At 71.7% G+C, this 113,659-nt stretch carries 106 protein-coding genes and 1 tRNA gene (2 of these 107 cut by a window edge); 41 read left to right on the top strand and 66 right to left on the bottom strand.

Annotated features, from left to right (window positions below):
• Window positions 1-913, bottom strand: the 5' portion of a protein-coding gene (locus ACQPZQ_RS14140; protein WP_433295767.1) for an ABC transporter substrate-binding protein. Its footprint begins 305 nt before the window's first position; 913 of the gene's 1,218 nt are visible here — the first part of the coding sequence; the start codon lies at window positions 911-913; its stop codon lies beyond the left edge, outside the window.
• Window positions 914-1,063: 150 nt separating this feature from the next.
• On the opposite strand from ACQPZQ_RS14140, the gene ACQPZQ_RS14135 reads away from it, so the two are divergent.
• Window positions 1,064-1,738 (top strand): MBL fold metallo-hydrolase, encoded by a 675-nt coding sequence (locus ACQPZQ_RS14135; protein ID WP_433295765.1) that lies wholly within the window; start codon window positions 1,064-1,066, stop codon window positions 1,736-1,738.
• Between the two features lie 113 nt (window positions 1,739-1,851).
• On the opposite strand, the gene ACQPZQ_RS14130 is transcribed toward ACQPZQ_RS14135, so the two are convergent.
• Complete coding sequence (locus ACQPZQ_RS14130; RefSeq protein ID WP_433295763.1) at window positions 1,852-2,145, bottom strand: hypothetical protein; 294 nt, start codon at window positions 2,143-2,145, stop codon at window positions 1,852-1,854.
• Between the two features lie 239 nt (window positions 2,146-2,384).
• Here ACQPZQ_RS14130 and ACQPZQ_RS14125 point away from each other — a divergent pair, with 239 nt between their 5' ends.
• Window positions 2,385-3,167 (top strand): DUF4239 domain-containing protein, encoded by a 783-nt coding sequence (locus tag ACQPZQ_RS14125; RefSeq protein ID WP_433295761.1) that lies wholly within the window; start codon window positions 2,385-2,387, stop codon window positions 3,165-3,167.
• A 127-nt stretch (window positions 3,168-3,294) separates the two neighbouring features.
• Entirely contained in the window at window positions 3,295-3,711 is a 417-nt protein-coding gene (locus tag ACQPZQ_RS14120; RefSeq protein WP_433295759.1) for a DNA polymerase ligase N-terminal domain-containing protein, read from the top strand.
• A 247-nt stretch (window positions 3,712-3,958) separates the two neighbouring features.
• On the opposite strand, the gene ACQPZQ_RS14115 is transcribed toward ACQPZQ_RS14120, so the two are convergent.
• Complete coding sequence (locus tag ACQPZQ_RS14115; RefSeq protein ID WP_433295757.1) at window positions 3,959-4,369, bottom strand: VOC family protein; 411 nt, start codon at window positions 4,367-4,369, stop codon at window positions 3,959-3,961.
• 584 nt (window positions 4,370-4,953) lie between these two features.
• Here ACQPZQ_RS14115 and ACQPZQ_RS14110 point away from each other — a divergent pair.
• Entirely contained in the window at window positions 4,954-6,165 is a 1,212-nt protein-coding gene (locus ACQPZQ_RS14110; RefSeq protein WP_433295755.1) for an LCP family protein, read from the top strand.
• 15 nt (window positions 6,166-6,180) lie between these two features.
• On the opposite strand, the gene ACQPZQ_RS14105 is transcribed toward ACQPZQ_RS14110, so the two are convergent.
• Window positions 6,181-6,723 carry an FKBP-type peptidyl-prolyl cis-trans isomerase gene (locus ACQPZQ_RS14105; protein ID WP_433295753.1) on the bottom strand — a complete coding sequence of 181 codons (543 nt, stop codon included), beginning with the start codon at window positions 6,721-6,723 and terminating at the stop codon, window positions 6,181-6,183.
• A 105-nt stretch (window positions 6,724-6,828) separates the two neighbouring features.
• On the opposite strand from ACQPZQ_RS14105, the gene ACQPZQ_RS14100 reads away from it, so the two are divergent.
• The gene (locus tag ACQPZQ_RS14100) at window positions 6,829-8,913 is read left to right on the top strand and encodes a prolyl oligopeptidase family serine peptidase (RefSeq protein WP_433295751.1); all 2,085 of its coding nucleotides are present in this window, start codon (window positions 6,829-6,831) and stop codon (window positions 8,911-8,913) included.
• A gap of 12 nt (window positions 8,914-8,925) precedes the next feature.
• Here ACQPZQ_RS14100 and ACQPZQ_RS14095 read toward each other — a convergent pair whose 3' ends face one another.
• Window positions 8,926-10,437: an MFS transporter gene (locus ACQPZQ_RS14095; RefSeq protein ID WP_433295749.1), complete on the bottom strand. Its 1,512-nt coding sequence runs from the start codon at window positions 10,435-10,437 to the stop codon at window positions 8,926-8,928.
• Between the two features lie 66 nt (window positions 10,438-10,503).
• Here ACQPZQ_RS14095 and ACQPZQ_RS14090 point away from each other — a divergent pair, with 66 nt between their 5' ends.
• From ACQPZQ_RS14090 to ligD, 3 genes are all read left to right on the top strand, one after another.
• Window positions 10,504-10,878, top strand: coding sequence for an FKBP-type peptidyl-prolyl cis-trans isomerase (locus ACQPZQ_RS14090; protein WP_344725451.1), 375 nt, complete (start codon window positions 10,504-10,506; stop codon window positions 10,876-10,878).
• Window position 10,879: 1 nt separating this feature from the next.
• Window positions 10,880-11,401 (top strand): metallophosphoesterase family protein, encoded by a 522-nt coding sequence (locus ACQPZQ_RS14085; protein ID WP_433299188.1) that lies wholly within the window; start codon window positions 10,880-10,882, stop codon window positions 11,399-11,401.
• A gap of 76 nt (window positions 11,402-11,477) precedes the next feature.
• Window positions 11,478-12,434 (top strand): non-homologous end-joining DNA ligase, encoded by a 957-nt coding sequence (gene ligD, locus ACQPZQ_RS14080; protein ID WP_433295747.1) that lies wholly within the window; start codon window positions 11,478-11,480, stop codon window positions 12,432-12,434.
• Window positions 12,435-12,493: 59 nt separating this feature from the next.
• Here ligD and ACQPZQ_RS14075 read toward each other — a convergent pair whose 3' ends face one another.
• Complete coding sequence (locus ACQPZQ_RS14075) at window positions 12,494-12,886, bottom strand: cupin domain-containing protein (RefSeq protein WP_433295745.1); 393 nt, start codon at window positions 12,884-12,886, stop codon at window positions 12,494-12,496.
• 68 nt (window positions 12,887-12,954) lie between these two features.
• Here ACQPZQ_RS14075 and ACQPZQ_RS14070 point away from each other — a divergent pair, with 68 nt between their 5' ends.
• The 3 genes from ACQPZQ_RS14070 to ACQPZQ_RS14060 all read left to right on the top strand — a co-directional run bounded on the left by ACQPZQ_RS14070 (window position 12,955) and on the right by ACQPZQ_RS14060 (window position 17,094).
• On the top strand, window positions 12,955-13,245 hold the full coding sequence (locus tag ACQPZQ_RS14070; protein ID WP_344725448.1) for an antibiotic biosynthesis monooxygenase family protein: 291 nt from the start codon (window positions 12,955-12,957) through the stop codon (window positions 13,243-13,245).
• 88 nt (window positions 13,246-13,333) lie between these two features.
• On the top strand, window positions 13,334-16,201 hold the full coding sequence (locus ACQPZQ_RS14065; protein WP_433295743.1) for an alpha/beta fold hydrolase: 2,868 nt from the start codon (window positions 13,334-13,336) through the stop codon (window positions 16,199-16,201).
• A 2-nt stretch (window positions 16,202-16,203) separates the two neighbouring features.
• Window positions 16,204-17,094, top strand: a complete 891-nt coding sequence (locus tag ACQPZQ_RS14060) for an ABC transporter permease (protein WP_433299186.1) — start codon at window positions 16,204-16,206, stop codon at window positions 17,092-17,094.
• Between the two features lie 8 nt (window positions 17,095-17,102).
• Here ACQPZQ_RS14060 and ACQPZQ_RS14055 read toward each other — a convergent pair whose 3' ends face one another.
• The 4 genes from ACQPZQ_RS14055 to uvrB form a co-directional block, all read right to left on the bottom strand.
• Window positions 17,103-18,023 (bottom strand): EamA family transporter, encoded by a 921-nt coding sequence (locus ACQPZQ_RS14055; RefSeq protein ID WP_433295741.1) that lies wholly within the window; start codon window positions 18,021-18,023, stop codon window positions 17,103-17,105.
• 57 nt (window positions 18,024-18,080) lie between these two features.
• Window positions 18,081-18,425: an MmcQ/YjbR family DNA-binding protein gene (locus ACQPZQ_RS14050; protein ID WP_433295739.1), complete on the bottom strand. Its 345-nt coding sequence runs from the start codon at window positions 18,423-18,425 to the stop codon at window positions 18,081-18,083.
• The gene (locus ACQPZQ_RS14045) at window positions 18,422-19,711 is read right to left on the bottom strand and encodes a glycosyltransferase family 87 protein (RefSeq protein WP_433295737.1); all 1,290 of its coding nucleotides are present in this window, start codon (window positions 19,709-19,711) and stop codon (window positions 18,422-18,424) included. The genes ACQPZQ_RS14050 and ACQPZQ_RS14045 overlap by 4 nt, the downstream gene beginning before the upstream one ends.
• Window positions 19,712-19,912: 201 nt before the next feature.
• On the bottom strand, window positions 19,913-22,096 hold the full coding sequence (gene uvrB / locus ACQPZQ_RS14040; RefSeq protein ID WP_433295735.1) for an excinuclease ABC subunit UvrB: 2,184 nt from the start codon (window positions 22,094-22,096) through the stop codon (window positions 19,913-19,915).
• Window positions 22,097-22,205: 109 nt separating this feature from the next.
• Here uvrB and ACQPZQ_RS14035 point away from each other — a divergent pair, with 109 nt between their 5' ends.
• Window positions 22,206-22,733 carry a DUF402 domain-containing protein gene (locus tag ACQPZQ_RS14035; RefSeq protein WP_433299184.1) on the top strand — a complete coding sequence of 176 codons (528 nt, stop codon included), beginning with the start codon at window positions 22,206-22,208 and terminating at the stop codon, window positions 22,731-22,733.
• A 109-nt stretch (window positions 22,734-22,842) separates the two neighbouring features.
• The gene (locus ACQPZQ_RS14030; protein ID WP_433295733.1) at window positions 22,843-23,595 is read left to right on the top strand and encodes a hypothetical protein; all 753 of its coding nucleotides are present in this window, start codon (window positions 22,843-22,845) and stop codon (window positions 23,593-23,595) included.
• A gap of 46 nt (window positions 23,596-23,641) precedes the next feature.
• On the opposite strand, the gene ACQPZQ_RS14025 is transcribed toward ACQPZQ_RS14030, so the two are convergent.
• The 4 genes from ACQPZQ_RS14025 to rpsA all read right to left on the bottom strand — a co-directional run bounded on the left by ACQPZQ_RS14025 (window position 23,642) and on the right by rpsA (window position 28,097).
• A complete protein-coding gene (locus ACQPZQ_RS14025) occupies window positions 23,642-24,511 on the bottom strand; it encodes an RNA polymerase sigma factor (protein WP_433295731.1) in 870 nt (289 codons plus the stop codon).
• A 38-nt stretch (window positions 24,512-24,549) separates the two neighbouring features.
• The gene (gene coaE / locus ACQPZQ_RS14020) at window positions 24,550-25,746 is read right to left on the bottom strand and encodes a dephospho-CoA kinase (RefSeq protein WP_433295729.1); all 1,197 of its coding nucleotides are present in this window, start codon (window positions 25,744-25,746) and stop codon (window positions 24,550-24,552) included.
• 18 nt (window positions 25,747-25,764) lie between these two features.
• On the bottom strand, window positions 25,765-26,472 hold the full coding sequence (locus ACQPZQ_RS14015; protein ID WP_433295727.1) for a hypothetical protein: 708 nt from the start codon (window positions 26,470-26,472) through the stop codon (window positions 25,765-25,767).
• Window positions 26,473-26,627: 155 nt separating this feature from the next.
• The gene (gene rpsA, locus ACQPZQ_RS14010; RefSeq protein WP_241041234.1) at window positions 26,628-28,097 is read right to left on the bottom strand and encodes a 30S ribosomal protein S1; all 1,470 of its coding nucleotides are present in this window, start codon (window positions 28,095-28,097) and stop codon (window positions 26,628-26,630) included.
• A 168-nt stretch (window positions 28,098-28,265) separates the two neighbouring features.
• On the opposite strand from rpsA, the gene ACQPZQ_RS14005 reads away from it, so the two are divergent.
• The gene (locus tag ACQPZQ_RS14005) at window positions 28,266-29,147 is read left to right on the top strand and encodes a class I SAM-dependent methyltransferase (RefSeq protein ID WP_433295725.1); all 882 of its coding nucleotides are present in this window, start codon (window positions 28,266-28,268) and stop codon (window positions 29,145-29,147) included.
• Between the two features lie 346 nt (window positions 29,148-29,493).
• Window positions 29,494-29,904 (top strand): PaaI family thioesterase, encoded by a 411-nt coding sequence (locus tag ACQPZQ_RS14000; protein WP_433295723.1) that lies wholly within the window; start codon window positions 29,494-29,496, stop codon window positions 29,902-29,904.
• Window positions 29,905-29,928: 24 nt separating this feature from the next.
• Here the strand turns inward: ACQPZQ_RS14000 and ACQPZQ_RS13995 are convergent, their stop codons facing one another.
• The 6 genes from ACQPZQ_RS13995 to ACQPZQ_RS13970 all read right to left on the bottom strand — a co-directional run bounded on the left by ACQPZQ_RS13995 (window position 29,929) and on the right by ACQPZQ_RS13970 (window position 36,313).
• Window positions 29,929-30,651 carry an ABC transporter ATP-binding protein gene (locus ACQPZQ_RS13995; RefSeq protein ID WP_433295721.1) on the bottom strand — a complete coding sequence of 241 codons (723 nt, stop codon included), beginning with the start codon at window positions 30,649-30,651 and terminating at the stop codon, window positions 29,929-29,931.
• The gene (locus ACQPZQ_RS13990; RefSeq protein WP_433295719.1) at window positions 30,651-31,493 is read right to left on the bottom strand and encodes an ABC transporter ATP-binding protein; all 843 of its coding nucleotides are present in this window, start codon (window positions 31,491-31,493) and stop codon (window positions 30,651-30,653) included. Before ACQPZQ_RS13990 ends, ACQPZQ_RS13995 begins: the two co-directional genes overlap by 1 nt.
• Window positions 31,490-33,256, bottom strand: a complete 1,767-nt coding sequence (locus ACQPZQ_RS13985) for a branched-chain amino acid ABC transporter permease (RefSeq protein ID WP_433295717.1) — start codon at window positions 33,254-33,256, stop codon at window positions 31,490-31,492. Before ACQPZQ_RS13985 ends, ACQPZQ_RS13990 begins: the two co-directional genes overlap by 4 nt.
• On the bottom strand, window positions 33,253-34,182 hold the full coding sequence (locus ACQPZQ_RS13980) for a branched-chain amino acid ABC transporter permease (RefSeq protein WP_241041229.1): 930 nt from the start codon (window positions 34,180-34,182) through the stop codon (window positions 33,253-33,255). Before ACQPZQ_RS13980 ends, ACQPZQ_RS13985 begins: the two co-directional genes overlap by 4 nt.
• Window positions 34,183-34,258: 76 nt before the next feature.
• On the bottom strand, window positions 34,259-35,494 hold the full coding sequence (locus ACQPZQ_RS13975) for a branched-chain amino acid ABC transporter substrate-binding protein (protein ID WP_433295715.1): 1,236 nt from the start codon (window positions 35,492-35,494) through the stop codon (window positions 34,259-34,261).
• A gap of 183 nt (window positions 35,495-35,677) precedes the next feature.
• Entirely contained in the window at window positions 35,678-36,313 is a 636-nt protein-coding gene (locus ACQPZQ_RS13970) for an ANTAR domain-containing response regulator (RefSeq protein ID WP_433295714.1), read from the bottom strand.
• A 225-nt stretch (window positions 36,314-36,538) separates the two neighbouring features.
• Between ACQPZQ_RS13970 and ACQPZQ_RS13965 the strand changes: the two genes are divergently transcribed.
• Window positions 36,539-36,612 (top strand) — tRNA-Leu (locus ACQPZQ_RS13965).
• A gap of 32 nt (window positions 36,613-36,644) precedes the next feature.
• Here ACQPZQ_RS13965 and ACQPZQ_RS13960 read toward each other — a convergent pair.
• Window positions 36,645-37,838, bottom strand: coding sequence for an MSMEG_0568 family radical SAM protein (locus ACQPZQ_RS13960; protein WP_433295712.1), 1,194 nt, complete (start codon window positions 37,836-37,838; stop codon window positions 36,645-36,647).
• Between the two features lie 108 nt (window positions 37,839-37,946).
• Between ACQPZQ_RS13960 and ACQPZQ_RS13955 the strand changes: the two genes are divergently transcribed.
• From ACQPZQ_RS13955 to ACQPZQ_RS13940, 4 genes are read left to right on the top strand one after another with little or no spacing between them, the layout of a single operon-like run.
• Window positions 37,947-39,353, top strand: a complete 1,407-nt coding sequence (locus tag ACQPZQ_RS13955; RefSeq protein ID WP_433295710.1) for an oxamate carbamoyltransferase subunit AllG family protein — start codon at window positions 37,947-37,949, stop codon at window positions 39,351-39,353.
• 59 nt (window positions 39,354-39,412) lie between these two features.
• Window positions 39,413-40,081, top strand: coding sequence for a nitrile hydratase subunit beta (gene nthB / locus ACQPZQ_RS13950; protein ID WP_433295708.1), 669 nt, complete (start codon window positions 39,413-39,415; stop codon window positions 40,079-40,081).
• A complete protein-coding gene (gene nthA, locus ACQPZQ_RS13945; protein ID WP_433295706.1) occupies window positions 40,078-40,668 on the top strand; it encodes a nitrile hydratase subunit alpha in 591 nt (196 codons plus the stop codon). Before nthB ends, nthA begins: the two co-directional genes overlap by 4 nt.
• Window positions 40,665-41,045: a nitrile hydratase accessory protein gene (locus ACQPZQ_RS13940; protein ID WP_433295704.1), complete on the top strand. Its 381-nt coding sequence runs from the start codon at window positions 40,665-40,667 to the stop codon at window positions 41,043-41,045. The genes nthA and ACQPZQ_RS13940 overlap by 4 nt, the downstream gene beginning before the upstream one ends.
• Window positions 41,046-41,096: 51 nt before the next feature.
• Here ACQPZQ_RS13940 and ACQPZQ_RS13935 read toward each other — a convergent pair whose 3' ends face one another.
• The 3 genes from ACQPZQ_RS13935 to ACQPZQ_RS13925 form a co-directional block, all read right to left on the bottom strand.
• Window positions 41,097-42,257 (bottom strand): MSMEG_0565 family glycosyltransferase, encoded by a 1,161-nt coding sequence (locus tag ACQPZQ_RS13935; RefSeq protein ID WP_433295702.1) that lies wholly within the window; start codon window positions 42,255-42,257, stop codon window positions 41,097-41,099.
• A 218-nt stretch (window positions 42,258-42,475) separates the two neighbouring features.
• Window positions 42,476-44,086, bottom strand: a complete 1,611-nt coding sequence (locus ACQPZQ_RS13930) for a protein FdrA (protein WP_433295700.1) — start codon at window positions 44,084-44,086, stop codon at window positions 42,476-42,478.
• Entirely contained in the window at window positions 44,083-45,057 is a 975-nt protein-coding gene (locus ACQPZQ_RS13925) for a carbamate kinase (RefSeq protein WP_433295698.1), read from the bottom strand. Before ACQPZQ_RS13925 ends, ACQPZQ_RS13930 begins: the two co-directional genes overlap by 4 nt.
• 120 nt (window positions 45,058-45,177) lie before the next feature.
• Between ACQPZQ_RS13925 and ACQPZQ_RS13920 the strand changes: the two genes are divergently transcribed.
• Window positions 45,178-48,354 carry an ATP-binding protein gene (locus tag ACQPZQ_RS13920; protein WP_433295696.1) on the top strand — a complete coding sequence of 1,059 codons (3,177 nt, stop codon included), beginning with the start codon at window positions 45,178-45,180 and terminating at the stop codon, window positions 48,352-48,354.
• Between the two features lie 167 nt (window positions 48,355-48,521).
• Window positions 48,522-49,703, top strand: coding sequence for a nitroreductase family protein (locus ACQPZQ_RS13915; protein ID WP_433295694.1), 1,182 nt, complete (start codon window positions 48,522-48,524; stop codon window positions 49,701-49,703).
• 54 nt (window positions 49,704-49,757) lie between these two features.
• Here ACQPZQ_RS13915 and ACQPZQ_RS13910 read toward each other — a convergent pair whose 3' ends face one another.
• The 5 genes from ACQPZQ_RS13910 to ACQPZQ_RS13890 form a co-directional block, all read right to left on the bottom strand.
• Window positions 49,758-50,240: an MSMEG_0567/Sll0786 family nitrogen starvation N-acetyltransferase gene (locus ACQPZQ_RS13910; RefSeq protein WP_433295692.1), complete on the bottom strand. Its 483-nt coding sequence runs from the start codon at window positions 50,238-50,240 to the stop codon at window positions 49,758-49,760.
• Window positions 50,237-50,878 (bottom strand): hypothetical protein, encoded by a 642-nt coding sequence (locus tag ACQPZQ_RS13905; protein ID WP_433295690.1) that lies wholly within the window; start codon window positions 50,876-50,878, stop codon window positions 50,237-50,239. The genes ACQPZQ_RS13910 and ACQPZQ_RS13905 overlap by 4 nt, the downstream gene beginning before the upstream one ends.
• A 110-nt stretch (window positions 50,879-50,988) precedes the next feature.
• Window positions 50,989-51,474 carry an MSMEG_0572/Sll0783 family nitrogen starvation response protein gene (locus ACQPZQ_RS13900; protein ID WP_433295688.1) on the bottom strand — a complete coding sequence of 162 codons (486 nt, stop codon included), beginning with the start codon at window positions 51,472-51,474 and terminating at the stop codon, window positions 50,989-50,991.
• Between the two features lie 37 nt (window positions 51,475-51,511).
• Window positions 51,512-51,772: a hypothetical protein gene (locus ACQPZQ_RS13895; RefSeq protein WP_344727874.1), complete on the bottom strand. Its 261-nt coding sequence runs from the start codon at window positions 51,770-51,772 to the stop codon at window positions 51,512-51,514.
• Between the two features lie 6 nt (window positions 51,773-51,778).
• Window positions 51,779-53,128: an FAD-dependent oxidoreductase gene (locus ACQPZQ_RS13890; RefSeq protein WP_433295685.1), complete on the bottom strand. Its 1,350-nt coding sequence runs from the start codon at window positions 53,126-53,128 to the stop codon at window positions 51,779-51,781.
• Window positions 53,129-53,244: 116 nt separating this feature from the next.
• Here ACQPZQ_RS13890 and ACQPZQ_RS13885 point away from each other — a divergent pair, with 116 nt between their 5' ends.
• A complete protein-coding gene (locus ACQPZQ_RS13885) occupies window positions 53,245-53,832 on the top strand; it encodes a helix-turn-helix domain-containing protein (RefSeq protein WP_433295683.1) in 588 nt (195 codons plus the stop codon).
• 4 nt (window positions 53,833-53,836) lie between these two features.
• On the opposite strand, the gene argH is transcribed toward ACQPZQ_RS13885, so the two are convergent.
• From argH to ACQPZQ_RS13855, 6 genes are all read right to left on the bottom strand, one after another.
• A complete protein-coding gene (gene argH, locus ACQPZQ_RS13880; RefSeq protein WP_433295681.1) occupies window positions 53,837-55,360 on the bottom strand; it encodes an argininosuccinate lyase in 1,524 nt (507 codons plus the stop codon).
• Window positions 55,357-56,382, bottom strand: a complete 1,026-nt coding sequence (locus tag ACQPZQ_RS13875) for a 1-aminocyclopropane-1-carboxylate deaminase/D-cysteine desulfhydrase (protein WP_433295679.1) — start codon at window positions 56,380-56,382, stop codon at window positions 55,357-55,359. The genes argH and ACQPZQ_RS13875 overlap by 4 nt, the downstream gene beginning before the upstream one ends.
• Window positions 56,379-57,740, bottom strand: a complete 1,362-nt coding sequence (locus ACQPZQ_RS13870) for a class-II fumarase/aspartase family protein (protein ID WP_433295677.1) — start codon at window positions 57,738-57,740, stop codon at window positions 56,379-56,381. The genes ACQPZQ_RS13875 and ACQPZQ_RS13870 overlap by 4 nt, the downstream gene beginning before the upstream one ends.
• A complete protein-coding gene (locus tag ACQPZQ_RS13865; protein ID WP_433295675.1) occupies window positions 57,725-58,654 on the bottom strand; it encodes a DUF7714 family protein in 930 nt (309 codons plus the stop codon). The genes ACQPZQ_RS13870 and ACQPZQ_RS13865 overlap by 16 nt, the downstream gene beginning before the upstream one ends.
• Window positions 58,651-59,436 carry a phosphosulfolactate synthase gene (locus ACQPZQ_RS13860; protein ID WP_433295673.1) on the bottom strand — a complete coding sequence of 262 codons (786 nt, stop codon included), beginning with the start codon at window positions 59,434-59,436 and terminating at the stop codon, window positions 58,651-58,653. The genes ACQPZQ_RS13865 and ACQPZQ_RS13860 overlap by 4 nt, the downstream gene beginning before the upstream one ends.
• 66 nt (window positions 59,437-59,502) lie before the next feature.
• Window positions 59,503-59,850, bottom strand: coding sequence for a hypothetical protein (locus tag ACQPZQ_RS13855; protein WP_433295671.1), 348 nt, complete (start codon window positions 59,848-59,850; stop codon window positions 59,503-59,505).
• Between the two features lie 113 nt (window positions 59,851-59,963).
• Between ACQPZQ_RS13855 and ACQPZQ_RS13850 the strand changes: the two genes are divergently transcribed.
• Window positions 59,964-60,362 (top strand): OsmC family protein, encoded by a 399-nt coding sequence (locus ACQPZQ_RS13850; protein WP_433295669.1) that lies wholly within the window; start codon window positions 59,964-59,966, stop codon window positions 60,360-60,362.
• A 9-nt stretch (window positions 60,363-60,371) separates the two neighbouring features.
• Here the strand turns inward: ACQPZQ_RS13850 and ACQPZQ_RS13845 are convergent, their stop codons facing one another.
• Window positions 60,372-61,502: a dipeptidase gene (locus ACQPZQ_RS13845; protein WP_433295667.1), complete on the bottom strand. Its 1,131-nt coding sequence runs from the start codon at window positions 61,500-61,502 to the stop codon at window positions 60,372-60,374.
• Between the two features lie 57 nt (window positions 61,503-61,559).
• Between ACQPZQ_RS13845 and ACQPZQ_RS13840 the strand changes: the two genes are divergently transcribed.
• Complete coding sequence (locus ACQPZQ_RS13840; protein WP_433295665.1) at window positions 61,560-62,054, top strand: DUF309 domain-containing protein; 495 nt, start codon at window positions 61,560-61,562, stop codon at window positions 62,052-62,054.
• Window positions 62,055-62,094: 40 nt separating this feature from the next.
• Entirely contained in the window at window positions 62,095-63,252 is a 1,158-nt protein-coding gene (locus ACQPZQ_RS13835; protein WP_433295663.1) for a GNAT family N-acetyltransferase, read from the top strand.
• Here ACQPZQ_RS13835 and ACQPZQ_RS13830 read toward each other — a convergent pair.
• The 9 genes from ACQPZQ_RS13830 to ACQPZQ_RS13790 all read right to left on the bottom strand — a co-directional run bounded on the left by ACQPZQ_RS13830 (window position 63,233) and on the right by ACQPZQ_RS13790 (window position 72,593).
• Window positions 63,233-64,396 carry an ABC transporter substrate-binding protein gene (locus ACQPZQ_RS13830; RefSeq protein WP_433295661.1) on the bottom strand — a complete coding sequence of 388 codons (1,164 nt, stop codon included), beginning with the start codon at window positions 64,394-64,396 and terminating at the stop codon, window positions 63,233-63,235. The two genes, ACQPZQ_RS13835 and ACQPZQ_RS13830, sit on opposite strands and share 20 nt — an antisense overlap.
• A 22-nt stretch (window positions 64,397-64,418) precedes the next feature.
• Window positions 64,419-65,237: an ABC transporter permease gene (locus tag ACQPZQ_RS13825; RefSeq protein ID WP_433295659.1), complete on the bottom strand. Its 819-nt coding sequence runs from the start codon at window positions 65,235-65,237 to the stop codon at window positions 64,419-64,421.
• A complete protein-coding gene (locus ACQPZQ_RS13820) occupies window positions 65,234-66,019 on the bottom strand; it encodes an ABC transporter ATP-binding protein (protein WP_433295657.1) in 786 nt (261 codons plus the stop codon). Before ACQPZQ_RS13820 ends, ACQPZQ_RS13825 begins: the two co-directional genes overlap by 4 nt.
• Entirely contained in the window at window positions 66,016-66,885 is an 870-nt protein-coding gene (locus ACQPZQ_RS13815; protein ID WP_433295655.1) for an ABC transporter permease, read from the bottom strand. Before ACQPZQ_RS13815 ends, ACQPZQ_RS13820 begins: the two co-directional genes overlap by 4 nt.
• 162 nt (window positions 66,886-67,047) lie before the next feature.
• Window positions 67,048-68,349, bottom strand: coding sequence for a dihydrolipoamide acetyltransferase family protein (locus ACQPZQ_RS13810; protein ID WP_433295653.1), 1,302 nt, complete (start codon window positions 68,347-68,349; stop codon window positions 67,048-67,050).
• Between the two features lie 34 nt (window positions 68,350-68,383).
• Complete coding sequence (locus tag ACQPZQ_RS13805; protein ID WP_433295651.1) at window positions 68,384-69,376, bottom strand: alpha-ketoacid dehydrogenase subunit beta; 993 nt, start codon at window positions 69,374-69,376, stop codon at window positions 68,384-68,386.
• 13 nt (window positions 69,377-69,389) lie between these two features.
• Window positions 69,390-70,460 carry a pyruvate dehydrogenase (acetyl-transferring) E1 component subunit alpha gene (gene pdhA, locus ACQPZQ_RS13800; RefSeq protein ID WP_433295649.1) on the bottom strand — a complete coding sequence of 357 codons (1,071 nt, stop codon included), beginning with the start codon at window positions 70,458-70,460 and terminating at the stop codon, window positions 69,390-69,392.
• Between the two features lie 119 nt (window positions 70,461-70,579).
• Window positions 70,580-71,788, bottom strand: coding sequence for a PucR family transcriptional regulator (locus ACQPZQ_RS13795; protein ID WP_433295647.1), 1,209 nt, complete (start codon window positions 71,786-71,788; stop codon window positions 70,580-70,582).
• A gap of 67 nt (window positions 71,789-71,855) precedes the next feature.
• Entirely contained in the window at window positions 71,856-72,593 is a 738-nt protein-coding gene (locus ACQPZQ_RS13790) for an SDR family NAD(P)-dependent oxidoreductase (protein ID WP_433299182.1), read from the bottom strand.
• Between the two features lie 286 nt (window positions 72,594-72,879).
• Between ACQPZQ_RS13790 and ACQPZQ_RS13785 the strand changes: the two genes are divergently transcribed.
• Window positions 72,880-73,710, top strand: coding sequence for a shikimate dehydrogenase (locus ACQPZQ_RS13785; protein WP_433295645.1), 831 nt, complete (start codon window positions 72,880-72,882; stop codon window positions 73,708-73,710).
• 37 nt (window positions 73,711-73,747) lie between these two features.
• Here ACQPZQ_RS13785 and ACQPZQ_RS13780 read toward each other — a convergent pair whose 3' ends face one another.
• A complete protein-coding gene (locus ACQPZQ_RS13780; RefSeq protein WP_433295643.1) occupies window positions 73,748-74,329 on the bottom strand; it encodes a class I SAM-dependent DNA methyltransferase in 582 nt (193 codons plus the stop codon).
• A gap of 55 nt (window positions 74,330-74,384) precedes the next feature.
• Between ACQPZQ_RS13780 and ACQPZQ_RS13775 the strand changes: the two genes are divergently transcribed.
• Both ACQPZQ_RS13775 and ACQPZQ_RS13770 read left to right on the top strand, forming a co-directional pair.
• Window positions 74,385-75,758 (top strand): PLP-dependent cysteine synthase family protein, encoded by a 1,374-nt coding sequence (locus ACQPZQ_RS13775; RefSeq protein WP_433295641.1) that lies wholly within the window; start codon window positions 74,385-74,387, stop codon window positions 75,756-75,758.
• A gap of 7 nt (window positions 75,759-75,765) precedes the next feature.
• Window positions 75,766-76,470: a DsbA family oxidoreductase gene (locus ACQPZQ_RS13770; RefSeq protein ID WP_433295639.1), complete on the top strand. Its 705-nt coding sequence runs from the start codon at window positions 75,766-75,768 to the stop codon at window positions 76,468-76,470.
• 73 nt (window positions 76,471-76,543) lie between these two features.
• Here ACQPZQ_RS13770 and ilvD read toward each other — a convergent pair whose 3' ends face one another.
• The 7 genes from ilvD to ACQPZQ_RS13735 all read right to left on the bottom strand — a co-directional run bounded on the left by ilvD (window position 76,544) and on the right by ACQPZQ_RS13735 (window position 84,878).
• Window positions 76,544-78,226 carry a dihydroxy-acid dehydratase gene (gene ilvD / locus ACQPZQ_RS13765; RefSeq protein WP_433295637.1) on the bottom strand — a complete coding sequence of 561 codons (1,683 nt, stop codon included), beginning with the start codon at window positions 78,224-78,226 and terminating at the stop codon, window positions 76,544-76,546.
• A gap of 43 nt (window positions 78,227-78,269) precedes the next feature.
• Window positions 78,270-79,619, bottom strand: a complete 1,350-nt coding sequence (locus tag ACQPZQ_RS13760) for an MFS transporter (protein ID WP_433295635.1) — start codon at window positions 79,617-79,619, stop codon at window positions 78,270-78,272.
• A 92-nt stretch (window positions 79,620-79,711) separates the two neighbouring features.
• On the bottom strand, window positions 79,712-80,566 hold the full coding sequence (locus tag ACQPZQ_RS13755; RefSeq protein WP_433295634.1) for an amidohydrolase family protein: 855 nt from the start codon (window positions 80,564-80,566) through the stop codon (window positions 79,712-79,714).
• Window positions 80,563-81,600, bottom strand: a complete 1,038-nt coding sequence (locus ACQPZQ_RS13750; RefSeq protein WP_433295632.1) for an Ldh family oxidoreductase — start codon at window positions 81,598-81,600, stop codon at window positions 80,563-80,565. Before ACQPZQ_RS13750 ends, ACQPZQ_RS13755 begins: the two co-directional genes overlap by 4 nt.
• Window positions 81,600-82,385, bottom strand: coding sequence for an MBL fold metallo-hydrolase (locus ACQPZQ_RS13745; protein WP_433295630.1), 786 nt, complete (start codon window positions 82,383-82,385; stop codon window positions 81,600-81,602). The genes ACQPZQ_RS13750 and ACQPZQ_RS13745 overlap by 1 nt, the downstream gene beginning before the upstream one ends.
• A complete protein-coding gene (locus tag ACQPZQ_RS13740) occupies window positions 82,382-83,746 on the bottom strand; it encodes an MFS transporter (protein ID WP_433295628.1) in 1,365 nt (454 codons plus the stop codon). Before ACQPZQ_RS13740 ends, ACQPZQ_RS13745 begins: the two co-directional genes overlap by 4 nt.
• Before the next feature lie 58 nt (window positions 83,747-83,804).
• A complete protein-coding gene (locus tag ACQPZQ_RS13735) occupies window positions 83,805-84,878 on the bottom strand; it encodes an isocitrate/isopropylmalate dehydrogenase family protein (protein ID WP_433295626.1) in 1,074 nt (357 codons plus the stop codon).
• Window positions 84,879-85,031: 153 nt separating this feature from the next.
• Between ACQPZQ_RS13735 and ACQPZQ_RS13730 the strand changes: the two genes are divergently transcribed.
• Together ACQPZQ_RS13730 and ACQPZQ_RS13725 are read left to right on the top strand one after the other, a co-directional pair.
• Window positions 85,032-86,309 (top strand): citrate/2-methylcitrate synthase, encoded by a 1,278-nt coding sequence (locus ACQPZQ_RS13730; protein WP_433295624.1) that lies wholly within the window; start codon window positions 85,032-85,034, stop codon window positions 86,307-86,309.
• Between the two features lie 36 nt (window positions 86,310-86,345).
• Window positions 86,346-87,560 (top strand): NADP-dependent isocitrate dehydrogenase, encoded by a 1,215-nt coding sequence (locus tag ACQPZQ_RS13725; RefSeq protein ID WP_433295622.1) that lies wholly within the window; start codon window positions 86,346-86,348, stop codon window positions 87,558-87,560.
• 260 nt (window positions 87,561-87,820) lie between these two features.
• Here ACQPZQ_RS13725 and ACQPZQ_RS13720 read toward each other — a convergent pair whose 3' ends face one another.
• Window positions 87,821-89,608 (bottom strand): DEAD/DEAH box helicase, encoded by a 1,788-nt coding sequence (locus ACQPZQ_RS13720; protein ID WP_433295620.1) that lies wholly within the window; start codon window positions 89,606-89,608, stop codon window positions 87,821-87,823.
• Window positions 89,609-89,897: 289 nt separating this feature from the next.
• On the opposite strand from ACQPZQ_RS13720, the gene ACQPZQ_RS13715 reads away from it, so the two are divergent.
• Window positions 89,898-90,569 carry a haloacid dehalogenase-like hydrolase gene (locus tag ACQPZQ_RS13715; RefSeq protein WP_433295618.1) on the top strand — a complete coding sequence of 224 codons (672 nt, stop codon included), beginning with the start codon at window positions 89,898-89,900 and terminating at the stop codon, window positions 90,567-90,569.
• Window positions 90,570-90,648: 79 nt separating this feature from the next.
• Here the strand turns inward: ACQPZQ_RS13715 and ACQPZQ_RS13710 are convergent, their stop codons facing one another.
• The 3 genes from ACQPZQ_RS13710 to ACQPZQ_RS13700 form a co-directional block, all read right to left on the bottom strand.
• A complete protein-coding gene (locus ACQPZQ_RS13710) occupies window positions 90,649-93,126 on the bottom strand; it encodes a Tex family protein (RefSeq protein WP_433295616.1) in 2,478 nt (825 codons plus the stop codon).
• A gap of 82 nt (window positions 93,127-93,208) precedes the next feature.
• Window positions 93,209-94,321, bottom strand: a complete 1,113-nt coding sequence (locus ACQPZQ_RS13705) for a CU044_5270 family protein (protein ID WP_433295614.1) — start codon at window positions 94,319-94,321, stop codon at window positions 93,209-93,211.
• Window positions 94,318-94,986 carry an RNA polymerase sigma factor gene (locus ACQPZQ_RS13700; protein ID WP_433295612.1) on the bottom strand — a complete coding sequence of 223 codons (669 nt, stop codon included), beginning with the start codon at window positions 94,984-94,986 and terminating at the stop codon, window positions 94,318-94,320. Before ACQPZQ_RS13700 ends, ACQPZQ_RS13705 begins: the two co-directional genes overlap by 4 nt.
• 217 nt (window positions 94,987-95,203) lie before the next feature.
• Here ACQPZQ_RS13700 and ACQPZQ_RS13695 point away from each other — a divergent pair, with 217 nt between their 5' ends.
• The 3 genes from ACQPZQ_RS13695 to ACQPZQ_RS13685 all read left to right on the top strand — a co-directional run bounded on the left by ACQPZQ_RS13695 (window position 95,204) and on the right by ACQPZQ_RS13685 (window position 99,672).
• Entirely contained in the window at window positions 95,204-96,775 is a 1,572-nt protein-coding gene (locus ACQPZQ_RS13695; protein ID WP_433295610.1) for an APC family permease, read from the top strand.
• Window positions 96,772-98,721 (top strand): primary-amine oxidase, encoded by a 1,950-nt coding sequence (locus ACQPZQ_RS13690; protein ID WP_433295608.1) that lies wholly within the window; start codon window positions 96,772-96,774, stop codon window positions 98,719-98,721. Before ACQPZQ_RS13695 ends, ACQPZQ_RS13690 begins: the two co-directional genes overlap by 4 nt.
• Window positions 98,722-98,859: 138 nt before the next feature.
• The gene (locus ACQPZQ_RS13685; protein WP_433295606.1) at window positions 98,860-99,672 is read left to right on the top strand and encodes an alpha/beta fold hydrolase; all 813 of its coding nucleotides are present in this window, start codon (window positions 98,860-98,862) and stop codon (window positions 99,670-99,672) included.
• Window positions 99,673-99,762: 90 nt separating this feature from the next.
• Here the strand turns inward: ACQPZQ_RS13685 and ACQPZQ_RS13680 are convergent, their stop codons facing one another.
• The 3 genes from ACQPZQ_RS13680 to ACQPZQ_RS13670 form a co-directional block, all read right to left on the bottom strand.
• Window positions 99,763-100,623 (bottom strand): FAS1-like dehydratase domain-containing protein, encoded by an 861-nt coding sequence (locus ACQPZQ_RS13680; RefSeq protein WP_433295604.1) that lies wholly within the window; start codon window positions 100,621-100,623, stop codon window positions 99,763-99,765.
• Window positions 100,624-100,702: 79 nt separating this feature from the next.
• Window positions 100,703-101,875 (bottom strand): class I SAM-dependent RNA methyltransferase, encoded by a 1,173-nt coding sequence (locus ACQPZQ_RS13675; protein WP_433295602.1) that lies wholly within the window; start codon window positions 101,873-101,875, stop codon window positions 100,703-100,705.
• On the bottom strand, window positions 101,872-103,965 hold the full coding sequence (locus ACQPZQ_RS13670) for an APC family permease (protein ID WP_433295600.1): 2,094 nt from the start codon (window positions 103,963-103,965) through the stop codon (window positions 101,872-101,874). Before ACQPZQ_RS13670 ends, ACQPZQ_RS13675 begins: the two co-directional genes overlap by 4 nt.
• A 70-nt stretch (window positions 103,966-104,035) precedes the next feature.
• Here ACQPZQ_RS13670 and ACQPZQ_RS13665 point away from each other — a divergent pair, with 70 nt between their 5' ends.
• Both ACQPZQ_RS13665 and ACQPZQ_RS13660 read left to right on the top strand, forming a co-directional pair.
• Entirely contained in the window at window positions 104,036-104,698 is a 663-nt protein-coding gene (locus ACQPZQ_RS13665; protein ID WP_241041169.1) for a potassium channel family protein, read from the top strand.
• Window positions 104,699-104,703: 5 nt separating this feature from the next.
• Entirely contained in the window at window positions 104,704-105,360 is a 657-nt protein-coding gene (locus tag ACQPZQ_RS13660) for a potassium channel family protein (protein ID WP_433295598.1), read from the top strand.
• An 18-nt stretch (window positions 105,361-105,378) separates the two neighbouring features.
• On the opposite strand, the gene ACQPZQ_RS13655 is transcribed toward ACQPZQ_RS13660, so the two are convergent.
• Complete coding sequence (locus ACQPZQ_RS13655) at window positions 105,379-106,035, bottom strand: DUF3159 domain-containing protein (protein ID WP_433295596.1); 657 nt, start codon at window positions 106,033-106,035, stop codon at window positions 105,379-105,381.
• A 30-nt stretch (window positions 106,036-106,065) separates the two neighbouring features.
• Entirely contained in the window at window positions 106,066-106,443 is a 378-nt protein-coding gene (locus ACQPZQ_RS13650) for an OB-fold nucleic acid binding domain-containing protein (RefSeq protein ID WP_433295594.1), read from the bottom strand.
• Between the two features lie 144 nt (window positions 106,444-106,587).
• Here ACQPZQ_RS13650 and ACQPZQ_RS13645 point away from each other — a divergent pair, with 144 nt between their 5' ends.
• The gene (locus ACQPZQ_RS13645) at window positions 106,588-107,313 is read left to right on the top strand and encodes an alpha/beta hydrolase (protein ID WP_433295593.1); all 726 of its coding nucleotides are present in this window, start codon (window positions 106,588-106,590) and stop codon (window positions 107,311-107,313) included.
• On the opposite strand, the gene ACQPZQ_RS13640 is transcribed toward ACQPZQ_RS13645, so the two are convergent.
• Window positions 107,310-109,421 (bottom strand): DUF3710 domain-containing protein, encoded by a 2,112-nt coding sequence (locus ACQPZQ_RS13640; protein ID WP_433295591.1) that lies wholly within the window; start codon window positions 109,419-109,421, stop codon window positions 107,310-107,312. The genes ACQPZQ_RS13645 and ACQPZQ_RS13640 overlap by 4 nt on opposite strands.
• The gene (gene dut, locus ACQPZQ_RS13635) at window positions 109,421-109,897 is read right to left on the bottom strand and encodes a dUTP diphosphatase (RefSeq protein ID WP_433299180.1); all 477 of its coding nucleotides are present in this window, start codon (window positions 109,895-109,897) and stop codon (window positions 109,421-109,423) included. The genes ACQPZQ_RS13640 and dut overlap by 1 nt, the downstream gene beginning before the upstream one ends.
• Window positions 109,898-109,983: 86 nt before the next feature.
• On the opposite strand from dut, the gene ACQPZQ_RS13630 reads away from it, so the two are divergent.
• On the top strand, window positions 109,984-110,463 hold the full coding sequence (locus ACQPZQ_RS13630) for a DUF3093 domain-containing protein (RefSeq protein ID WP_433295589.1): 480 nt from the start codon (window positions 109,984-109,986) through the stop codon (window positions 110,461-110,463).
• A 245-nt stretch (window positions 110,464-110,708) separates the two neighbouring features.
• Here ACQPZQ_RS13630 and ACQPZQ_RS13625 read toward each other — a convergent pair whose 3' ends face one another.
• On the bottom strand, window positions 110,709-111,011 hold the full coding sequence (locus ACQPZQ_RS13625) for a DUF4193 domain-containing protein (RefSeq protein WP_169396904.1): 303 nt from the start codon (window positions 111,009-111,011) through the stop codon (window positions 110,709-110,711).
• 234 nt (window positions 111,012-111,245) lie between these two features.
• On the opposite strand from ACQPZQ_RS13625, the gene ACQPZQ_RS13620 reads away from it, so the two are divergent.
• Both ACQPZQ_RS13620 and cei read left to right on the top strand, forming a co-directional pair.
• Entirely contained in the window at window positions 111,246-112,361 is a 1,116-nt protein-coding gene (locus tag ACQPZQ_RS13620) for a phosphotransferase family protein (RefSeq protein ID WP_433295587.1), read from the top strand.
• Window positions 112,358-113,050 (top strand): envelope integrity protein Cei, encoded by a 693-nt coding sequence (cei, locus tag ACQPZQ_RS13615; protein ID WP_433295585.1) that lies wholly within the window; start codon window positions 112,358-112,360, stop codon window positions 113,048-113,050. The genes ACQPZQ_RS13620 and cei overlap by 4 nt, the downstream gene beginning before the upstream one ends.
• A gap of 197 nt (window positions 113,051-113,247) precedes the next feature.
• Here the strand turns inward: cei and ACQPZQ_RS13610 are convergent, their stop codons facing one another.
• On the bottom strand, window positions 113,248-113,659 hold the end of the coding sequence (locus ACQPZQ_RS13610; RefSeq protein WP_433299178.1) for an inositol monophosphatase family protein. Its footprint extends 482 nt past the window's final position; the window shows 412 of its 894 coding nt (coding positions 483-894); the start codon falls outside the window, past its right edge; its stop codon occupies window positions 113,248-113,250.

The raw sequence follows: 113,659 nt of genomic DNA, 5'->3' as shown, positions 1-113,659 counted from the left end.
TGTTGGCCGGGTTGTCGAGCTGGTCGGTGTAGTGCAGCGTCGTCTGCACGCCCACCGCCGCGTCGCCCTGCTGCGGCAGCACGTTGCCCTCGGTGAGGAAGCCCGACCCGTACAGCGGGATCGTCGACGAGAGCCCGAACTGCGCGTACTGCTTCACGAAGCTGATCGCCTCGGCTCCCGAGTAGAAGCAGAACGTGGCGCGTGCCCCGGAGCTCTGGATGCCGGTGAGGAACGGCTGGTAGTCCGAGGTGGTGCCGAACGGCGTCTTCGCCTGCCCGACCACCCGCCCGCCGCCGGTCTCGAACGCCTTCGTGAAGGCGGTGATGACCTCGGTGCCTGCCGCGTAGTCAGGCGCGATGGCGTAGACACCCTCGGAGAAGCCCGACTGGGCGAGGTGCGTGCCCATCGCGGCCGCGATCTGGCCGTTGGTGAAGGAGCTGCGCCAGATGTAGGGGGTGCGAGCCTTGGCCGTGACGTCCTCGGCGCCCGCGTTCGTGACGATCAGCAGCTTCTTCGACTCGGTGAGCACGTCACGCACGCCCAACGCGGTGGCGGAGTTGACCAGCCCGACCACCACGTCGACCCCGTCGCTCTGCAGCACCTTCTGCACGGCAGGCACGCCGGTCTGGGGTGTCTCGCCCTCGTCGGCGACGACGGTCTCCACGGTGTAGTTCCCGAACTTCTGCCCGTGGTCGGCCAGCCAGAGATCCCAGCCGCGCTGCATGTCGGTGCCGAGCGCGGCGTAGACCCCCGACTGCGGGACGACGAGGCCGACCTTCACCGTGCCGCCTCCGCCTGCGGTGGGCCCGCCACCCCCGACGCTGCTCCCGCACGCCGACAACACCGGCAATGCGCCGGCCGCACCCAGGAGACCGAGGAACCGGCGCCGGTTGACCATGGGGTGTTGCACCATCTCAGAACGCTCCTCGTCGACCGGGCCGCAGCCTGGGTGCGATGTCGACGGATCGTTGTCGAGCGACCTTCTCAATGTCAACGATTCGGGTGAACCGGGCACGTGCTCGCGACTCAATCGTGACGGGCCGTCGCTGGCTAGGCTGGCGCGGTGGACGTCCTCGACAGCTACTCAGGTCACACCGACCCCGGCGGCGCAGCGACCCGGCGCGACCTCGACGCCTTGAGCATCACCAAGCTCTCCGTCGGCCCGATGGACAACAATGCCTACCTGCTCGTATGCCGGGCCACGAACGAGGCCCTGCTCATCGACGCGGCCAACGAGCCCGACCAGCTGGCGGATCTCGTCGGCGCCTCCCCCAACCGGCCCGAGCTGCAGCACCTGGTCACCACCCACCGCCATGCCGACCACTGGCAGGCCCTCGGCGCCGTCGCGGGCATGTTCCAGACCCGCCAGATCGCCCACCCGCTGGACGCCCCCGAGCTGCCCATCCCGATGGACGAGCTGGTGGAGCAGGGCGACACCGTGCGCTTCGGGGAGATCGAACTGGAGGTCGTGCACCTGCGCGGCCACACGCCGGGATCGATCGCACTGGTCTACCGCGGCGGCGACCACCCTCACATCTTCACCGGCGACTCCCTGTTCCCCGGCGGGCCCGGCAAGACGGCCGGACCGGCGGAGTTCACGTCGCTCATGAACGACCTCGAGGAGCGGGTGTTCGGTCCGCTGCCCGACGAGACGTGGGTGTACCCCGGCCACGGCGACGACACCACGCTGGGCGCCGAGCGGCCGAGCCTTCCGGAGTGGCGCGCCCGAGGGTGGTAGGCCCCGCAGTCATCGCACATACGGCGACAGTGCGTCGATGTCGATCGCAGCCACGATCGACACGGCGCCGTGCACGTCGCGAAGGGATCGGGTAGGAATCCTCGCCCGGGTCGTCACGCACTCTCGAAGAACATGAAGTCTCCGACCTGAGTGCTCTCGAGCCGAATCCGGTCTGCCAGGTTCTCGCTGACCCAGGTGGCGGCGAGCTCATTGGCTTGCTGAGCCTGCTCACCTGAGTCCCACAGGCTCACCGAGATCAGTTTTCCCTCTCGTGTCTCGGCCAGCCCGTAGGCCTTGAAGCCAGGCTGGTCCCGGAACACGCTCAGCATTCCCTTCTGCGCACGGTCACCGGCTTCCTCGGCCGTCCCACCGGTCAGCGCATAGACGCCGATACGAACGTGGCTCATGACCTGCCCCTCTCCTAGCGGAGTCGCTATCCTTCGCACAGCCGGAGAGGCCGTCAAGAGCAGCGGTTGAAAAGCCCGAGTATCGCGAAAATCGATCTCTGATCCGACAACGTCTCGCGACATCATCGGCACGCCGCCCGAAGACCTGCACGGAATCGCAGAAAGATCGTCGATCTTGCGCCACCGGCTAGGATTGCGCTTACCTTGAATCCGGCGTCGACGGCGAGGACGATTCGGGGATGCCGAACTGGCTGCACGGCCTTCCCTTGTTCTGGTTGGCCGCGTTCGTGTTCGGGGTCGCTGTTCTCATCACGGCGGCGATCTACGCGGTGGTGATCTCGCTCTCGACCGGTGAACGCGGCCGCGCGTTCACGTCCATTTCACCGGGGCTACTCCCGCCGATGGGAATCGTGTTCGCGCTGCTGGTGGGGTTTCTGGCCGCCCAGGTCTGGAGTTCAGGAGACAGCGCCGCGACCGCGGTCAGCCAGGAGGCGAGCTCGCTGCGCGCGATCGTCCTGCTGTCCGCCGAGTTCCCGGGGGAGCCGGAGGCGCAGGTGCGCAGCCTCGTTCACCGCCACATCGAGAACGCGGTCACGACGGAATGGCCACAGATGGCCGAGCAGGGTGCGACGCTGTCCGTCGTGTCACAGCCGCTCGCGGATCTCCAGGCGATGACGCTCGGCCTGCGCCCCGAGACCCCCGGCCAGACGATCGCCCAGCAGGAGATCGTCACATCGGTCGAGCAAGCGCTGGACGCCCGGCGCCAGCGCATCATCGTGAGCGAGTCCTCCGTCAACGCGGCCAAGTGGGGAGCCGTGGGCACCCTGGCGATCCTCACCCTGTTCGCGATCGCGTTCGTCCACAGCGCCAACCGACGCGGAGCGGCGATCGCGATGACGCTCTTCGCCCTGGCGGCGACGGCGGCGATCATCATGATCGCGGCCCAGGAGCGCCCGTTCGCCGGATACTTCTCTGTCAGTCCGACGCCACTCGAGCAGGTCGATCCCACGCTGCAGCGGTAGCCGAGCGCCCTCGTCAGCGCCATGATCCGATGGTTGCCGGCCACCGACGACGCAGGGCGACGGCGGGGGTGCTGTACTCGGTACGTGCCACCGCCCCGGCGGTCCGGGCACGACGGCTGGGCCGGTCATGAACGACCTGGACGAGTGGGGGTTGGGCGTGCTGCGCGACGAGACGTGGGTCCACCCCGACCGCTCAGGCGAGCACCGGCGGCCGGCCTTCGTCCTGCACGAGCACCGGCGGCCGCGCCACCACTTCGACCTGCGCCTGGAAGAGGACGGCGTGCTGCGCTCGTGGGCGGTGCCGAGAGGGCTGCCCGAGGTGCCCGGGGAGAAGCGGCTGGCCGTCGCGGTGCCCGACCACGAGCTCGACCACCTCACCTACGAGGACGATGACAAGTCGATCGCCGACATCGGCTGGTGGGAGGAGCACGACCGCTCCGAGCGGCGGATCCTCCTCACCCTGCACGGCAGGGTCGACGACCGGCGCTACGCCCTCATCCGGACCTCTCAGGGCTGGCTGCTGCACCGCCTCGCTGATCAATAGCGGGGCGGCGCACACCCCCAGATCGACAGGTGCAGATTTCGAGCAACCCGGACGGCGGACGCTCAGTCACGTCGCTCATCCGGGAAGTCGTCGTCACCGACGCGGTCTTCCGTACCGAAGAACTCGTCGGCCTCCTGACGCATCATTCGAGAGTCGATTCGTGGGAGCCTCCGATGCCGTTCCACCAGGTCCTCGGCGCTGAGCGCTCGCCGTCGGGGAACCGGACGCAACTCGGCGACCACGGTTCTCAGCGCGACTGAACGATGTTGACCATCCAGGGAACTCCGAACCGGTCGACGCACGCGCCGAACTCGTCGCCCCACATCTGCTTCTCCAGTGGGACCGACACGGTGCCGCCGTCGGAGAGCTTCTCCCAGTAGCCGCGTAGCTCGCCGGCGTCGTCGCCGCTCAGGCTCACCGTGATGGCATTCCCTGTGTTGTGCTCCATTCCCTTCGGGGTGTCAGCGGCCATGAGCGTGAATCCGCTGTCGGTCTCGAGCCGGCCGTGCATGATCTTGTCGGCCTCTTGGTAGTCGGCCGCGCCGGACTCCCCGTAGGTGTGCAGCATCAAACTGCCACCGAAGACGTTGTTGTAGAACTCCATGGCCTGCCGCGCATCGCCGGTGAAGTTGAGGTAGGGGTTCAGGCGAGAAGGCATCACACGCTCCTGTGTCGCTGGGACGAGAATGGTTGCAGTCCAGGGCATGATCGAACCGCTCCGAGACGCGAGCGGCATCCTGGATCGCACGAGCGGCACCCCGGCTCGAAACGACCGGACGAGCATGCCGTTCATCGGGCCGGCGGCCTGCTCAGCGGAAGATCGCGACGGGATGCGCGACACGAGGCCTCCAGGTCCGTCACGGAGTCGTCGTCGGGGTGGAAGCTGATCCGGTGGCGACGGGGGGTGGCCGCGACGTCGCGGCGCAGCCAGGCCGGCACTCGGTCGCCACGTGGTCGCCGCAGGCCCCGACCTTCCTGCCGTCGGCGTACGGTCCGCGACCATGACGGCGTATCCGTGCGTCTGTTCGGCGTAGTAGGAGACACCCAGGGTGCCGGGCGGCGGCCGGATTTCGGCCCCGGCCGGTGGGCTCCGACCCGTCCCACCGACAATTCGCTTCGTCGTCGCTTCTCGAACTCCTTGCGGAGAAGCGCGGTTATGGTGGATCGGGGTCGCGACGGCGGCCGTTGAAACCCCAGGCGGTCGCGCCGCGGCCCGGGCCTGGCGCAGTCGACCGGAGAACGATGGACGCGAGACGGGCCCTTCGTGTGGGCGTACGCACGCTGGTGGCGCTCACGTCCGTCTTGGCGCTGGCCGTGGCAGGGCTCGCGTGGTCGCTGCAGCAGCAGCTCGACACCGCGGTCACCAGCAGGGCGGCGATCCCCGACGCGGTACCGACCCCTCCCGGCCAGGCGTACAACGCGCTGCTGGTGGGTCTCGACGCCCGCACCGACGCCGCGGGCAACCCGCTACCTCCCGAGCTGTTCAACGCCCTGCACGTGGGCCCGGACGCCGGCCAGCTCGACACCGACACGATCATCCTGCTGCACGTGCCGGCGGACCCCAACCAGCCCGCCGAGGCGATCTCGATCCCCCGCGACTCCTACGTCCCGATCGCAGGCGGGCGCGGGATGCACAAGATCAACTCGGCGTACGAGGCCGGACTGAAGAGCGCCGAGAACACGCTCACCGCGCAGGGCATCACCGGCCCCGAGCTCGACCGGCGCGGCCGTGAGGCGGGGCGCGCCACGCTCGTGGCCACGGTCGAGCAGCTCACCGGGGTGCAGATCGACCACTTCGCCGAGATCAACTTCGTCGGGTTCGTCCAGCTCACCGAGGCCCTCGGTGGTGTCCCCGTCTGCCTGAACAAGCCCGTGCACGACTCCTACTCCGGCGTCGACCTCCCGGCAGGCCCGCAGACCGTCAACGGGGCAGCCGCCCTCGCGTTCGTCCGGCAGCGCCACGGCCTGCAGGACGGCGACCTCGACCGCATTGCCCGCCAGCAGGCCTTCGCCGCAGGTCTGGCGGACCGGCTGATCTCGACGGGCACGCTCACCAACCCGGTGCGGCTCGCCCAGCTGGTCGCCGTGGTGAACAGAAACGTCGTGCTCGACGACGGGTGGAACGTCGAGCAGGCGCTCGTGCAGTTCGCGGGCCTGCAAGGCAACGACTTGCGCTTCCTCACGATCCCCACGGGACGCCCGGACCTGCGGACCCCGTACGACGGCATCGCCATCCAGATCGACCAGGCCGCAGTGCGCACGTTCGTCCGGTCGGTGATCGCGGGACACGAGAGCCGGACACCGACGTCGACCGGACCGTCCGGCTCGGGTCCGTCGAGCTCCGGCCTGTCCGCCGAGGGAGCGCCCACCAGCAGAGCAGGGGGATCACGCAGGACGCCCGCCACGACCCCGCCCGAGGCCATCACGGCCGACGGGATCCACTGCGTCAACTGACCGGCCGTGCACGCGTCAGGTGTTGATGCCGACGAGGTCCACGACGAACACCAGCGTCGAGCCGCCGGGGATCGGGCCGGAGGAGCGGTTGCCGTAGCCCAGGGCGGGCGGGATCACGAGTACGCGCCGGCCGCCGACCTGCATCCCCTCGATGCCCTGCGCGAAGCCGGGCACCACGCCGTTCAGCGGGAAGGTGGCGGGCTCGCCGCGTGACCAGGAGCTGTCGAACACGGTGCCGTTGGAGTAGAGGGTGCCGGTGTACTGCACGTCGACGGTGTCGGCCGGCGTGGCGGCAGGCCCGCTGCCCACCACGATGTCCTGCGTCACGAGCTTCGACGGCGGCTGGCCGGTGCCGGCCTGCGCCTGGGTTTCCGCCGTCAGGTCCGTCGGGTTGCCGGTGAGCGCCGGGACGCCGGGCGCGGGAGCGGGGGCCGAGGCAGCCGGGGGCGCGCTCGATGCGGGCGCCGCGGGCGGTGCCTCCGGCGCGGTGGGCGAGCCGCAGGCGGCGACGACGGCCACGGCAACGACGGCGGCAGCCGTGAGGAGGGAGCGTCTCATGGAACAAGTCGAGCACGCCCTGCCACGGGCCCGGCCAAGGGGGCCGGAGGATGCCGGGCAGGTCAGGTGCCCGCCCCGAACGGTTGACAGGCAGACTGATCCACCGTGACGGACAGCTTCCCCCGCAGGCAGGCCCGTACCCGGCGGTTCACCCTCGGTGCCCCCCGCAGCATCACGGTCTCCCCCGACGGCGGCCGGGTCGTGTTCCTACGCAGCCGCGGCGGCACCGACCCGGTGACGTGCCTGTGGACCCTGGACCTCGAGACGGGGGAAGAGCGCCTGGTCGCCGACCCGCGCGAGCTGGACGACAGCTCCGCTGAGGATCTGCCTCCGGAGGAACGGGCTCGGCGGGAGCGCAGCCGCGAGCAGGCAGGCGGCGTGGTGGCGTATGCGACCGACCGTCCCGTCACGATGGCGGCCTTCACCCTGTCCGGGCAGCTCTACGTCACCGAGTTCGCCGCAGGGCTCACCCCGCGACTGGTGGAGACCCCCGGCGGGGTGATCGACCCGCGGCCCGACCCGACGGGCCGGCTGGTGGCCTACGTCAGCGGCGGCGCGCTCCACGTCCACGACCTCACGGCGCGCACCACCACGACCGTCGCCGCACCCGACGGCGAGGACGTGACGTTCGGCCTGGCCGACTTCGTGGCGGCCGAGGAGATGGGCCGGATGCGCGGGTACTGGTGGTCGCCCGAGGGCGATGCGCTGCTCGTCGCACGGGTGGACGACACGCCCGTCCGCCGCTGGCACATCGCCGACCCGGCAAATCCCGACCGCACCCCGGCCGTCGTCTCCTACCCCGCCGCCGGCACGGCCAACGCCCGCGTGTCACTGCAGATCCGCACGCTCGACGGCACCAGCACGGAGGTGAGCTGGGACGACGTCCGCGACGAGTACCTCGTGCAGGCGGTGTGGGACGCCCACGACCTGCTCATCGTCGTCCAGCCCCGGGACCAGCGCGCCCTGCGGGTGCTGCGGGTCGACCCGGCCACCGGCGCGACCTCGGTCGTGCACGAGCAGACCGACCCCGCCTGGGTGGAGATCGTGCCCGGCGTTCCCGCCCACACGGCGTCCGGCGCGCTGGTGACGGTGGCGGACATCGACGGAGCGCGCAGGCTCGTCGTCGACGGCGAGACGGTCACCCCGGCGTCGCTGCAGGTGCGCGACGTGCTGGACGTCGACGGCGACGTGGTGCTCTTCCGGGCAGGCGAGGACCCGACGTCGATCGGGCTGTGGACCTGGGGACCGGAGGGGCCGGAAGAGCTCACCCCGCACCCGGGCGTGCACTCGGGACGGCTCGTGGCCGGCACGCTCGTCGTCGCGCGCCAGAGCCTCGACGCCGACGGCACCACCACAACCGTCCACCGGAACGGCGCCGAGCGGACCATCGCGTCGCTGGCCGAGCTGCCCGGTCTGGAGCCACGGGTCACGCTGACGACCGCGGGCGCGCGGGAGCTGCGCACGGCCCTGCTCCTGCCTGCGGGGCACGAGCCCGGCACGCGCCTGCCCGTCCTCATGGACCCTTACGGCGGCCCGCACGCCCAGCGGGTGCTCGCCGCCCGCGGAACGCACCTGACCAGCCAGTGGTTCGCCGACCAGGGCTTCGCGGTGCTCGTCGTCGACGGCCGCGGCACCCCCGGGCGGGGCCCGGAGTTCGAGCGCGCGGTACGTGGCGACCTGGCAGGCCCGGTGCTGGAGGACCAGATCGACGCCCTGCACGCCGTCGCGGAGCAGAACCCCGACCTGGACCTCACGCGCGTGGGCATCCGGGGCTGGTCGTTCGGCGGGTACCTGGCCGCGCTCGCCGTGCTGCGCCGTCCCGACGTCTTCCACGCCGCCGTCGCGGGTGCGCCCGTCACCGACTGGACCCTCTACGACACGCACTACACGGAGCGCTACCTCGGCCACCCCGAGGAGGAGCCGGACACGTACGCACGCTCGTCGGTCGTCGAGGACGCACCACGGCTCACCCGGCCGCTGATGCTGGTGCACGGGCTCGCCGACGACAACGTCGTGGCCGCCCACACCCTGCGGCTGAGCTCGGCGCTGCTGGCCGCTGGCAGGCCGCACAGCGTGCTGCCGCTCTCCGGCGTCACGCACATGACGCCGCAGGAAGCGGTGGCGGAGAACCTGCTCCTGCTGCAGGTGCGGTTCCTCAAGGACGCGTTGCGATCGCCCGAACGTAGCTGACGATCCTCGCGGTCAGTGCAGGTCGGGACAGGGCAGCTCAGCCTGCGACACGGGCGTGGCCGGGCGACGGGCGCGTTTGCGGGCCGTCCGCCACTCCATGATGCCGACGCCCAGGGCGACCACCTCCGTCGCGGTCGCCAGACCGACCGCGATTGCCACCGCCCGGTGGAAGTCGCCCCCGGTCCGAATCAGCGCCGCGTAGTAGATGCCAGTCAGGGTGGCAGTGCCGATGGCAGCGCCGATCCGCTGCCCGGTCTGCAGCGCGCCCCCCGCCGACCCGGCCTTGCTGACGGGCACACAGCGCAACGTCATCGTTGTGTTGGGCGAGATGACCCATCCGCCGCCGATCCCGGCCACAAGCAAGGGAGCCGCCACCAGGTACCCCGCCGCATGGGGCGGCGCGATCATCAGCACCACACCTGTCGCCGCCAGCCCGACGACGACCAGGCTCAGACCCATCACGGTGAGGAGCCGCCCGAGCCGCGCGACGAGCCGGCCGCCCACCACCGATGACACCGCGGAGCCGAGCGCGAACGGGGTGACCGCGAGGCCGGACTGCAGCGGGGTGAACCCGAGGCTGGTCTGGAAGTACAGCGCGAACACCAGCCACATCCCGCTGAAGCCGATGAAGTAGACGGTGCCGAGCGCCACGCCCGACGCATACCCGACTGTGTTCCTGAGCAGCCGGATGTCGAGCAGGGGCTCCTTGCCGCGGCGCTCCTCGCGCCGTTCCCAGAGGACGAAGCCCACCGCCAGCACCGCGGCGACGGGGAAGAGCCACCACAGCCGGGCGAGCCCGCCCGCCCCCGCCTCGACCAGGGGCAGCAGGAGGGCGAGCACCACGCCACCGAGCAGCCCGGTGCCGACCACGTCGATGTGACCGCGCGACCTGCGGTGGCTGTGCGGGATGAACCGTGCCGCGAGCAGCAGCGCGACCACGCCGATCGGCACGTTGACGTAGAAGATCCAGCGCCACCCGTCGGGACCCTCGGCGAGCGCCAGGATCAGGCCGCCGATGATGGGCCCCACCGCCGTCGAGATCCCGACCGTGGCGCCGAAGAAGCCGAACGCCCTCCCGCGCTCCGCACCCCGGAACATCTGCTGGATGAGCGCCGAGTTCTGCGGGGCGAGCGCGCCCGCGGCGATCCCCTGGGCCAGCCGCGCCAACACGAGCCACGTCGTGTTCGGTGCGGCGCCCGCCAACGCACTGCACAGGACGAATCCGGCGAGCGCGATCATGAACATACGGCGGCGGCCGATGGCGTCGCCCAAGCGGCCGGCAGGCACCAGCGCGAGCCCGAACGTCAACGCGTACCCGGAGACCACCCACTGCACCTGGGCGGGGGTCGTGCCCAGGTCACGCTGCAACGAGGGCAGCGCGACGGACACGATGCTGACGTCGAGCAGGCTCATGAACCCGGCGACGAGGGTGACCGAGAGCGCCTTCCATCGCCGCGGATCGGGTTCTTCCGCGGTGAGGTCGGCTCGCCCCGTGGTGGGACCAGCGCTGTGTGAGCTGGTCATGCCTCCTGTCTACCTGGTGTCACAGGCTCTGGCAGTCTGACGACCACACGAATCGGAGGAGCCGAAGTGGCATTGCAACGACCCGAGATCGACCCCGTCGACGGCCCCGCGCCCACCGACTTGGTCGTCGAGGACATCCAGACCGGAGACGGCGCCGAGGCCACACCTGGCAACACCGTCGAGGTGCACTACGTCGGGGTGGCGCATTCCACGGGAGAGGAGTTCGACGCCTCGTGGAACCGCGGCTCGACGTTCCGGTTCCCGCTGGGCGCCGGCCGCGTCATCGCGGGATGGGACCGCGGGGTGACCGGGATGAAGGTCGGCGGACGCCGCAGGCTCGTGATCCCGCCGCACCTGGGCTACGGCGACCGCGGAGCGGGTGGCGCGATCAAGCCGGGCGAGACCTTGATCTTCGTCGTCGACCTGGTGGGCGTGGGCTGACCTGCGACTGCTCCTGATCTCCGACACCCACCTCCCGGTGCGGGCGAAGGACATGCCCGCACCGGTGTGGGACGCGGTGGACGCCGCCGACGTGGTGATCCACGCGGGCGACTGGGTGTCGGTGGATCTGCTCGACGCGCTCGAGGCCCGCGCCAAGCGGGTCGTCGGCGTGTTCGGCAACAACGATGGCGCCGCGCTGCGTGCCCGGCTCCCCGAGGTGGCGAAGGTCGAGCTCGGCGGAGTCAGGTTCGCGGTGGTGCACGAGACCGGCGCCGCCGCCGGGCGTGAGCGCCGCTGCGCCGCCGCCCACCCGGACGCCGACGTGCTGGTGTTCGGACACAGCCACATCCCCTGGGACACCACTGCGCCCGGCGGCCTGCGGCTGCTCAACCCCGGCTCCCCCACCGACCGGCGCCGGCAGCCGACGTTCACGTGGATGACGGCCGAGGCCTCCGACGGTGGGCTCGCCGCGGTGGAGCTGCACCATCTCGGGCCCGGCGAACGCGCCCGACCGGGGCGCTGACCGCTCACGGCCTGGCCGTGGCCCAGCTCACGTGGTAGGAGGTGACGGTGTCGCCGACCACGCCCGATGTGCCCGCATGAGTCCCGCGAAGCCCGACGAGATCCGCGACGACGTGGAGCTCACGAGCCTCGACAAGCCGCTGTTCGACGGGGCCGGGGCCACCAAACGCGATCTGATCGACTACCTCGACGCCGTTCGCGAGCGCATCCTGCCCGAGCTTCGCGACCGGCCGCTGTCGGTGATCCGCGTGCGGCCCGGCCAGCAGCCGTTCATGCAGAAGAACGTGCCGAAGTACACCCCCGACTACGTCCGGACCACCAGCGTGTGGGCCGAGGCGTCGCACCGCGAGGTGTCCTACGCGCTGTGCAACGACCGCCGCACGCTGCTCTGGTTCGCCAACCAGCGGGCCGTGGAGTACCACCCCACGCTGTTTCGCGTCGGGGAGAGCCACCCCACGTACATGGTGCTCGACCTCGATCCCCCGGAGGGCGACTCGTTCCCGCACGTCGTGCGCACCGCCCGGCTCGTCCGGCAGGCGCTGGCCGACTCCGGGCTCGCCGGAGTGGTGAAGACCAGCGGCGCGAAGGGACTGCACGTGTGTGTGCCGCTCGACGAGCACACGGGGTTCGAGGACGCTGCGGCGGCCACCCGGGCGCTCGCGGCGCGGGCGGCCCGGCTCGACCCGGACGTGGCCACCACGGCGTACATCAAGGAGGACCGCGGCGGCCGCGTCTTCGTCGACTCCACCCGCTCCGGCGGCGGCACGATCGTGGCGGCGTACAGCCCGCGGGCGCGGCCCGGCGTCCCCGTCTCGTTCCCGGTGACGTGGGACGAGCTCGACCACGTCACGCCTGCGGACTTCACCGTCCACACCGCGATCGCACGTCTCGGCGACGGCGACCCGTGGCACGAGCGGATGCCCGCGCCGCAGGTGCTGCCCGCCGACCTGGTCGAGGAGGGGCACACCATCCCGATCGCCCGCGTGCAGGCGATGCACGAAGGGAAACGGCGCGCCCGCGCCCGCCGGCAGTAGCGGAGCGGGCGGCGGGCGCCCTGCACGACTCACGCGCGTGAACCGGGCGACTCGCGGGCTCAGTGCGTGGGTGGCTCGTCCCTGCCTTCCGCCTCGGCCTTGTCAGCCTCGTCCTTCGTGCGGTGCACAACGCGGTCGGCGTGCTCCGGCGGCCCGTAGACGGTGTAGAGAACCAGCGGGTTCGGGCCGGTGTTGACGAAGTTGTGCTTCGTGCCCGACGGCACGACGACGAGGTCGCCCTCGTTCACGGTCTTCGTCTCCCCGCTCACCCTGGCCTCGCCGGTGCCGCTGACGAAGGTGAGGATCTGGTCGATGCCGTCGTGCACCTCCTCGCCGATCTCCCCGCCCGGCGGGATCGTCATGATGACGAGCTGGGTGTGCTCGCCGGTCCACAGGACGCGGCGGAAGTCGGCGCTGCGCTCGGCGACAGTGGCGATGGTGAAGTGGTCCATGCGGAGATGTGCCCGCAAAGGACCTTTCGCATTCCTCCGCGTGCTGGAAGCCGTGCGAAGATGCCGTCATGGTCTTGGAGATCGCCGACTTCGCCGTCCAACCGGGCACCGAGGAGCAGTTCACCGAGGCGGTGCGTGAGGGCGTCAAGTTCGTGTCGGACACGCCCGGATTCCGCGAGGCGCGGCTCACCCGCAGCGCGGAAACGCCCACCCGCTTCGTCCTGCTGGTGGAGTGGGACAGCATCGAGGCCCACACGGAGGGCTTCCGGAAGTCGGAGAACTACACGCGGTGGCGCCAGCTCATCAGCCCCTACTTCGCCGGCAACCCGCATGTCGAGCACTTCGACGACGTGCTCTGAGCTGACGATCCGCCCACGCGACGACGGCCCGGTTCGTCACTGAGAGTCGGCTGAGGGGTCGTTCCCGACCTTCGCATAACGTCGTCCTGTGCACCGAACCCTGCGCGCGCTCGCCGCGGTACTCACGCTCGCCACGGCCGCGCTGCTGGTTCCGACGGCCACCGCGTACGCAGCGCCGGAATCGTCGGTCCGCACGCAGGAGCAGCGCATCGAGGTGCCCGGTGGCCCGGGCACCTCCGGCCCCGTGAGCCTCGACACCACGCTCTACCTGCCCACCACCACCCCCGCCCCGGCCGTGCTCGTCGCGCACGGGTTCGGCGGGAGCAAGGCCTCGGTCGACGCCGATGCCCGCGACCTGGCCGACCGCGGTTTCGTCGTGCTGGCCTGGTCGGCCCGCGGCTTCGGCGCGAGCACCGGCCAGATCTCGCTGGACGCCCCCGACCACGAGGTCGCCGACGCACGAGCGCTGGTCGACTGGCTCGCCGCCCGCCCGGAGGTGACGCAGGACGGCCCCGGGGATCCGCGGGTCGGTGTCACGGGCGGTTCCTACGGCGGCGCGCTGGCGCTGCTCCTCGCCGGATACGACCGGCGAGTCGACGCCATCGCTCCGGTGATCACCTGGAACGACCTGGGCCAGGCCCTCTTCCCGAACGCCGCCACCACCGCCGCCCTCCCCGTCGACACGCCGGCTCACGGCGCGTCCGGACCCGACGGGGTGTTCAAGCGCGGCTGGGCGGGACTGCTCTTCTCCGCGGGCGCCTCCTCGTCCGACGACCCGGCGGACCCGGACCGAGCGGCGCAAGCCGGCAGCCCGGCTCCTGACGCGTCGCCCCCGGGTCCGGGCTCGTCGGCAGGCACCGCTCCCCCCACCGCCACGCCCGGTGCCCCGCTCCCCTGCGGGAGGTTCACCGCGGAGCTCTGCGCCGCCTACACGGACGTCGCCACGACCGGCAGGCTCTCCCCCGCCGTCGCCGCCCTGCTGCAGCGCTCGTCGCCGTCGACGGTGACCGGCCGGATCACCGCGCCGACCCTTCTGGTGCAGGGTGAGCAGGACACGCTCTTCGGGCTCGACCAGGCCGACGCCAACGCGCGCCAGATCGCCGCGAACGGCACCCCGGTGAAGGTCCTCTGGTACGGGGGCGGCCACGACGGCGGCGCTCCCGGCGATTCCGTGCGCGAGGCGATCGACGAGTGGCTCACCTTCCACCTCGCCCACACCGGCCCCGATCCAGGCACCGGATTCGCGTACACGGTCCAGAGCGGCGTGCGCACGGGCGGCAGCGCGCCCAACAGCCGCACCGTCGAGGCAACCGCCTACCCCGGCATCTCGGGATCCGCGGCGGTGGAGACCCATCAGCTCGGCCTGGAGGGCCCTGCCCAGCCCGTCGTCAACCCGGCAGGCGGCAACCCCGCCGCGATCACGTCACTGCCGGGCGTCGGATCGTCACTGGGCTCACTGGCCGGCAGGCTCTCGGCCGCCACGGCGGAGGTTCCCGGACAGTCCGCTGAGTTCCGCACCGCGGCGCTCGAGTCGCCCACCCTGGTCGCGGGCGTGCCGCGGGTCGACGTGTCGGTGTCGCGCGTTCCCGGCCAGCCCGCACCCGCCGAGGCCGTGCTGTTCGCGAAGACCTTCGAGGTGTCCCCCGACGGGCTGCGCACGCTGCTCGGCAGCGCGGTCGCCCCGATCCGGGTGCCCGTCCCGGCCGACGGCTCGGCGGCACGGGTCAGCGTCGCCCTGCCCGGCGTCGTTGCTCCGGTGGAGGCGGGAAACCACCTCGTCGTGGCGGTCAGCACCACCGACCAGGCCTTCGCGGGTCCCACCGAGCCTGCGGTCTGGCAGATCGGCCTCACCGGTGACGACGCCCTCACGGTGCCGGTGGTGCCGGGCCAGGCCGTCACCGCGAGCACCGTGCCACTCGTGCCGCTGATCGGCATCGGGGCGGTGCTGGCGCTGGCCCTGCTGGCCTGGGGCGCGTCGCGGCTGGCCGGACGCCGGGCACTGGCGGGCGCCGAGGCAGCAGCCGCCCCAGCCGCTCCGCCGCTGGAGGTCCGCGACCTCGCCAAGACCTACCGCGGCGGGTTCAGCGCGGTGAAGGGCGTCTCGTTCACCGTCCGCGCCGGGATGGTGCTGGGGCTGCTCGGCCCCAACGGCGCCGGTAAGACCACGGTGCTGCGAATGCTCATGGGCCTGATCAGGCCGAGCGCCGGGACGATCACGGCCTTCGGGCAGCCGGTCGGGCCGGGCGCGCCGGTGCTCGCGCGGATCGGCGCTTTCGTCGAGGGACCGGGGTTCCTGCCCCACCTCTCGGGCTTGGACAACCTGCGCCTCTACTGGGCCGCCACCGGACGTCCGGCGGAGGAGGCGCACCTCGACGAGGCCCTGCGGATCGCGGGGCTCGGGGCGTCGGTGCAGCGCCGGGTGGGCACCTACAGCCAGGGCATGCGGCAACGCCTGGCGATCGCGCAGGCCATGCTGGGCCTCCCGGAGTTGCTCGTCCTCGACGAGCCCACCAACGGGCTCGACCCGCCCCAGATCCACGCGATGCGCGAGGTGCTGCACCGGTACGCGGCGGGCGGGCGCACGGTGCTGGTCTCGAGCCACCTGCTCGCCGAGGTGGAGCAGACGTGCAGCCACGTCGTCGTGATGCACCAAGGTCAGGTCGTCGCCGACGGCACCGTCGACGACATCATCGCCGGCGGCGGAGCGGCCACATTCGGCGTCGACGCCCCGGTCCAGGCCGCCGCCGTGCTCAACGCGCTCACCGGCGTGCACGCCGTGGCGATCGAGGGCAGCTCGGTGCATGCCGAGCTCAACGGCACCCCGCGCGCCTCCGCCGTGCGAGCGCTCGTCGAGGGCGGGGTGGACGTCACGTCCGCAGGGCCGCGCCGGCGCCTCGAGGACGCATTCCTGCAGCTCGTCGGAGAGGACGCCGGAAAAATGGATGGTGCGCCGTGACGCTGAACGACGGTCCGTCCACCACGACGGGCACGGTCGGCGCACTCGCCGACGACGTCCGGCCCGCCCGGTACCGCCCCGGCCGCACGCTGCCACTGCGCGTGGAGCTGCGGCGTCAGCTGCTGCGCCGCCGCACGCAGGTGACGTTCGCGCTGGTCGGCCTGCTCCCGGTGATCCTGTGGATCGCGTTCGAGCTGGCCGACGACGGCACCACCACCGGCTCGCTGAACCTCGTGGACCTGGCGAAGGGCAGCGGGAGCAACTTCGCGGTGTTCGCGCTGTTCGCGTCGTCGTCGTTCCTCCTGGTCGTGGTGGTGGCGCTGTTCTTCGGCGACACGGTGGCAGCGGAAGCATCCTGGTCGAGCCTGCGCTACCTGCTCGCCGCACCGATCCCTCGAGCCAGGCTGCTGCGGCAGAAAGCGGTGGTGTCGGCGGCGCTGTCGGTGGCGGCGCTGCTGCTGCTCCCCGTGGTGTCCCTGGTGGTCGGCGCGCTGGCGTACGGGACCGGGAATCTGGTGAGCCCCACGGGCGAGTCCCTGACCTTCTGGACCGGTGTGGGGCGGGTGCTCCTCGCGGCCCTGTACATCGCGGTGCAGCTCAGCTGGGTGGCCGCGCTCGCCTTGCTGCTGTCCGTGAGCACCGACGCCCCGCTCGGGGCGGTGGGCGGCGCGGTGACGGTGTCGATCGTCTCCCAGATCCTCGACCAGATCACCGCGCTGGAGGATCTGCGCGACTACCTGCCCACCCACTACGACAGCGCGTGGGTGGGGCTGCTCTCGGAGCAGATCGACTGGGCCGGCATGACCCGCGGCGTCTTCTCCGCCCTCTGCTACGCGGCCGTGCTCGGCGCGCTGGCGGTGTGGCAGTTCCGTCGCAAGGACGTCACCAGCTAGCGCAGGCGCTACGTCCGCGCCGGCGTGCTCCCGCTCTCCCCCACGTCCACGGTGACGGGAGTGCTCACCGGCCGGGGCGTCCCGAGCAGCACACCCCCGATGATCACCACCCCCGCCACCAGCTCCACCGCGCTGGGCCGTTCGCCCAGCGCGGCCGCGGCGAGCGCGATCCCGACCACCGGCACCAGTAGCGAGTACGGTGCGACGACGCCGGCCGGGTAGCGGCGCATCAGCGTCGTCCAGATGCCGGAGCCGAGAATGGTGGCGAGGATGGCGAGGTAGGCGATCGACAGCACCCCGGGCACCCCCTCCACGGTGACGGCGCCGCGCAGGGCCGCCCAGTCCGCGACCGGCCCTTCCGTCAGCAACGAGGCCGCGAGCAGCGGGATCGGCGGCACCACGGACATCCAGAGCGTCAGGTGCAGCGGGTTCGGCGGGTCGGCGAGGCGGGCGGCGAGGTTGCCGAACGCCCAGCCCAACGCGCCGATCAGCGTGAGTACCAGCGGGATCAGGGCCGCGGCCTGCGCCTGCGCCACGGCGATGGCCAGGAGTCCGACCACCGCGAGAGTGATGCCCACGTCCTGCCGGGCGCTCATCCGTTCCCGCAGCAACACCGCCCCGAGCAGCACGGTGAACGGCGCCGACGCCTGCAGCACCAGCGATGCGAGCCCGGTGGGCATACCGACATCCATCGCCACGAACAGGAACAGGAACTGCACCGTGCCGAAGCCGAGCCCGTAACCGATCAGCCACCGCAGCGGAACCCGCGGGCGAGGCACCAGCAGCACCGTCGGGATCGCGAGCACGGCGAACCGCAACGCGGCGAGCAGGAGCGGCGGGTAGTGCTCCAGCCCCACGTGGATAGCGAGGAAGTTCGCGCCCCACAGCACGGCGACGACGGCAGCGAGTAGGCGGTCGCGGGCGGTCACTATGTCACGTTCCGCGTTGCGGACGACGAAGACCAGCGAATGTGGTGGTCCTCGCGATCAGGCGATCTGCGGGCGCAGCCGTTTGGGCAGCTTCGCGACGACCGCTGCGTAGGAGTCGTCAACGAGTTCGAGCAGCTCGTCGTCGGGGACCGTGCCGTCGATCGCCACGGTGTTCCAGCCGTGCCGCCCGATGTAGGGCATCACCGAGGCGGCGCCGGGGTAGCGGTGGCGGAGCTCGGCCGCCTCGTCGGCGTCCCGGCCACATTTGACGCCGAGCCCGCCCGTTCCGAGGAACGCGAAGATCTTGCCGCCCACCTTCGCCACGAGGTCGCCCTCCCACGGCTCGTCGGGGATGGCTCCTGGCTTGGCCAGGCAGTAGGCGACCAGCTCCTCGTGGTTCATGGCCGGCGCTCGGACGCCGGCCGCGACCGCAGTGCGAGCCACAGCAACACGAACAGCAGCACCGTGAACCAGACATACGTGCTGCCGATCACCTGCTGGAGCGGCGTCCACGCCAGCTCCCGGTTGTCGGCCCGGGGAAGGCCCTGCTGATGGGGCGCGATCACGAACACCGCCCCCATCGCGACGGTGACCGCCGTCCACGCCCGCGACCTCGCCCGCCACGCCGTGGCAGCGGCGACCAGCAGCGCGGGCGCCACCCACACCCAGTGGTGCGACCAGGAGGTGGGCGACACCAGCAGCGCGACACCCGCTGTGGCGACGAGCGCGAGCGGCGCGGAACCACGCCGGATCGCCGGCACCGCGAGTGCGAGCAGCCCGGCGGACAGCAACAGCCAGCAGATGGTGCGCGCGGAGCCGTCGACGTGCGCCCGCACGAGCACGGCCTCGAACGTCTGGTTGGTGAAGAACGGCGAACCGCTGACGCCGCCCGCCGGATTGTCCAGCCAGAACGTCCACGACTGGCCGGGCGCCACGACGAACCCGATGGCGGTGGCGATCGCACCGGACACGGCCGCGGTGGCCGCGGAGCGGTAGTCACGGCGCAACAGGAAGTACAGGACGAACGCTGCCGGCGTCAGCTTGATGGCGGCCGCGATCCCGACGAGCATGCCGCGTGGCCAGCGCGGCCGCGCCACCAGACAGTCGATCGCCACCAGCGCCATGAGCAGCAGGTTGATCTGCCCGAACTGGATGGTCTGGGACACCGGCTCGAGGCTCAGCGGCGGCCGCGGCGATGCGTCCGGCGCGTTGAAGTCGATGATCTTGCCGGGCTCCACGGCCAGGGCCAGCGGCAGCGCGATCGACGCCACCGACAAGGCCCCTGCTCGCCCACCGGCTTCCCACAACCGGCGCGCGACCACGTAGAGGGTGGCGCCGAGCGACAACGTCGAGAGCGCGAGCAGCCCCGTCCAGGCCACGACCCACGGCACGACGGCCAGCGGAATCATCGCCAGCGCGGCGAACGGCGTGTAGATGAACGGGAGCGCGATATGGGCCGCGGTCTGGGGCAGCGGCCCGTAGAGACCACCGCCGGACAACCACGCCTGCACTCCGAAGCGGTACACCTGCAGGTCGATGTGCCGGCCACCGGTGTAGATCACGACCCCGACCAGCACCAGTGCCAGGAGCGGAACCGTGACCAGCAGAACGCGCCGGGGTGTGCGGAGCAGATCGAGGATCCGCTGCTCGGTCGAGGTGCGGGCGGTGGATGCGCCGACAACCGTCACGCTGCTGCCCTCTCCTCCGCCGATAGATCGCCCGCCACGGTAGCTCCCGCCCGACCACCACCACCGAGCCCCCCTCCGGAGAGACCGGACACGGAGGCCCGCCCGCACCCGGCCGACAGCCGCCGCACGCACCGCAGGACATGGATGCGGCGTGCCGTCAGCGTGTGCGCTGCGGCGCGGACTCCGCGCGCGGGCGGGGCGTCACCGGATGCCGGCGGCGTCCATCCCGCGCAGTTCCTTCTTGAGGTCAGCGATCTCGTCGCGGAGGCGGGCCGCCAGCTCGAACTGCAGGTCGCGCGCCGCGGCGAGCATCTGGTCGGACAGCTGCTGCACCAGGTCGGCCAGCTCGGCGCGGGGCATCGTGGAGGTGTCGCGGCCGGCGACCACGCCCGAGCTGGCGCTGGCCCGGCCCGGTTCCCCCGCCGCGCGCTTGCCGCGGGACTGGTTGCGCCCGGATCCGCCCACCGGAACCTCGGAGTCCTCGGCCTCCCGGTACACCTGGTCGAGGATGTCGGCGATCTTCTTGCGCAACGGCTGTGGGTCGAGCCCGCGCTCCTCGTTGTAGGCGACCTGCTTGGCCCGCCGCCGGTCGGTCTCGTCGATCGCGAACTGCATCGACTCGGTGACCTTGTCGGCGTACATGTGCACCTCGCCCGACACGTTGCGCGCCGCGCGGCCGATGGTCTGGATCAGCGAGGTGCCGGAGCGGAGGAACCCCTCCTTGTCGGCATCGAGGATCGCGACCAGCGACACCTCGGGCAGGTCGAGGCCCTCCCGGAGCAGGTTGATGCCGACGAGCACGTCGAACTCGCCGAGCCGCAGCTGGCGCAGCAGCTCGACACGTCGCAGCGTGTCGACCTCCGAGTGCAGGTAGCGCACCCGGATGCCGAGCTCGAGCAGGTAGTCGGTGAGGTCCTCGGCCATCTTCTTGGTGAGCGTGGTGACGAGCACGCGCTCGTCGCGCTCGGAACGGCTGCGGATCTCGTGGACCAGGTCGTCGATCTGGCCCTTCGTCGGCTTCACGACGACCTTCGGGTCGACCAGACCGGTGGGCCGGATGACCTGCTCGACGAACTCCCCGCCCGTGCGGCTGAGCTCGTACGGGCCCGGCGTGGCCGACAGATAGACGGTCTGGCCGATGCGGTCGGCGAACTCCTCCCACGTCAACGGCCGGTTGTCGACCGCGGACGGCAGCCGGAACCCGTACTCGACGAGGTTGCGCTTGCGCGACATGTCGCCCTCGTACATCCCGCCGATCTGCGGGACCGTCTGGTGCGACTCGTCGATGACCAGGAGGAAGTTGTCGGGGAAGTAGTCGATGAGGGTGGCGGGCGCCGAACCGGGGCCACGACCGTCGATGTGGCGCGAGTAGTTCTCGATGCCCGAGCAGAACCCGACCTGACGGATCATCTCGATGTCGTACTGCGTGCGCATCCGCAGCCGCTGCGCCTCGAGCAGCTTGCCCTGGCGCTCGAGCTCGGCCAGCCGCTCCTCCAGCTCCTGCTCGATGTCGTGGACGGCGCGCTCCATGCGCTCGGGACCCGCGACGTAGTGGGTGGCCGGGAAGATGCGGACCTCGTCGACCTGCCGGATGACGTCGCCGGTGAGCGGGTGGAGGTAGTAGAGCGCCTCGATCTCGTCGCCGAAGAACTCGATGCGGATCGCGAGCTCCTCGTATGCCGGGATGATCTCCACCGTGTCGCCGCGCACACGGAAGGTGCCGCGGTTGAAGGCCAGGTCGTTACGCGTGTACTGCACGTCGACGAGCGCACGCAGCAGCTGGTCGCGATCGACGCTGCCGCCGACTTCGATCTGCACCGACCGGTCGAGGTAGGACTGCGGGGTGCCGAGGCCGTAGATGCAGGACACCGAGGCCACCACGACGACGTCGCTCCGGGAGAGCAGGTTGCTCGTGGCCGAGTGGCGCAGCCGCTCGACGTCCTCGTTGATCGAGGAGTCCTTCTCGATGTAGGTGTCGGTCTGCGCGATGTACGCCTCGGGTTGGTAGTAGTCGTAGTACGAGACGAAGTACTCGACCGCATTGTTGGGCAGCATCTCGCGCAGCTCGTTGGCCAGCTGCGCCGCGAGGGTCTTGTTGGGCGCCATCACCAGCGTGGGCCGCTGCAGCCGCTCGATCAGCCAGGCCGTGGTGGCCGACTTGCCCGTGCCCGTGGCGCCGAGCAGCACGACGTCCTGCTCGCCCGCCGTGATGCGCTTCTCCAGCTCGTCGATCGCAGCCGGCTGGTCGCCCGCGGGCTCGAACTCGCTGACGACCTCGAACCGTCCGCCGGTGCGGGGGATCTCCCCCACCGGACGGAACTCTGAGTGGGCGACCGGCACGTCCTGCTTCGCTGCGCTGCCGGGAACCTCTGTCGCGAATGCCACGGTTCCAGGGTACGAGCCCCCACCGACACTTCGCCGATCCCGCCGAGGAGCGGAGGCGAATCGGGCATCGACACCGAGCGCGCAGCGAACATCGGCAGGACCTGACAGGATCGGGGCGGTGCATCCGCCGAAGATCGCCACCTTCGACGTCCCGGCCCGCATCAACATCGATACCAAGGGTGTTGCCCGCGCTGTCGACGAATACCGGGTCACGCCGTACGGGCTCTACATGAGCAGAGCCATGATCGACCGGCCCACGGCCCACTGGATGGAGTCGTGGCTCCTTCCGGACCTCGGCCTGTGCGTCACCGACTGGTGGTGGAATCCCGGCCACCGCCGCGACCAGGACTTCTATCTCGACGTATGCGAGATCGTGCGTGACGGCGGACGGTGGACGCTCACCGACCACTACCTCGACGTGGTGGTACGGCACCGGCGCAGCGCTCTGGTGGTGGACATCGACGAGTTCGTCACCGCGGTGGCGCTCGGGCTGCTCGAGCCGCATGCCGCCGAGACGGCACTGGACCGCGCCTTCCGCGCCGTGGACGGCCTCGCCTCACACGGCCACGACCTCGACGCCTGGCTCGCAGAGCGCGGGATCGTGCTCACCTGGAAACGCCACGACAAGAAGCCGTGACGCCAGCACTCCGGCGTCCGCCGCCTCGCCAGCACGTGCGACGCCGACGCCCGGACCCCCGCAGGTGAGCGGGGGTCCGGGCGACTGCTCCGCAGCCTCGACCTAGGCGATGCCCGAGGTCGAGGCAGCCGCCGGACTGGTGCTGGAGTCCGACGTCGTCGGTGATGTCGATGACGGCGACGACGTCGTCTTGGGTGGGCTGGACGGGCTGGCGTTGTTCGAGGAGGACGGCGGGTCATCCGGAGTGCTGGGCTCGGTGGGTGGTGGCTCCGTGGGCCGAGACGTCGTCGACGGCGGCGGAGTCCGCGTCGTCGTCGTCGGCCGCGTCGTCGTCGGGTCCGGTCGCTCTGTGGTGGTCGGCGGAGGTGTCCACGGCGGCCGGGTCGGCTCCCGCGTCGGAGACGGCTCCGGCGACGTGGTGGGCGGTGGCGGAGGCGGCGGAGGCGGGGGTGGCGGCCCGGCCGGACCCGGCGGAACAACCACGGGCGGCGGCGCACCCGGAACGACGGGTGGCTGCTCGTGCGGGGCCACCTCGTTGGGTCGACGGAACCTGTCGTCCGAACCAGCCGGGGCAGGGGCGCCCGCGTTGTCGTCCGGGTGGGAGACGGGCTGCGGGGAGTCGGGCGAGATGACCGGTTCGGTGCCGACATCGCCCTGGGTGCCGACCGGGGCGGAGCCCGGGGCGACGGTGGCGGCGTCGGCCGAGGATGCCGGTGCCGCGACCTGGAGGATCGCCGTGGTGGCGCCGAGCGCACCGACCGTGAGCACTGCGGCGGCAGCGGCAGTGCTGGCACGGTTGAGCGTGCCGGCCCGGCGGATCACGGAATCCACTGCGGGCAGGGTGACGGCAGCGGCGAGCTGATCGTCGAGCCGCCTGAACTCCCGCGTCACTCGGTCGAACTCCTCGGTCACCGCTGTTCCCCCCTCTGATCGTCTCTGCCGGTCCGGCGCTCCGAGCCGCCGTACACGGCGTCGTACGCGTCGGACGCGAAATCACCGGGCCGGTAGTCCCCATACCCCGCGCCACGACCTTCGGATCCGTGCCCCTCGGATCCGAAGGTGTCGAAAGCCGTGTCGCCACCCATGCCGGCGTTCACGGTGTCGCCGACCGCACCTCCCAATACCTCGGGAAGGACGTCTGCCATTCCCTCGGTGACAACCAACCGTGCGCGGGCCAGCCTCGCCTGGACCGACCCCATCGAGACCTGCTCCACGGCGGAGATCTCGGCAAGCGACACCCCGGCCATGTGGGACAGGACGACGGCCCGCCGCTCGGCTGCCGTCAGCCTCCCGAGCGCCTTGAGCATGGCGGCGGTACGTGCGTCGACGCCCTCGCCGACCGCGCGAGGCCTTCCGATGCCGATGCGGGCCAGCATGCGTCGCCAGCTCCGGATGGTGGATCGGACCGCCACCCGCCGGATCCATGCGCTCGGATCCGGTGAGCGGCCGATCACCGCCCAGTTCCGCCAGGCCCGCGAGTACGCGTCCTGGACGGCGTCATGGGCCTCACCCGGGTCGAGGGTGATCGCGTAGAGCTGAGCGACGAGACGCTGGTAGTTGGCCTCGAGATGCGCCCCGAAGTCGACCCGCAGCTGCGCAGGGGTCGCCACGGGACCGTGGCGCACGACCTGCGTGGAACCTGACCTGGACTGCACGTGCGCGCTGCCGTGGCCGTCGTCGGAACCCGGAGGATGATCGACCGGTGTGCCCACCGTCACGTCCCCCCGCCCGCCGGAGCCGAGCTGGTCACCCGGATGTGGATTTTCCTGTCCCTCCATCGTGTCACGGTGGCGCACCGTTACGACGGAGCAACCGATCACTCCAACGAGGGAACCCAGCCAGAGGATGCGGCCCATGTGTCAGCTCGTGGAGCGGCCGCGTCGAACCATGGCTCCTTGACCTCGACGTAGCGGCGCGCGTCGGCGTCGCCCCCGTATCGCGCCTCGGCTGCGCGCTTGACCGCCAGGTACTCCTCGCGGGCCGCGGCATCGGCCCGAAGCCAGTCGCGGAAGAGCAGCGCATAGCGCCAGCCGGGCGAGCCGACCTCGCGAACGTGCAGGTGGACGACCTGCCCAGGGTCGGCCGAGCCGTGGTAGCGCTTCGGCCAGGGAGGTGAGCCCGGCGGCTTGGCGTTGTCGCGGTCGATGTCGGGGCGCCACGGGAAGCCCACATCCTGCAACGCATCCCGCACGGCGTCGGCGTCGGCCAGCGACTCCACGCCGAGCTGCAGATCGATCACGTCCTTGGCAGGCAGCCCGGGCACCGCGGTCGATCCGGTGTGCGCGACCCCGCGGCTCCGCTCCCCCGCCGCTGCCGCCACCCGCGCGCACAGCCGCGCACCCTCGGCCGCCCACTCCGGGCGGGGCGGGGCGAGCCGGGGCGCGCCGGCCTTCACCGTGCGCCGCAACCGCAGGTTCTCCTCGAACGGGACGAGCCGATCGCCCCAGAGCCGGTCGACGGCGGCCTCGAGGTCAGCCGGATCGCCGTTGTTGTCGAGCCACACGTCCGCGGCTGCCCGGCGCGCGGCGTCGTCGGCCTGGGCGGCGATGCGGGCACGCGCGTCGGACTCGGGCATGCCACGGAGCTCCACGAGCCGCCGGACCCGCTCCTCCGCGTCGGCGTGAACCACCACGACCAGCGGGAACAGCGGTGCCATCCGGCCCTCGACGAGCAGCGGGACGTCCTGCACCACCACCGCGTCGGCCGGCGCCGCCGCGATCAGCTCCTCGGATCGCTGCCGGACCCGCGGATGCACGATCCCGTTGAGCCGCTCACGCGCGGCAGGGTCATGGAAGACCACGGACGCGAGCGCCGCCCGGTCCAGGCCCCCGTCCTCGGCCAGCATGTCGTCGCCGAACTCCGCGACGATCTTCGCGAGGCCCTCGGTGCCCGCGGCCACGACCTCGCGGGCGAGGAGATCGGAGTCGACCAGCACCGCTCCGCGCTCCACCAGCCGCCGGGCCACCGTCGACTTGCCAGAACCGATCCCGCCGGTCAGCCCCACCCGCAGCACGGCAGCCACGCTACCCCGTCAGGACGAACCACCCTGCGGGCCCGCCGCGTTGCCCACCGCGGTGGCCGTCGGCGATGACGGCGGCGGCGGTGCGGTCACGGACGTGCTCACCGCCGGGAGCACGCGCAACGCGAGGTCGACCAGCGCGTCCCCACGTGGACGATCATCCGGCAGTTGCTGGTTCGGAAGCACGAGCGTCAGGTTGGTGACCCCGTTGACCACCATGAGAACGGCCTCGTCCGGGCGTTCGACGAGCACGGCGGACGCGCTGCCGATGGGCAGTTCGCGACGATCGCCGTCCTCGGCGTCGGCGTTCACGCGCCACTGCTTGGCGGAGGAGTCCGGATCGGCGTAGGCCGACGAGTTGACGCTGAGCAGGGTGCGACCGCGAGCCGGACCGCCCGCCGTGCCGTTGTACGAGCAGGCCACGCGTTCCGTGCGGCTGACCGACGGCTCCGGAACACCTCTCGTGGTACGCACGTCCACCGAGCCGAGCGGCAGACCGAGCACCGCCTCGAGGTCTCCGACCGTGAGGATCCGGGTGCAGTCGTCGGGAAGGACGCCCTGGTCCGCCTCGGGCACCGCCGTGGCCATCACCTGGGCATCCGAGGGAAACGTCGGCACCTCGGTGCGTTCGGCGGAGGACGTGCTGCACGCGGTCAGCGCGATGACCGCGGCGGCCAGTCCGGCGCCGAGACGTCCGTACCGCCGGTCTGCCCCCCGCATGGAACTACGGTAGGGCGAAATCACCCGGACCTCGCGCTAGAACCCCCATTCGGCGGCCAACGCATCCCAACCGTGACTGATCGGCTGAGGACATGGAACAGCCCCGGTGACGGACGGTCACCAGGGCTGTTCCGTTTGGTCTAACCGCGGGGTGATCAGGCTCCGCCGGAGAGCTTCTCCCGCAGCGCCGCCAGCTGCTCGTCGCTGGCGAGCGACCCACCGGACTCGGCCGGCTCACCGCCACCCTGCGAGGAGTAGTTGGTGCCGCCGCCGTCGGCAGCCGCCTCGGCCTCGGCCTCGGCCGACTTCTTGATCTGCGTGATGTGCTGCTCGTAGCGGGCGTGCGCCTCGGCGTACTCCTTCTCCCAGGCCTCGCGCTGAGCCTCGAAGCCCTCCTGCCACTCGCCGCTCTCGACGTCGAAGCCCTCGGGGTAGATGTAGTTGCCCTGGTCGTCGTACTCGGCGGCCATGCCGTAGCGGGTGGGGTCGAACTCGGTGTCGACCGTCATGCCCTCGTTGGCCTGCTTGAGCGACAGCGAGATGCGCCGCCGGTCGAGGTCGATGTCGATGACCTTGACCATGCAGTCGTCGCCGACCTGAACGACCTGCTCCGGGATCTCCACGTGGCGCTCGGCCAGCTCGGAGATGTGCACCAGACCCTCGATGCCCTCCTCGACGCGGACGAACGCACCGAAGGGAACGAGCTTGGTGACCTTGCCCGGCACGATCTGGCCGATCGCGTGGGTGCGGGCGTAGAGCCGCCACGGGTCCTCCTGCGTCGCCTTCAGCGACAGGGAGACACGCTCGCGGTCGAGGTCGACGTCGAGAACCTCGACGGTGACCTCCTGGCCCACCTCGACGACCTCGCTCGGGTGGTCGATGTGCTTCCAGGACAGCTCGGAGACGTGCACCAGACCGTCGACCCCGCCCAGGTCGACGAACGCACCGAAGTTGACCACCGAGGAGACGACACCCTTGCGCACCTGGCCACGGGCCAGCTGGTTGAGGAACTCGCTGCGGACCTCGGACTGGGTCTGCTCCAGCCACGCCCGGCGGGACAGCACCACGTTGTTGCGGTTCTTGTCCAGCTCGATGATCTTGGCCTCGATCTTGCGGCCGACGTACGGCTGGAGGTCGCGCACCCGGCGCATCTCGACCAGCGAGGCCGGGAGGAAGCCGCGGAGCCCGATGTCCAGGATCAGGCCGCCCTTGACGACCTCGATGACCGTGCCCTCGACGGGCTCGTCGGCCTCCTTGAGGGCCTCGATCGTGCCCCAAGCGCGCTCGTACTGCGCACGCTTCTTGGACAGGATCAGGCGGCCTTCCTTGTCCTCCTTCTGAAGAACGAGGGCCTCGACGTACTCACCGACCGACACGACCTCCGCGGGGTCGACGTCATGCTTGATCGAGAGCTCCCGAGAGGGGATGACGCCCTCGGTCTTGTAGCCGATATCGAGCAGGACCTCGTCGCGATCGACCTTGACGATGGTGCCCTCGACGATGTCGCCATCGTTGAAGTACTTGATCGTCTGGTCGATAGCGGCGAGAAAGTCCTCCTCCGACCCGATGTCGTTGACGGCGACCTGCGGCGTTGTGGTCGGGGCGGCGGTGGTGTCGGTGGACATGTAGTGGGGTGCTCCGGTTATGGATGGAATGGTGGTGCTGACCAGGTGGAGTACGTCTCGTGACGTGGTGCTGTCACCCTTGCTCATGGATCGTTGCTGAAGAACGTGCGTGACGTGGCCGGTCGAAGCGCGCGCTGAACCCGCGACGTTGACCACTTCGCTCCTACCATGCTACGCGCGACCCGATCAGCACGGCAATGCGGGTGGGCCCCGCTCAACTGCCACGATGCACCGGTGAGCGCGGAGGAGCGGCTGGGAACGGCCGGAGTGGCGCGGCGGCCCGTGGGCGCGGCGGAATCACAACGGGCAAGCCGGATGTGGTGGGACGCCGACGCCGAAGACTATCTGGCCGAGCACGGACGGGACATCGGTGACGTCGATTTCGTCTGGTGCCCCGAGGGCTTGCGCGAGGCCGACGCCCACCTGCTCGGCGACGTCACGGGGGCGCGGGTGCTGGAGGTCGGATGCGGATCCGCTCCCTGCTCCCGCTGGCTCGCCCGCGCCGGGGCGAGGCCGGTGGCGCTGGACCTCTCCGGCGCGATGCTGCGCCACGCCGTCGAGCTCGGGGCGGCCACCGGCACGCCGGTGCCGCTCGTACAGGCCGGCGCCGAGCGGCTCCCCTTCGCCGACGGGTCCTTCGACGTGGCCTGCTCCGCGTTCGGTGCGGTGCCGTTCGTGGCGGAGCCGGAGCGGGTGATGTGCGAGGTCGCCCGGGTGCTGCGGTCGGGAGGACGCTGGGTGTTCGCCGTGAACCACCCCATGCGCTGGATGTTCTCCGACGACCCGGGGCCTGACGGCCTCACCGTGCAGCAGTCGTACTTCGACCGCACCCCGTACCTCGAGGTGGACGGCGAGGGCCGAGCCACCTACGTCGAGCACCACCGGACGCTCGGCGACCGCGTACGCGACGTCGTGGCCGCCGGGCTTCTCCTCGACGACATCGTCGAGCCGGAGTGGCCGGAGGGCCGGGAGACGGTGTGGGGCCAGTGGTCCCCCCTGCGGGGCGCCCTGTTCCCCGGAACCGCGATCTTCGTGTGCCACAAACCCTGACCCCTGCCGGGGGGCCTGCACGGACGAGAATGCCCCTCGTTCAGACCTATCGGACGACAGTGCTGCAGTGCTGCTCGGCCCCACCCGAGCAGTGCAAGGGACCCCTCAGGCGCCCGGCCGCCGGACGAGAGTGCCCCTCACGCCTCCCCACCGCACGAGAGTGTGCCGCTCGTCCGCACCGGGAGGCGCACCGGCGCGTCCAGCCTCCGCGCCCCGCGGTGTCGCCGGGTTGCGGAGAAGCACGACTGGCGGCACCGGGAGCTGCTCGACACCGGCGCCGTGCGGGTCAACCGGGCGTGAGCCAGGCCTCCCCGACTCACCGGCGACCTGTCCTAAAGTGCCGACCGTGCCGATAGCTCCCGAGGAACTCCCGCCGCTCTCCACCGTCGAGCAGCTCGCCGAGCGCATGGGGATCGAGCTGGTGAAGGTGGGCCTCGATGAGGTCGTCGGCACCCTCCCGGTCACAGGCAACCGCCAGCCGTTCGGCCTGCTGCACGGCGGTGCGAGCGCGGTGCTCGCGGAGTCGCTCGGCTCCACCCTGTCGGCGCTGCACGTGCTGCCCGACCGGTTTCCCGTCGGGCTCGAGCTGGCCTGCACCCATCACGCCGCAGCCAAGGACGGCCTCGTCACCGGTGTCGCGCGCCCGATTCACGTCGGCCGCAGCACCTCGACCAGCGAGATCGTCATCACGGACGAGAGCGGCAGGCGCATCTGCACCGCGAAGCTCACCTGCCTGCATCGCGACAACAGGCCCTGAGCGACGGCCTGTTGCCGCGATGGGTCAGCTGGCGACGCCTTCGCCGAGGTAGGCCTCCTGCACGCGGGGGTCGGCGAGGAGTTCGGCACCGGTGCCCGACAGCGTGGTGCGGCCCAGGTCGATCACGTAGGCCTGGTCGGACAACGCCAGCGCGGCGAGGGCGTTCTGCTCGACCAGCAGCACGGTGGTGCCCTCGGCCTGCAGGTCCCGCACCGTCGCGAAGATCTTCTGCGTCATGATCGGCGAGAGGCCCATCGAGGGCTCGTCCAACATCAACAGCTTCGGCCGCGACATCAGCGCCCGCCCGATCGCCAGCATCTGCTGCTCTCCACCCGAGAACAGCCCTGCCTTGTTGGCACGCCGCTCCCCGAGCACCGGGAACAGTGTGTAGATGCGGTCCAGGTCCTGCGCGATGCCCGCCTCGTCGCGGCGGGTGTAGGCGCCGAGGAGCAGGTTCTCCTCCACCGTCATCCGCGCGAACAGCCGCCGCCCCTCCGGGCTGTGCGCAACACCCCGGGCCAGGATCTCGTGCGCAGGCAACCGATGGATCGGCTCGCCGTCGAGCAGGATCTCCCCCGACTCCGGGCGCAACAATCCGGAGATGGTGCGCAGGGTGGTGGTCTTGCCTGCTCCGTTGCTGCCGATCAGCGAGACGATCTGGCCGCGCTCCAGGGAGAAGGACACCCCCCGCACCGCCTGGATCGCCCCGTAGGCCACGGTGAGATCACGAACCTCGAGAAAACTCACTACTGCTCCCCACGGTGGAGTTGGGCCTCGACCTCGTCCGGCGGCGCCCCTAGGTACGCCTCCACCACCCGCGGGTCGCCGCGGACCTCGTCGGGCGAGCCCTCGACCAGCAGCTCGCCCTGAACAAGCACCAGGACCCGGTCGCACAGGGTGAAGATGAACTTGGTGTCGTGTTCGATCACCACCACTGATACACCCAGATCCCGGATCGCGAAGATCAACTGCCGGGTCGCCTCGGTCTCCTGCGCGTTCATCCCGGCCGTCGGCTCGTCGAGCAGCAGCACCGACGGGTCCGTGGCCAGCGCACGGGCGATCTCCAGGCGGCGCTGATCGCCGTAGGGAAGGTTGCGGGCGAGCTCGTCGGAGAACCGCGTGAGCCCGACGAAGTCGAGCAGCTTCTCCGTGCGCTCCGCCGCCTCGGCCTCGCTGCGGCGGAACCCCGGGCCGTGCAGCAGCGACGACAACGGGTTCTGCCGCATCCGCACGTGCCGCCCGACCAGCACGTTCTCCTGCGCGGTCATGCTCGGGAACAGCCGGATGTTCTGGAACGTGCGGGCGACGCCCTGTTCGGTGACCTTGGCCGGGTCCTGCGGCAGCGTCGTGCCCCGCATCGACACCGAGCCCGACGTGGGTGCGTAGAGGCCGGTGAGGCAGTTGAACAGGGTGGTCTTGCCTGCGCCGTTCGGCCCGATCAGCCCGATGATCTCGCCCTCGGCGAGACCGAACGACACGTCGTTCAGCGCCCGGAGGCCGCCGAACTGCATCGTCACCCCGTCGGCCTGCAGGATGACCGGCTCGGACTTGGCATGCCGCGGTGTGGACCTCGTCATCGACTCGGTCATGACGAACCCGCCTTCGTGTTCCCGCTGCCCGCGGTGGTTATCGGCCCCGTCACAGGTTCGCTCTCCGGCGCCAACTCGGCCCGGCGGTGCCGGTCGGGCACCAGCCCCTGGGGCCGGAAACGCATGATCAGAATCAGGGCGATGCCGAACAGCAGCAGCCGGTAGTCGGAGAACTCGCGCAGCTTCTCCGGCAGGACGAACAGAATCGACGCCCCGAGAACCGCGCCGGGGATCGTGCCCATGCCTCCGAGGATGACAGCGGCCAGCAGCGTGACCGACTCCAGGAACCGGAAGCTCTCGTAGGACACGGTGGCGGTCTTGTGGGCGAAGAACGCGCCCGCGAAGCCGGCGAGCGTCGCGCCGATGAGGAACGCGAGGATCTTGATCGGCCCGGTGCGGATGCCCATCGCCCGGGCAGCGTCCTCGTCCTCCCGGATCGCGATCCAGGCCCGGCCCAGCCGCGAGTTCTTCAGGTTCGCGAACACCAGCATGACCGCGGCCACGATCAACACGATCAGCACGTAGTACAAGACGCCGGGCGCCAACCGCAACCCGCCGATCTGCACCGCGTCGTTGAAGTCGGTGCCGAACAACGACACCGGCGGAATCCCCGGGATCGCGTTCGACCCACCGGTCAAGCCACCGATGTTGTTCTGCGCGCTGCGTACGAAGATCTCGCCGAACGCCAGCGTCACGATCGCCAGGTAGTCACCGCGCACACGCAACGTGGGGGATCCGACGATCGCTCCGAAGATGCCTGCGACCACCGCCGAGATCACCATCACGAGCGGGAACGGCAGCTGGATCCCGATCTGCGACGCGGCAGCGCCCGAGAAGTTCGCGGCGACGAACGCTCCGATACCCAGGAACGCCACGTACCCCAGGTCCAGCAGCCCGGCGAGGCCGACCACGATGTTCAGCCCGATCGCCGTGGCCGCGTAGACGCCGATGTTCGCCGCCACGGTCATCCAGTACTCGCTGCCGGCCCCGGTCAGGGGAAGGAGCAACGCGGCGGCGAGCAGCACGATCACGCTGAACACGCGGTGCCGTTCGGACACCGTCCCGATCCAGGTGAGCAGCCCGGAGGCGTGCAGTGCCCCCAGCAGCCCGCCCACTGCCCCGAGGAAGGACAGGAACACGGCCCCGGCGTAGACGTTCGCGGCGCTGCCCTGGCCACCGCTGGTGAGCACCGCCGACACGAGCAGGAGCAGCAGCGCGTAGGTGACCAGAAGGATCAGCCACTCGAGGTAGCGGTTGAACCGCCACTTCCACACCGGTACGGGCGTCAGCCCGCCCGCGGTGGCGCCGAGGACGAGCAGCACACCGCCGATCAGCGCCACGACCGCGCCGAACGCGACCCCGTCGGCGGCGGTGATCGCGCCGAGGCCGCCGCCTTCCACCGCGATGTAGAGGCCGTTGACCACGGCGACCGCGACAACACCCCAGCCGACGGCGCGCAGGATGCGCTCCCGCCCGGGCACCGCGACCAGTGCGATCACGATCGCGGCGATCCCGAACAGGACCAGGTGCAGCCGGAAGCCGGTGACGGCGAACGGGGCGGAGAAGAACTCCAGGGTCGACTTCTCCGGATACGGACCCTCGTTCAGTACGAACGTGGCCCACGGCAGCAGCGCGCCGACAAGGGTGAGCAACCCGCCGGCGATCCGCAGCGCGGTGGTGTAGCGCGCGAGCGGGGCGAGCCGGGAGTTCGGTGAAGGTGGAGGCATGGCGGGGGCAGGCGGAGGCTTCTCGAGAGTGGTCATGCCCGCACCCGTTCCGTCTCCCCGAAGAAGCCCTGCGGCCGGAACACCAACACCGCGATCAGCACCACGAAGATCCACACGTAGTCGTACGCAGATCCGCCGGGCAGGTACTGGCCACCGAGCGACTTGATCAGCCCGATCGCCAGACCGCCGACGACCGCGCCGCGGACGCTGCCGATCCCGCCCAGCACCGCCGCGGTGAACGCGAAGATGCCGTTCTGGAAGCCCATGTCGATGTTGATGTTGTTGAGGTAACCGCCGTAGAGCACGCCGCCGATACCGGCCAGCGCAGCGCCGAGGACGAACGTCAGAACGATGACGCGGTCGGGGTCGATGCCCATCAGCCGGGCGATGTCACGGTCCTGGGACGTGGCACGCATCGCGCGCCCCATCCGCGACCGGTCGATGAACAGCTGGAGCCCGATCGCCAGTGTCAGCGACACCACGATCAGCAGGAGTCCGGAGTACTTGATCGGGACGCCGTCACCGATCGGGATCATCCAGGTACCCGGAACGAAGATGTTGGGGAACGGGATCGCCGCTGTGGCGCCCGGGTAGAAGACGCGAACCGCCTCCTGCAATGCCACCGAGACACCGAGTGCGGTGATCAGCGGGGCCAACCGGGGCGCGTTGCGCAGCGGCCGGTAGGCGAACCGTTCCATCGCAATCGCCACGCAGACCGCGACAGCGGCACCTGCGATCAACAACAGCGGCAACGCCAGGTACCACTGCTGCTGCACGAACGTGGGGAGCAGATAGGTGAACATGGCCAGGCCGCCATAGGCGCCGACCATGAAGATCTCACCGTGCGCAAAATTGATCAACTGAATGATCCCGTAGACCATCGTGTAACCCAGTGCGATCAGCCCGATCAGGGAGCCGAGCACCAGGCCGTTGACGATCTGGGACAACAGCGTGGACAGCAAACGGGTGGTCCCTCCACGTGAGCCGGGGGCGGAGTGTTGCCCCGCCCCCAGCTTGTCGTGCCGATATGAATGTGGGTCAGCCCGTGAAGCTGCCGGTGGACCCCTCGACCGGCGCGAAGTTGTCGCCCTCGACCGTGTACACCGTCAGCACCTTGTTGGTGGTGTCGCCGTACTGGTCGAAGGAGATCGGCCCGCCGGCACCGTCGATCTGGGTGTCCTGCACGGCCTTCACGATGTCGGCCCGCTTGGCCTCGCTGTAGTCGCCGTTGCCGAGCGCCTTGGCGAGCGCGGCGATGATCACGTTGGTGGAGTCGTAGGTGAAGGCGCCGTAGGCGCTGAACTCCTCCGGGTAGTTCGCGGCGTCGTAGTCCTTGATGAACTGCTGCGCGCTGGGCAGAGAGGCGGCCGGCGCGCCGACGTTGGTGGCGAGGTCACCTGCACGCCCACCGAGCGCGACGAACTGCGCGTCCACGATGCCGTCGCCGCCCATCAGCGGGACATTGAGGCCGGCGGCCGCGAGCTGCGCCGACAGCGGTCCCGCCACCGGGTACTCACCGCCGTAGTAGACGGCGTCCGGGTTGAGCGCGCGGATCCGCGTGATCACGCCGGAGAAGTCGGTGTCGCGCTCGCCGACCTTCTCGCGGGCGACGACCTTGGCCCCCAGCTTGGTGGCCTGCTGCGAGAACTGCTCCGCAAGGCCCGAACCGTAGGTCTTGCCGTCGTCGATCACCGCGATGTTCTTCTTGCCCGCGGTCTGCACCAGGTAGTTCGCCGCGAACGGGCCCTGGATGAGGTCGGTGGTGGCGACCCGGAAGTAGTTGTCGAACTGCCGGCTGGGCGCGGTGGCGGCGTTCTCACCCATGGTCAGCGCCGGCCCGGTGTTGGCAGGCGAGATCATCGGGATGTCGCGCTCACTGAGGATCGGCTGCACCACCTGCGCGGTGGACGAGTTCAGCGTGCCGACCACACCGACGACGCTGGGGTCCGAGGCCAGCTTCGTGGCGGCCTGGCCCGCGATCTGCGGGGTGGCCTGGTCATCCTCCGGCTGGAACGCCAGCTGGTAGCCCGGCACGGTGCACTTCTGGTTGGCCTGGTCCACGGCGAGGTCGGCCGAGTTCTTCATACCGAGACCGAGAGCGGACAAGCCACCCGAGAGGGGCGCGATCATTCCGATGATCAGCGTGCCCTTGCTCGTGTCGCAGGCCGCCCCGCCACCGGTACCCGTCGCTTCCTCGCGGTTCGTTCCACAAGCCGTGAGCCCGAGAGCCCCGGCGAGGATCGCGGCGGTGACGATTGTCCGCCTCCGAGTCATGCTTTTTGTCCTTCCGTACTGCGCGATGTGCCCCAGGCGAGCCCACGCCCGTGACTCCCGGTTGCCGGGAGACGTCGCGGACGGTAAAGGACAGCCTGAGACGGCGTCACCATCCGCGCCATGTCCTTTACCGGACCGCAATGTGATAGCGCGGATCGTGACGATCGTGCAGCAGAGGGTGTATCAGGACTTCGGGGCGGCAAGTCCTTCCACGACGGCCTCGGCAACGGCCTTCATCGTGGTGCGGCGATCCATCGCGGTGCGCTGGATCCAACGGAACGCTTCGGGCTCCGACATGCCCTGGCGGGTCATCAGCAGCCCCTTCGCGCGGTCGACGACCTTGCGGGTCTCGAGCCGCTCGGTGAGCGTGGCGACCTCGTCCTCCAGCGCACGCTTCTCGGCGAACCGGGAGACGGCCAGCTCGATGGCCGGCACGAGCTCGTGGCGCGCGAACGGCTTGACGAGGTAAGCCATGGCGCCGGCGTCGCGCGCCTGCTCGATGAGGTCGCGCTGGCTGAACGCTGTGAGCATGACCACAGGGGCGATCCGCTCCTCGACGATGGACGCCGCGGCCGTGATGCCGTCGACCTTGGGCATCTTGACGTCCATGATCACGAGATCCGGGTGCAGCTCGCGCGCCAGAATGACGGCCTGCTCGCCGTCGCCCGCCTCGCCCGCGATGACGTAGCCCTCCTCGGTGAGCATCTCGGCGAGGTCGAGGCGGATCAACGCCTCGTCCTCCACCACGAGCACCCGCAGACCGACGCCCGGGGCGGACTCGCCCGCGGACGTGTCCTGCTCTGAAACCTGCTGCGCCACGAGGCTTGTCTCCTTTGCCGGAGGGTCTGACCAGAAGCCTTCAGGGTACCGGCCGGTCACGGAACAAGGCTGTGATCTCGGCGGACACAGGACAGGGGCGGGCCGGGAGCGTCCGACGGCTCCGGCTACGATCTCCTCACGAACCTGCCCCCGTAGCCCAATTAGCCGAGGCGAGGGATTTGAGTCCCGTCCAGGAGGCGCCAGCTACGATCAGCTCACCAACATGCCCCCGTAGCCCAATTGGCAGAGGCGACGGATTCAAGTCCCGTTCAGTGTGCGTTCGAGTCGCACCGGGGGCACAGAGCGTCGGCACCACCGGTCGTGGTGCCGCTCAGGCCGGGCGGCGGCCGATCTGCAGCAGCGGCGGCGCGGGCCCGTCCCGGCCTGCCGATGCGCAGGGCGAGGCCGCACCGGCCTGCTGCACGAGATTCAGCGCGGAACATGCCTGACAGCGCGCGCAACCCGCCACGGCGGTGTCCGCCCCGAGCCCGCGTTCGCTGAGGAACGCGGCGACCTTGCGGTAGATCGGCTCCGTGTACTCACGCGACGGCGCGGGCAGGTCCGCCATGAGCGAGCCGGCGACCGGCCGGAACGGCACGACGAACGGGTACACCCCGATGTCCACCGCACGCTTGCACATCTCGACGGTGAGCTCCGGGTCCTCTCCCATGCCGAGGATGACGTAGGTGGAGACCCGTCCCTCGCCGAAGAGCTGCACGGCACGTTCCCAGGTGCGGAAGTACGTCTCGATGCCGGTGCGGAACTTGCCGGGGGCGACGCGCTGCAGCACTGCCGGGTCGAACGTCTCGACGTGGATGCCCACCGAGTCGACCCCGGTGTCGTGGACCTGGTCGAGGATCTCCAGGCGGCGGGGTGGCTCGAACTGCACCTCGACCGGCAGCCCGGTCGCCTCCTTCACCGCCTGCGCGCACCGGGAGACGTAGAGCGCACCCCGGTCGGGCGCTGCGGACGAGCCGGTGGTCAGGGTCGCGTCGACCGCTCCGTCGAGCTCCTTCGCCGCGACGGCGACCTCGGCGAGCATCTCCGGTGTCTTCTTCGCGATCGTGCGGCCTGCGTCGAGGGAGAGCTCGATGCCGCAGAAGCCGCACTGGTCGCTGGTGCCCCAGTAGTTGCAGACCTGCACGACGGTGGAGGCCAGCGAGTCCAGGTGCAGGAGTGCGATCTGGTGGTACGGGATCCCCTCGGCGGTGGTCAGGTCGTAGAACCGCGGACGGCTGGTTCCGGACACGGACGCGAGCTTGACGCCGTCGCGGTAGATGCTCTGCCCGTCGTCGTCGGCGAGGAGCCGGTAGGGCGAGGTCAGGTTCGGGGGCACCGTCACGGGCACGCCCTCGATCCACAACATTCCGGAGTCCGAGGGCCCCGCCCCACCTTTGCGGGTCGTCTCGAGCTCCGTGTCGATCCGCAGGCCGACCGCCTGTAGATCCATGATCAGCTGGGCCACACCCGCGATGTCGGTCGGCTCGGTCCGGCCCGACGCCGCGTCGTTCGGAGCTTCGACCATCTTTCTACTATAGTAGAAACATGCCCGGTCACACATCGTGGACAACGGGAGAGCCTGCGCAGGATCGCCATCGATGAGCCGCGCCGAGGACCGCCGGGAGGCACTGCGATGACGGAGCTGACCCTTCCCGACACGATCGCGGTGGTGAACATCGGGCTGCCGATGTTCGGCGATGCGATCCGTGACCAGGATCGGCCGGTCCAGCAGGTCGACTGGCGGATCCCCGCCGGTGGTGACCCCACAGCGGTCCGCGCCCTGACACTGCTGAACGGCACGCATGCCGACACGATCGACACCGCCAACCGCGAGGTCGTCCGCCGGCTGGACGAGGGCTCTCCCCAGCTGGTCCGGATGGCGACGATCGGGGACGTCCCCGGCTACACCGGCCGCACCCTGCTGCACTGCGGACCGCCGATCGCCTACGAGCAGGCCTGCGACCCGCTGCAACGGTCCATGCGCGCGGCCACCGTGGCGGAAGGCTGGGCCGCCGACGTCGCCGGGGCCCACGCCCTGCTCGAGCGCGGGGAGATCGCACTCGACGCCGCCAACCATCACGACACCGTCGTCCCGATGGCGAGCGCGGTCGGCCCGTCCCAGCCGGTGTTCGTCGTGACGAACGCCGAAGGCGGCACGCAGGCCTTCTCCCCCGTCAACCAGGGACCCGGAGAGGTCCCCTGGTTCGGCCGCGACACGGACACCGCGATCGCGCGGCTCCGTTTCCTCGCCGACGTCGCCGGGCCGGCACTCGCCACGATCCTGTCGACCGCGGGCCCCCTCGACGTCCTCGCGATGGCGAGCCAGGGCATCACGATGGGGGACGACCTCCACATGCGCACACAGGCCGCCACCAACCTGCTGACCCGCACCTGGCTGCCGCACATCGCCGCACTCCCCGACGGGCTGCGCGAGCCGTTCGCCGGCTTCCTGTCCGGTAACCACCTGTTCTTCCTCAACCTCGCGATGGCCGCGGCCAAGTCGTTGCAACTGCATGCGGAGCAGGTGCAGGGGTCGAGCATCGTCACCACGATGTCGCGCAACGGGACGACGTTCGGGATCAAGCTCGCGGGGTCGGCGCAGTGGCACATCTGCGAGGCACCGCCGGTGGGAGAGGCGCTGTACTACTCCGGGTTCGGCCCCGAGACGAGTGCGCGTGACATCGGCGACAGCGCGGTGCTGGAGTTGACCGGAATGGGCGGACCGGCGGCGGGCGGTTCGGCGGCCGCCGCAGCGTTCCTCGGCGGGAGCATGGCCGACGCGGCCGCCGCGACCGAGGGGTTCCGGATGATCTGCGCAGGCACGAGCAGCCGGTTCACCCTGCCCCCCATGGAGTTCGCCGGCACCCCGCTGGGGGTCGACGTGCGTCGCGTCGTGGAGACCGGGGTGACCCCGAAGATCACCACCGGCATCCTGCACGCGAGCGCGGGGACCGGTCAGGTCGGAGCGGGCGTCGCCACCGCACCTCTGGACTGCTTCACCGACGCCCTGTTCGACCTCGCGGAGCGGCTCGCCGACTGACGAGCACCCCCATACACTATGGTAAAAATCCTTCCTGCATCGTGACGAGAGGAGCCCTCATGGACGGCCTCGCCGACATGGGTGGAACCGACGGCTGGGGAGCCGCCATGGTGCCCGCGCGCGACGAGCCGGTCTTCGGCGAGCCGTGGGAGGGACGTGCCTTCGCACTGACGCTCCTCACGATCGGCCGGGTCTCGGGCCGCAACATCGACGCCTTCCGGCACGCGCTGGAGCGTCTCGACCGCCACGCATACCTCGACGACGGCTACTACGGGCGCTGGCTCAACGCCGCCGAGCTCATGCTCGTCGACAGTGCGATCCTCGCCCCGGGCGCGGTCGACGCCCGCGCCCGCGAGATCCGTGGCGAGCAGGTCGAGGAACCCGCGGTGCCCGAGCCCGCGAAGCCCGACTACTCCGCAACCGGCCCCGGTTCACTGCGCGAGGTGCCCGAGCCACCGCGCTTCGCCCCGGGAGACCGGGTACGGGCCCGCAACATCTCCCCCGCAGGCCACACGAGGCTGGCGGGGTACGTGCGCGGGCACGTCGGCACCGTCGAGGTCGTGCAGCCCGGCCACGTGCTGCCCGACACCAACGCCCACTTCCAGGGGGAGAACCCTCAGCACGTCTTCACCGTCCGCTTCGATTCGCGCGAGCTGTGGGGCGAGCAGGCCGAGCCCTTCGGCGTCACGATCGAGCTCTTCGACAGCTACCTGGAGCCCGCCTCATGACCACGTCCGCCGAGCGCCTTCCCCCGTCCCTTCGCACCGAGGCCCTCGAGCAACTGCTCACCGAACGAGGTCTCGTCACCACGGACGTGATGGACGGCTTCATCGCCAACTACGAGAAGAACGTCGGCCCGCTCAACGGTGCCAAGGTCGTCGCGAAAGCCTGGACCGACCCGGAGTACAAGGAGCGCCTGCTCGCCGACGGCACCGCCGCGATCAAGGAGCTGGGGTTCGGCGGGCCGCAGGGCGAGCACATCGTGGTCGTCGAGAACACGCCGACCCGCCACAACGTGACGGTCTGCACGCTCTGCTCGTGCTATCCCTGGCCGGTGCTGGGGCTGCCACCGTCCTGGTACAAGGACCCCGCCTATCGGGCGCGGATGGTGCGCGAGCCGCGCGTGGTGCTCTCGGAGATGGGCCTCGACCTCGCCGACGACGTCGAGATCACCGTGCACGACTCGAGTTCCGAGGTGCGCTGGCTCGTCCTGCCGGAGCGCCCGGCGGGCATCGAACAGCTCTCCGAGGAGGAGTTGGTGCCTCTCATCACCCGCGACGCCATGGTCGGCGTGGCCAAGGTGATGGCTCCGTGACCACCGCACCGCTGCCCTACGACGGCCCGGCCGCGCCGCCCCGGTCCAACGGCGAGCTCGTTTTCTCCCAGCCGTGGGAGTCACGCGCGTTCGGCATGGTGGTCACCCTGCACGACACCGGTGCCTTCGAGTGGCCGGTGTTCCAGTCGGCGCTCATCCGGCGGATCGCCGCGTGGGAAGCCGAGCATCCGGACGACGTGGGGTGGAGCTACTACGAGCACTGGCTCGGAGCCCTGGAGGACGTCCTCGGCGCCGATGGCACCATCACCGCGGAGGAGGTCGACTCCCGAGCCGAGGAGCTCGGCGCGCGGCCTGCCGGTTACGACCACGCGCCGTCGTCCGCGGGCCACGGCCACGGGCACGGGCACGGGCACTGACGACACCGGCGACCGTCCGCGGCCCGGGCTCGTCGTGTGCGGTGCCCTGACTCAGCCCCCGACCGGAGCGCACATCTCCTCGTAGACGGCCCGGTGGCGCGCCGCGCTGGCCGCCCAGGTGTAGCGCGGCAGCACCACCCTGCCGCCGTCGACCAGCCGTCGCCGCAATGCGTCGTCGACGACCAGTCGTTCCATCGCCGTCGCGATCGCGGCAGGGTCCCCGGCCCGCGGCAGGAGCGCGCTGACCCCGTCGACCAGGTACTCCTGGAAGACCGGCAGGTCGGAGGCGATCACGGGGATCCCGGCGGACATGGCCTCCAGCACCACGAGGCCCCATCCCTCCTTGACCGACGGGAAGCAGAGAGCGTCGGCGGTGTGGTACCAGCCCGCGAGGTCGGCGTCGGACACCGTGCCCAGCAGAATGACGTCCTCGCCGAGCGTCAGCCCCAGTGCGGACAGCGACGCCAACGCGGCGTCCCGATAGGCCGTGTAGTCCTGGAACGAGTGGCCGCCGACGATGGCGAGCGAGGCGACCGGGCCACGCTGCCGCTTGAGCATCGCCAGGGCCTCGAACGCGTGCCGGGTGCCCTTACGGGGCTCGATCCCGCCGACGCCGAGGAACAGGAAGCGACCGTCGGGGATCCGGCCGCGCAGCTCGGCCCGGCGCTGCGGTGCGGGAGCCGGGAATCGGCCGGCGTCCACGCCGTTCGGCACCACGGTGGCGCAGCGCCCGTAGTCGTCCAGCAGGATCCGGCGCCACTGCTCGCTCACGACGAGCACGCGGTCGGGTTCGGCGATCGCAGCACGCTGGCAGTCGATGAGGGCCCGGGTGGTGAAGTCGTCGACGTGGTGGACGGTCCGCACCACGGTCACCGGCGCCCCGGCGTCGCGCACCCGGGCGGCGGCACGCGCGGCGATGCAGTCCTGCGCGTGCAGGATGTCGAACCCGCCTGCCAGTTCCTGGAGCCCCTTCTCCAAGGTGTCGATGGCGGCGAAGACCCGGTCCTCGAGCGATGTCCCCGCATGGGACGGACCCGGGAGGACCGTGTGTGGCACCGCGGTGCCCAGCGGCAGGCCCGCCGCCGGGTCGCCCAGCGCCACGAGATGGACCTCGACCCCGTCCCGGTGCAGTGCCTCGGCGAGACCGACCGTGTGGATGAACCCCCCGCGAGGCTTCACCGAGTGCGTGACCAGCGCGACGCGCGCGCTCACCGCACGCCCTCGCTGCGCTCGGTCGACGCTTCGCGAAGGCGCTGTGACAATGACTCGCTCGCAAGCTCGCTCACCGCACTCCCTCACCACGCTCGGCCGACGCTTCGCCAAGGCGCCGCGACAATGACTCGCTCGCAAGCTCGCTCACCGCACTCCCTCACCACGCTCGGCCGACGCTTCGCCAAGGCGCCGCGACAATGACTCGCTCGCAAGCTCGCTCACCGCACTCCCTCACCACGCTCGGCCGACGCTTCGCCAAGGCGCCGCGACAATGACTCGCTCGCAAGCTCGCTCATCGGGGCCTTCTCGGCGAGCGCGGGCTCGCGGCGGGCGAGCGCGGCAGCCGCGAGCGACGCGCGCGCGGCCGTCTCGGTCACAAGGCATCCGGCCCGCCGGAAGGCTTCCCGCTGGCGGTCGAGTCCCTGCGGGTCCTGGTCGGTGCCCAGCACGTACACCACGATGCAGGGGCCGCCGGCGGCGATGATCTCCGCGCAGACCGGGGCCAGCTCGGCGGCGGGGTCCGGATGGGCGCCGTGCCCGAGCACGACGTCGAGCACGATCGCGGCCACCGTGGGGTCCGCCCCCTGCTCGCGGAGCAGCTCGATCCGCGCCTGCGGATCGATCATGGGGTGCGGCCGCCCCTTCGTGTACTCCTCCTCGCCGAGGTCGAGGCAGGTGTGCGCCTGCTCGGGCGCAGGCAGGCCGAGCTCCGGACGCAGCGGGGTGTTGGAGTAGACGTCGCCGAGGACGTCGGCGAGCACGACGAGCGACTCGTAGCAGAGCGTCCCGCCGGAGAAGAGCCCGCGCACGAGGGTTCTCCGGCCGGGCAGATCGGCCGCCGCCGCGCGAACCTTCTCCGCCAGCCCGTGCGAGACGTCGGGCTCCCGCCCGCCCATCAGACGCACCGCCGACACGGCGCCCGCCTCGAGCGTCCGCGTGACCGTCACGTCCGGCGGCGCCTTCACGTCGTCCTGGACGCCGATCAGTGCCGCGACGAGCGGCTTTCCGGTGGCTGCCGCCACGACCTCGCGAGCCACCTCGGCATCAGGCGGCTTCGACACGAGCAGGATGGCGTCGGTGGCCTCGTCGGCCACGAGGGCGCGCACAGCCGCGATCGCCATGCGGCCGCCGACCCGCGCGCTCAGATCACGCCCGCCGAGGCCGATCACATGGGCGACCCCGACGCCCCAGCGGTCGAGCAACGCGGCGGCCTCCTGGGCGCCGGTGCCCGCGGCCGCGACGACGGCCACGCGTCCTGGGCGAACGACGTTGGCGAAACCGAGGCAGGTCTGCCCGAGCATCGCCGTGCCGGCGCCGGGGCCCATCACGAGCAGGCCCAGATCCCGCGCGCGGTCCTTGAGGACGAGCTCGTCCTCGACGGAGACGTTGTCGCTGAACAGAAGGACGTGCAGTCCGGCCGACAGTGCCTTGTGGGCTTCCAGGGCTGCATAGTCGCCGGGCACGGACACGATCGCGACGCTGGTCGCGGGCTGGCGCCGCAGCGCCTCGTCGAGCGTGCGAGCAGGTAGCTGCCCGACGGCGCCGGAGCCGGCGGGCGCGGCGAAGATCGCCTTCTCCCCGGCCTCCCTGGCGGCGTCCGCCACCTCGTGCGAGACCGCCCGGACCGCGATGACGAGGTCGTTGGCACCACCGGTGGTGAGCGCAGGGTCGTCGAAGCCCTCGCCGCGCAGCGTCTCGACGTTCGCGGGTGTCGCCATCGCCGCACTGGCCCAGTCGACACCGTCCACGGCGAACAGTGCGCGCGTACCCGAGAGTTGGACGATCGAGTCGACGTAGGTCTCCGGGTAGAGCTTCAGAGCGTGGATCATGATGCGGCTCCGAGCCGGGACAGGCTGGGGACGATGCGGGTGCCGGTCGCCCCATGGCCGCCGCCGGGATCGAGCGACGCGCAGACCCGCTCGGGATCGGTGATGATCGCGGTGCCACCCGTGCTGGTGACGAAGCGGATCGCGGCCCGCACCTTCGGGCCCATGCTCCCCTCCGGGAACTGGCCTTCGGAAGCGTGGGCATCGGCTTCGTCGACCGTCATCTCCGCCACGTCACGCGCGTCCGGCGTGCCGAAGTCGAGAACCACCCGCGGCACCCCGGTGACCAGCACCAACGCACGCGCGTTGAGCGCGCTGGCGAGCCGCTCGGCAGCGAGATCCTTGTCGATCACGGCGTCGATCCCCCGCAGGAGGTGCCCGTCCTCGACGACCGGCACCCCACCGCCACCGGCGGCGACGACGACGGATCCGTGGTCGACCAGGCAGCGGATGTCGTCGAGCTCGACGATCCGGCGGGGCTCGGGCGACGCGACCAGCCGCCGGTAGCCGCGGCCCGCGTCCTCGCCGACGGTCCAGCCCATCTCCTGCGCCTGGCGACGCGCGGTCTCCTCGTCGAGGAACGGGCCGATGGGTTTCGTGGGCCGGGCGAACGCCGGATCGTCGGCGTCGACGACGGTGTGGGTGACGACCGAGACGATCCCAGGGAGCCGTCCTCCGCCGACCTCGCGCAGGGCGAGGCTCAGCAGGCTGCCGAGCTGTCCCTCGGTCATCGCGCCGAGACAGAACAGCGGCAGCCCGGGAACCTGGCTCGCGCCCGCGTCCTGCTGGATCGAGAGGTTGCCGATCTGCGGTCCGTTGCCGTGGACGATGACGACGCTCCAGCCCGCGTCCCGCGCACGGCAGACCGAGTCGGCCATGCGCCGGGCGTTCACAGCCTGCTCGGCATGGGTTCCTGCCTCACCGCTGCGTGTTATGGCGTTGCCTCCGAGGGCGACGACGACGGTCTTCCGCATGTGCCCGAAGCCTCCCGGAAGTTGACGACGCTCTCTATAATAGGAGACAGATTTCTCTCATAATAGATAGGCCTGGTAGTTCACCTGGCCCAAGGGAAGGGTGCGAGTAGAATCACAGAGGTGAGTCCGCCCCTGCGGCTCTGCCTGCTCGGCTCCTTCACCGTCGTGGGAGAGGTGGCCGTCACCACGCCCACCGGTAAGGCACGGCGCGTGCTGGCGGTGCTCGCCCAGCGCCGTGGCGAGTTCGTCACCATCGACGCGCTGATCGACGTCCTCTGGGAGGACCGTCCGCCGCCCCGGGCGGAGCGCAACATCGCCGCGCTGATCAGCCGCCTGCGTGCAGCGCTGGGACGCGAGCTCATCGAGGGCTCGGCCGCCGGCTACCGGATGCCCACCGACGCCGCGGCCGTCGACCTGCACGAGGCCGCGGACCTCGTCGACACGGCCGAGTTCGAGTTCGGCCACGGCCGCTTCGCGCTGAGCTCCACCAGCGCCGAGATGGCGGCCAAGCTCCTCGATGCCGACGTGGCGATGGCCGGGGAACGCGAGGACCGCTGGGTGCGGGAGCTGCGGATGTCGGCCGGCACGCTGTTGCGCCGCGCGCGCACGGTGTGGAGCGCGGCCGCGCTGGAGCTGGAGACGTTCAACACCGCGGTTCAGGTCGCCGGTGCGGCACTCCAGGTCGATCCGTTCGACGAGGACGCCTGCCGCACGGTCATGCTCGCCCATCAGCGCGCCGGGCGACCGGGCAGCGCACTGCAGGCGTACCGGTCCCTGCGCGAATCCCTCGCCGAGCACCTGGGCATCGACCCCTCCCCCGCCACTCAGGCACTGCACCTCGCCGTGCTGCGGGCCGACGACAGCCCACTCACGCCGTCCGCGGAGGCGGAGGTCGCGGCCACCACCATCACCGGCCGGTCCGGGGAGCTGGCCCACCTGCGCAGGCTCTGGTCCGCGGCCGCGGCGGGCAGCCCCGCGCTGGCCGTGGTGACGGGCGAGGCGGGCATCGGCAAGAGCGCGCTGGTAGCGGCGCTCGTCGCGGACATCCGACGCACCGGAGCCCTCGTCCTCGAGGCTGCCTGCTTCGAAGCGGAGCGGTCGCTGTACCTGCAGCCGCTGGTCGACCTCGTCCGCTCGGTGATCCAGCGGATCCCGCCCGCGGAGATCCGGGAGCTCGCCGGCAGCAGGTTGGGGACGCTCACCGAGCTCGTGCCGGAGCTGGCCGACCTCGTCACCCCGGTCCCGTACGAGCGCGCGGGACCGGAGGTCGAGCACCGCCGCAGCCTCGACGCCTTCGCCGAGTTCGTCGCCCGCCTGGGAGCACGCCGGCCCGTGCTGCTGATCGTCGAGGACATGCAGCACGCCGGGCAGTCGACCATGGAGGCGTTGCACGTCCTGGCCGGACACTGGCAGGGCAGCCGGACGATGGTCGTGCTGACCGAACGCACCACGGAGACGCCCGTGGTCACCGCGCAGCTGCGCGACGTCGCCACGTGTCTCCGGCTCGGCCCGCTGTCCCGCTCGGACGTCGCGGAGCTGGTGGATCGCTCCGCGCCCGGCAACGACCCGGATGTCATCTGGTCGTGGACCGGGGGCTCGCCGCTGTTCCTCACCGAGGTGCTGCGCCTACCAGCGGGATCGCGGGCACCGGGCGACCCGCCCACGGTGCCGCCGACGCTGCAGGACGCCGTCGCCGCCCGCATCGACCACGTCGGGGACGCCGTGGCCTACCTGCTGTCCCACGGCGCGCTGCTCGGCACCAGCTTCTCCCTCGACGACGTCGCCGCCCTCGGTGGGCTCGACGCGGAGGAGTGCGCCACCCGGGCCGCCCGGGCGATACGGGCGGGGCTGCTCACGACACAGGGCGAGAACTTCCGCTTCGCCAACGACATCGTGCGCCTCGTCGCCTACGAGTCGGTTCCCGAGCCGATCCGGGTCAGCCGCCACCGCCGTGCGGCGCGCCTGCTCGCCGGCCGCCCCGAGGCCGCGGCCCAGCAGCTCACAGCGGCAGGGGACGCGCGCGGCGCAACGGACGCCTGGCTGGAGGCGGCCCGCGCCGCCCACATGTCCTTCGCCCACATCGACGCCGAACGCCTGCTCGACCGGGCCGTCGAAGCTGCCCGGCGCGGTGGCGACGTCGCCCAGCAGATCACCACCCACCTGCGGCGCGGTCAGGTGCGCCGCGACCTCGGCAGGCACGCCGACGCCCACGACGACCACCAGACGGCGCTCGAACTGGCCCGCGAGCTCGGCGACCTCGAACTCGAGGCACGAGCGTTGGAACAGCTGGGCTGGACGGCGTTCTACGCCCGCGACGCGCCCGTCGCCGTCGACTTCGCCGAGCAGGCCACCCATCTCGCCGAGTCCGCTGCGGCCGCACCGGGAGCCGCGCCGAGCGCCACGTTGCTGCTCGGGCGGGTCCGGCACTGGGACGGCGACTACGCCGCGGCGGCCGCGGCGTACGACGACGTCCTCAGCGCCTCTCCCGAGAACGCCATCACGGCGGTCGCGCTCGCCTACCGGGGTGCGCTGCTCCAGCACCAGGACCGGTTCGACGAGGCCAAGAAGGTGCTGGCCAGGGCAGCCGTCCTCTGCAGGCGCAGCGGGGAGTTCCGGCCGCTGCTGCAGACGTTGTTCTTCACGGCGCTGGCGCGCGGCGACTCCGGCGAGTTCGCCGGGGCGCTGCGTGCGCTCGACAGCGCCCGCCGGCTCATCGACGCGGAGAACCTCAGCTTCTACCGGGCCGGGATCGAGACGACGTCGTCGTGGATCTGGCAGGAGCTCGGCGAGGTCGACCGGGCCCGCGAGCACGCGACACTGGGTGTCGAGCTCGCGCACCGGGGAGGCGGCGCGCTGGAGCTGGAGCAGGAGCTGCATGCCCTGCTCGCGGTCGCCGACTGCGATCTCCTCCTCGGCCGCCCCGACGATGCCGCCGCGGCGGTGGAGACGGCCACCCCGATGCTGGAGCGGTCGCTTCCGTTCCGGCCGCGGGCCGCCATGCGGCTGGTGGAGATGCGGGCCCGCTGGGACCGCACGGAGGCGGAGCGGCTGCTGGTGCTGGCCCGCAGCAGCTCCTCGCCGAAGTACGAGGCGCTCGCCCTGAACCACCTGGACAGACCCGACGACGCCGCCGCGCTGGCGGCCGGCACCCGTTCGGATCTGCTGATCGCGCAGCTCGGGAGCCCCGAGGACCGCACCAGAGCCAGGGACCGGATCGCCGCGTCACTGCCGACCGCTCTGCGGCACTCGTTCGTCACGTCGGGCCGGCTCGTCACACCAGCCCGGCCCCTGCGCTGACGCGTTCAAAGCGCGGCACCAGAAAACGCCTTTTCCGCGCGTTATACGCAACAAATGTGCGACATCAACCGGCAATGAATAACTGCCGGTCGGATCACGTTGGCAGCGGAGATCAGGAGTGCCAGAGTCACAGGCATCCAGTTGAGCACCCGTCGGGAGTGGATCGGATGACGTCCTTCGACCTCGATCAGATCGACCACCTCCTCAGCACCACGCGGGCGGTGCGGAAACGCCTCGACTTCGACCGGCCGGTGCCCGACGACGTGTTGCTGCGATTGATCGACCTGGCCGAACAGACGCCGTCCGGCTCCAACCAGGCCAGCAGGCGGTGGGTCGTCGTGCGCGACCCGGCCACCAAGGAGCGCATCGCCCAGCTGTACCGAGAGGCCGGATCGGGCGTGCTCACCGGGTTGGCGGCCGGAGAGGCGGACGAGCGCCGCCGGCGGGTGTTCGACTCCGCGATCCACCTTGCCGAGAACCTGGAGCGGGTGCCTGCCCTGGTCATCGCCACGATCTACGGCACGCACGACGGCAGCGGCAGGCCCGGTCTGTTCGATTCGGTGATCCAGGCGGCGTGGAACTTCTGCCTCGCCGCCCGGGCCCGCGGAATCGGGACCTCGTGGACGACGCTGCACCTGCAGCGCGCGCAGGAGGTGGCCGAACTGCTGGGCATTCCGGACGGCGTCACGCAGATCGTGTTGCTCCCGGTGGCCTATACGACCGGCGGCGATTTCCGGCCCGCTCCCCGACGTCCGGCCGGTGAGATCACATTCTTCGACCAATGGGGATTCACCACGAGCACGGTGCCCGAGCAGCAGCGAACCCATCCCGGCGAGGGACGAGGGGTGAGCCTCGATATCGACGTGCACGCTCCGCCCGAACAACTGTGGCCGCTGGTCAGCGATATCACGCTGCCGTCACGGTTCAGCTCCGAGGCCGCAGGCGCCACATGGGACGAGAATCAGCAACCCGGGCCGGGCGCTCGGTTCCACGGCTCGAACGCTTGCGATGACGCCGGGCACCCGGCGATCAACCAGCTGATGGAAGGCAGGCTGTCCTGGACCACGTCCTGCCAGGTCGAGCGCTGGGAGCCCCCGCACGAGTTCGGCTACTGCGTCGGCGACCCCGAAAGCCCGTCGGCCCGCTGGTCGTTCCGCCTGCAACCGATGCTCGGCGGCACCACCCGAGTCACTCACTCGATGCTGGTCGGGCCCGGAGAATCCGGCACGTCGATCGTCGCCCGACGGAATCCCGAGCAGCTCGAGTCGATCTATGAGGGGCGGCTCCGCTGCATCCGGACGAACATCGCCGCCACCCTCGCCGGCATCAAGGCACTCGCCGAGAACTGAGCGACCTCGGCACCGTACGAACGGCCCACCGATCCGATGGACGCCCCCAGCGCGTCAGCGCAGGGCGATGTCCATCCGGACGTGCGGCTGCCCGACGTAGTCGAACTGATCGCCGACCCGCGTCCACCCCAGGTGCCGGAAGAAGGGCTCATTGGGCTGCTGCACGTAGGCGATCATGACGTGGCCCCCGCGCTCACGGGCCGTCGCGACCGCGAACCGGACGAGCGCCGCGCCGAGGTGGCCTGCCCGGCGGCCGGGGAGCACCGCGAGGCGGTCACCCTTCCACTCGCCCGGGCCACGCTCGTAGAGGCGCACGCTGCCCACAGCATGGTCATCGACGAACCCGAGGACGTGCAGCGTCGCGGGGTCGTCGTCGACGGCATCCCGGTCCGAGCCGGGGAAGAGGCGCTGCTCGTGCACGAACACCGCCTCCCGGATGAGGTGGTGTGCCGTCAGCTCAGCGGGCTCGACAGCGATGCGACAGGTCTCCCGGCCGCGGACCGGCCCCATCCGTCGCGTGTCTTCCCGGACCGTCACGACCCGCCGCCGATCTCGGCCCGGCAGCGCCGGAACCGCTCGATCCACGGCTCACGGCGGGTGAACGAGCCGCCGTCCGGCGAGACGCCCGCCGGCCCGATGACGTCCACCCGGTACGGCTCGGGCGACCACGCGTCGAGAGTCGCCCGCAGCTCGGTGCCCGACGGGATGTGCAGATGCGTACAGCTGCCGACGCCGGTCGTTCCGCCCGTCAGATCCTCGATGCACTCGGGCCCGTTGAGCACGGCCCACTCGCTGCCGATGGCCCGCGCCCGCTCGATCGCGGCTCGGTGGCCGCAGCGGACCTGCTCCGCGATGAGCTCCCGCTCGCGCATCCCGCACGCGACCCCGACGAGCAGCGAGAGCGGTACGGGGCCCGGTGGCGTCTGGCCGGCTTGGGCGACGAAGCCCTCGGGGTCGGCCATCACCTGAGCGAGATCCTCCAGCCCGGCGCGGCGGCGCCCCAGCTCGGCGGCGAGCACCCCGATCGTCTCGACGGCGCGCGCGTAGGAGACGGGGTCGGCGACGAGCGTCGGGAACAGCGACTGTCCGGCGGCACGCCACAGTTCGCGGCGGCGCGCCACTTCGACGGTCGGCTGTTCCCCGTCGGGCGGCGGCGTCACCGTGAACGGGTTCATCTCCTGCTCCTCTGCCTCGCCGACCGGGACCAGCCACAGGCTGCGGCGGGTCCCGGTCCGAACTGGCTGCCGCGGAGCCGCGGCCCGTACGCGGAGCGCGCGGGACCGGGCTACAGCGTCCAGGTCTGCAGGACCAGCGCGCCCTCCCGGCGAGCCGTGAGCTGGCAGTCCAGGACGTCGAGCGGATGGATAGGCTGGACGCCCTCGATCACGTCGGTCTCGCGCATGCCGTACAGAGCCGCCATCGCGAACCGGCAGGCCAGGACCTTGCCGCCCTCCTTCATGAAGGTCTGCAGCTGGTTGTTGTAGGCCATGTGGCCGGGGAAGGCCTCCGCGCCGACGGTCGGGAAACCGCGCGTGGCCGAGGCCATCAGCACGCCGGGCCCGTACAGCACGAGCGTGGTGTCGAAGCCCTTCCGGTTGATGCGGGTGGTGGTCAGCATGTTGACCAGGCCCACCGAGCCCTCGTAGGGAACGGTGTGCATGAAGACGTAGGCCTTCTCGCCCTCGTTGGCCTGGATGTCCTCGAAGAGCTTTTCGTCGTAGTCGACGATGGCGTCGCCCTGGTGGGCACGCTGTCCGACGATCTGGGCCACGGTGTTCTCCTTTTGAATCTCGGTGGATCTTCCGCGGTCAGACCGCGGGTCCTGGGGGACGGGGCGGCGGCGCCCACGTCCGGCGGTGGCTCCCCGGCATGGCGCGCATGATGCGGTTGCGCAGCGGCCAGGGCAGGGCGGCGTACGTCGGCGCGAATACCCGGAGCCAGAAGAACTCCTTCGCCCCCCGTGGGGGACGCGGTGCCGGTGCTCCCTGTGTACGGGCGAGCTTGTGGTGTGCTGCCACGAGCAGGTAGTGCTCGGAGTTCTCACGGAGCCAGCCGAAGAAGGACGCCATCGCGGTCTACTTCCCCGCGGTGAGGCCGTTGGTGGCCGCGAGCACGATGGGCTCGTTCAGCGCACCGATGGCGGGCGAGTAGACGTTCTCCATCGTGGCGAGGTCGTGCAGCGTCATCCCGAACCGGATGGCCTGGGCGAGGAAGTCCGCCCTCTCCTTGATTCCCTCGCCGCCCCCGATCATCTGGGCGCCGATGAGACGCAGCGTGCCCGGCTCGGCCAGCAGCTTGATCTTCACCTTCTGCACGCCCGGGTAGTAGCGGGCCCGCGAGATCCCCTCGGCGACCGCGAGGACGTAGGGGATCCCGAGCGCTGTCGCGGTCGTCTCCCCGAACGAGGCCCCACCGATCACCCACTTCCCGGCCGGGGTCGCCCAGGGCACGTACACCGCCCGGTAGGCACGGTCGCCACCACCGGCGTTCGTTCCCGCCGTCTTCCCCTGCGCGTAGGCGTGCGATCCGGTGAGCCCCTGGAGCGGGGTCCGGGTGAGCCCATGCGGGATCTCGACGGCGTCACCCGCGGCCCACACGTCCGGCGCGGAGGTCTTCATGCGCTCGTCGACGATGAGCCCGCCGGTCGAGCCGATCTTGAGCCCGGCGGCCTGGGCGAGCGAGTTGTTGGGCACCTTGTGGGTCGCGACGACGACCAGGTCGGCCGGGATCTCCCCGCCCGAGGTGGCGACGGCCCGCACCTTGCCCGACCCGTTCCCGACGAAGCCCTCGAGCGTGGTGTTGAAGTGCAGGTGCGCGCCCAGCTCCCGCCAGGACTCCTCCACCGGCGCCATGATGTCCGGGTCGGCCATCATGGCCAGCGCGTACGGGTTCGGGTCGATGAGGTGGGTCTCGACTCCCCGGTGCGCCAGTGCCGTCACCATCTCCAGCCCGAGCGGCCCGGCCTCGACGACCACGGCGGACTTGGTCTCGGAGATGACCTTGTCCCACTCCATCGCCTTGCGGATGTTCTTGACGAAGTACAGGCCTTCGAGGTCACCACCGGGCACGCCGGGGTCGGCGTAGTTCCAGCCCGTGGCGATGATCAGGGTGTCGTAGGGGACCGTGCCCTCCCCCTCCACGGTGACCGTGTGGGCGGTGGTGTCGACGGCGGTCACCACCGTCTCGTAGTGCACGTCGATCCCGGCGTCCACGTAGGCCTGCTTGCCCGCGAGGAAGAGCCGCTCGAAGTCGGGGATCTCTCCACCGTGGACGTAGGGGATTCCGCAGGGGCTGTAGGCGACGTCCTCGTACTCCGTGTAGACCACGACGTCGGCGCTCGGGTCGGCGGCCTTCACGCCACCCGCAGCGCCGAGACCGGCCGCTCCTCCACCGATGATCACCGTCTTACGCGGCGCTGGGGACAACGTGGCAACCTTTCACCATGGTCGCCTGCTGGACAGGCTTCGCTACCGGCACGCACTATGGGAAACAAAATTCTACGATACTCAAACGGAATGCCGTGTCAAACCTTGGAGGACCCATGTCCACCGACCCGCTCGCCGCTCCCGACACCGCGCGGGACGCGTCAGCTGGGTGGGAGGCCGTGGTGGGCTCCATCGGCCCGAAGGTCCGCGCGCTGCGCCGGGAGCGCGGCCTGACGCTCCAGCAGCTCGCGCAGGCGGCGGACGTGTCCACGGCCTCGGTGCACAAGGTCGAACGTGGCGACATGGTGCCCACCGTCACCACGCTGCTCAAGATCGCCGGAGCCCTCGCGGTACCGGTGCGGTTCTTCGTCGAGGACAGCGAGCCGACGCACGCCGCCGTGCACACCCGGTTCGGCGATGCCGTCCGGACGGGGCCCGTCGTCATCACCGGCCCGCCCGACCGTTTCCGGTCGAGCGGCACCGTCGCGCGGCTGGAACCCGGCGAGGAGCGCCCCGGCCTGCGCCGGGCGGGCGAGACCCTGCTCGTGGTCCTCGAGGGTCGCCTCGACGTGGAGGTCGCCGAGGCCCGCTACGTCGTCGCGGCGGGCGAGGCACTGCACTTCCCCTCGTGGCTCGAGCATCGGTGCCGCAACTCCGGCGAGACGACGGCCGAGATCGTCGCCGTCGACGTGCCGGACGTCTGAGCGGTCAGCCGGCCGGTTCCACCGCGGACGCTCGCGCACTCTCCAGGAGCGCCGCCTCGGCCGCCGCGAAACCCGCGGTCCGCTGGTCGGCAGCGGCCCCGAGCTCCACCAGCACCTCCCGCAGGCCGGCGATCATCGCGGTCAGCGCTGCCGGCGCGGCGCCGCCCTCGGCCTGCCGGGACGCGACGATCGACCGCGGATCGAGGACGTCCGCCAGATCGACGTCCGCGAGCCCCCAGCCGCGCCCCGTCTGTGCCATCGCGGCCTCGTCGAGCATCGCCCCGGTGATCGCGTTACCGGGGATGCCGGAGCGCGACGCCTGCCGCACCGCGTTGCCGACCACCACGTACGCCGTCCGGTAGTCCACCCCGACCAGCCCGACCAGGTGCTCGGCCAGGTCCGTCGCCTGCGTGTAGCCGCGGTCGAGCTCCTCCCGCATCCGTTCCGGGTTGACCCGCAGTGTGCGGATCACTCCCCCGGTCAGCCTGGTGATGCGCTGGCTCAGGTCGAGCGCGCGCGGCACCTCGCCGTAGGCGAAGATCAGGTTGTCGCTCCGGGCGGACGGGCTCTTGGTCACCGCCAGGAAGCCCGTGAGCCTGCCGATGACCACGCCGGACGCCCCCCGGATGATCGCCAGCGAGTAGGGGTTGCGCTTCTGCGGCATGAGGATGCTGGAGCGGCTGTAGGCGTCGTCGAGGTCGACGAAGTCGAACTCGCTCGACGAGAAGATCTCCAGGTCCTCTGCCACCTTCGAGAAGTTCGAGAGCAGGCTCGACGTCGTCGCCAGGATGTGGATCAGGCCGTCGACCTGCCACATCGCGTCCCGGGTGTGCGGGATGACCTCGCGGAATCCCAGCGCGGCCGCCACCGGATCGCGGTCGTCGAGCAGCCGGGTGCCGTTCACGCAGCCTGCGCCGCCCGGGCTGGTGTCGATTCCGTCCAGCTCGTCGAGCAGGCGGCGGGCGTCGCGCACCGCGGGGTAGGCGAAGGAGAGGAGGTAGTGCCCGAACGTCGACGGTTGCGCCTGCTGCAGGTAGGTCTGGTCCGGCAGCAGCGTGGCAGCGTGCTCCTCGGCCCGGTCGACGATGTCCGAGACGGTGCCGACCGTCAGCCGGACGAGGTCGGCGAGCTGCGCGCGCAGGTGCAGCCGCAACGCCACCCGCGCCGCCTCCCGCCGGGGCCGTCCGGCGTGGAGCCAGCCTGCGACGTCGCCGAGCCGGGACACGAGATAGCGCTCGCGTGAGTTGTAGGGCTCCCCGTACGCGGGGTCGTAGGGGAAGTCCTCCGGCGCGATCTCGACGACGTCGAGCAGCGCAGCCAGCAACGCCCGCCGCGCGTCGGCCGGGATGATGCCCCGCCGGGCCAGGTCCAGCACGTGCGCGAGGTCGGCGAGGTTGAGCCCGTGGTGCAGGAAGGCCGCGTCGGCGTTCTCCAGCGCGAACCCCGACTCGATCAGCTCGGGCGCCGGGCCGTTCTCGGGGAAGCCCTCCGGACGCGACCGGCGGACGGGGCGGGCGGACGTGCTCATCGTCGTGCTCCTCCGTCGAGTTCCATCGCGGGAGCCGGGGCGCCTGCGGACGGGCCTGCGCCAGTGACGTGAGCGACAGCGGGCACGAGCCCTCCGGTGTGCCACCACACCACGGGTCCCGGCGGCCTGCCCAGCAGCCGGTCGACCGCCACGCTGAACGCCTCGGCGCCGTAGGTGGTGTCGAGGAGCAGGCCCTCGGTGTGCAGCGCCAGCCGGGCTCGTCGCCGTTCCTGTTCCGTCGCCGTGCCGAACCCCTCCCCACGCGCGTCGACCAGTTCGAGCTGGTCGGCCGTGGGCGCCGTGGTGCCGCGCAGGGCCGCACACTCACGGGCCATCGCCAGTACCGTCCGCCGTACGTCCTCGGGCGGGCGGCTCACCGAGACCGCGATGACCGGGAAGGTGGCACCGGCGGCGGCGAGCCCCGCCAGCAACCCCGCGCAGCTGCCGCCCGAGCCCAGAGGCAGCACGACCTCCACGGGCTGCGGCGAATCCGAGAGCTGCCCCATCAGCTCGGCCGCGGCGTCCGCGAATCCGAGCGCCCCGACCGGCGTGGAACCGCCACGAGGCACCGCGGTGGCAGGCCGACCGCCCAGGGTCAGCTCCGCGGCCCGTTGCGCGGCCAGCACGTCGACCTCCTCGCGGTCGAACCGGCCGGTGGGGAGGATGCGCGCACCCGCCGCCTCGGCGATCGCGACGTTGGGCGCCCCACGTGGGTCACCCCAGAGCACGATCTCGCAGTCCAGCCCCGCAGCCCGGGCCGCGAGCGCCGCGGCGGGCACGAAGTTCGAGCCGGGACCGCCTGCGGTGACCAGCACCTCGGCGCCCTGCGCGAGTGCCGCGCCGACCAGGTATTCCAGGGCGCGCGCCTTGTTGCCCGCGACGCCGAACCCGCTCAGGTCGTCCCGCTTCACGAGCAGCGGCCCGCAGCCCAGTACGGCCTCCAGCCGTTCGGCACGCACCAGCGGGGTCGGCAGCACGGCCAGGGGGAACCGCTGCGGCACCTCTCCCGGTTGCGCGGTCATCGCCAGCTCTCCGGTTCGGCCGCCCGCACCGCGTGGGCCCGGGCGAGCACGCCGTCGACCATCTGCGCAGCCGTCTCGACGGCTGCCGAGGTGCCCCAGCCCCGCACCTCCTCCGCAGTGGCGAGTCCCCGGCGAGCCAGGGCGTTCGGCAGGTCCACGGCCGTGGTGCCCTCCTCGCGCAACACCTCGTGCAGGGCCTGCTGGGCCTGGTATCGGCCCAGGCGCGTGGTCAGGCCGGCGAGGACCCGCTCGGAGCCGAGCCCGCCGAACCGCTCGACGGCGGCGGCCATCGCCTCCGGATGCACCTCGAGCCCGTGCAGCAGGCGCCGGGCCAGCTGCAGCGCCACCGCCGTGAGCTGGCAGACCTCCGGCAGCGCGATCCACTCCGCCTTCCACGAGCGCCCGTCCCGCTCGTGGCCGCCGACCATGCCCTCCACCAGCACCGCGGACGACGCCCGCGCGAGCCGAGCGAGCGTGTCGAGATGCTCGCTCGCCTCGGGATTGCGCTTGTGCGGCATCGTGATGCTGCTGACCGCGCCGCTGGACGCGGGCTCGGCCAGCTCGCCGATCTCCGGCCGGGACAGCTCGTAGACCTCGACGCCGATCCGGGCCAGGGTCCCGCAGATCATCGCGAGCACCGTGCCGAACTCGGCCACGCGGTCCCGCGCGGTGAGCCACGAGATCCCGGGATCCTGCAGACCGACCTCGGCGCAGAACCGGCCCCGCAGCTCCGGCCCGTCGGGCCCGTAGAACGCCAGTGCCCCGACTGCCCCGGCGAGCTGCCCGGTGCACCACCGGTCCCGTCCCTCACGCATGCGGTCGACGTGGCGGCGCAGCTCGTCGGCCCAGGACGCGACCTTGAAGCCGAACGTGATCGGCGATCCGGGCTGCCCGTGCGTGCGTCCGGCCATGACGGTGTCGCGGTGCTGCGCCGCGAGTTCCAGCAGCCGCGCCTCGCAGGCCCGCAGGTCGCGCCAGACGATCGCCCCGACGTCGCGCATCAGCGTGCCGAACCACGTGTCGGTGATGTCCTGAACGGTCGCGCCCACGTAGACGTGCTCGCGTGCGCCGTCCGGCAGCACGCGCTGCAGTCCGCGGATCAGGCCGAGCGTCGAGTGCGACGTGAGCCTGGTCTGTTCGGCCACGAACTCCAGGTCGAGCGCCTCCACGCGGGCGTAGGCCGCGATCTCCGCCGCCGCAGCGGCCGGGACGATGCCGAGCGAGGCCTGGGCGCGAGCCAGCCCGACGAGGATGTCGAGCCACGCCTGGAGCATCGCCGGCTCGTCGAACAGGGCGTCCGTCTCCGCGGTGCCCCACAGGTGCCCGTAGAGGCGAGACGAGCTCAGCCTGGTCGCCACGACGGGGCCTCCCGCTCGGCGAGGCGGCGGAGCGCCTCACGCACCAGGTCCAATGAAGACCCCCACGGGACCGTCGCCCAGCCGTCCCCGACCTCGATGTGCTCCTCCTGCAGGCAGCACTTTGTGAGGACCGGCTGCGGAGGCCGGGCGCCCGCCAGCGCCTGCTTCGGGCAGAAGTCGACGGTCGGGACGTCGCCACCGTAGAAGTGCCGGTGGATCTGCTGCGACCGTGTGCACCCGAGCAACGTCCAGTCCGCCCGTTCCGGGTGCTCGTCGAGATAGGACACCTGCGCTCCCGGCACCTCGGCACCGGAGCCCCGGCACGGCAGCAGGTAGTGGCCTGCGGGTCGTTGCGCGGCCAGGTCGGCCAGCCTGACCGGCTCCGGCACGATCTCGACGGGCGGGAGGTCCTCCGTGACCGCGACGACCCGACGGGCCTGGTCCACGAGCTTGGCGGGTTCCGGCGGCACGACATCGCGCACGGCGATGCGCAACGGCTGCGGGTCGATGATGAAGTTGACGTGCGAGTACCGGCCCTGGACCACCACCGCGTACGCCCCGGGCGCCCGCTCGGCCGCCACCGCCGCCAGCACGGAGGGGATGCCGGTGTCGGCGTCGGGCTCGATGACGTAGGCGCATTCCTGCGGTCCGGCGAGCATCGACACGGCGACGACCGGCGAGAACAGGGGGCCTTCCGCGGCGCGGCCGATCCGTAGCAGCGCGGTCGGGCCCGGAGTGTCGGGATCGCGGCGCGCCACGACGAACCGGGTACGGCGATAGGCGTCGCGCCCTGTGAAGTGATCGCGCAACGCCGCCTCGTCGAGCGCGACGTCCGGCGGGACCGTCGCGACCGAGACCCCGCGGTAGCGCAGGGGGACGAAGTTCGGCCCGGGCCGCTCCCGCCCGTCGGTCACGCGGGCTCCGCACCGGCCAGGGAAGGAACCGACAGCACGGCCGTGTCCGAACGCAGGCCGAGGCGCAGCGTCTCGACCGACAGGACGTCGCCGGGAACGACGTTCCCGAGGTTGACCTCCGGCCCGAAGCGGCGCACGAACCAGGCCTGCTGGCTCGACCGGGGCGCCTCGAACACCACCCGCTCGACGCCCACGGCCGCGACGACGGACTCCACCACCTCCGGCCGCACCCGGCCCTGCTCGTCGAACGTTCCGACGGTGCCGCTCTGGCGCCCCTCGGTGACCACCAGCGAGGCGCCCGCGTCCAGGTCCGAACAGCACTCGGCGGGCCAGTGGCGGGCCGCGTGCATCTCACCGGGTGCTTTCGATCCGACCTCGGCGAGCACGGCGAAGTCCCGCGCTGCACGGGCGATCAGGGCGCTCTTCTCGGCGAGGGTCATCGGCACGGTTCCGCGTGAGACCTCGACGCGGGTGAACCCGGCGTCCTTCGCCCAGGCGAGGCACTTCTCGGTGTGGCCCTGCGCCCAGGCGATCTCCAGCATCGTGCCGCCCAGGCACAGGTCGATGCCGGCAGCGGACAGCCCCGCCACCTTCGCATCGAGGGTCGCATCGACGTAGGCGGTGCCCCACCCGACCTTCCAGATGTCGATCAGGTGGCCGGCCCCGGCCAGAACGTCCGCCAGCGCGCCCGGACCGATACCGGGATCGAGCACATGAGTGAGCCCGGCGGTGCGGGGCCGGGGCGGGCGGGCCGCGAGATCGAGGAAGTCGGCGACGGGCACGATCCCCACCCTAGATCTGATCGGCAACGGAATTCTACTATCCGATACGTGACCCGGTCCCGTCGCTCAGCCCGGCACCACGTCGAACATCGTCGCCGGGCCGGAACGTGCAGGCCGGGCGCGGCGCGCGCCCCGGTGCACGATGTCCAGCGCGAGCATGAAGGCGGCACCCGCCCGGTCGGGGCGCTCCCAGTCGTGACGCTCGACGAAGCCCGACCACTCGCTCGGTGGCACGAGCGTCTCGTGCGAGTAGTCGAGCTCGTGCCACGTCACCGCGAGTTCGACGAGTTCCAGCAACGCGTCGGGATCTCTGTCGACGCGGAGCAACCTGTCGTGATGGGCTCGGCGCGAGTCGGCCGGGCAACCCTGCCGGCAAGTGACCAAGCGGAGCGGTGCATGAGCGACAGCGGTCATCGGATGCTCCCGGCGTATTCGGACATCGCCGCCGAAGCTGCGCGCTTCGGCACTGTGATATGGAGCACTCTGCCCGTTTCCGGTTGCACCGGTGTTGCAGACGGACTGAAGGGATGACAGCCGTCCAGCGGAGTGTGACCGCCCGGTGGACCGGTGGCCTGCGCGCGGAGGTCGACGCGGGCGGCTTTCCCCTGGTAGCCGACGAGCCGGAGACCTTCGGCGGTACCGGGAGCGGCCCACAGCCGACCGAGCTGCTGCTGGCCTCGATCGCGTCCTGCTTCACCCTCGCCGTGGCCCACAGCGCGGCCAAGCGCGGGGTCACCGTCACCGACCTGCGGGTCGAGGTGACCGGCTTCTACGACGGACCGCGCTTCAGAGCGTTCCGGATCGTCGTGCACACCGACGTCGCGCCCGGCGCGGAGCTCGACGCGGTGATCGCTGCGGCGAGGCGCGTCTGCTACGTCACGCGGACCCTGGCGGAGCCGCCGGACATCGACATCGTGGTCGGCTGAGAGCCCGGGTCAGGCCGCCGAGACGTCGTCGACCGCCCGCAGCACGCGCAGGGCGTTGCGGCCTGCGAGCTTCGCGCAGTCGTCCTCGCTCCAGCCGCGCTCCAGCAGCGCGGCGAACAGCGCCGGGTAGCGGGAGACGTCCTCCAGCCCGACCGGCAGCTCCCGGGTGCCGTCGAAGTCACCGCCGATGCCGATGTGGTCGATGCCCGCCACCTCGCGGGCGTGCTCCACGTGCGCGACGACGTCGTCGAGCGTGGCGACGGGGCTCGCAGGCCCGTCCCAGCCGGCGGCGAACCTGTCGCGGGCCCGCAGGTCCCGATGGTCCAGCCCGGCGGCGGCCATGGCGTCCTGTAGCTGCACGTCCCACTCCACGGCGGCGGCCGAGACGAACCGCGGGACGAACGTGACCATGCAGACCCCGCCGTTGGCCGGTAGCGCGCCCAGTACGTCGTCGGGCACGTTGCGGGGGTGGTCGGTGACCGCGCGGCACGACGAATGGGTGAACAGCACCGGGGCCGTGGTGGTGGCGAGCGCGTCGCGCATCGTCGTGGCCGCCACGTGGGAGAGGTCGACGACCATCCCGATCCGGTTCATCTCCCGCACCACGTCGCGCCCGAAGTCGGTGAGCCCGTCGTGCACCGGCTCGTCGGTGGCCGAGTCGGCCCAGGCGGTGTTCAGGTTGTGGGTGAGCGTCAGGTAACGGACGCCCAGGCGCCGCAGGCTCCGCAGCACGCCGAGCGAGTCGCCGATGCAGTGGCCACCCTCGGCGCCCATCAGCGAAGCCACCTGCCCTGCCGCGAAGGCCGCTTCCGCGTCGTCGGCGGTGGTGGCCGCGCCGAGGTCCGACGGGTACCGCTCGGTGAGCCGGTGCACCAGCTCGACCTGCTCCAGCACCGCCGTGACGGCGTCGGCCCCCTCGAACGAGCACGGCACGTACACCGACCAGAACTGGACGCCCACCCGGCCGGCGCGCAGCCGCGGCAGGTCCGTCTGCAACTGGGGCAGTCCCGTGGTGAGGTCGGTGCCCGCGACGGCGTCGGCGGGGTCGGGCCCGGCGAGGCGCCGCAGCGCCCATGGCAAGTCGTTGTGGCCGTCGACGAGAGGGTGACGTGTGAGCAGGTCGATCGCGCGCTGATCCACTACCCGAGTATCACCCCCGGGACCCGTCCGGTGCTCCGACGTGGCACCGTGCATCTCGTGACCACCCCTCGCGACCGTGACGCCGCAGGACGGGCCCGCAACGCCCGTCCCCGTGACGCGGCCGGGCGCCCGCTTCCCCGCGGCGCCGCCGAGGGTGTCGAGCGGGTGCCCGACGACCTGGTCCTCACGCCCGACGACGCCGTGACACGGGCCCAGGAGCTCCTCGACGCGGGCCGCCCGTTCACCGCGCACGAGGTGCTCGAAGGTGCGTGGAAGGCGGCCGACGAGCCGGACCGCGAGCTGTGGCGCGCCCTCGCCCAGCTCGCTGTCGGCCTGACGCACGCCCAGCGCGGCAACGCCCGCGGAGCGGTCGCACTGCTCGACCGCGGGGCGGGCAACCTCGCCCGCTGGGTGGGTCCGGTGCCCGCCGGACTGGACGTCCGCGGCCTGCTGGCCCACGCCGAGGCGCTGGCCCGCCGGATCGAGCGCGACGGCCTGTCGGGTATCACCCAGCACGACCTGAGCCCGCGCCTGCGCGAAGGTGCGGTGTAATCCGCTCGCCGCTGCCCGCCCGGCCCGGCGATCATTCCTCGTGCCCACCACACCGGTCCTGACCGACGACGTCGTCACCCTGCGGCCCCACACCCCTGCCGACATCGAGGCTCTGGTCACGATGGGAACCGACCCGGAGACCGTCCGGTGGACGACCGTGCCGGTGCCCTACGAGCACCACCACGCGGAGGACTGGGTGCTCGAGAAGATGCCGGCCGGGTGGCACGACGGCACGTCCTTCGGCTGGGCGATCGAGGCGTCCGAGGACGGAGGAGAGCCGCGCTTCGCCGGCAACGTCGACATCCGCACCGGCCCGCCTGCGGAGATCGGATTCGCCGCGGCGCCGTGGGCCAGGCGGCGCGGCCTGATGACGCGTGCGGTGCGCCTGGCCACCCGGTGGGCGTTCGACACGGCCGAGCTGCCGGTGGTGCACTGGTCGGCCTTCGCCGGGCACGTCGCGTCCTGGCGGGTGGCCCACGCCTGCGGCTTCACCTTCCACGGCGAGCGGCCGCTGGCCCTGCCGCAGCGCGGGCTGCTGCACGACGGCTGGTACGCCTCGCTGCGCCCGGGCGACCCGCAGTCACCGCGTACGACCTGGTGGACCGTGCCCGTGCTGGACGGCGAGCGCGTCCGGTTGCGGGCCTACACCGAGGCCGACGTTCCGCGGATCGTCGAGGCCTGCTCGGACGAGCGGTCACGCTACTGGCTGGCCACGCTGCCCCACCCGTACACCGAACAGTCGGCGCGGGAGTTCGTCCGCGCGAAGCAGCTCGGCGCGTCGCTCGGGCAGTCGGTGACGTGGGCGGTGGCCGACCGCGATGACGACCGGCTGCTCGCCAACCTGGCCGTGTTCGGACTCGACGACCCCTTCAGTCCCACCGGCGGGGAGATCGGCTACTGGGCGCACCCGGACGCGCGGGGCCGCGGGATCGTGAGCGAGGCCGTCGACCTCGTGGTGGCCCACGCGTTCGCCCCCGTGACGGCCGGTGGACTCGGCCGGAACCGGTTGCAGATCGGCGCCGCGTGGTCGAACACCGCCAGCCGCCACGTCGCCGAGCGCGCCGGGTTCACCCTCGTCGCCCGCGCCCACCAGGACGGCATGATCGGCTACGGCGAGAACCGGACGGTCGACGACGGTGCGTGGTACGAGCGACTCGCCGACGCCGTGGCGCCGGCGCTCACGACCCCCCGGGGTTGAGCGTGACCGTGGTGGGCGTGTAGCCGGCGCCCACCACGTCGACGCCCTCCGACTTCAACATCCCGACCGCCCGCTCGACGTAGGTGTTGGTGTAGGCCTCGGGGTCGGGGTCGCGCGTGAGCACCGTCTGCCCGTCGGCGTTCACGGCGGTGCGCGCCACCCGCACGGTCTGCTCCCAGGCCGCGGGGTCGATCGCGCCTGCGCCTGCGGCGGGCGAGGGCCAGATCAGCTTGTTCACCTCGTTCACCTGCCACAGCTGATGGCTGGCGCCGAGCGTCGATCCCGCCTTGACGACGATGTCGCGGCACGACTCGACGTTCTCCCGGCAGTACGCCCAGCCCTCGATCGAGCCGGCGATGAAACGGGTGGTGGTGTCCTCGTAGCCGGGGTCGGAGAGCCGCTCCGTGCTTGCCCAGATGGCGTCCTGCAGCATCGCGGTGCCGGTGTCGTTCCAGTTGATCACCGAGAAGTCCGCCGGGGTGTAGAGCTGACCGGTCGCAGGGTTCTGCGCCTCGAGCACCTGCGCGTACTCGTTGTAGGACATGGCCTGCGCGGCGTCGATCTCGCCGGACAGCAGCGCCTGCATGTCGAACTGCTGCTGCACCAGCGTGACGTCGCTGGCAGGCGTGAGCCCGGCCGCGGTCATGCCGGCGAAGAGCTCGAACTCGTTGCCGAAGCCCCAGTTGCCCACCCGCTTGCCGCGGAGGTCGGCCGCGGACGTGATGCCCTTGTCCGCAAACGCCACCTGGTAGGTGCCCGAGCGCTGGAAGATCTGGGCGACATCGGTGATCGCGGCACCCTGCTCCCGCGAGGCGAGCGCCTTCGGCACCCAGGCGATCGCGTAGTCGGCCTGGCCCTGCGCCAGCACCGTCTGCGGGACGATGTCGACACCGCCCTCCTTGATCTGCACGTCGAGCCCGCGCTTGGCGTAGAAGCCCTGGTCGACGGCGGCCAGGTAGCCGGCGAACTGCCCCTGGGTGGACCACTGCAGCTGCAACGTCACCCGCTGCGGGCCGTCACCGGTGGAGCTGCCGGGACCCGTCGTCGTGCACGCGGCGACGGAGAGCGCGAGCGCAGCCACCACGGCGAGCGATCGCAGCAGTCGTCGAGACGGCGGCCGTGCGGCCGTTGCTCGTCCGTTCATGGGGACCTCCGGGGGTTGTCGATCACGACCGACCGCGTGTCACCAGGCGCTCGGCGAGCAGCCCGGCGAGATGGAACAGCAGCCCCACAGCGATGGCGGCGGCGACGAAGGCCCACGCTCGCGCGTAGGCGGTGTTGGCGGCAGCGGCGGAGATCCGGCTGCCCAGACCGTTCTGCAGGCCGCCGAAGTACTCCGCGACGACCGCCGCGATCACCGCGGCGGGTGCGGCCAGCCGCAGGCCCGTCATGATGTAGGGCACCGCACCGGGCAACCGGACGAACCGCGCGTGCTGCCACGGCGTGGCGGCCAGCGCCGTCATCAGCTCGGCGTGCACCGGTTGCACCTGACGCAGGCCGCGCATCGTGGAGATGAACACGGGCACGATCACCACGACCGTGACGACGAGCCGGCGCGCGACCTCCGTGGTGGAGCCGAACATCGTGGTGAACACGGGCGCGAGCGCCACGATCGGCACTGCGCTCGCGGCGAGCACCACCGGGGTGGCGAGCTCCCGCACCAGCCGGGACCGCGCCGCGAGCAGCGCCAGGGCCACACCGAGCACGAACCCGGCCACGAGACCGACCGCCGCGTTGCCGCCGGTGACCGCTGCCGTGGAGACGATGACCGAGGCCTGGGCGCCGATCTGCGCCCCGATCGCGCTCGGCGGGGGCAGCAGGAACGCGGGCACACGGCCCAGCACCACCACCAGCTCCCAGAGCACGAGCCCCGCGATCCCGAACGCGACGGCAGGCCACACCCGGGCCAGTTGCAGCCCGCCCCGCCGCTCTCCGGGACCTGCACCCACGCCCGCCGCGCCGGGCACCGCGCCTGCCCGGCTCACTCGTGCCCCTTGCGCAGCGCCTCGCGCACCGCGGTGATCGCGGCGAAGAACGACCCGGACTCGCGGACGTCCTCGACGTCCTCGGGCTCGAGATCGCTCACCACCGCGGTGCCCGGCCGGCGCCCGTCGACGATCTCGGTGATCCGGCCCGGCCGCGGGGACATGACGACGACCCGGTTCGAGAGCACCACGGCCTCGGGGATCGAGTGGGTCACGAACAGCACGGCAGCGCCGGTCTCTCCCACGATCCGCAGCAGCTCGGCCTGCATCCGCTCGCGGGTCATCTCGTCCAGCGCCCCGAACGGCTCGTCCATGAGCAGCAGCCGGGGACTGGGGGCGAGCGCACGGGCGATCGCGACGCGCTGCTGCATCCCGCCGGACAGCTCGCTCGGGCGGGCCCCGGCGAACTCGTCCAGCCCGACGAGCGCGAGCAGCTCCGCCGCCCGCGCCCGGCGCTCCGCCTTGCCGACGCGGTGGACGTGCAGCGGCAGCTCGACGTTCTCGGCGACCGTGCGCCACTCCAGGAGCCCGGCCTGCTGGAAGGCGATCCCGTAGTCCTGGTCGAGCCGGGCCTGCTGCGGCGACTTGCCCCCGACGAGAACGGCGCCGCCGGTGGGCTGTTCGAGATCGGCGACGATCCGCAGCAGCGTCGACTTACCGCAGCCCGACGGCCCGATCAGCGACACGAACTCGCCTGCCCCCACGTCGAGGTCGATGCCGTCGAGCGCGTGGACGTCGCCGAACCGCTTGCCGACGCCGCCGAGCGAGACGGCCGCGGTCATCGGACGCTCCCGCGGTAGCGGCGCAAGCCGACGTCCAGCAGCCCCACTGCGCCCGCGGCGACGAGCCCGAGCAGCGCGGCGCCGAGGATCGCCGTGTACATGCGTGATGGGTCGCCGGTGGCGGACTGCGCGTACTCGATGATCAACCGGCCGATCCCTCCGCGTGTGCCGGTGGAGATCTCCGCGACGATCGCGCCCACCACGGCAGCCGCGGCGGCGAGCCGGACCGCGGGCACGACGTGCGGGACCGAGGCGGGAAGCCGCAGGCGTAGCAGCGTGGTCCACCAGCCGGCCGCCAGCGTGCGGAAGAGCTCCACGTCGGCCCGGGCAGGCGAGGTGAGCCCCCGCAGCATCCCCACGGCGATCGGGAAGAACGCCAGGTACGCCGCGATGACCATGACGCTGGCCCAGGGTTGCCACGACCACCCGAGGATCGCGATGTTGCCGCCCCACCCGGCCACGAGCGGGGCGATCGCGATGAGCGGCACCGTCTGCGACGCCACCACGTAGGGCAGCGCGGCCCGCTCCAGGAGTCCGAACCGTTGCATCGCCACCGCCAGCAGCACCCCGAACACGCCTCCGATCAGGAGCCCACCCAGGGCGAGACCGAGGGTGAACAGCGCCCCGGAGGCCACCGCTGCGGCGACGCTGCGCGTGGTGGCGGCTCCGGCGACCTCAGGTTCGGTGAGCCGCCCGAGCACCGTCCAGACGTGGGGCATCGCCGAGTCGTCGGTGCGAGGCAGCACCCTGGTGTCGCCGATCGTGACACCGGCGGCGGGCAGCACGAGCTTCGCCAGCTCCCACAAGGCGATGAGCAGGACGAACGCCGCGACGGTGGTGGCAACCGCGCGCGACCGACTTCCCATCCGCACGCTCCTGACGCTCGACCGGCCCGGTGGCTCCCCGACGGAAGGCAATACTGCGAAACGCGGATGACCGTAGCGTTACGGGAGCAATGCTGCATCCAGCCGAAGCGGCCGTATTAACTCCATTTCGGACGGCTCGGCAGACGGTCGCACTGGTGCCGGTCAGGCGAGGATGCGCAGCGGGTTCTCGAGCAGTGCCACGAGCGTCTGCAGGAACAACGCGCCCGTGGCCCCGTCGACCACGCGGTGATCGCAGGAGAGCGTGAGCCGCAGGATCGACCGGACGACGGCCTCACCGCCCCGGGGGCGGATCTCCTCGGCAGCGGCACCGACCGCCAGGATCACCGCCTCGGGCGGGTTGATCACGGCGGTGAACTGCTCGATCCCGTACATCCCGAGGTTCGAGACGGTGATCGTCCCGCCGCTCATCTCGTCGGCCCGGAGCCCGCCGTCGCGGGCGCGGACCGACTTCTCGCGGGTCTCCGCGGCGATCTCCGACACGCTCTTGCGATCCGCGTCACGGACGACCGGCACGAGCAGGCCTGCCGGGACGGCGACCGCCACGCCGACGTTGACCCGCAGGTGGCGGCGCAGGAAGTCACCCGCGAAGGAGACGTTGACCTCCGGGTGGGCGCGAACGGCGGTGGCCACCGCCTTGACGACGAGGTCGTTGAGGCTGACCTTCGGCCCACCGGCGGCCGTCAGCGTCGCGTTGAGCGTGGTCCGGAACTCGATCAGATCGGTGACGTCGACGGCGCTGGTCAGGAAGAAGTGCGGCGCCTCCTGCATGCTGCGCGTCAGCCGGGCGGCGGCGACGCGCTGCATCGTGGAGAGCGGCACCTCGACGACGTCCTGCTCGGCCTCGGATCCACCCGCGGGCGCCGGGACCGGCGCGACCTCGACCGGACCCGGGCCGGCTGCGCCGGAGGGCGCCTGCGCTCCGGGCGTCTCCGCGGCCGTCCCGGGAGTGGCCTCCGCGAAAGCGATGATGTCGGCCCGGATGATGCGGCCGTGGGGACCCGTGCCGCGGACGTTGCGCAGGTCGACGCCGCGCTCCCGAGCGAGTCGGCGAGCCAGCGGCGACGCGAGCGGGCGCCCGTCGCGGGGCAGGGCGGAGAGCTCCGGAGCCGGCTCGACCGGCCGCGCTCCCGCCGGTACCCCTGCCTCCGGTGCATCCGGAGCGGGAGCGGCCGCGACGGCGGGTTCGGACGGTGTGGCCGCAGTCCCGGAGCCGTCGCCGATCACCCCGATCGGCGTGCCGATCGGTGCGCTCTCACCCTCTCCGACGAGGACGCGCTCGAGCACGCCGTCGTCGTAGGCCTCGAGCTCCATGATCGCCTTGTCGGTCTCGATCTCGACGAGAACGTCCCCGGCGGCGATCGTGTCGCCCACCTTCTTGCGCCAGGTCGAGATGACGCCCTCCTCCATGGTGTCGGAGAGGCGGGGCATCGTGATGTCGGGCATCGGGCAGGTCCGTTCCGGGTGGCGTCGGGTCTGGTCAGCGGCGTCGGCCCACCGCGGCGAGGGTTTCCCGCACGGCGGTCACCAGTGAGTCGGCCGAGGGCAGCGCGGCCTGTTCGAGCGGCTTGGCGTAGGGCAGCGGCACCTCCGCCGCGGCGACACGGCGCACCGGGGCGTCGAGGTAGTCGAACGCACCGTCCGAGATCGTCGCGGCGATCTCGGCACCGATCCCGTAGGTGAGCCAGTCGTCCTCGGCCACCACGGCGCATCCGGTCTTGCGTACCGACGCGACGATCGTGTCGCGGTCGAGGGGGCGGAGGCTGCGCAGGTCCACGACCTCGGCGGAGATCCCGGACTCTGCGAGCTGGTCGGCCACCTCGTGGGCCACCGCCGCCATCCGGGAGTACCCGACGACCGTGATGTCCGTGCCCTCGCGGGTCACCGCCGCGCGGCCGATCTCGGCCGGACCGAGGTCGTCGGGCACCTCTCCGCTGGAGTTGTAGAGCGCGAGGTTCTCCAGGAACAGCACCGGATCGTCGTCACGGATCGCGGCGAGCAGGAGCGCCTTCGCGTCGGCGGGCGTGCTCGGAGCCACGACCTTCAGCCCCGGGACGAACGCGTAGTAGAGCTCGATGTTCTGCGAGTGCGTGGCGCCGAGCTGCTGGCCACCTCCGCCAGGAGTCCTGATGACCATCGGGACGCTCGTCTGGCCGCCGAACATCCCGTAGATCTTCGCCGCATGGTTGACGATCTGGTCGAGCGCGAGCAGCGAGAAGTTGATCGTCATGATCTCGACGACCGGCCGCAGGCCGAGCATGGCGGCGCCGATCGCCGCCCCGACGAACCCGGTCTCGGCGATCGGGGTGTCACGCACCCGCTTCTCGCCGAACTCGGTGAGCAGACCGGCGGTGATCTTGTAGGAGCCTTCGAAGACGCCGATCTCTTCCCCGATCAGGAAGACGTCGTCGTCGCGGAGCAGTTCCTCGCGCAGGGTGCTGCGGAGGGCCTCGCGGTAGGTCATGACGGGCACTGGTCGTCCTCGATCATCGGAAGAGGGGGTCGGCCGGGAGCCGGCGGGAGTCACCGGCGACCGGGGTGGCGTAGGTGTAGTCGAAGAGCGTCGAGACGTCCGGGTGCGGGCTCGCCTCGGCGAAGGAGACGGCCGCATCGGCCTCGGCCCGCGCGTCGGTCTCGATCCCCGCCAGTTCGTCCTCGTCCGCGACCTGCGCGGCGATCAGCGCTGCGCGCAACCGCGCTACCGGGTCGGCGTCCCGCGCAGCCGTGTTCTCGGCCTCGGTGCGGTACCGCGCGGGGTCGACGACCGAGTGGCCCTTGAGCCGGGCGCTGACCGTCTCCAGCAGGGCGGGCCGCCCCTCGGTCCGGGCCCGCTCCACGAGGCGGCGCGCCGCTTCCCGGACGGCCAGCACGTCGTTGCCGTCCACCCGCTCGCCGTGCATGCGGTAGGCGGCCGCGCGCTTGTAGAGCTCCGGCTCGGCGGAGGACCGCTCGACGACGGTGCCCATGCCGAGCCCGTTGTTGACGATCACGAAGACGATCGGGAGGTTCCAGAGCGCGGCGATGTTCAGCGACTCGTGGAAGGCACCGATGTTGGTGGTCCCGTCCCCCATCTGGCACATGACGACCTCGTCGCCGCCGCGGTAGTCGATCGCCAGAGCGGCGCCGGTCGCGAGCGGCACCTGGCCGCCGACGACGCCGTAGCCGCCGAGCAGCCGCGTGTCGCGGTCGAACATGTGCATCGACCCGCCCCACCCCTTGGAGGTGCCGGTCGTGCGGCCGTAGAGCTCGGCCATCACGCGGCCGGGCGCGATCCCCTTGGCGATGGCATAGCCGTGCTCGCGGTAGTTCGCGAACAGGTAGTCGGTCGGCCGAAGTGCGGCCATGAGACCGACGACCGTCGCCTCCTCACCGAGGTTCAGGTGGCAGTAGCCGCCGATCTTCGCCTGGGTGTAGCCCTGGGCGGCGCGTTCCTCGAACCGCCGGATCAGGACCATCCGGCGGAAGTACTCGCACAATGTCTCCGGATCCTCGGCGTCGAGAGGGGAGCCTGCCTTCGCCGACGTGCGTCGCGCACGTTCGGACGTCCTCGTCGCCATACCCGCTCCTTCGATCAGCGCCTGCACAGCTCACTGTCGTCGGCGGCAGCGCGGGGCACCATGATCGGATGCCCACGTCTGGAGGCACCGGATTGGGCAGATTGCCCAACCCTCAGCGGTCAGCGCGAGAAGGCGTCGCCGGGCAGGCCGATCGCGGTGAGCGCCAGCGAGAGCTCGACGTAGGCCTGGCGCCCCGACAGGTCGCGCCCGACGAGCGTCGAGATCCGCTGCAGGCGGTTGAGCACGGTGTTGCGGTGGCAGTAGAGCAGCGTTGCCGCGGCTCCTGCCGATCTGTCCGCGTCCAGCCAGCCGGCGAGCGTCTCCAGCAGCAGGTCACGCTCCCTCGCAGGGAGGTCGAGGATCGGCCCGAGCCATGTGCGCACCAACCGCCTGCAGAGCTCCGGTTCGCTGAGGAGGAGCGACTCGGGGTAACGGTCCTCGATGGGCACGAGCCCGACGGTTCCTGTGGGCAGAGTGCCCAATGCGACGGCGGCGAGCCGGTGCGCGAGCCCGACGTCGGCGAGTCCACGGGACGTCGACGCAGCGGCCGCCCTCCCACGCGCGAGCGGCCCGAGCCGATCGAGCACGAACTGCACGTCGTGCCCGTTCAGCGGGATCAGACCGACGAGCGTGTCCGCACGGACGTGCCAGACCGACCGGACACCCACGGCGGCCAGCGCCGTCTGCGGATTGCGCAGAGCAGCGGAGCCATCGGCGCCGAGGTCGGCGACGACGACCAGGTAGCCACCGCCGACGGGGAGCTCGAGCTGGTCGGCGACCCGCTGACCGAACCCGCCGTCCATGGCCCGGCCGGCCAGTACCTCCTCGACCAGCGCGTGCTTGTGCTGTTCGTCGCCACGCAGCCGTTCGAGCTGGGCCTGCCGGTACGAGGTGGACAGCGCCGACGACAGGCCGTCGACGACCGTCCACATCGCTGTTGCGGTGGCGCCGATGGCCCCGGGCTCGATCTCCGCGCCGCTCGCCCGTTCCAGCAACGCCTCCCAGACGATGCGGCCGCCGAGCCGGAACGTCCGCAGTATCACTTCCAGCGAAACGCCCTGCTCGGCGCGTTGACGTCCGATCTGCGCGGCGACATCGTCGTCCACGGCCATGGATCGGGCACCGCCGAGGATCTCCAGGACCCGTGTCAGGTAGCGCCGGCTGCCGTCCCGGAGATCCTCACGGGGTACCGGTCCGTAGTCGGTCCACTCGGGATTGTCGGTGAAGATCGCCGACATCAGCCGGTCGGTGAGCACGTCGACATCGGCGAGCCACGCGGCCGCGATCGGCCGGACCGGGCTCGTGGTGGCCGACCCGTCGGCTCCCATGACCGTCGACGGTACCGCCGGGCCCCGTGTCGGACCGCAGCTGCCGGGCGCCCGCCATACGTCCCGTTCAGCGGGGCATACGGCGCCACAGCGCGCGAGGTGCGTGCCGCAGAACGGCGAAGATCGGCCGCAGCACAGCAGGCACCCACACCTCGCCCTGGCCACGGCGCAGCGCACGCACCGTCGCGTCCGCGACCTGGTCCGGTGTGGACGAGAACGGGGCAGGCGTCATCCCCTCCGTCATCCGCCCCACCACGAACCCCGGCCGCACCAGCAGCAACCGCACGCCGCTGCCGTGCAGCGCGTCGGACAGCCCGCTCGCGAACCCGTCCAAGCCGGCTTTCGCCGAGCCGTAGACGTAATTCGCGCGGCGGACCCGCGCGCCGGCGACGGATGAGAAGACGACGAGCGTGCCCTTCCCCTGCGTGCGCATCACGGCTGCGAGCTGCGTGAGCACGGCGACGTGCGCCACGTAGTCGGTGTGCACGATCTCCACGGCGTGATCCGGGTCGAGCTCAGCGCGCGCCTGGTCGCCGAGCACGCCGAACGCGACCACCACGGTGTCGAGCCTGTGGTGGCGGCGCACGACGTCGAGCAGCACCGCACGATGCGACGCCAGGTCGTCGGCGTCGAACTCGACCCGGTCCACCGCGGTGGCCCCGGCGTCGAGCAGTGACTTCTCCTCGGCGTCGAGATCCGCGCTTCGGCGCGCAGCAAGCACGACCGTCGATCCGGGCGCGAGCCTGCGCGCCACGGCCAGTCCGATTTCGCTCCGTCCCCCGAGGACGAGAATCGTCTCCCCCATCATCGGCGCAGCCTGACATATCGCCGCGACATCACCGATCCGGCGTTGACGAATGCCCGAAACGCCCCTTTGCCTCCGATTCCTCCGGCGGGTCGGAGCGACTGTCGGGCTCGCCGTCCCTCGTCGCCGGGGAGTTCCTGACGGGCCGGCGATTCTCATCCCGCGACCTGGTGCGTCCAGAAGCAGCGGCCTCACTCGCCGCGATCCAGCGGACGGCGGCGGCCCGGCGCGCCGGGAACGGTCGACCCGCGTGGTCCCCGGCCGGCGGCTGCCAGATACTGGTCCGATGCGCGCCGCCGTCCTCGGCTCTCCGGTCGCCCACTCGCTGTCGCCCGTGCTGCACACCGCCGCCTACGCCGCACTGGGACTGGACGACTGGCACTACGAGCTGCACGAATGCGACGAGGCCGGGCTGGAAGGCTTCGTCGCCGGTCTCGACAGTGAGTGGGCCGGGCTGTCCCTGACGATGCCGCTGAAGCGGGTGGCCCTGGAGGTCGCCGCCGAGGTCTCGCCGCTGGCCTCGGCCACCGGCGCCGCCAACACCCTCGTCCTGCGCGAGGGGCGCCGGTTCGCCGACAACACCGACGTGGCCGGACTCGTCGCCGCGCTGCGCGGAGCGGGTGTGGGCGAGGTGAGGCCCGCTCGGCGGGCCGTGGTGCTGGGCGCGGGCGGCACGGCCCAGGCCTCGCTCGCCGCGCTGCGTGAACTGGGGATCCCCGAGGTGGACGTGCTCGTGCGCTCCCTGGAGAGGACGGGCGAGCTGGGCGCCGCAGCCGAGCGGATCGGGGTGTCCCCCGCCGTCAGCGCCACGCTGGCCGACCCGGCCCTGACCAGCGCCGCGATCACCGGTGCCGACGTCGTGATCTCCACACTGCCGGCAGGAGCCGCCGACAACCTCGCCGGGGCAGGCGCGGGAACCGTGCTGCTGGACGTGGTCTACGCGCCCTGGCCCACGGTGTTCGCCGCCACCGCCGAGGCCGCCGGAGCGCACGTCGTGAGCGGGCTGGAGATGCTGCTGCACCAGGCCGTCGCGCAGGTGGAGCTGATGACCGGCCGCCCCGGGCCGGTGGACCAGATGCGCGCCGCCCTGGACGCAGCGGTGGCCGTCCGAACCTGACGAACAACACCCATCGGGCTTCTCGGCGGGTGGGCGCTCAGCGGCGCCGGTGGACCGACACCGCGTAGTTCCCTCCGACGTACGGCTCCCGGGCCCACGTCGCGAACCGTTCCTCCGGCTCCAGGCCCGCCGCCTCACACCAGCCGTCGTAGTCGGCGAGCGTCGGCCATCCGTCCTGGAGCTGGAAACCCGCGACGAGCCGTCCGCCCGGCCGCAGATGCTGGGCGCAACCCCGTACCACGTCCGCATGGCCTCCGGCGGCGACGTACGGAATGACGTTGCCGGCCAGGGCAACCACGTCGAACCGCTCCGGTCGCGCCAGCTCGCCCAGGCCGCTCGCCACCCATTCCAGATCGGGAGCCTTGGCCCGCGCGGCGGCGATCATGTCCTCGTCGACGTCCACGCCCAGCACCGCGATCCCGCGGCGCGCGAGCTCGATCCCGACGCGCCCCGTGCCGCAGCCCCCGTCCAGCACGGAAGTCGGCTCGAAGGACGCGATCAGGTCTGCCTCGCCGTGCGGGTTCTCCCCCGCAGCGGCCATCCGTTGCCAGCGCTCGTCGTAGTGGTCGAGGTCGACCTGCTTACGCCATTGGTCCCAGTCCTCTGGAAGTTGGGTCACCTTTTCCAGGCTACGACGGTCCCCCGGCGTCCATCCGGAGGGACAATCGGTCAACGTGAGCGTTCACGAGTCCGTACTCGACGCCGTCGGCAACACTCCTCTGTTCCGGCTCAACCGGATCACCGAGGGGCTCCCGGCCGCTGTCTACGTCAAGGTCGAGTTCGCCAACCCCGGCGGCAGCGTCAAGGACCGGGCCGCGCTGGCCATGGTCCTCGAGGCCGAGCGGCTCGGTGACCTACGGCCCGGCGGTGTGATCGTCGAAGGGACGTCGGGCAATACCGGTGTCGGGCTCGCCATGGTGGCCGCCCAGCGCGGGTATCGGACGATCGTGGTGGTCCCCGACACGATCGCGCGGGAGAAGGTGGCACTCCTGCGGGCGTACGGCGCGCAGGTCGTGCAGACCACCGGCAAGGTGCCGCGCGACCACCCCGACCATGTCAACAACATGGCCCGGCGCATCGCCGAGGAGACGCCCGGCGGGTGGCACGCCAACCAGTACGACAACCCGGCCAACCCGCGGATCCACGAGCTGACCACCGGCCCGGAGATCTGGGAGCAGACCGGCGGGCGGATCACACACCTCGTGGCGGGTGTGGGCACCGGCGGCACGATCAGCGGCACCGGGCGCTACCTCAAGCAGCACGGGGTCACGGTGATCGGCGCGGACCCTGCCACCTCGGTGTATTCCGGCGGCGACGGCAGCCCGTACTTCGTGGAGAGCATCGGACACTACCTGCACCCCGCCAGCCCGGTGGACGTGTGGCCCACCGCCTACGACCAGGGCGTACTCGACAGGTTCGAGCGCATCCCCGATCGGGAGTCGCTGATGGTCGCGCGCAGGCTCGCGCGCGAGGAGGGGTTGCTCGTCGGCGGCTCGGCCGGCACGGCGGTGGCCGCGGCGCTGCGGGTGGCGGCCGAGCTCGGACCCGAGCACCTGGTCGTCGCGATCCTGCCCGACTCCGGACGCAACTACCTGTCCAAGTACTTCGACGACGACTGGATGACGCACCTGGGGTTCCTCGACGCCCCACAGGGTCCGTTCGTGCGCGACGTCGTGCCGCAGCAGGGCCTCGCCGTCGCGCACGCGGGCCACACCGTCGCGGCCGTCCTCGATGCGCACCCCGAGGGCCTCGTGGCCGTCGTCGTCGCGCGCGAGTCCGAGGCGCCGACGCGCTCCGCACCGGAGGTGCTCGGTGTGGTCGAGGCCGCCCACCTGCGCGCGCTCGTGGCCGCCGACCCCGCCCGCGCCGGCGACGACGTGGCCGGCCACGCAGGGCCCGCACCCGCCTCGGTCGGAGCCGGTGAGAACCTCGCGGAGGCCAGGGTACGACTGGCGGGTGACGGCCCGGTACTGGTGCTCGTCGACGGCCGGGCGATCACCCTGGTCGCGCGGGACGTATTGGAACAAGCGTCCGCCACGTCTGGTTGATCCGGGCATGAAGGTGGAGATCTGGTCGGACGTCGTCTGCCCGTGGTGTGCGATCGGGAAGCGCCGATTCGAAAAAGCACTCGCGCAGTTCGCGCACCGTGACGAGGTCGAGGTCACCTGGCGGAGCTTCGAGCTCGACCCGGCCGCACCCCAGGAGCGCGAGGGCGACCTGGCCGAGCACCTGGCGTCGAAGTACGGCGTCTCGCGGGAGCAGGCCGACGGGATGCACCGCCAGATGACGGAGACCGCCGCGGCGGACGGCTGGGAGTTCCACTTCGAGCACGCCCGCGGCGGCAACACCTTCGACGCCCACCGGCTGATCCACCTCGGCGGCGAGCGCGGCGTCCAGGATGCGGTCAAGGAACGCCTGCTCCGCGCCTACCTCACCGAGGGTGAGCGCATCGGCGACCCCGAGACGCTGGTGCGGCTCGGCGCCGAGGCCGGACTGGACGCCGACGAGGCCCGGGAGGTCCTCGCGTCCGACCGCTTCGCCGACGAGGTGCGCGCCGACGAGCGCCAGGCCCAGGCGTTCGGCATCAACGGGGTGCCGTTCTTCGTGATCGACCGGACGTACGGGGTGTCCGGCGCCCAGCCGGCCGAGACGCTGGTCGAAGTGCTGGACACAGCCTGGGAGAAGAGCCACCCGCGCCAGGTACTAACCCCGGCCGGCCGGGACGGTGACACCTGCGCCGACGGCTCCTGCTCCATCTGAGCGGACCCCACGTGTTGGAGCCGTAGTGCTGCTGAGACGCGGCCCGTCACAGCGCTACGGCTCCACAATGCGACTAGGTGCAGACGGCTCCCTGGGCTGCGGAGCCGACCAGCTTCGCGTATTTGCCCAGCACCCCGGTGCGCAGCGTGGGCTCGGGGGGTGACCACGTCTCCCGGCGGCGCTCTAGTTCGGCGTCGTCCACCAGGAGGTCCAGGGTGCGCTTCGCCATGTCCAGCACGACCCTGTCGCCGTCCTGGACGAAGGCGATCGGGCCGCCGTCGGTGGCCTCCGGCGCCACGTGCCCCACGCAGAGGCCCGTGGTGGCGCCGGAGAACCGCCCGTCGGTGAGCAGCAGGACGTCCTTGCCCAGCCCGGCGCCCTTGATCGCACCGGTGACGGCCAGCATCTCGCGCATGCCCGGGCCGCCGCGCGGGCCTTCGTAGCGGATCACGACGACGTCGCCGGGCTGGAGCGTGCCGTCCTCGACGGCCGTCATCGCCCCCTGCTCCCCGTCGAACACCCGTGCCGTGCCCTCGAACCGCGACGAGTCGAAGCCCGCGCTCTTCACCACGGCCCCCTCCGGGGCGAGCGAGCCGCGCAGGATCGTGATGCCGCCGGTGGGGTGGATGGGGTTGTCGAGGGCCCGCAGGATGGTGCCGTCGAGGTCGGGCGGGTCGATCGCGGCGAGGTTCTCCGCAAGCGTGGCGCCGGTGACGGTGAGCGCGTCGCCGTGCAGCAGCCCCGCCTCCAGCAGCGCCTTCATCACCACCGGCACGCCGCCGACCTGGTCGACCGTGGACATTACGTGCGCCCCGAACGGCTTGACGTCGGCCAGGTGCGGCACGCGGTCGCCGATCCGGTTGAAGTCGTCGAGCTCCAGCGGGACGCCCGCCTCGTGTGCGATCGCGAGCAGGTGCAGTACCGCGTTCGTCGAGCCGCCGAAGGCCATCACCACGGCGATCGCGTTCTCGAAGGCCTCGCGGGTGAGGATCTGCCGGGCGGTGATGCCCTTCTCGATCATCGCGACGACCGCCTCACCGGACGCGCGCGCGATCCCGTCGCGGCGCCGGTCGACGGCGGGCGGGCTCGCCGAACCGGGAAGGGCCATCCCGAGCGCCTCGGCGGCCGACGCCATGGTGTTGGCCGTGTACATCCCGCCGCAGGCGCCCTCGCCAGGGCAGATCGCGCGCTCGATCGCGTCGACCTCCTCGCGGGAGATCAGGCCGCGGGCACACGCCCCGACCGCCTCGAACGCGTCGGCGATGTTGACCTCACGGCCGTTCACGTAGCCCGGGAGGATCGATCCCGCGTAGACGAACACCGCGGCGAGATCGAGCCGCGCAGCCGCCATCAGCATCCCGGGCAGGCTCTTGTCGCACCCGGCGAGCAGCACCGTGCCGTCGAGCCGCTCGGCCTGCACCACGGTCTCGACGGAGTCGGCGATGATCTCGCGGCTCACCAGCGACCAGTGCATGCCGATGTGGCCCATCGAGATGCCGTCGGACACCGAGATCGTGCCGAACTCCATCGGGAAGCCGCCCGCCCGGTGCACACCCTCCTTCGACGCGACGCCGAGACGCTGCAGGGAGAGGTTGCAGGGCGTGATCTCGTTCCAGCTCGAAGCGATCCCGATCTGCGGCTTGGAGAAGTCCTCGTCGCGCATGCCGACGGCCCGCAGCATCCCGCGCGCGGCCGCGCGTTCGAGCCCTTGCGTGACATCACGGCTACGCGGCTGGAGATCGGACGTCTGGGTCATCGGTTGGTCCTCCCGTGCGGTGGTGGTGGCGGCCCTCCCGCCGTCATCCTCGCCCCACCGGCCTGCCGGTCGCACCGGCGGGCCCCTCGTTCCTCTCCCGCCCGATCAGCAGGACGATCACCCCGGCCAGCACCATGAACGCGGCCACGACGAACATGCCCGCGCGGAAGCTCCCCGTGAGGTCCTGCAGCCAGCCGGTGAGGTACGGGCCGACGAAGCCGCTCAGGTTGCCGAACGAGTTGATCAGCGCGATCCCTGCCGCCGCCCCGACGCCGGTGAGGAACGCGCTCGGGAGCTGCCAGATCACGGGAATCGCCGAGTACACACCCACCGCGCACAGCGTCATCGCCGCTATCACGAGGTAGGGCGAGTCGAGGTAGAGCGCCACCGCGACGCCCGCCGCCCCGAGGAACGCGGGCACAGCGACGTGCAACCGCCGCTCGCCGGTGTGGTCGGAGTGCCGGGCGTTCAGCACCATGACCACCGACGCGACGACGTACGGCACGGCGGTGATCAGCCCGATCTCGACGAGCGAGAAGCGGACGCCGAACTGTTCCTGCAGGTCCGACACCACCTGCGGGAGGAAGAAGGCGAGCACGTAGAGCCCGAACACGACCCCGAAGTAGATGACCGAGAGCGCGACGACCCGCCCGTCCCGCAGGCCTGCGAGCAGCCCGGTCTCCTGCGGCACCTGGGCGGCGTCCTCGTCGGCGATCCGCCGCTCCAGTGCCTGCTGCTCCACTCCGGAGAGCCAGCGGGCCCTGCTCGGGCGGTCCGGCAGCAGCACGAGCACCAGCACGCCCACGAGCAGCGCCGGGATGCCCTCCACGAAGAACATGAACCGCCATCCGGCGTCGAACCCGAGCACCCCGTCGCCGTTCTGGATGAGCAGTGTGGAGATCGGCGCGCCGAGCACCGACGACAGCGGGACGGCCAGGAAGAACAGCGCCACGACCTTCGCCCGCTGCGCCCGCGGGAACCAGTACGTCAGGTACAGGATGATGCCCGGGAAGAAGCCTGCCTCCGCGATGCCGAGCAGGAACCGCACGATGTAGAAGCTGATCTCGCCCTGCACGAACGCCGTGGCGGACGCGACCACGCCCCACGTGATCATGATCCGCGCGATCCAGATGCGGGCACCGACGCGGTGCAGGATGACGTTGCTGGGCACCTCGAAGAAGAAGTAGCCGATGAAGAACAGCCCGGCGCCGAGGCCGTACGCGGCCGCGGAGAGCCCGAGGTCGGGGTTCATCGTCAGCGCGGCGAACCCGACGTTCACGCGGTCCACGTAGTTCAGCAGGTAGCACAGACCGAGGAACGGCAGCAGCCGCCACATGGCCTTGCGCACCGCCCCCTCGACCACCCGGTCTGTCGCGGCGTCCACCTCGGCCATGTCTCCCCCTCGGGCTCGCGAAGGTCAACTCCTACATCGGCCACCGGGAAACGACAACCGATGGGCGCGAGCGGGCGGTCCGAGCAGCGGCGTCAGCCCGGGATCGAGCTCCCGTAGAGGCGCCTCGGGTTGTCGGCGAGCACGTCCTGCCAGGCCTGCTCGCCGGCACACCAGCGCCACAGCCGGTCGAGGGCCGCCCGGTCGTCCACCGCACGGAAGGGTTCGACGGCGAGCGGATCCCGCCGCTCCCGCCCGTCGGTGTGCGGCCAGTCCGACGCCCACACCGTACGGTCGGGGGCGGCGGCCAGCAGGGCACGCGCAACCGCGGCCGCGTCGGGACCGTCCGGGCTGTCGGTGGCACGTTCGGGGGCGGACAACTTGATCCAGACGTGCTGCTCCGCCAGGAGCTCACACATCCCGTCGAGCGCCCGGCCGGGCCCCGGGACCAACCCGAGATGGTCGATGACGACCGGAACCGGCATCCCGGCGACGGTCGTGGCCGCGTCGAGCAGCGTCTCCGCGTCGGCGAACACCTGCACGTGCCATCCGAGCGGTGCGACGCGCTCACCGGCGGCGGGCAGCAGGTCACTGATCGGCCGGCCGTTTCCCCGGCTGTGCAGGTTGACCCGGATCCCGCGGACGCCGGCCCGGTGCAGGTCGCCCAGCTCGGCGTCCGTCGTCGCGGGGTCGATCACGGCCACTCCGCAGGCGCGGGGCCCGAGCTGGGAGAGGGCGTCGACCAGGCACGAGTTGTCCGACCCGTAGGGGCTGGGCTGGACCAGCACGACGTGCTCGATGCCGAGCGAGTCCAGGTGGATGCGCAGCTGTGCCACGCCTGCGGGACCGGGCGTGTACGCGCGGTCGGCGGACAGCGGGAAACGGTCGAAGGGCCCGAAGACGTGGGTGTGACAGTCGAACGCGCCCGGCGGCGGCGCGGGCGCCGTCACGCCGATCCCGCCGCCATCTCGCGCAGCGCGGCCACGTCCTCGCGCAGCACCTCGACTCCCTCGCGCTGCTGCCGGCGGTAGGCCGCGAGCTCGGCCTCACCGGGCAGCCGTACCGGCGTGGCCGGGTCGGACGGCGGTGTGTCGTGGAGGATTCCGGCGAAGTCCGACATCCGTCGGGCCAGGTCGGCGGAACCCATCAAGCGCGCGGTGTCGATGAGGATGAACACGTGCCCGAGGTCCTGGGCGCGCCCCGGGTCGGCGCTCCAGGAGCTGACGTGGTCCAGGTAGGCGGCACCGGACAGGAGCCCGGCGAACAGGTCGACCATCAGCGACAGCCCGTAGCCCTTGTACCCGCCGATCGGGAGCAGGAAGCCGTCGAGCGCCGCCGCGGCGTCGGTGGTCGGGGCGCCATCGCGGTCGGTCGCCCACGTGGCCGGGATGCTCTCCCCGGCCTTGGCGGCCTGCCGGATCTTGGCCCGGGCCACCACGCTCATGGCCATGTCCAGCAGGACGGGGTCGCCGCCCGGCGCGGGGACGCCGATGCCGAGCGGGTTGTTGCCGACCCGCGCCTCGCGGCCGCCCGACGGGGCGATGGTCGTGGTGGCGTTGCTGGCGATGATCGCCGCGAAGCCCTGCTCGGTGGCCTGGAACAGGTACGGCATCACCGGCCCGAAGTGGTTGCTGTGCCGGGCGAAGGCCGCACCGATGCCCGCGTTACGGGCCCCTTCGACGGCCGCCGCCAGAGCACGTGCACCGACGAGCGGACCGATCCCGTTGCCCCCGTCGACCCTGGCGAGCGCCGGCGCGACGCGTTCGACGGTGACCGTTGCCGCGGGAGACAGCCCGCCGAGGCGTGCGCGGTCGACGTACTGCGGAATCCGCTGGACGCCGTGGGTGCGGATCCCGAACAAGTCGGCCAGTACCAGCACCTGCGCGATCTCAGCGGCATCACCGACCGGTACACCGGACGCCCTGAGGGCGGCCGCCGCCAGCTCCCCGAGCTCGTCGACGGGCAGGATCGTCGTCTCGTTCATCAGGTCTCCTCGGTGCGGCTCAGGTCGACGTCGTGGGTGCTCTCGAGGTCGTCGCCGAACCACGCCTGGATCCCCGCCTGCCGCACGCCGGCGTATTGCGGGCCCTCGCTCCCCTCCGGCCAGGTCATGGGCACGTCGTGCCCCGGGACGACGACGGTGCCCGGGAGCTCGCGCCACAGGCCGCGGATGATCGCGAGCGTGTTCCTGCTGGCGTCGCGGTCGAGCGTCATGTCGACGTCACCGGACAACAGCTCAGCGCGGTTCTTCGCGGCGTCGCCGGTGAACAGGACGGGACCGGCGGAGCCGCTCACCCGGAACACCAGGCTGCCCGGCGTGTGCCCGGGGGCGGCCACGGCGGTGATCCCCGGCAGGACCTCTGCACGTCCGTCCGGTCCTGGCTGGATCCGGTGGGTGCGCGGGTTTTCGGCCAGGTCCTTCGCGTACAGCTCGGGGAGCGGGATGAACGCGGCCCCGGTGGCCTGCGCCCAGGCCAGCTCCTCGGCGCCGATGTGCACCGCGGCTCCGGGAAACAGCAGGTAGTTGGCCGCGTGGTCGTAGTGGGCGTGGGTGAGCAGCACGTCGGTCACGTCCGCCGGATCGACCCCCTGCTCACGCAGGCGCCCCGCGAGCATCGGGCGCATCCCGAAGCTCCCCGAGTCGACCAGCACCAGCCGGTCCGTCCCGCGGAGGAGCGTGACGCTGCTCCAGCCGAGCCCGCCGTGCCGCGTGCTGCGCCCGGGGAAACCCTGGACGATCTCGATGACCTCGAAGGTGTCGTTCTTCATGCCGTGTCCGCCATCCGCTGTGCCGCCGGACCACCGCGGCCCGACGCGTCGAGTGTGTCGCGCGATGAGGAGTACCGGCGGTCGAACACCCGGCGCCCCACGATGGACCCGACGACGGTGACCAGCGCGAGCACCGCGAGGTACACGCCGAAGCCGTACGGGCTGCCGGTGGTGTCGTTGAGCCAGACGCCGATGAACGGGCCGGTGCCGCCGAACAGGGACTGGGCGACGTTGTAGGCCAGCGCACCGGCCGTCACCCGGACCGCCGAGGGGAAGATCGCGCTCAGCGCGAGCAGCGCCGGCACCGCGAGCAGCCCCTTGCAGGCGCCGATGAGGAACCCACCGATGAGCCCTCCCGCGAGACCGTGGGCCGCCAGTGCCAGCACGGGCACCGCGGCGACGGCGACCACGACACCGGCGATCGTGAGAGTGCGCCGGAGCCCGATCCGGTCACAGACGACGCCCATCACGAGGGTCGCGATGATCACCGCGATGTTGCTGAGGATCGTCGCGTTGTAGGCGTCGCCGGTGGAGAGCCCGTTGACGTCGATCAGGAAGGTGGTGAGGTACGAGGTGATCGTCGTGCTGATCAGCGCGTAGCTGGCCGTGCAGACCAGGAGCACCGTCATCGCGGGCCACTGCTGGCGCAGGGTCGAGCGCACCGGCGACGCCTCGGACGCGGTCTCGCGGCGCACGCGGGCCAGCTCCTCGAACTCCGGCGTCTCCTCCACCCGGGACCGGAGGTAGAAGCCGAAGGCCGCGAGCGGGACGGCGACGAAGAACAGGATCCGCCAGCCGTAGGCGTTGTAGGCCTCCTTGCTCATCACGGCGGAGGCGACACGTGCGAGCACGGTGCCGGTCATGATGCCGACGAACGTGGTGGCCACGAGCTGGGCGACGTTGCGGGCCCGGTGTCCAACAGGGCTGTGCTCGTAGACGAAGCTGATGGCGCTCGCGTACTCGCCGCCCGCGCCCATGGACTGGGCCATCCGGCAGATCACCAGCAGCACCGGGGCCACCAAGCCGATCTGGGCATAGGTGGGGAGCACACCCATCGCCGCGGTGCCGCCGCACGTCACCAGGATCGTCAGCGACAGGGCCCGTTTCCGCCCGAACTTGTCGCCGATGCGGCCGAACACGATCCCGCCGAACGGCCGCGCCAGGTAACCGAGCGCGAAGACGGCGTACGTGCTGAGCAGCCCCACCACGGCATCGCCCGGTGGGAAGAACTGCGTCGCGATGATCGTCGCGACCACTCCGTAGACGCCCCAGTCGTACCATTCCGCGAAGTTTCCGGCCGACGCGGCGAGAATGATGCGACGTCTGCGGCGCCCGGTGAACTCGAGCTCTGGGGAACTCATCGTCGAGTCGTCTCCTTCGGAGGGGGAGCGGACGGGGCGGCGGGGAGAGCCACGCCCGTCAGGACGAATCGGGCAGGTGTTCGACCACGGCGGCGGCGATCGCGCCCGGGCCGCCGCGAGCCGATCCGTCGGCACCGATACGGGCCTCACCCGCGGCGAGTGCTGCGGTCACGGCCGCGCGCACGTCCGCAGCCGGACGCTGGTGGCCGAGGTGGTCGAGCATCATCGCGGCGGCGAGGATCTGCCCGACCGGGTTCGCCAGACCCCGTCCGGCGATCGACGGGGCGCTCCCGTGAATGGGCTCGAAGTAGGCGGCGCCGTCACCGATGTTGCCCGACGGGCAGAGCGAGATTCCGCCGATGGTCGCCCCGCCCAGGTCGCTGAGCACGTCACCGAGGAGGTTCTCCATGACCAGCACGTCGAACTCCCCCGGGCGCAGGACGAGCGCCTGAGCTGCGGCGTCCGCGTAGAGGTACTCGGCGGCGATCTCCGGGTACGCCGCGGCGACCTCGCCGAAGATCTCGCGGAACAGCGCATGGCTGCGCAGCACGTTGCTCTTGTCGACGCAGGTGACCCGCCGGACGCCGTCGGCCGGGGCGCCCGTGCGGGCACGGGCGATCTCGAAGGCGCGCCGGCACACGCGCAGGGTTCCCTCGCGCGTGGTCATCGTGGTGTCGGCCACCGCCCACCTGTTGCCGACACCCTTGCCCCTCGACGCGTAGAGGCCCTCGGTGTTCTCGCGCACCAGCACGTAGTCGATGTGCCCGGCGCGGGCGAGGACCGGTTCGATCCCGGGGAGCGCGAGCACCGGCCGGACGTTGGCGTACGCATCGAGCCCGCCGCGGAGGATGCCGCCCAGCAGCCCCGCCTCGGTGCCGTCGGGGAGCCGCACGTCGGGGAGGCCGACCGGTCCCTTGAGCGTCGCCTCCACGCCGGTGCGCATGAGCTCGAGATCCTGTGGCGAGCAGGCGACACCGGTCCGGCGGTAGGCGTCCGCCCCCGCGTCCACCTCGGTGAAGGCGAACTCCAGCCCAGCCCGATCCCCCACCGCGGTGAGCACGGTGAGAGCAGCCTCGACGAGCTCGGGGCCGATGCCGTCGCCGCGGATCACGGCGACCTCGTGCCGTGGCATTGAACCTCCACAATCAACACAATCAACATTGAGTAATGCTGATGCATCGACCGTAGGCACCTGCTTGTGCGAGTGTCAACGCGAGACGAATCGGCGTTGGGTGCATACTCTCGTATTGATTAATCAACCTACGACCGACGAGGGAGGCCACTGTTGTCAACCTCCGCTGGTCCGCGCAGCGACGTCATCTCGATCGCCCAGGCGGCCGGCTTGCTAGGGGTCAAGCCGGCCACCGTGTACGCCTACATCAGCCGCGGCCAGCTCAGCAGCAGTCGCCTCCCCGACGACCGGCGCAGCTGGCTCTCGCGCACCGAGGTCGAGGAGTTCGCGCGGCGGCGCGGCGCCCGGCCACTGGCGGCTCCGCTCCCGCTCGACCTTCGACTACCCGAGGCCGCGAGCACCGCGCCTGCGGAGACGTCCGTCGGCTGGATCGCCGACGACCGGCTGCTCTTCCGCGGAATCGACGCCACCGAGCTCGCGGTGTCCGTCCCGTACGCGGAGGTGGCCGAGCTGCTGTGGACCGGCGTCATCGCTCCCGGTCGCCTCCACCGCCTCGATGCCCGGCTGCGCCGCTCGATCCAGCGCACACAGGCGGCGATGCCCGGCTCGAGCCTCCCGCTGGACCGTCTGAAGGCGACCGCGATCCTGCTCGGGGCCACCGACCCGTTCCGCTACGACCTGTCCCGCCCCGCGGTCCTCTCCGCGGCTCGCACACTCGCCCCCGCCTTCGTCGAGTCGCTGCCCCTCCTCGCTGCGACAGATGCGACCGACGGACGCGACACCGACGGCCGGGACACCGACGGCGGAGACGACCTCGCCACCCGGCTGTGGTCCCGGCTCACCCCCGCCCGGCCCCGCGAGACGCAGCTGGCCCTGCTGTCGGCGGCGCTCGTGCTGCTCGCCGAGCACGGCCTCGGCCCGTCCACGCGCGCTGCCCGCGAAGCCGCCGCCAGCGCAGCGGACCCCTACTCGGTGGTGCTCGCCGGGATGAGCGTGGCCAGTGGCCTCCTCCTGGGCGGCGGATCGTCGTTGGCGGTCCAGGCCTGGTTGGAGGAGATCGACACGGTGGCCGCGGTGTCCCGGGTGCTCGCAGACCGGTTGCTACGCGGCGACAAGGTGTCGGGCTTCGGCCAGCCCCGCTACCGCGTTCCCGACCCGCGGGCGGCGCTGCTGCTCGAACTGCTGGCGGCGAGCCATGGCGACCCGGAACGCCAGCGCATCGTCACGGCCGTCGTGGCGGCGGTGCGTGAGCGGCGGGGCCTCGCGCCCAACGCCGAGTTCGCACTCGGAGCGATGTGCTTCGTGCACGGCATGCCACGGGGCGCGGGCGAAGCGGTCCTCGTCATCGCGCGCTGCGCCGGCTGGATCGCCCACGCCGTGGAGGAGTACGAGGCCACGCCGGGGCCGCACGCTCCGCTCTCCCGCACCTGATCAGGACCGGCACGACACGAACAGAAAGGCTGCCGAATGGCGAAGATCACGGTCGACGGCACGGTCGTCGAGATCGATGGCGACGAGATGGCCCGGGTGATGTGGCACTGGATCAAGGACATGCTGATCCTCCCCCACCTCGCCCTCCGGATCGACTACCACGACCTGGCGATCAAGGAGCGGGACGCATCCGACGACCAGGTCACCGTGGCGGCAGCCGAGGCGATCAAGAAGCACGGTGTCGGCATCAAGTGCGCCACGATCACGCCGAACCAGGCGCGTGTGGAGGAGTTCGGCCTCAAGCAGTCGTGGCGCTCCCCCAACGGCACGATCCGCAACATTCTCGGCGGGGTGATCTTCCGCGAGCCCATCGTCGTCCCCGTTGTTCCGCGGCTCGTGCCTGGCTGGACGAAGCCGATCATCATCGGGCGGCACGCCTTCGGCGACCAGTATCGCGCCACGGACTTCCGCTTCCCCGGTCCGGGCAAGCTGACCGTCACCTTCACCCCGGAGGACGGCTCCGCGCCGATCGAGCACGAGGTCTACCAGGCCCCTGGCGCCGGTGTGGCGCTCGCGATGTACAACCTCGACTCCTCGATCCGCGACTTCGCGCGCGCCTCCCTGAACGTCGGGCTGGGCCGCGGCTACCCGGTGTACCTGTCCACGAAGAACACCGTCCTCGAACGCTACGACGGCCGCTTCAAGGACCTGTTCGACGAGGTCTTCGACACCGAGTTCAAGGACCGCTTCGCCGCCGCGGGCATCACCTACGAGCATCGCCTGATCGACGACATGGTCGCCTCGTCCCTGAAATGGGAGGGCGGCTACGTCTGGGCGTGCAAGAACTACGACGGCGATGTCCAGTCCGACATCGTGGCGCAGGGCTTCGGCTCCCCCGGCCTGATGACGTCGATCCTGGTCTCACCCGACGGGCGCACCGTCGAGACCGAGGCCGCCCACGGCACCGTCACCCGCCACTTCCGCCGCTACCAGCAGGGCGAACAGGTCTCGACGAACCCGATCGCGTCGATCTACGCCTGGACCCGAGGCCTCGCCCACCGCGGCGAACTGGACGGCAACACCGCGCTGATCGGCTTCGCCGAGACGCTCGAGCGCGTGGTCATCGACACCGTGCAGGGCGGGCACATGACGCAGGACCTCGCACGCCTGATCGGCGAGGACACGCCGCACCAGAGCACGGAGGAGTTCCTGGCCACGGTGGCGGACGACCTCCGGAGCGCACTCGCCTGAACGGCCCGCCGCCGCACGAGTCGAACGAGCGGTCCACCGATCCGGACCCAACGGATGAACGCGCCGTTCGGGCGATCCGAGAGCGAGCCGGCGCTGGGCACAGGACTCGAGCCCTGCCGGGCGATCGGACCGCTCGTCCCGACCTACGGGACCTATCGGACCGACGCACCGTTCGTGCGAAACCCCGGCCTCAGGGCGCGCACAGCCCATACCGGCCGGCGGCCCGGATCTCTGGGCCGTCGGCCGGTCGGTGAGCTGGATCAGTCGCGGCGGGTGCGGCTCCCGCCGGCGGCGGCCCCGGCGAACCCGCGGTCGCGACGGACATTGGCCCTGCGGCCCTTCAGCGTGGTGCTGCCGCGCAGGCTGCGGAGCACATCGTCCGCGGCGTGCTCGGGGATCTCCACCAGCGCGTGCCGCTCGTGGATCTGGATCGCGCCGATGTCGCGGCCCGACAGGTTGGACTCGTTGGCGAGCGCGCCCACGATGTCCTGCGGCCGGACGCCGCTGGCGCGGCCCGCGTTGACGAACAGGCGGGTGGTGCCGGCCTTCGGCGGGCGTGTGCCCGCCGCGCCACCGCGACCGCGGGACTCCCGCGGTCCTCCGGAGCGCGGCATGCTCACGACCGGGATGTCCTCGCCGTCCTCCGGCGAGCCGGCGGCCTCCTGCATGAGACGGACCGCGGCGGCGGCGACGTCGACGGCGTCGAACTCGGCGGTGAGGCCGGTCAGCATCGCCCGCACGCCATCCGGGTCGACGGGTGTGGCGGCGGGGTCGGCGGCGTCGGGGTCGAGGTCGGCGATCAGCCGCTCGCGCAGAGCCGCGGCGGTGCGGTCCAACCGGGCGGCCCGCAGGTCGGCGGCCGTGGGCACCGCGGCGAACGCGATGGGCTGGCCGGTGAGCCGCTCGACGGCACGCAGCGCGTGGACCTTCGACGGCGGCACCAGAGTGATCGCGACGCCCTCGCGTCCGGCCCGGCCGACCCGGCCGATCCGGTGGACGTAGGCCTCCGACGACTGCGGCACGTCGTGGTTCACCACGTGCGTGAGCAGGTCGATGTCCAGGCCACGAGCGGCCACGTCGGTGGCGACCAGCAGTTCGGTGCGCCCGCTGCGCAGCCGCTCGACCACGCGGGTGCGGTGCTCCTGGTCCATGCCGCCGTGCAGGGCCTCGGCGCGCAGGCCGCGGGCGGTGAGCATCTCGGTGACGGCGTCGACGTCCAGGCGGGTGCGGCAGAAGACGATCGCGGCGGCGGGCCGCTCGGCCTCCAGGATGCGCCCGAGCGCGGCGGTGGTGTGGGTGCGCGGGACGAGGTACGCGGTCTGGCGCACCTTGGGCGCCTCGCCCTCGGCCACGGCCTCGCGACGGATGCGGACGGTGACCGGTTCGCGCAGGTACTTCTGCGCGAGGATCTCGATGCGCCGCGGCATGGTGGCCGAGAACAGCACCGCCTGACGGGTGTCCGGCGTGGCGTCGAGCAGTGTCTCGATGTCCTCGACGAAGCCCATGTCGAGCATCTCGTCGGCCTCGTCGAGCACGACGATCTCGAGGTCGTCCAGGCGCAGCGCGCCGCGGTTCATCAGGTCGATCGCGCGACCGGGGGTGGCCACGACGACGTCGACGCCGCTCTGCAACGCCTTCCACTGCGGGCCGACGGGCGCACCGCCGTACACGGTGAGGACGCGCGCGCCGAGCCGGGCGCCGTAGCGGCTGACGGCCTCGGACACCTGCAGCGCCAGCTCGCGCGTGGGAGCGAGGATCAGCCCGAACGGCGCCTCGCCGCGGGCCCGCTCGGGGCGCTGTTCGGCAAGCCGCTCGAGCATCGGGAGCGCGAACGCGGCGGTCTTGCCGGTGCCGGTGGCGGCCTGGCCCAGCAGGTCGCGGCCCTCGACGAGGGGCGCGATGGATTCGGCCTGGATGGGGCTGGGGTGGGTGTAGCCGAGCTCCTCCACCGCGGCCAGCAGCTCGGCACGCAGGGGGAGGTCGGAGAATCGGGGGAGGTGGAGGTCGGGCTGGTTGTCTTGCAAGGTCCCGTCGAGGGGCAGGGTCACAGATCGTCTTCCGTCGCAGTGAAACGGGAGCGCGAACGGCACTCCCGCGGGCGAGCCCGCGGGGCCTGCGGCACGATAACTACCTGGCCGGTGCGGTCTCTGGTGGACTTCAACGCGCCACCGACTGAACATAGTCCCAGGTGCCGGATCAACCCGCACACCCGCCCCGCTCTGAGCCCAGCGGAACGCCGGCAGCGCCTGGAGGCCGCGCCCTCGGCGATACGAACACTTATCGGGCGCGTACCGGGCGGTGGGAGTGTGGTGGTTGGATCGAAAGGTGCGGTTACTGATGTGGGACGTGGACCGCACCCTGCTCGTCGGCGGCGGGGTGGGGGTCGAGGCCTATGCGGCCGCCTTCACCGCCGTCACGGGGCTGCCGTGGGCCGGCGCCCTGATCGCCGCCGGCCGCACGGACCTCGAGATCACCCCGGAGCTGTTCGCGCTGCACGGCATCCCCGACGCGACCCCGCACCTCAACGGGTTCTTCACGCGCTACGCGTCCGAGTTCGATGCGCGCAGCCATCTCATGCGTGTGCAGGGGCGGCTGCTGCCCGGCGTTGCCGACGTCCTCGCCGCGCTGCACGCCCGTCCGGGTGTCGTGCAGACGCTCGTCACCGGCAACATCACCGCCATCGGGATCGCGAAGGTGGGGGTGTTCGGGTTGGAGCAGTACCTCGACACCACCATCGGGGCATACGGCGACGACCACGCGGTGCGCTCCGAGCTCGTGCGGCGCTGCAGGGAGCGGGCCGAGGCCGCGCATGGGCCGTTCGCCGACGAGGACGTACTGGTGATCGGTGACACCGTGCACGACGTCGCCGCTGCCCTCGCCGCCGGCGTGATGGCCGTGGGGGTGGCCACCGGGGCGACCCCGGCGGCGGCCCTCACCGCCGCAGGCGCCCACCACGTGCTCGACGACCTCGGGGACGTCGAGGGAGTCGTCGCCCTCCTGGCCGGCTGACCGGCTTTCCGTACCTGGCAACTCGCAACAGCCGGGTGCCGGTGTCCCGGGCACCCGGCTTGCGAGTCAGCGGATGGGGTCAGTCCTTGCGGTCGCCCGTGAGCCCCGCGCGGCGCAGAGCGTCGGCCATGGCGCTGTTGGCCAGACCCCCACCGGAACCGCCCGAGCCGCCGCCCTGCCGGCCTCCCCCACTGCGCCGGTCGCCGCCGCGGCCGCGCTGGTCGCCGCCCCGCTGTGTGCCCTTCTGGTCGCGCGGCCCGCCCTTCTGGTCGCGGGGCCTGCCCTTCTGGTCACGAGGGCCGCGGTCGCCGCCCTTCTGATCACCGCCGGTGCGCGGCTGCTTGGGGCTCACCTCGTCGTCGAGGCGGAGGGTCAGCGAGATCCGCTTGCGCGCCTCGTCGACCTCCAGCACCTTGACGCGCACGACGTCCCCGGACTTGACGACCTCGCGCGGGTCGCTCACGAAGTTCTTCGACATCGCCGACACGTGCACCAGTCCGTCCTGGTGGACGCCCACGTCGACGAACGCTCCGAACGCGGCGACGTTGGTGACCTGGCCCTCCAGCAGCATGCCCGGTCGCAGGTCGGCGATCTTGTGGACGCCCTCGGCGAACGTGGCGGTGCGGAACTCCGGGCGCGGGTCGCGGCCCGGCTTCTCCAACTCCGTGAGGATGTCGGTGACGGTCGGGAGGCCGAACGTCCCGTCCACGAAGTCGTGCGGCCGCAGCGACTTGATCTTCTGGGTGTTGCCGATCAACGTCGCGATGTCGGTCTTCGCCCGCTGCAGGATCCGGTGCACGACGGGATAGGACTCCGGGTGCACACCCGAGACGTCGAGGGGGTCCTCGCCGCCGCGGATCCGCAGGAAGCCCGCGCACTGCTCGAACGCCTTCGGGCCGAGCCGCGGCACGTCGGCCAGGGCGCGGCGGGTGCGGAAGGGCCCGTTGGTGTCGCGATGCTGCACGATCTGGGTTGCCAGACCCTCGGTGATCCCGGAGACCCGGCGCAGCAGCGGCACCGACGCGGTGTTCACGTCGACGCCGACCGCGTTCACACAGTCCTCGACCACGGCGTCGAGCGAGCGGGAGAGCGACGACTCGGGCAGGTCGTGCTGGTACTGGCCGACGCCGATCGACTTCGGGTCGATCTTCACGAGCTCGGCGAGGGGGTCCTGCAGCCGCCGTGCGATCGACACGGCCCCGCGCAGCGAGACGTCGAGGCCGGGCAGCTCGGCCGAGGCGAAGGCCGACGCCGAGTACACGGAGGCGCCTGCCTCGCTGACCACGACTGGGGTCAGCTTGAGGCCGGGGTTCTTCGCCGCGAGCTCCCGGGCGAGCTGGTCGGTCTCCCGGGAGGCGGTGCCGTTGCCGATCGCGACGAGGTCGACGTCGTGTGCGGCGGCGAGCTTCGTGAGGGTGGCGAGCGCGCCGTTCCAGTCGCGCCGCGGCTCGTGCGGGTAGATCGTGTCGGTGGCGACGACCTTGCCCGTGGCGTCGACGACGGCCACCTTCACGCCGGTGCGCAGGCCCGGGTCCAGGCCCATGGTCGCCCGGCTGCCCGCGGGCGCGGCGAGCAGGAGATCGCGCAGGTTGGACGCGAAGACGCCGATGGCGCCCTCCTCGGCGACGGTGCGCAGCCGCACCCGGATGTCGATGCCCAGATGCAGCAGGATCCGCGTGCGCCAGGCCCAGCGCACGGCGTCGCCGAGCCACTTGTCGGCCGGCCTGCCTCGGTCGGAGACGCCGAACGCGACGGCGATCGTGCGCTCGTAGTCGGTGACGGCGCCCGGCACCGGCTCCTCGGACCCGTCGTCGGGCTCCAGGGAGACGTCGAGCACCTCCTCCTTCTCACCGCGGAACGCGGCCAGGATGCGGTGCGACGGAAGTTTCGTGAACGGCTCGGAGAAGTCGAAGTAGTCGGCGAACTTCGCGCCCTCGGTCTCCTTGCCCTCGCGGACCTTCGTGACCAGGCGCCCCCGCGTCCACATCCGCTCGCGGAGACCACCGATCAGGTCGGCGTCCTCGGCGAAGCGCTCGACGAGGATCGACCTGGCGCCCTCCAGCGCGGCGGCGGCGTCGGCGACCTGCTCGTTGACGAACCCGGCCGCGACGGTGGACGGGTCCTGCGAGGGGTCGGCGAGCAGGGTGTCGGCCAGCGGCTCCAGCCCGGCTTCGCGCGCGATCATCGCCTTGGTGCGGCGCTTGGGCTTGTAGGGCAGGTAGATGTCCTCGAGGCGGGCCTTCGACTCGGCCGCCATGATCCGCGCCTCGAGCGCCTCGTCCAGCTTGCCCTGCTTGCGGATCTCGTCGAGGACCACCGTGCGGCGTTCCTCCAGCTCGCGGAGGTAGCGCAGGCGCTCCTCGAGCGTGCGCAGCTGCGTGTCATCGAGGGCCCCGGTGGCCTCCTTGCGGTACCGGGCGACGAACGGGACGGTGGCGCCACCGTCGAGCAGGTCGACGGCCGCGGCCACTTGGTGGGTCCGCACGCCGAGCTCGTCGGCGATGCGCTGCTGGATCGAGTGGACCGGGGTTGTCGACGGAGACTGCGTGCCTGTCACAGGAACATCGTCGCGGGCGCCCCCGCGCACGTCCGCGCGGGGGTCGCCCTTGTCACAACGACCGGTCACCTCCGGTCACGGTCTACCGAGGGGCGGGCACGGGTGGCGGCGAGTCGTCGGTGTACCCGGTACCGATCATGAGGTCGTAGTTGGTGAGTTCGGCGCTCCCGTCCGGTTGCACCAGCCGGGTCTCCCGGGCAAGCGGTCTGCCGGAGTCGGGGTCGATGATCAGGCGCGACTCGAACGTCCCGTTGCGGCTCTCGTCGATCACCGCCACGGCCTGGCCGGCACGGCCCTCGGCGTCCTGCACAGAGCCGAGGTCTCGCACCCCGGACAGGTCGTCGAGCATCCGGTAGGCCGCCGCCCGCACTCCGGGGCTGACCGGCATGTCCGTGATGATGTTGCTGCCGACGGCGAAGAGCCAGCGGTCCTGATCGGTGGGCATGTCACCGCCGCCCCCGTGGAACCGGTCGAGCAGCGCGGACCGCAGCTGGGCGGGATCCGTGGGAAGCGCGTCGATCTCCCGCTGGGTGACGTTGCGGTCCCCGAGGGCGAACGACTCCGAGCCGGTGCCGATGGGGTTGCCGAACGGCGGGCGTGCGCCGGCCGAGATCTCCAGGGAGCCGCGCTTACCGGCCGGCGCGGTGACCGTCCAGCTGTCCGGCTCGCCGTCCCGCCGCCAGGCGGCTCTGTCGGCAGGACCCAGGGGCTGCGCGCCGAGCGACTGGCTGATCCACCAGCTCGTCCCGTCGGGCGCCTGCGCGACCCAGGTCTCGGCCCTGCCGCGCTCGACCACCCGGTACCGGTTGTCCGCCGGCCCGACCTCGCTGATCACTCCCGACTCGGTCCGGTTGACCCAGTACCGGCCGCTTCCCTGCGCGGCGTCCTCCGCCCGCTCCGCGGCCACCAGGAGGATGTTCTGCCCACCGGGCTGGGCGGCACCGACCGGCGCGTTCACGGCAGGCGGGACCGGCGTGATACCCCCGAGGACCACGGTGACCACGAGCCCGGCAGCGGCGAGGCCTCCCACACCCGCCAGGGGCCACACCCACCGCCGATGTGCCGGCTGTGGACGTGCGCGCCTCACGGCCGGGTCGGCGGCACGCTGCAGCAGCCGCTGCCGGGCGCGCGCCAACGCCTCAGGGTCCTCCGGTGTCTCCGCACGCATCCCGGCGAGAAGCTCGATCTCGTTCACGGTGTCTCCTTCTTCTCGCTGTGCGGGTCGGACTGCGCCGGAAGTGCCGAACGGAGCCGCGCGCGACCCCTGCTCAGCCGGGAGCGGACGGTTCCGACGGGGATGCTCAGCGCTTCGGCGATCTCGGCGTAGCCGAGGTCGGCCCACGCGAACAGCAGCAGGACGTCGCGCTCCGTGCCGGGCATCGCGCCGAGCGCGGCGGCCAGTTCGCGGGAGAACCGGCCGGCGTCCACTCGTTCGGCGATGCGCTCGGCCATGCCCTCCATGACGGGGTCGCGCCCGGTGCGGGCGATGGCGCGGAAGCCGCGCTGTTCCTGGCGGTGGAAGCGGTGCAGCAGGTTGGTCGCTATCCCGAAGAGCCAGGGCACGACGGCCCGAGCGGGATCGAACCGGCCGCGCTGCTCGAACGCGGTGAGGAAGACCTCCGCGACCAGGTCCTCCGCCGTGCTCGCGCCGACGCGGCGCGCGCAGTAGCTGCGGATGGCGGCTGCGTGCCGGTCGAAGATCAGCGCGAACGCATCAGGCCGGGTCAGCGACGCGACGAGCACCGCGCTGTCGTCCGCGACAGCGGGTTGCTGGTTCTGCGAGACGTCCTCCTCGGACGGGACGAGCCGGAGCGGGGGCGGATGCGGTGGATCGTTTCCTACGAGCCGGGGTGCGGTCACACCCCTCCTTGCCCGATGTGCCGGATCCGGTTCCCGTCGTCCCGCTTGCGTCGACTCGCATTGCGGGCATGTGGTCGACAGTCCTTGCGCTGATCGCGAATCGCGGGCGATGGTCATGTCATGCGGCTGTGACGCAGATGACACGAGCGCCACTCACGCTCTTTCGAGGACCACAGGCCCGACCCGCGACTGCACCCCAAGACCTCCGGGAGCCGCCATGACCGTCGCACCCACCACCGGCACAGCAGCCGACGTCTCACCATCCGCACCAGCCGAGCCGGGCCGGCTCGCGGGCGGAGCGCTCGGCCTGCCCTCCGTCCTGTTCTGCATCGTCACCGGTGCCGCTCCACTGGCCGCGATGTTGTTCAACGTCCCCGTCGCCACGCTCGGTGGCGGGTACGCCTCCCCCGCCGCATTCATCGTCGCCACCGTCGCCCTGACGATCTTCTCGGTCGGCTACATCGCGATGTGCCGCCGCGTCACCTCCGCGGGCGGCTTCTACACGTTCGTCACCCGCGGCCTCGGCCGCGTGGTCGGCCTGGGATCCGGGCTGCTCATCGCGATCTGCTACATGGTCTTCGCCGCCGCGGTGACCGGGACCATGGGCTACTTCGCCTCCACCACCGTGGCGAGCTTCACCGGTGTGGCCCTGCCGGCCTGGGTCTACATGATCGCCGGGCTCGCACTGATGAGCCTCTTCGCCGTCTTCCACATCGAGCTGACGGCCAAGGTGCTCGGTGTGGCGCTCATCGCCGAACTGCTGGTGCTGATCGTGCTGGCCGTCGGAGTGTTCGCCGCCGGAGGCGCCGAGGGATTCTCCGTCGCCCCGCTGAACCCGGTGAACATCTTCGACAACTCCGCGGCGATCCAGGTCTTCGGCACCGGCGCCGCCGGCGTCGCTCTCTTCGCGGCGTTCTGGTCGTGGGTGGGCTTCGAGATGGCGCCGAACTACGCCGAGGAGACCCGCGACCCGCACCGGATCGCGAAGGCCGCGACGTACGGGTCGGTGATCGGGCTCGGCGTGTTCTACACGGTCATCTCCTACGTGTTCGTCACGGGCTGGGGCCTGAACGGCTCGGCCGAGGCGGTCAAGGCGCAGTACGCGGGCGAGACGGCGTCGGCGTTCTACCCGCTCACCGACCGCTACGTCGGGTCGTGGGCCACGGTGCTCATGGAGATCCTCATCGTCACCGGCTCGTTCGCCTGCGCGATGGCCTTCTACAACACCAGCGCCCGCTACCTGTTCGCACTCGGCCGCGAAGGAGTGCTGCCGAGCCCCCTCGCCCGCACGTCCTCCCGGCGCAGCCCCGTGATCGCCGCGATGACCGTGACAGTGCTCGTCGGGCTCTACTGCCTCGCGTTCGTGATCTACGACCCCAGCAACGAGGGTGCGCTGCTCAAGCTCGGCACGTGGTCGCCGCTGCTCGGCGTGCTCGGGATCCTCGCGGTACAGGCGCTTGTCTCCATCGCGATCATCCGCTACTTCCTCACCACGGCCCGTTCCGAGTTCCGCTGGTGGTCCACGCTCGTCGCCCCGATACTCGGTTTCGCGGCCATGGCGGGCGCGTGCGTACTGCTCGTCGTCAACCGCTATGACCTGGCCGGCGCGGGCGACGCCGCCTACATCAGGCTGCTGCCGTGGGTGGTGCTCGCGGTATTCCTCGCGGGAATGGCGGTGGCCGTGGTCTTGCGCAGCCGCTATCCCACGAGGTACTCCCGGATCGGCCAGTTCGAGGTCGCCGAAAGCGTGGACGCCCCATCCGACACACCGCAGGGAGCCACAGCATGACCGCCGTCGAGGACCATACCGTCGCCCCAACCAGCACAAGCCATCCGCTGGAGCCGCTCACCGGCGACGAAATCACTGCCGCCGTCCAGGTGCTGCGCAGCGCGCGGGGACTGACGGAGACAACCAGGTTCGTGTTCGTCACGCTGCACGAACCGTCGAAGGGCACGGTGTTCGACTGGTCTCCCGGCGACGAACCGCTACCACGGGAAGCGCACATCGTGCTCTACGAGCGCGGCCGGCGCACCACGTACGAGGCGGTCGTCTCGCTCACCGACGAGACGGTCGTGTCCTTCGAGGCCATCGAGGATGTTCAGGCGCCGATGATGGCGGAGGAGTTCGAGTCCTGCGAGAAGATCGTGCAGGCCGACCCGCGCTGGCAGGAGGCCATGCGGCTGCGCGGCGTCGAGGACTTCTCGCTCACCATGATCGACCCGTGGGCCTCGAGCTGGACGGGCCCGGAGGACCACCCGTCAGTGCGCCGGATCGCGCGTCCGCTGACCTGGGTGCGCTCGGCGCCGGGCGAGCACGGGTACGCCCGGCCCGTCGAGGGCCTGATCGTGGTGGTGGACCTCGACGCAGGTGAGGTGATCGAGGTCAACGACCACGGCGTCGTCCCGATCCCCGCGGCACCGGGCAACTACGAGGAGCCGTGGATCTTCGAGCCGGACAACGTCCCCGCGGTCGAGGCCTACCGCGACGACGTCAAGCCGATCGAGATCACCCAGCCGGAGGGCCCGAGCTTCACGGTGGACGGGCACGCGGTCGCCTGGCAGAAATGGCAGCTGCGGATCGGTTTCACCCCGCGCGAGGGGCTGGTGCTGCACCAGGTCGGCTATGACGGACGGCCGATCGTCTACCGGGCCTCGCTCGCCGAGATGTACGTGCCCTACGGCGACCCGGCGCCGACGCACCGCTTCAAGAATGTGTTCGACCAGGGCGAGTACGGCGTGGGCTGGCTGGCGAACCAGCTGACGCTCGGCTGCGACTGCGTCGGGCACATCGAGTACTTCGACGCGGTCGTCAACGACAACGACGGCGCCCCCGTCACGATCAACAACGCCGTCTGCATGCACGAGGAGGACGCGGGCATCGCCTGGAAGCACACCGACTTCCGCACCGGCGCGGTGCAGGTGCGGCGCAGGCGGCGCCTGGTGATCTCCACGATCGTCACCGTCGGGAACTACGAGTACGGGTACTTCTGGTACCTCTACAACGACGGGCTGATCGAGTACGAGATCAAGCTCAGTGGCGTCATCTCCACGGGTGCCATCGCGCCGGGCGAGACGCCCAAGCACGGCACGCTCGTCGCTCCGGGCCTCTACGGGCCGAACCACCAGCACTTCTTCTGCGTGCGGCTCGACATGAGCGTGGACGGTCGCGCCAACACCGTGGTCGAGGTCGACTCCGTGCCGAGCCCGCCGGGCCCGGACAACCCGCACGGCAACGCCTGGGAGGTGCAGCGCACCGTGCTCGCCAGCGAGGCGGTCGCGAAACGCGACACCGACGCGGCGCGGGCGCGGTACTGGCGGATCGAGAGCGCCGAGAAGACTTCTGCCCTCGGCGCGCCCACCTCCTATGCGCTGATGCCGGGATCGAACGTGCCCCCGATGTACTCGCCCGACGCGCTCTACGCCCCGCGGTCCGGGTTCACGGAGCACCAGCTGTGGGTCACCGCCCATGACGACTCGCAGCGCTTCGCGGCGGGCGACTACCCCGCTCAGCACCCGGGCGGCCAGGGCCTGCCCGTGTACGGGGCGGGCGACCGTCCGCTGGAGGGCACGGACGTGGTGGTCTGGTACACGTTCGGCGCCCACCACGTCGTGCGGCCGGAGGACTGGCCGGTGATGCCGGTCAGCACGGTGGGCTTCATGCTGAAGCCCACCGGGTTCTTCGACGGCAACCCCGCCCTGGACCTCCCGCCGACCACGCCCCACTGCCACAGCTGACCAGCCACCGCCGAGTGTCCCCGGGCGGAAGCGCGGGGGCACTCGGCGACGGCAGGGCCGCGACATGTGACTCATCGGCACGTGACCGGGGCGACTTCGCGCGTCGCCGGTGCCGAGGGCGGGGTTAGCGTCGCGGTCATGGCACAGGATGCGCCGGCGGCGGTCGAGATCCGGCACACCACGTCCGCCGACGGCACCACCATCGGGTGGCGCCAGCTCGGCACCGGTCCCGCGATCGTCGTCACGCACGGCGCGATCGCCACCGGCGAGCAGTGGCTTCCCGTCGCCCACGCTCTCGCCGACGAGTTCACGATGCTGCTCGTCGACCGCCGGGGCCGCGGTCTGAGCGGTGACGCCGAGGGCTACGACCTGAGCACCGAGATGGCCGACATCGAGGCCGTCCTCGCCGTGGCCGGGCCCGGGGCCACGGTGCTCGGACACTCCTACGGCGCGATCACCGCGGCGGCGACCGTCGCGGCCGGGGACGGTGCCTCGGCGCTGGTGCTGTACGAGCCCCCGCTGCCGGTGAACGGGCCGCTCACCGGCACTGCGATGGCCCCGCTCGCCGCGGCTGTCGCGGCCGGTGAGAACGAGCGGGCGCTGTCGATCATGCTGACCGACATCGTGCACACGCCGGAGGCCGACGTCGATGCCTTGCGGCAGACCCCGATGTGGGCCGAGATGGCCGCGCTCGCCCCCACGCTGGAGCGCGAACTGCGGGTCATCGACGGGCTGGCCGGCGACCTCGACCGGTTCACGACGATCCGGCAGTCCACCCTGCTGCTGCTCGGCTCCGACACGGCACAGCACCACGTCGACGCCACGCGGTTCCTCACCGAGCACCTACCCCGTGCCACGCTCGTCGAGCTTCCCGGGCAGGAGCACTTCGCCCAGGCCACCGCGCCCACACTCGTCGCCGACGTGGTGCGCTCCTTCCTCCGCAGGGCCTGACCGGGGGCACCCCACCTGCGCGACATGGACACACCTCGCTCAACCCCGGGCCGTCGGACAGCGACACGTGTCCATGTCGCGGCCCGCCCGTCAGGCGTAGGTGACCGTGCCCGAGGCGGACGGCGGCTGCCCCGCCACCCCGGCTGTCAGCTGCGTTCCGTCCGGCGTGCTGTCGGCGACGACGGGCGTGCCGGCGAACGCGGGCCGCTGCAGCCGGTAGGAGAACGTCCTGACCTGCCGTTCCGGGGCGAATCGCCGGGGCAGTTCCAGCAGGAGCAGCGCGAGCAGGGGCCCGTGCACGACCAGGCCGGGATAGCCCTCGACCCCGGTGACGTAGGGGTGGTCGTAGTGGATGCGGTGGGTGTTGTAGGTCAACGCGCTGAAGCGGAAGAGCATCGCCTCGTCCGGGTCCACCCGCAGCCGCCAGCCCTCCGGTGGGGCATCAGCGGCCTCGCTCGCGGCCGGGGCCTTCTCCGGAAGCCCGCGGGCCTCACCGGCCGGTTGGGAGCGGTAGGCGAAGTCCTGCTCCTCCACCAGCGCGAGCGCTCCGTCCCGCTCGAACTCGTGGCGCACCGTCACGAAGACCATCTCCCCGCTGCGCCCGCTCTTGGGAACGGCCGAAACCAGGGACGACCGGCGGGTGACCACGTCGTCGACGCGCAGCGGCTCCCGCACGTCCAGCCGGCCGCCTGCGAACATGCGGCGGCGGTGCGGCAACGGTGGCAGGAACCGGCCGTGAGCAGGGTGACCGTCCTCGCCGAGGTCGGCCTGGGCAGGGTGGTCGAGCAGGTGGAACCCGTGCCACAGCAGAGGCAGTGGGTCACCGGCCTTGCCCACGGGGCTCGGCTGGTCCAGCAGGGCGGCGAACGCCTCGGAGGGCCAGGCGTCGATCCGCGCCGTGGTCTCGACGGGCTCGGGTGCCCATCCGGTCAGGTGCTCAGCGAGGTCCACGTCCCGATCCTCGCCGATCGGCCGCCGAGCGGGCCACCCGCATGATCGCGACGAGCCGGACACGACGGCCGACGAAGAATCAGTCGCGCACCAGCAACGCCACGCACTCGAAGTGGTGTGTCATCGGAAACGCGTCGAACGCGCGCAGCTCCGCAAGGCGGAATCCGCGTTCGGCGAAGAGCGCCACGTCCCGGGCCAGCGCGGCGGGGTCGCACGCCACGTGCACCACACGGTCGGGAGCGCGGGCGCACAGCGCGTCGACCAGCTCACGGCCGAGCCCGCGGCGCGGCGGGTCGGCGACCACGACGTCCGGACGCGGCCCCAGACTGCCCAGGACCCGCTCGACCCGCCCCACCCGCCATCCCACCTGGGGCAGGTCGGCGAGAGCCGCCTTCCCGTCGGCGACGGCCTGCCGCGAGGACTCCACCACCGTGACCATGCCATCGGGCCCGACCTGATCGGCCAGCACGGAGGCGAAGAGCCCGACGCCGCCGTAGAGGTCCCAGGCGATGCCGCCCCGCGGCGCGTGCGCCCACTCGCCCACCACGGCGGCGAGGGTGTCCGGGAGTGCCGGGTGGACCTGCCAGAACACGCCGGGCGAGAGCTCCCAGTGCCGGCCTGCGGCCCGCTGGATCACCGGACCGTCGTCCCCGACGTGGACCAGCCCGTCGGCGTCGACCGCGACCTCGACCTCTGTGGCCGGTTCGAAGCCGTGCTCGAGCACAGGCGGCAGGGTTCCGGGCGGTGTGAGCGGGCAGTCCGCGATCGGCAGGACGTCGTGGCTGCGGTGCGCGCGCAGCCCGGCCCGCCCCTGCTCGTCGACGGCGAGGCGGACCCGGTGCCGCCAGCCCAGCGGCCCCCCGGGCAGCTCCTCGACGGGGACCCGCCGCTCGATCCCGGCGAGCCGGCGCAGCTGCTCGGCCAGGACGTCGGCCTTGAGGGAGCGTTGCGCGGCGGGGTCGGCATGCTGCAGGTCGCACCCGCCGCACCCGCCGGCACGGGCCCAGGAGCACGGGGCCTCGACGCGGAACGGCGACGCCTCCAGCACCTCCACGACGTCTGCGCGGCAGAACGAGCCGCCGCCGTCCTCGTTCACCACGGCCAGCACGCGCTCTCCCGGCAGCGCGTGCCGGACGAACACCACACGGCCGTCCGAACGCGCGACGCAGTGGCCGCCGTGCGCGATCGGTCCCACGTCGAGTTCGAGGATGCGGTCGGTCCAGTCCGTCCCGAGCGCCGTCGCGCTGCTCATAGGCGTCGGCGAGCCGGCTCCGCGGGTGCGGAGGGCGCGGCGGGCTCGGGCGGCGTGGCGGGCGGCGTGGCGGGCGACGCGGCCGACGGGGTGTCCTCGTGCGGCGGCACGGCCGCGTAGCCGCGCCGGGTGGAGCCGGGCGGTGTCTCGGGACGGCGCTTGACGCGCTCGGAGGACTCCAGCTGCCACGGCACGCTCGTGACCATCACCCCGGGCTGGAACAGCAGCCTGCCCTTGAGCCGGAGAGCGCTCTGGTTGTGCAGGATCTGCTCCCACCAGTGCCCCACCACGTACTCGGGGATGTAGACGGTGACGACGTCGCGCGGGTTGTCCGAGCGGATCCGCTTGACGTAGTCGAGCACCGGCTTGGTGATCTCCCGGTAGGGCGACTCGACCACCTTGAGCGGCACAGGCAACTTGCGTTTCTCCCAGTCGCGCATCAGCTTCTTCGTGTCGCTGTCGTCGACGTTGACGGTGACCGCCTCCAGCACGTCGGGCCGGGTGGCCCTCGCGTAGGCGACGGCCCGCAGCGTGGGCTTGTGCAGCGTGGAGACCAGTACGATGGCGTGGTTGCGGGAGGGCAGCACGGCGTCGGTCTCGCCGGCCTGGAGTTCCTCGGCGACCCGGTCGTAGTGGCGTCGGATGGCCTGCATCAGAACGAAGAACACGGCCATGCCCGCGATCGCGATCCAGGCGCCACGGGTGAACTTCGTGATGAGCACGATCACCAGCACGGTGCCGGTCATCGCCGCACCGAACCCGTTGATGGCCTGCGAGCGACGCATCTTGCGGCGCGCCGCGGGCTCGGTCTCGGTGGCGAGCAGCCGGTTCCAGTGCCGCAGCATCCCGAACTGGCTGAGGGTGAACGAGGTGAAGACGCCGACCGTGTAGAGCGCGATCAGCCGGGTGACGTCGGCCTGGAACCCGACGACCAGCACGATCGCGACGCCCGCCAGCACGAGGATGCCGTTGGAGAACGCGAGCCGGTCGCCGCGGGTGTGCAGCTGCCGCGGCAGGTAGCGGTCCTGCGACAGGATCGAGCCCAGCACGGGGAAGCCGTTGTAGGCGGTGTTGGCAGCCAGCACGAGGATCAGTGCGGTGACGAGGACCACGAAGAAGAATCCGGGGGCGAAGTTGTTGAACACCACCTCGGCGAGCTGCGCGACCAGCGTCTCCTGGGTATAGCCGGGCGGCGCGTCGGCGAACTGTCTGGCGGGGAACTCGGCGATCTGCGCGTGGGTGAGCACCGCGAGCGCGATGATGCCGGAGAACATGGCCACCGAGATGGTGCCGAGCAGGAGCAGCGTGGTGGCGGCGTTGCGGGACTTCGGCTTGCGGAACGCGGGCACGCCGTTGCTGATCGCCTCCACGCCGGTGAGCGCCGCGGCGCCCTGGGTGAAGGAGCGCAACACCAGGAGCACGAGCGCGAGGCCTGTGAACGCATCGCCCTCCGCCACCAGGTGCAGGTTCGCGCTGGGGGCCTCCAGGTTCTCCCCGAGCAGCAGGATCCGCGTCAGCCCCCAGATGATCATTGCGCCGACGCCGAAGATGAAGGCGTAGGTGGGGATCGCGAAGGCCGCCCCGGACTCCCGGACCCCTCTCAGGTTGACGGCCGTCAGGATGAGGATCGCCACCACGGCGAACTGCACTCTGTGTTCGCCCACGAACGGCACGAGTGCGCCGATGTTCGCCGCCGCCGACGAGATCGACACCGCCACCGTCAGCGTGTAGTCGACGAGTAGGGCGCTCGCCACCGTCAGCCCGGCCTTGGGCCCGAGGTTGACCGTGGCCACCTCGTAGTCGCCGCCGCCCGACGGATAGGCGTGCACGTTCTGCCGGTAGCTCGTGACCACGGTGAGCAGGACGACCACGACGGCGAGGCCGACCCAGGGGGCGAAGGCGTACGCGGCGACACCCGCCGCGGACAGTGTCAGGAAGATCTCTTCCGGCGCGTACGCGACCGACGACATGGCGTCGGAGGCGAAGACGGGCAGCGCGATGCGCTTCGGTAGGAGCGTATGGGCAAGGCGGTCGCTGCGCTGCGGCCTCCCGACAAGGACGCGCTTGACGGCGACGCCGAGCTTGGACACGTACAAAGCCTATGCGGTGGACCACGCGGCCACGCGATAGCGTTCCTTCCGCGATCCGGGGAGGCTTGCGTTGTACGTCGTCATCATGGGGTGCGGTCGCGTCGGGTCCTCGCTGTCGAACGGGCTGGAACGCCTCGGGCACGAGGTCGCGGTGATCGACCACGACCGTCAGGCGTTCCGCCGCCTCAGCCCCGACTTCCGTGGCAAGCAGGTGGTCGGCGAGGGCTACCACCGCGACGTCCTCATCCAGGCAGGGGTGGAGCGGGCCGACGCGTTCGCGGCGGTGTCCAGCGGGGACAACTCCAACATCATCTCCGCGCGGGTGGCCCGCGAGACGTTCGGGATCGAGCGCGTGGTCGCCCGTATCTACGACGCCAAGCGGGCCGCCGTCTACGAACGGCTGGGCATCCCCACCGTGGCCACGGTCCCCTGGAGCACCGACCGGTTGATGCGGATGCTGCTGCCCGACGGCGTGGCGTCGGCGTGGCGCGAGCCCACCGGCACCGTCGCGATCCTGCCCCTGCCCGTCCACGAGGACTGGGTCGGCAGGCCGGTACGCGAGCTCGAAGCGGCCACCGGCTCCCGCGTGGCGTTCATCGTGCGCTTCGGCACAGGAGTGCTCCCGAAGGGGGACACGGCGGTGCAGGCTGAGGACACGGTCTACGTCGCCGCCGTCTCCGGCACGGTCAGCGATGTCACGGCGGCTGCGGCGGCTCCGCCGCAGGAGGTATGAGGACGATGCGCATCGCGATTGCGGGAGCCGGCGCCGTCGGCCGTTCGATCGCCCTGGAGCTGCTGGAGAGCAAGCACCAGGTGATGCTCATCGAGCGCGAGCTCGCCAACATCGAGCCCGAGTCCGTCGAAGGTGCCGAGTGGGTGCACGCCGATGCGTGCGAGCTCGCCTCTCTCGAAGAGGCGGGCCTGGAGAGCTGCGACGTCGTGATCGCCGCCACCGGTGACGACAAGGTCAACGTGGTGGTCTCGCTGCTCGCGAAGACCGAGTTCGCCGTGCGCCGGGTCGTCGCCAGGGTGAACGACCCGCGCAACGAGTGGCTGTTCAGCGACAACTGGGGCGTCGACGTCGCCGTGTCCACCCCGCGGCTGCTGGCCGCGCTGGTGGAGGAGGCGGTGGCGGTCGGCGACCTCGTGCGGTTGCTCACGTTCCGCCAGGGGCAGGCCAACCTGGTGGAGGTCACGCTCACCCAGGACACGCCACTCGCAGGCCAGCCGGTGCGGTCGTTGAAGCTGCCGCCCGACTCGGCGCTGGTGGTGATCCTGCGCGGAGGCCGGGTGATCGTGCCGCAGGCCGACGATGCGCTGGAGGGGGGCGACGAACTGCTGTTCGTGGCCACGTCCGCGGTGGAGGAGGACATCCGCGCGGCGCTGGGCTACTAGCGCACCGGCGAAGGTCGATCAGGGCGTGGAAGGCTCCGGGGCGCGACGCGCGCGGCGCACCGCCCAGAACGTGCCGAGCAGCGCCACCCCGATCAGCGGATAGCCCATCGCCAGCCGGGCGACGCCGAGCCAGGTCTCCTCGTCGGCGTTGTAGAGCAGGCCCTGCACCACCACCCGGGCGGCGAAGACCAGGGTCCACAGCAGGCTCGCGAGCGTGTAGGCCCGCAGGAGGCGCCGGTCGCGGCGCCAGGACTGACCGTCGCCGTTGATTCCGTGCCAGATCACGCCCGCGAGCGGCCAGCGCACCAGCACCGACACCAGGAACGCGAGGCCGAGCGCCGCGCTGAAGAGCAGGCCCGGCAGGTAGAAGGCTCGCGCCTCCCCGGTGCGGTAGGCGATGAACGCGGCGACGCCCACGGCGAAGAGCCCCGACACGGCCGGCTGTAGCGCCTGCTTGCGGGCGACGCGCCAGATCGCGATGGCGACACCTGCCGCCAGCGCCGCGATCAGCGCAGCCTGCAACGCGAACAGCAGGTTGACGACGACGAAGACGGCGACCGGGATCGTGGAGGCCACGATGCCCTGCACGCCCCCCATCTGCTCGAGCAGGGTGGGGAACTCGCGCTGCGGCCTGTCTGCGCCGGGCTCCTGCTCCGGCGGTGGACCTGCGGTCACTGCGCTTCCAGGGTCATCGGGCTCCTACGGTCATTGGGACTGGCAGATCTCGTAGTACGGGTTGTAGAGCACCTTGTGCCCGTCGCGAACGGCGATCCGGCCCCGCACACGCATCGTGCGGCCCGGCTCGATGCCCGCGATGCGCCGGCGACCGAGCCAGATCAAGGTGACGCCCTCGGTGCCGTCGAAGAGCTCCGCCTGGAGGGACGCCTCCGCATCCTGGGGGCAGAACTCGACGCTCCGCAACCTACCCAACATGGTGACCTCTTGGCCGCGGGCGCACTCGGACGCCCGATGCGCCCCGGACTTCTCCGCGTCCTCGGACAGGTCCACGGCGTCGAGAACCTCGACGTCGCTCGTCAACTTGCGCAGCATGCGGCGGAACGCACCACCATCGTTGCTGGCCATGTCTCCCCCAGCTCGGTCGGTACCCATCGTCGGGCGCCGCTAACGTCATCAGAGTAACCCCCGAGAAACATTCGCGACGTGTCCGAGCCCTGCGCTGAATCACCGTATCGGCCCCCGCGTCCCGGCCCTGATCGTGGGGGCCCCGTGCGGGCCGTCGTGCTGCCCGGATCAGGCTCGGACGAGGTGTTCGTCCGGGCTGTTTTCGCCGTGCCGCTGCGTGCGCTCGGCATTGACCTGCAGACCGTGGTTCCACGTCCCGGGGGCGACGTGGTCGCCGGCTACCGGGCCGGGCTGGACGCCGCGCTCGCCGGTCCCGGACCCGTCCTGGTGGGTGGTATCTCACTCGGCGCGCACGTGGCCGCGATGTGGGCGATCGAACAGCCTTCCGGCTCCGGACCCGCAGGACTCCTGCTCGCACTGCCGGCCTGGACCGGGCCACCGCGCGACGCCCCGGCAGCGCTGACCGCGCGGGCCACCGCGGCATACGCCCGCGCCGGCGGGGTGGAGGCCGCGGTGGCCGCGGCCCGGGCGGGTTCGCCGCCGTGGCTGGCGGCGGAGCTGGCCAGGGCTTGGCCGCGCTACGGCACGGGGCTCGCCGACGCGCTCGACGCCGCGGCGAGCGAGCCGGCGCCCGACGCGGCCGGTCTGCGCTCGCTCACCGTCCCCACCGGGATCGCCGCGCTCGTCGACGACCCGGTGCACCCGCTCGCGGTGGCCGAGCACTGGTGCGCTCAGATGCCGCGCGCGGCTCTGGTGAGCGCGCCACTCGCGGCGTTCGGCGCCGACCCCGCCGTGCTCGGTCGCGCCGCCGTGCTCGGATATCTGCGCGCGGCCCACGGCCGGGCCCAGGAGCGCGCTGAACGCTCCTAGTCGGGCCTGCGGTGCCGGCCGCTGGGTCGGTCCCGGTCGACAGGCGGCACGAAGACCTTCAGCGGCATGGTCACCGGCGTGCCGTCGCCCGCCTCCGGGGCGGCATGCCTGCCCCGACCACGACGAGCGAACTCGGCCGAGGCGGCAGGCGGATCGGCGTCCGTGACGAACGAGAACTCCTGGGTGAACGGAGCCTCGCGCACCTCCGTGTGCCACTCGCCGCCTGCCGCGCCGTCCACGACGTCGTCGGAGGGCTCGACGGCCCGCCACCTGCCACTGTTCGACGGAGCCGCGTACTCGGGCTCCGCGGCGTAGCCGGACGACCTGCCGTACTCGGGCTGCCCGGTCGGGTCGGGCTGCTCGCCGTAGTCCGACCGATCGCCGTACCCACGGGATGCGCCGTACTCGGACCGCTCCCCCGATCCCGGCGTCTCGTAGTAGCCGGAGGAGGTCGGTGCGGCGTACTCGCCGGTCTCGACGAGGCGATCCTCGCGGAGCGCCCGGCGCCCACCGCCCGACGGCGCCGGGTCGACCGGCTCGGGGACGGCCCGCAGGTCGGGGCGGGACTGCTCGCTCTCCGCTGCCCGACGCCGGGGCGTGGCCACATCGCCGTCGACGTGGCCGTTCCTGCCGCGGGACCACGGCGCATCCGCCGGCCCGTCGGCCGCCGGACCCGCGTGGTAGCCGTCCGCGAGCGGCCAGGGGTCGGTCGGCGCGTCCATCCCGGGGTCGGATGCATGGCCCCGTGCGAGCTCGGGACGGTCGGCCCGGCTCGCCCACGACTCCGGAGCGTCGTCCATGCGCGGGTCGAGCGCCCAGGGCTGGGTCGGGAAGCCGCCCACGGACCCGGACGTGCGCTGGTGGCCGCCCGACTCCTGCACCTGGTTCGGCCGGGCGACCGGCCGCCAGGACCCGGTATCGGTCCGGTTCGCCGCGGCCTGCTCGGCCGGGTCAGGGGGCAACGGGCCCCAGATCTCGGTGGGGGCGTCGGCGAAGTCGTCCGGCTCACGGCCGGCGACGACGCCGTCATCCACGTCGGCGATGCGCTGGACCGGATCTGCCCACAGCGGAGCGCCGGCCCCGGCATCCGGCCGCGGCACCTGCCCGTTGCGATCGCGCCCCGGCGCCGCAATCTCCGCACCCGGCTGGGGGGTGTAACCGTTCTGGTTCCAGGCGGCCGGCGGAGCGACCTCACGCGGAGCAGGGCCGGGCCGGCCGGGTTGCCGCGGGCGCGGAGCCGGCCGGACGGCACCGGACTGCTCGCCGAGCCGGACGGCGCCGGACTGCTCGGTGACCGGCGGAGTCGGCGCCTGCGCTTGCACCGGACGTTCCGGAGCGCCGGACGGTACGGCCACAGCGCCGGACGGCGCTGAGGCGGCTGCCGGTGAGGACGCAGCAGCCGCGGCCTCCTCCTGCGCCTGCGCGGCCTCCGCCTCCGCCTTGGCGGCTGCCGCGGCAGCCATCGCCTCGGCGAGCGGCTCGGGCACCACCAGCGGCAGCACCGTGCGCACCGGATAGGGCGCCCTCCCGCGCACCACGACCGTGGCTCGCAGCATCCGGCGCAGCTCGAAGTCGAGCGTCTCGGCGTGGTCGGCCGGCCCGGTGGCGACGCCGTAGAGCATCCAGCGTGGCCCGTCCACGCCGATGAACACGGACTTCGCCCCACCGGAGTTGGCGTGCAGCTCCCGGCCCCACGGGCCCGGGAACGACCGGACGGTGGCTCCGCCTTCGCGCAGCGACGTGTCGATCTCGCGGGCCAGCTCGGGCCACAGCTTGGACGACTTCGGCGCCGCGAGCGCGCTGACCGACAGCCGGCCCTCGGGCAGTGCGACGTGCACGGCCTGCATGCGCCCGTTGGCCGTGGGCTCGACGGCCACGGTGCCGCGCTTCGGCACCGGCACCTGTACCGCGCCGAAGTCCACGACGCCGCTCGCGTCGGTTGCCTCCGGGTCGAGGTCGTCGCCGTCGTACGGTCCGACGCCCGGCGACATGTCCTCGACGCTGTCGTCGACGCCGTCCTCGCGCTGGTCGAGGGCGAGCGCCCCACCGCCGCGCGGCTCGTCGAGAGCCTGCTCGGTGGCGACGGCCAACCGGTTCCGGCGGGCCACTAGCGCGCCTCTCCGACGCCCAGCCGCTCGTGTCCTCCTGTGGACCCGTGCCCGCCCGTCCCGCGCTCTGAGCCGGGCAGCTCCTCCACCTCGACGAACCGCACGTGCTCGACCTTCTGCACGACGAGCTGTGCGATCCGGTCACCGCGGCGCAGCCGCAGTTCCTCGCGGGGATCGTGGTTGATCACGCATACCAGGATCTCGCCCCGGTATCCGGCGTCGACAGTGCCCGGTGCATTGACGATCGACAGGCCTGTGCGTGCCGCGAGCCCGGACCGCGGATGCACGAACCCGGCATAGCCCATCGGCAGCGCGATCGCGACGCCGGTGCCGACTACCGTGCGCTCGCCGGGTGGGAGCACGACGTCGGTCGTGCACCTCAGATCGACTCCGGCATCGCCCGCACGCGCGTAGGAGGGCACCGGGAGAGCAGGGTCCAGCCGGGTGAGCAGCACCTCGACCGGACACCCGGGCAGCGATGCTGCCGGCGATGCGGTGGGCGGCTCGTGCTGGGGAGCATCGACGGGGCCGGGCACGACGGGCGAGGCTACCCTCGGCTCCCGTGAACGAGCATCCGTCGCCGGGCGCGCCTGCGACGTCCGGCACTTTCCGGTTCGACGAGCGGTTGTCAGTGCCGCTGTGGTGGTACCTGCCGGCGATCGGAGTGGCGATCCTGCTGGGTGCCGAGATCCACATGGGATACCCGGGCATCCGGTCGTGGATCGGCTACGCGATCTTCATCCCGCTGTTCGTGATCGCGCTGTTCTGGCTCGGGCGGATCCGGGTGCGGGTGACGGACACCGAACTGCAGGTGGGCGATGCGCGGCTGCCGCTGCGTTCCATCGGCCGCATCGAGATCGTCCCGAAGGACCGTAAGCAGATGGCGCTCGGACCGGAGCTGGATCCCGCCGCGTTCCTCATGCTCCGTGCCTGGGTGGCTCCCGTCGTGCGGGTCGAGGTCACCGATCCGGACGACACCACCCCGTACTGGGTCTTCAGCGTCCGCAGCCCGGAGGCCCTGGTCGCCGCGCTCCAGCGGTGAGATGACGCGGCGACGCGCTGCGCCCGGCGCCGGAACGCCGCCCCGAAACGACGCTGCCCCGGACCGGAATGCCGGTTCGGGGCCGTGTCGGTCGGGCGGCGCCGGTGTTGTGGCGCCGCCCGTTGAGCGCCGGGTTGACCGGCGCCACTACATCGGGCCGTCGAAGCCCGTCGAGCGGACGCTGTGCCTCGTCGTCACGCAGCCTGAGTCATCAGGTAGCCCGAATGGTCGGGCGGCCTGGATCGTCAGGCGGCGCAGTCGCGGCAGATGTACTGCGAGCCGTTGCTCTCGGCCAGCCTGCTGCGGTGGTGCACCAGGAAGCAGCTTGCGCAGGTGAACTCGTCCGCCTGCTTGGGCAGCACCTTGACCGTGAGCTCCTCGCCGGACAGGTCGGCGCCGGGCAGCTCGAAGCTCTCCGCCGTGTCCGACTCGTCGACATCGACCACGGACGACTGGGCCTCGTTGCGACGAGCCTTCAGCTCGTCGAGAGAGTCCTCGGCCAGATCGTCGGTCTCGTTGCGCCTGGGCGCGTCATAGTCGGTCGCCATCGTTCCCACCCTCTTAACACACCTGTCGTCTTCGTGCGGCTGGACAACGCGGCAGCGCTGGGCTTTGTGCCCAGCATTGGAGTGACGCGCGTCTCAGCTGAGCCCGGGCCATGACTGGATCGGATATAACGCCGTCAAGTGCTCGGACTCCCCCGGGGCGCAGAGGGTAGCCCAGGGTGTCGACACGCGCCCGCTGCCCCGCCGTGCACACGCAGGGCCATTAGGGTGCCCGTCGTGGCACTCTCCTCCGACCGCGGCGTCACCGGCGGCACGCGGTCCGTCCCCGACGCCCATCCCGGAGCAGACGCAGCCGTTGTCGGCGCCTGGCTGGCCGAACGCCTCGGCGACTCCGCGTGGCTGCAGAGCAGCCTGCGCCCGATCGGTGCCGGCCGGTCGAACCTCACCTATCGTGTCGACAGCCCGGCGGGCGCGGTGGTGCTGCGCCGCCCGCCGGTCGGGGAGGTCGCTGCCACAGCCCACGACATGGGCCGTGAGCAGCGCGTGATCTCCTCGCTGGCGGGCACGCCCGTTCCCGTCCCCCGGGTGCTGGCGACCTCGGCGGGCGGGCCGCCGGTGGACGCGCCGTGTTTCGTGATGGAGCTCGTGGACGGGGTCGTCCCGCTCGGCGAGCTGCCGCCGGGCTGGGCCACCACGGAGGACGAGCGCAGGCGCGCGAGCCAGGCGCTGGTCGACGTGCTGGTCGCGCTGCACGCCGTGGACCCCGACGCGGTCGGGCTGGGTGACTTCGGCAGGCCGGATGGCTTCATGGCCCGCCAGGTGCGGCGCTGGAACACCCAGTGGGAGCAGGCCCGGTCCGCCGGGATCCCGGTGACCGAGGAGACGGTCTCGGAGCTGACCAGGCTCGCCGACGCCCTGGCCGCCGCGCTGCCCGCCACCCAACGTCACACGATCGTGCACGGCGACTACCGCATCGACAACTGCCTGTTCGACGCCGCCGACCCTGGCCGGATCCGGGCCGTGCTCGACTGGGAGCTGTCGACGCTCGGCGACCCCCTCGCCGACCTCGGGTTGCTCCTCGTCTACTGGCGCGACGCCGACGAGCACCCGATCTGGCAGGCGTCGCGGCACATCCCGAGCCCGACGCAGCTGCCCGGGTTCCTGGATCGCGCCGACGTCGCGCGCGCCTACGCCGCGGGATCGGGCCTCGATCTGGAACCGCTGCCCTGGTACGTGGCCTTCGGCGCGTTCAAGTTGGCGGTCGTGCTGGCCGGGATCCTGGCGCGGGTGCGCGCGGGGATGGTGCCGGCGTCCATGGGTGCCGGGCTGGAGGGCAGCGTCGACCCCCTGGTGGCACTGGGGCACCACGTGCTCGCCGAGGGTCTGTCGTGACGACGGGCGGAACGGCGCGCCGCCTGCGGCCCTACCAGCGGCGCAGACGCGGTCCCGTCGTGATCGTGGTGTCGGTGCTCGCGGTCGCCGCGGTGGTCGTGTGGGCCACGGTGCTGGTGAACGCCTCCGGTCCGGCGGGCACCGCGCAGTGCCCGGTGCCGGCGACCGGTCCGCTTCCCGGCCAGGTCGTGTCGTCCGACGAGATCATCGCCATCCCGCCCGTGCCGCCGGCGTCCGTGCAGGTGCGCGTGCTGAACGCGGGCGGGCAGCGCGGTCAGGCCAACCTGGTCGCCGCGCAGCTGGGCGACCTCGGTTTCGGCGAGGCCGCGCCGCCCGCCAACGACCCCTTCTACCCGGACGAGAACCTGGAGTGCAGCGCTCAGCTGCGCTTCGGCTCCACCGGCGAGGCCGCGGCCAGCACGCTGGCGCTGGTACTGCCCTGCGCCGAGATGGTGCGCGACGGGCGCACCGAAGGCACCGTCGACCTCGCGGTCGGCACCGCGTTCGGCGACATCCACCCCAGCGCGCAGGCGCAGGACGTGCTGGACCAGTTGTCGGTGGCCCCGACCGGGGGCACGGACGGCTCCGCCAACGCCGACCCGAACGCCGACCCGAACGCGGCGGACGCCCCTCGGGCGCCGCAGGTGGACCCCACGCTGCTCGAGGAAGCCCGCAGCGCGAGCTGCTAGGAGGTGCTGAACAACTCCGCCCGTAGCGAGCGGTGATCCGGGTGCAGTGTCCTTGCGGGACACCCGCACCCGGGCGATCGCAAGGCGGAGGAGGGGCCGATACCGCTGTTGTATCGGGCCCGACGACAACGCCGCGAGGGCGCCGCGCAGTAGGGCCGAGTTGGTCAGCGCGCTCCTCGGGCCGGATCCGGGTGGCGTCAGACCGACGCCGCTCCGTGCTTGCGGATCAGCGCGGCGAGTTCCTCGGCGATCCCCGGGGTCGCGGCGAAGAGGGCATCGGCACCGAGTCCGTCGTCGGGCGGGACGCTGCCGGTCGGGCCGGGAGTGCGCACCACGGCGCCCGCCTCGGTGGCGATGAGCGCGCCCGCTGCCCAGTCCCACCAGCTGCACCCGTGCTCGAGATACGCGTCCGCCCAACCGGCTGCCACGGCGCACAGGTCGAGCGCCGCCGAGCCGGTGCGCCGTACGTCGCGCACGAGTGGCAGCAGCTCACCGATCATGCGCACCTGGCGCACCCTGCGTTCGGCGCGGTAGGAGAAGCCGGTGGCGAGCAGCGAGAGCGAGACGTCGGACGCGGCGGAGACCCGCAGCGGCTTTCCGTCGCAGGTG

The sequence above is a fragment of the Pseudonocardia sp. CA-142604 genome, from assembly GCF_050948475.1.
In the GTDB taxonomy this organism is placed as follows: domain Bacteria; phylum Actinomycetota; class Actinomycetes; order Mycobacteriales; family Pseudonocardiaceae; genus Pseudonocardia; species Pseudonocardia alaniniphila.
This window is presented reverse-complemented; position numbering and strand designations above follow the sequence as displayed.

Bases quoted from the DNA above. Each gene is read 5' to 3' on its own strand.
- ACQPZQ_RS14130 (WP_433295763.1), bottom strand. From the start codon at position 2,145: ATGAGCCACGTTCGTATCGGCGTCTATGCGCTGACCGGTGGGACGGCC.
- ACQPZQ_RS14125 (WP_433295761.1), top strand. From the start codon at position 2,385: ATGCCGAACTGGCTGCACGGCCTTCCCTTGTTCTGGTTGGCCGCGTTC.
- ACQPZQ_RS14120 (WP_433295759.1), top strand. From the start codon at position 3,295: ATGAACGACCTGGACGAGTGGGGGTTGGGCGTGCTGCGCGACGAGACG.
- ACQPZQ_RS14115 (WP_433295757.1), bottom strand. From the start codon at position 4,369: ATGCCTTCTCGCCTGAACCCCTACCTCAACTTCACCGGCGATGCGCGG.
- ACQPZQ_RS14110 (WP_433295755.1), top strand. From the start codon at position 4,954: ATGGACGCGAGACGGGCCCTTCGTGTGGGCGTACGCACGCTGGTGGCG.
- ACQPZQ_RS14105 (WP_433295753.1), bottom strand. From the start codon at position 6,723: ATGAGACGCTCCCTCCTCACGGCTGCCGCCGTCGTTGCCGTGGCCGTC.
- ACQPZQ_RS14095 (WP_433295749.1), bottom strand. From the start codon at position 10,437: ATGACCAGCTCACACAGCGCTGGTCCCACCACGGGGCGAGCCGACCTC.
- ligD (WP_433295747.1), top strand. From the start codon at position 11,478: ATGAGTCCCGCGAAGCCCGACGAGATCCGCGACGACGTGGAGCTCACG.
- ACQPZQ_RS14075 (WP_433295745.1), bottom strand. From the start codon at position 12,886: ATGGACCACTTCACCATCGCCACTGTCGCCGAGCGCAGCGCCGACTTC.
- ACQPZQ_RS14070 (WP_344725448.1), top strand. From the start codon at position 12,955: ATGGTCTTGGAGATCGCCGACTTCGCCGTCCAACCGGGCACCGAGGAG.
- ACQPZQ_RS14050 (WP_433295739.1), bottom strand. From the start codon at position 18,425: ATGAACCACGAGGAGCTGGTCGCCTACTGCCTGGCCAAGCCAGGAGCC.
- ACQPZQ_RS14030 (WP_433295733.1), top strand. From the start codon at position 22,843: ATGCCCGAGGTCGAGGCAGCCGCCGGACTGGTGCTGGAGTCCGACGTC.
- ACQPZQ_RS14025 (WP_433295731.1), bottom strand. From the start codon at position 24,511: ATGGAGGGACAGGAAAATCCACATCCGGGTGACCAGCTCGGCTCCGGC.
- ACQPZQ_RS14015 (WP_433295727.1), bottom strand. From the start codon at position 26,472: ATGCGGGGGGCAGACCGGCGGTACGGACGTCTCGGCGCCGGACTGGCC.
- rpsA (WP_241041234.1), bottom strand. From the start codon at position 28,097: ATGTCCACCGACACCACCGCCGCCCCGACCACAACGCCGCAGGTCGCC.
- ACQPZQ_RS14005 (WP_433295725.1), top strand. From the start codon at position 28,266: ATGCTACGCGCGACCCGATCAGCACGGCAATGCGGGTGGGCCCCGCTC.
- ACQPZQ_RS13990 (WP_433295719.1), bottom strand. From the start codon at position 31,493: ATGACCGAGTCGATGACGAGGTCCACACCGCGGCATGCCAAGTCCGAG.
- ACQPZQ_RS13985 (WP_433295717.1), bottom strand. From the start codon at position 33,256: ATGACCACTCTCGAGAAGCCTCCGCCTGCCCCCGCCATGCCTCCACCT.
- ACQPZQ_RS13975 (WP_433295715.1), bottom strand. From the start codon at position 35,494: ATGACTCGGAGGCGGACAATCGTCACCGCCGCGATCCTCGCCGGGGCT.
- ACQPZQ_RS13960 (WP_433295712.1), bottom strand. From the start codon at position 37,838: ATGGTCGAAGCTCCGAACGACGCGGCGTCGGGCCGGACCGAGCCGACC.
- ACQPZQ_RS13955 (WP_433295710.1), top strand. From the start codon at position 37,947: ATGACGGAGCTGACCCTTCCCGACACGATCGCGGTGGTGAACATCGGG.
- nthB (WP_433295708.1), top strand. From the start codon at position 39,413: ATGGACGGCCTCGCCGACATGGGTGGAACCGACGGCTGGGGAGCCGCC.
- nthA (WP_433295706.1), top strand. From the start codon at position 40,078: ATGACCACGTCCGCCGAGCGCCTTCCCCCGTCCCTTCGCACCGAGGCC.
- ACQPZQ_RS13930 (WP_433295700.1), bottom strand. From the start codon at position 44,086: ATGATCCACGCTCTGAAGCTCTACCCGGAGACCTACGTCGACTCGATC.
- ACQPZQ_RS13925 (WP_433295698.1), bottom strand. From the start codon at position 45,057: ATGCGGAAGACCGTCGTCGTCGCCCTCGGAGGCAACGCCATAACACGC.
- ACQPZQ_RS13915 (WP_433295694.1), top strand. From the start codon at position 48,522: ATGACGTCCTTCGACCTCGATCAGATCGACCACCTCCTCAGCACCACG.
- ACQPZQ_RS13905 (WP_433295690.1), bottom strand. From the start codon at position 50,878: ATGAACCCGTTCACGGTGACGCCGCCGCCCGACGGGGAACAGCCGACC.
- ACQPZQ_RS13895 (WP_344727874.1), bottom strand. From the start codon at position 51,772: ATGGCGTCCTTCTTCGGCTGGCTCCGTGAGAACTCCGAGCACTACCTG.
- ACQPZQ_RS13885 (WP_433295683.1), top strand. From the start codon at position 53,245: ATGTCCACCGACCCGCTCGCCGCTCCCGACACCGCGCGGGACGCGTCA.
- argH (WP_433295681.1), bottom strand. From the start codon at position 55,360: ATGAGCACGTCCGCCCGCCCCGTCCGCCGGTCGCGTCCGGAGGGCTTC.
- ACQPZQ_RS13875 (WP_433295679.1), bottom strand. From the start codon at position 56,382: ATGACCGCGCAACCGGGAGAGGTGCCGCAGCGGTTCCCCCTGGCCGTG.
- ACQPZQ_RS13855 (WP_433295671.1), bottom strand. From the start codon at position 59,850: ATGACCGCTGTCGCTCATGCACCGCTCCGCTTGGTCACTTGCCGGCAG.
- ACQPZQ_RS13850 (WP_433295669.1), top strand. From the start codon at position 59,964: ATGACAGCCGTCCAGCGGAGTGTGACCGCCCGGTGGACCGGTGGCCTG.
- ACQPZQ_RS13830 (WP_433295661.1), bottom strand. From the start codon at position 64,396: ATGAACGGACGAGCAACGGCCGCACGGCCGCCGTCTCGACGACTGCTG.
- ACQPZQ_RS13820 (WP_433295657.1), bottom strand. From the start codon at position 66,019: ATGACCGCGGCCGTCTCGCTCGGCGGCGTCGGCAAGCGGTTCGGCGAC.
- ACQPZQ_RS13815 (WP_433295655.1), bottom strand. From the start codon at position 66,885: ATGGGAAGTCGGTCGCGCGCGGTTGCCACCACCGTCGCGGCGTTCGTC.
- ACQPZQ_RS13810 (WP_433295653.1), bottom strand. From the start codon at position 68,349: ATGCCCGACATCACGATGCCCCGCCTCTCCGACACCATGGAGGAGGGC.
- pdhA (WP_433295649.1), bottom strand. From the start codon at position 70,460: ATGGCGACGAGGACGTCCGAACGTGCGCGACGCACGTCGGCGAAGGCA.
- ACQPZQ_RS13795 (WP_433295647.1), bottom strand. From the start codon at position 71,788: ATGGGAGCCGACGGGTCGGCCACCACGAGCCCGGTCCGGCCGATCGCG.
- ACQPZQ_RS13790 (WP_433299182.1), bottom strand. From the start codon at position 72,593: ATGGGGGAGACGATTCTCGTCCTCGGGGGACGGAGCGAAATCGGACTG.
- ACQPZQ_RS13785 (WP_433295645.1), top strand. From the start codon at position 72,880: ATGCGCGCCGCCGTCCTCGGCTCTCCGGTCGCCCACTCGCTGTCGCCC.
- ACQPZQ_RS13770 (WP_433295639.1), top strand. From the start codon at position 75,766: ATGAAGGTGGAGATCTGGTCGGACGTCGTCTGCCCGTGGTGTGCGATC.
- ilvD (WP_433295637.1), bottom strand. From the start codon at position 78,226: ATGACCCAGACGTCCGATCTCCAGCCGCGTAGCCGTGATGTCACGCAA.
- ACQPZQ_RS13760 (WP_433295635.1), bottom strand. From the start codon at position 79,619: ATGGCCGAGGTGGACGCCGCGACAGACCGGGTGGTCGAGGGGGCGGTG.
- ACQPZQ_RS13750 (WP_433295632.1), bottom strand. From the start codon at position 81,600: ATGAACGAGACGACGATCCTGCCCGTCGACGAGCTCGGGGAGCTGGCG.
- ACQPZQ_RS13745 (WP_433295630.1), bottom strand. From the start codon at position 82,385: ATGAAGAACGACACCTTCGAGGTCATCGAGATCGTCCAGGGTTTCCCC.
- ACQPZQ_RS13740 (WP_433295628.1), bottom strand. From the start codon at position 83,746: ATGAGTTCCCCAGAGCTCGAGTTCACCGGGCGCCGCAGACGTCGCATC.
- ACQPZQ_RS13735 (WP_433295626.1), bottom strand. From the start codon at position 84,878: ATGCCACGGCACGAGGTCGCCGTGATCCGCGGCGACGGCATCGGCCCC.
- ACQPZQ_RS13725 (WP_433295622.1), top strand. From the start codon at position 86,346: ATGGCGAAGATCACGGTCGACGGCACGGTCGTCGAGATCGATGGCGAC.
- ACQPZQ_RS13715 (WP_433295618.1), top strand. From the start codon at position 89,898: ATGTGGGACGTGGACCGCACCCTGCTCGTCGGCGGCGGGGTGGGGGTC.
- ACQPZQ_RS13695 (WP_433295610.1), top strand. From the start codon at position 95,204: ATGACCGTCGCACCCACCACCGGCACAGCAGCCGACGTCTCACCATCC.
- ACQPZQ_RS13690 (WP_433295608.1), top strand. From the start codon at position 96,772: ATGACCGCCGTCGAGGACCATACCGTCGCCCCAACCAGCACAAGCCAT.
- ACQPZQ_RS13685 (WP_433295606.1), top strand. From the start codon at position 98,860: ATGGCACAGGATGCGCCGGCGGCGGTCGAGATCCGGCACACCACGTCC.
- ACQPZQ_RS13675 (WP_433295602.1), bottom strand. From the start codon at position 101,875: ATGAGCAGCGCGACGGCGCTCGGGACGGACTGGACCGACCGCATCCTC.
- ACQPZQ_RS13660 (WP_433295598.1), top strand. From the start codon at position 104,704: ATGCGCATCGCGATTGCGGGAGCCGGCGCCGTCGGCCGTTCGATCGCC.
- ACQPZQ_RS13650 (WP_433295594.1), bottom strand. From the start codon at position 106,443: ATGGCCAGCAACGATGGTGGTGCGTTCCGCCGCATGCTGCGCAAGTTG.
- ACQPZQ_RS13625 (WP_169396904.1), bottom strand. From the start codon at position 111,011: ATGGCGACCGACTATGACGCGCCCAGGCGCAACGAGACCGACGATCTG.